At 67.9% G+C, this 111,252-nt stretch carries 104 protein-coding genes, 1 other RNA gene and 5 pseudogenes (1 of these 110 only partly in view); 47 read left to right on the top strand and 63 right to left on the bottom strand.

What is annotated here, in order from left to right:
• The 4 genes from ACDP63_RS10165 to ACDP63_RS10150 all read left to right on the top strand — a co-directional run.
• A protein-coding gene (locus tag ACDP63_RS10165) for an ABC transporter ATP-binding protein (RefSeq protein WP_024845752.1) crosses the window boundary here: on the top strand, window positions 1-295 show its final stretch. It extends 788 nt beyond the left edge of the window; only the last 295 of its 1,083 coding nucleotides appear in the window; its start codon lies beyond the left edge, outside the window; it ends in the stop codon at window positions 293-295.
• 77 nt (window positions 296-372) lie between these two features.
• A complete protein-coding gene (locus ACDP63_RS10160) occupies window positions 373-2,070 on the top strand; it encodes an ABC transporter permease subunit (protein ID WP_231486927.1) in 1,698 nt (565 codons plus the stop codon).
• A gap of 17 nt (window positions 2,071-2,087) precedes the next feature.
• Window positions 2,088-2,978: a dihydrodipicolinate synthase family protein gene (locus tag ACDP63_RS10155; protein WP_024845754.1), complete on the top strand. Its 891-nt coding sequence runs from the start codon at window positions 2,088-2,090 to the stop codon at window positions 2,976-2,978.
• A 12-nt stretch (window positions 2,979-2,990) separates the two neighbouring features.
• A complete protein-coding gene (locus ACDP63_RS10150) occupies window positions 2,991-4,130 on the top strand; it encodes an alpha-hydroxy acid oxidase (protein WP_024845755.1) in 1,140 nt (379 codons plus the stop codon).
• Window positions 4,131-4,191: 61 nt separating this feature from the next.
• Here the strand turns inward: ACDP63_RS10150 and ureG are convergent, their stop codons facing one another.
• Genes ureG through ACDP63_RS10110 form a run of 8 tightly spaced genes read right to left on the bottom strand, consistent with a single transcriptional unit; the run spans window position 4,192 to window position 9,644 of the window.
• The gene (gene ureG, locus ACDP63_RS10145) at window positions 4,192-4,821 is read right to left on the bottom strand and encodes an urease accessory protein UreG (RefSeq protein WP_024845756.1); all 630 of its coding nucleotides are present in this window, start codon (window positions 4,819-4,821) and stop codon (window positions 4,192-4,194) included.
• Window positions 4,818-5,447 (bottom strand): urease accessory protein UreF, encoded by a 630-nt coding sequence (locus ACDP63_RS10140; RefSeq protein ID WP_024845757.1) that lies wholly within the window; start codon window positions 5,445-5,447, stop codon window positions 4,818-4,820. Before ACDP63_RS10140 ends, ureG begins: the two co-directional genes overlap by 4 nt.
• Complete coding sequence (locus ACDP63_RS10135; protein ID WP_051481150.1) at window positions 5,437-5,955, bottom strand: urease accessory protein UreE; 519 nt, start codon at window positions 5,953-5,955, stop codon at window positions 5,437-5,439. Before ACDP63_RS10135 ends, ACDP63_RS10140 begins: the two co-directional genes overlap by 11 nt.
• 2 nt (window positions 5,956-5,957) lie before the next feature.
• Window positions 5,958-7,649: an urease subunit alpha gene (gene ureC, locus ACDP63_RS10130; protein ID WP_024845758.1), complete on the bottom strand. Its 1,692-nt coding sequence runs from the start codon at window positions 7,647-7,649 to the stop codon at window positions 5,958-5,960.
• 1 nt (window position 7,650) lies between these two features.
• Complete coding sequence (locus tag ACDP63_RS10125; RefSeq protein ID WP_024845759.1) at window positions 7,651-7,956, bottom strand: urease subunit beta; 306 nt, start codon at window positions 7,954-7,956, stop codon at window positions 7,651-7,653.
• Window position 7,957: 1 nt separating this feature from the next.
• On the bottom strand, window positions 7,958-8,512 hold the full coding sequence (locus ACDP63_RS10120) for a HupE/UreJ family protein (protein WP_024845760.1): 555 nt from the start codon (window positions 8,510-8,512) through the stop codon (window positions 7,958-7,960).
• A gap of 11 nt (window positions 8,513-8,523) precedes the next feature.
• Entirely contained in the window at window positions 8,524-8,826 is a 303-nt protein-coding gene (locus ACDP63_RS10115; protein WP_024845761.1) for an urease subunit gamma, read from the bottom strand.
• An 8-nt stretch (window positions 8,827-8,834) separates the two neighbouring features.
• Complete coding sequence (locus tag ACDP63_RS10110; protein ID WP_028710870.1) at window positions 8,835-9,644, bottom strand: urease accessory protein UreD; 810 nt, start codon at window positions 9,642-9,644, stop codon at window positions 8,835-8,837.
• Between the two features lie 630 nt (window positions 9,645-10,274).
• Between ACDP63_RS10110 and ACDP63_RS10105 the strand changes: the two genes are divergently transcribed.
• Window positions 10,275-12,572 (top strand): caspase family protein, encoded by a 2,298-nt coding sequence (locus tag ACDP63_RS10105; RefSeq protein ID WP_051481153.1) that lies wholly within the window; start codon window positions 10,275-10,277, stop codon window positions 12,570-12,572.
• Between the two features lie 61 nt (window positions 12,573-12,633).
• Window positions 12,634-12,936: an aldo/keto reductase gene (locus ACDP63_RS10100; protein ID WP_024845764.1), complete on the top strand. Its 303-nt coding sequence runs from the start codon at window positions 12,634-12,636 to the stop codon at window positions 12,934-12,936.
• Between the two features lie 101 nt (window positions 12,937-13,037).
• Here ACDP63_RS10100 and putP read toward each other — a convergent pair whose 3' ends face one another.
• Window positions 13,038-14,531, bottom strand: a complete 1,494-nt coding sequence (gene putP / locus ACDP63_RS10095) for a sodium/proline symporter PutP (RefSeq protein WP_208852033.1) — start codon at window positions 14,529-14,531, stop codon at window positions 13,038-13,040.
• A gap of 569 nt (window positions 14,532-15,100) precedes the next feature.
• On the opposite strand from putP, the gene ACDP63_RS10090 reads away from it, so the two are divergent.
• From ACDP63_RS10090 to ACDP63_RS10070, 5 genes are all read left to right on the top strand, one after another.
• Window positions 15,101-18,793: a hypothetical protein gene (locus tag ACDP63_RS10090; RefSeq protein WP_409928015.1), complete on the top strand. Its 3,693-nt coding sequence runs from the start codon at window positions 15,101-15,103 to the stop codon at window positions 18,791-18,793.
• A 192-nt stretch (window positions 18,794-18,985) separates the two neighbouring features.
• Window positions 18,986-20,302 (top strand): TolC family protein, encoded by a 1,317-nt coding sequence (locus tag ACDP63_RS10085; protein ID WP_409928014.1) that lies wholly within the window; start codon window positions 18,986-18,988, stop codon window positions 20,300-20,302.
• Between the two features lie 4 nt (window positions 20,303-20,306).
• The gene (locus tag ACDP63_RS10080) at window positions 20,307-22,460 is read left to right on the top strand and encodes a type I secretion system permease/ATPase (protein ID WP_024846048.1); all 2,154 of its coding nucleotides are present in this window, start codon (window positions 20,307-20,309) and stop codon (window positions 22,458-22,460) included.
• Window positions 22,457-23,629: an HlyD family efflux transporter periplasmic adaptor subunit gene (locus ACDP63_RS10075; protein WP_024846047.1), complete on the top strand. Its 1,173-nt coding sequence runs from the start codon at window positions 22,457-22,459 to the stop codon at window positions 23,627-23,629. Before ACDP63_RS10080 ends, ACDP63_RS10075 begins: the two co-directional genes overlap by 4 nt.
• 24 nt (window positions 23,630-23,653) lie before the next feature.
• Window positions 23,654-24,937: a BamA/TamA family outer membrane protein gene (locus ACDP63_RS10070; RefSeq protein WP_024846046.1), complete on the top strand. Its 1,284-nt coding sequence runs from the start codon at window positions 23,654-23,656 to the stop codon at window positions 24,935-24,937.
• Here ACDP63_RS10070 and ACDP63_RS10065 read toward each other — a convergent pair.
• The 3 genes from ACDP63_RS10065 to ACDP63_RS10055 all read right to left on the bottom strand — a co-directional run bounded on the left by ACDP63_RS10065 (window position 24,914) and on the right by ACDP63_RS10055 (window position 28,943).
• The gene (locus ACDP63_RS10065) at window positions 24,914-26,164 is read right to left on the bottom strand and encodes a glycosyltransferase (protein WP_024846045.1); all 1,251 of its coding nucleotides are present in this window, start codon (window positions 26,162-26,164) and stop codon (window positions 24,914-24,916) included. The two genes, ACDP63_RS10070 and ACDP63_RS10065, sit on opposite strands and share 24 nt — an antisense overlap.
• Window positions 26,165-26,182: 18 nt before the next feature.
• Window positions 26,183-26,818, bottom strand: a complete 636-nt coding sequence (locus tag ACDP63_RS10060) for a response regulator transcription factor (RefSeq protein WP_051481162.1) — start codon at window positions 26,816-26,818, stop codon at window positions 26,183-26,185.
• 133 nt (window positions 26,819-26,951) lie between these two features.
• A complete protein-coding gene (locus ACDP63_RS10055; RefSeq protein ID WP_179921224.1) occupies window positions 26,952-28,943 on the bottom strand; it encodes a hybrid sensor histidine kinase/response regulator in 1,992 nt (663 codons plus the stop codon).
• Window positions 28,944-29,176: 233 nt separating this feature from the next.
• Between ACDP63_RS10055 and ACDP63_RS10050 the strand changes: the two genes are divergently transcribed.
• From ACDP63_RS10050 to ACDP63_RS10040, 3 genes are all read left to right on the top strand, one after another.
• The gene (locus tag ACDP63_RS10050; RefSeq protein ID WP_409928013.1) at window positions 29,177-31,009 is read left to right on the top strand and encodes a BapA/Bap/LapF family prefix-like domain-containing protein; all 1,833 of its coding nucleotides are present in this window, start codon (window positions 29,177-29,179) and stop codon (window positions 31,007-31,009) included.
• A gap of 117 nt (window positions 31,010-31,126) precedes the next feature.
• Window positions 31,127-31,630: a hypothetical protein gene (locus tag ACDP63_RS10045; protein WP_024846197.1), complete on the top strand. Its 504-nt coding sequence runs from the start codon at window positions 31,127-31,129 to the stop codon at window positions 31,628-31,630.
• 83 nt (window positions 31,631-31,713) lie between these two features.
• Window positions 31,714-32,013, top strand: coding sequence for a hypothetical protein (locus tag ACDP63_RS10040; protein WP_024846198.1), 300 nt, complete (start codon window positions 31,714-31,716; stop codon window positions 32,011-32,013).
• A 118-nt stretch (window positions 32,014-32,131) separates the two neighbouring features.
• On the opposite strand, the gene ACDP63_RS10035 is transcribed toward ACDP63_RS10040, so the two are convergent.
• From ACDP63_RS10035 to ACDP63_RS10000, 8 genes and pseudogenes are all read right to left on the bottom strand, one after another.
• Window positions 32,132-32,329 carry a hypothetical protein gene (locus ACDP63_RS10035; RefSeq protein WP_024846199.1) on the bottom strand — a complete coding sequence of 66 codons (198 nt, stop codon included), beginning with the start codon at window positions 32,327-32,329 and terminating at the stop codon, window positions 32,132-32,134.
• Window positions 32,330-32,506: 177 nt separating this feature from the next.
• The gene (locus ACDP63_RS10030) at window positions 32,507-32,650 is read right to left on the bottom strand and encodes a hypothetical protein (protein ID WP_155984415.1); all 144 of its coding nucleotides are present in this window, start codon (window positions 32,648-32,650) and stop codon (window positions 32,507-32,509) included.
• Between the two features lie 190 nt (window positions 32,651-32,840).
• Window positions 32,841-33,164 (bottom strand): annotated as a pseudogene (locus ACDP63_RS10025) (IS1 family transposase); the annotation flags it as partial.
• Between the two features lie 398 nt (window positions 33,165-33,562).
• Complete coding sequence (locus tag ACDP63_RS10020; RefSeq protein ID WP_024843512.1) at window positions 33,563-34,411, bottom strand: EamA family transporter; 849 nt, start codon at window positions 34,409-34,411, stop codon at window positions 33,563-33,565.
• Between the two features lie 43 nt (window positions 34,412-34,454).
• Entirely contained in the window at window positions 34,455-35,123 is a 669-nt protein-coding gene (locus tag ACDP63_RS10015) for a TetR/AcrR family transcriptional regulator (RefSeq protein WP_024843511.1), read from the bottom strand.
• Between the two features lie 31 nt (window positions 35,124-35,154).
• Entirely contained in the window at window positions 35,155-36,000 is an 846-nt protein-coding gene (locus ACDP63_RS10010) for a sugar phosphate isomerase/epimerase family protein (RefSeq protein WP_024843510.1), read from the bottom strand.
• Window positions 36,000-37,736 carry a hydantoinase B/oxoprolinase family protein gene (locus ACDP63_RS10005; protein WP_036747237.1) on the bottom strand — a complete coding sequence of 579 codons (1,737 nt, stop codon included), beginning with the start codon at window positions 37,734-37,736 and terminating at the stop codon, window positions 36,000-36,002. The genes ACDP63_RS10010 and ACDP63_RS10005 overlap by 1 nt, the downstream gene beginning before the upstream one ends.
• An 11-nt stretch (window positions 37,737-37,747) precedes the next feature.
• Window positions 37,748-39,832, bottom strand: coding sequence for a hydantoinase/oxoprolinase family protein (locus ACDP63_RS10000; RefSeq protein ID WP_218927415.1), 2,085 nt, complete (start codon window positions 39,830-39,832; stop codon window positions 37,748-37,750).
• Window positions 39,833-40,053: 221 nt separating this feature from the next.
• On the opposite strand from ACDP63_RS10000, the gene ACDP63_RS09995 reads away from it, so the two are divergent.
• The 3 genes from ACDP63_RS09995 (at window position 40,054) to ACDP63_RS09985 (ending at window position 42,629) form a co-directional block, all read left to right on the top strand.
• Window positions 40,054-41,034, top strand: a complete 981-nt coding sequence (locus ACDP63_RS09995) for an ABC transporter substrate-binding protein (RefSeq protein WP_123130233.1) — start codon at window positions 40,054-40,056, stop codon at window positions 41,032-41,034.
• 10 nt (window positions 41,035-41,044) lie between these two features.
• Window positions 41,045-41,842: an ABC transporter ATP-binding protein gene (locus ACDP63_RS09990; protein WP_024843506.1), complete on the top strand. Its 798-nt coding sequence runs from the start codon at window positions 41,045-41,047 to the stop codon at window positions 41,840-41,842.
• Window positions 41,843-41,933: 91 nt separating this feature from the next.
• The gene (locus ACDP63_RS09985) at window positions 41,934-42,629 is read left to right on the top strand and encodes an ABC transporter permease (protein ID WP_409928012.1); all 696 of its coding nucleotides are present in this window, start codon (window positions 41,934-41,936) and stop codon (window positions 42,627-42,629) included.
• 93 nt (window positions 42,630-42,722) lie between these two features.
• Here the strand turns inward: ACDP63_RS09985 and ACDP63_RS09980 are convergent, their stop codons facing one another.
• From ACDP63_RS09980 to ACDP63_RS09960, 5 genes and pseudogenes are all read right to left on the bottom strand, one after another.
• Window positions 42,723-43,016 carry a hypothetical protein gene (locus tag ACDP63_RS09980; protein WP_409928011.1) on the bottom strand — a complete coding sequence of 98 codons (294 nt, stop codon included), beginning with the start codon at window positions 43,014-43,016 and terminating at the stop codon, window positions 42,723-42,725.
• Window positions 43,017-43,057: 41 nt separating this feature from the next.
• On the bottom strand, window positions 43,058-43,606 hold the full coding sequence (locus tag ACDP63_RS09975) for an ABC transporter permease (RefSeq protein WP_330950472.1): 549 nt from the start codon (window positions 43,604-43,606) through the stop codon (window positions 43,058-43,060).
• Between the two features lie 51 nt (window positions 43,607-43,657).
• Window positions 43,658-44,278 carry an ABC transporter permease gene (locus ACDP63_RS09970; protein ID WP_409928010.1) on the bottom strand — a complete coding sequence of 207 codons (621 nt, stop codon included), beginning with the start codon at window positions 44,276-44,278 and terminating at the stop codon, window positions 43,658-43,660.
• A gap of 370 nt (window positions 44,279-44,648) precedes the next feature.
• The gene (locus ACDP63_RS09965) at window positions 44,649-45,044 is read right to left on the bottom strand and encodes an ABC transporter substrate-binding protein (RefSeq protein WP_409928017.1); all 396 of its coding nucleotides are present in this window, start codon (window positions 45,042-45,044) and stop codon (window positions 44,649-44,651) included.
• A gap of 124 nt (window positions 45,045-45,168) precedes the next feature.
• Window positions 45,169-45,708 (bottom strand): annotated as a pseudogene (locus ACDP63_RS09960) (ABC transporter substrate-binding protein); the annotation flags it as partial.
• A 742-nt stretch (window positions 45,709-46,450) separates the two neighbouring features.
• Between ACDP63_RS09960 and ACDP63_RS09955 the strand changes: the two are divergent.
• Window positions 46,451-46,894 carry a FadR/GntR family transcriptional regulator gene (locus ACDP63_RS09955; RefSeq protein ID WP_197029485.1) on the top strand — a complete coding sequence of 148 codons (444 nt, stop codon included), beginning with the start codon at window positions 46,451-46,453 and terminating at the stop codon, window positions 46,892-46,894.
• 16 nt (window positions 46,895-46,910) lie between these two features.
• Here ACDP63_RS09955 and recN read toward each other — a convergent pair whose 3' ends face one another.
• From recN to ACDP63_RS09875, 16 genes and pseudogenes are all read right to left on the bottom strand, one after another.
• The gene (gene recN / locus ACDP63_RS09950; protein WP_024843502.1) at window positions 46,911-48,569 is read right to left on the bottom strand and encodes a DNA repair protein RecN; all 1,659 of its coding nucleotides are present in this window, start codon (window positions 48,567-48,569) and stop codon (window positions 46,911-46,913) included.
• 7 nt (window positions 48,570-48,576) lie between these two features.
• On the bottom strand, window positions 48,577-49,419 hold the full coding sequence (locus ACDP63_RS09945) for an outer membrane protein assembly factor BamD (RefSeq protein ID WP_024843501.1): 843 nt from the start codon (window positions 49,417-49,419) through the stop codon (window positions 48,577-48,579).
• Between the two features lie 128 nt (window positions 49,420-49,547).
• Window positions 49,548-50,486 carry a UDP-3-O-acyl-N-acetylglucosamine deacetylase gene (lpxC, locus tag ACDP63_RS09940; RefSeq protein ID WP_024843500.1) on the bottom strand — a complete coding sequence of 313 codons (939 nt, stop codon included), beginning with the start codon at window positions 50,484-50,486 and terminating at the stop codon, window positions 49,548-49,550.
• Window positions 50,487-50,721: 235 nt separating this feature from the next.
• Window positions 50,722-52,332 (bottom strand): cell division protein FtsZ, encoded by a 1,611-nt coding sequence (ftsZ, locus tag ACDP63_RS09935; RefSeq protein WP_024843499.1) that lies wholly within the window; start codon window positions 52,330-52,332, stop codon window positions 50,722-50,724.
• Between the two features lie 220 nt (window positions 52,333-52,552).
• Entirely contained in the window at window positions 52,553-53,887 is a 1,335-nt protein-coding gene (gene ftsA, locus ACDP63_RS09930) for a cell division protein FtsA (RefSeq protein WP_024843498.1), read from the bottom strand.
• A gap of 22 nt (window positions 53,888-53,909) precedes the next feature.
• Window positions 53,910-54,944 carry a cell division protein FtsQ/DivIB gene (locus ACDP63_RS09925; protein ID WP_024843497.1) on the bottom strand — a complete coding sequence of 345 codons (1,035 nt, stop codon included), beginning with the start codon at window positions 54,942-54,944 and terminating at the stop codon, window positions 53,910-53,912.
• Window positions 54,932-55,855, bottom strand: coding sequence for a D-alanine--D-alanine ligase (locus ACDP63_RS09920; RefSeq protein ID WP_024843496.1), 924 nt, complete (start codon window positions 55,853-55,855; stop codon window positions 54,932-54,934). The genes ACDP63_RS09925 and ACDP63_RS09920 overlap by 13 nt, the downstream gene beginning before the upstream one ends.
• Window positions 55,856-55,987: 132 nt before the next feature.
• Window positions 55,988-56,728 (bottom strand): annotated as a pseudogene (gene murB, locus ACDP63_RS09915) (UDP-N-acetylmuramate dehydrogenase); the annotation flags it as partial.
• 36 nt (window positions 56,729-56,764) lie between these two features.
• Window positions 56,765-57,039, bottom strand: a pseudogene (locus tag ACDP63_RS09910) (UDP-N-acetylenolpyruvoylglucosamine reductase); the annotation flags it as partial.
• Window positions 57,040-57,154: 115 nt separating this feature from the next.
• A complete protein-coding gene (locus tag ACDP63_RS09905; protein ID WP_024843494.1) occupies window positions 57,155-57,649 on the bottom strand; it encodes a cell wall hydrolase in 495 nt (164 codons plus the stop codon).
• Between the two features lie 50 nt (window positions 57,650-57,699).
• Entirely contained in the window at window positions 57,700-58,071 is a 372-nt protein-coding gene (locus ACDP63_RS09900) for a hypothetical protein (protein ID WP_024843493.1), read from the bottom strand.
• Between the two features lie 12 nt (window positions 58,072-58,083).
• Entirely contained in the window at window positions 58,084-58,359 is a 276-nt protein-coding gene (locus ACDP63_RS09895) for a DUF2484 family protein (protein ID WP_024843492.1), read from the bottom strand.
• The gene (gene murC / locus ACDP63_RS09890; protein ID WP_024843491.1) at window positions 58,356-59,783 is read right to left on the bottom strand and encodes a UDP-N-acetylmuramate--L-alanine ligase; all 1,428 of its coding nucleotides are present in this window, start codon (window positions 59,781-59,783) and stop codon (window positions 58,356-58,358) included. The genes ACDP63_RS09895 and murC overlap by 4 nt, the downstream gene beginning before the upstream one ends.
• The gene (locus ACDP63_RS09885; protein WP_024843490.1) at window positions 59,780-60,868 is read right to left on the bottom strand and encodes a UDP-N-acetylglucosamine--N-acetylmuramyl-(pentapeptide) pyrophosphoryl-undecaprenol N-acetylglucosamine transferase; all 1,089 of its coding nucleotides are present in this window, start codon (window positions 60,866-60,868) and stop codon (window positions 59,780-59,782) included. Before ACDP63_RS09885 ends, murC begins: the two co-directional genes overlap by 4 nt.
• Window positions 60,865-62,034 (bottom strand): putative peptidoglycan glycosyltransferase FtsW, encoded by a 1,170-nt coding sequence (locus ACDP63_RS09880; protein ID WP_024843489.1) that lies wholly within the window; start codon window positions 62,032-62,034, stop codon window positions 60,865-60,867. The genes ACDP63_RS09885 and ACDP63_RS09880 overlap by 4 nt, the downstream gene beginning before the upstream one ends.
• A 227-nt stretch (window positions 62,035-62,261) precedes the next feature.
• Window positions 62,262-63,242 (bottom strand): TerC family protein, encoded by a 981-nt coding sequence (locus tag ACDP63_RS09875; RefSeq protein ID WP_024843488.1) that lies wholly within the window; start codon window positions 63,240-63,242, stop codon window positions 62,262-62,264.
• Window positions 63,243-63,513: 271 nt separating this feature from the next.
• Here ACDP63_RS09875 and ACDP63_RS09870 point away from each other — a divergent pair, with 271 nt between their 5' ends.
• The 7 genes from ACDP63_RS09870 to ACDP63_RS09840 all read left to right on the top strand — a co-directional run bounded on the left by ACDP63_RS09870 (window position 63,514) and on the right by ACDP63_RS09840 (window position 70,238).
• Entirely contained in the window at window positions 63,514-64,416 is a 903-nt protein-coding gene (locus ACDP63_RS09870) for a hypothetical protein (protein WP_024843487.1), read from the top strand.
• Window positions 64,416-65,342, top strand: coding sequence for a homoserine O-succinyltransferase (gene metA / locus ACDP63_RS09865; RefSeq protein WP_024843486.1), 927 nt, complete (start codon window positions 64,416-64,418; stop codon window positions 65,340-65,342). Before ACDP63_RS09870 ends, metA begins: the two co-directional genes overlap by 1 nt.
• Before the next feature lie 2 nt (window positions 65,343-65,344).
• Window positions 65,345-66,262 carry a polyphosphate kinase 2 gene (ppk2, locus tag ACDP63_RS09860; RefSeq protein ID WP_051419747.1) on the top strand — a complete coding sequence of 306 codons (918 nt, stop codon included), beginning with the start codon at window positions 65,345-65,347 and terminating at the stop codon, window positions 66,260-66,262.
• A 21-nt stretch (window positions 66,263-66,283) separates the two neighbouring features.
• A complete protein-coding gene (locus ACDP63_RS09855) occupies window positions 66,284-67,243 on the top strand; it encodes a TPM domain-containing protein (protein ID WP_409928009.1) in 960 nt (319 codons plus the stop codon).
• 72 nt (window positions 67,244-67,315) lie between these two features.
• Window positions 67,316-68,368 (top strand): PotD/PotF family extracellular solute-binding protein, encoded by a 1,053-nt coding sequence (locus ACDP63_RS09850; RefSeq protein ID WP_024843483.1) that lies wholly within the window; start codon window positions 67,316-67,318, stop codon window positions 68,366-68,368.
• A 174-nt stretch (window positions 68,369-68,542) separates the two neighbouring features.
• Window positions 68,543-68,896, top strand: a transfer-messenger RNA (tmRNA) gene (gene ssrA / locus ACDP63_RS09845).
• A gap of 70 nt (window positions 68,897-68,966) precedes the next feature.
• On the top strand, window positions 68,967-70,238 hold the full coding sequence (locus ACDP63_RS09840; protein WP_024843482.1) for a glutamate-5-semialdehyde dehydrogenase: 1,272 nt from the start codon (window positions 68,967-68,969) through the stop codon (window positions 70,236-70,238).
• A gap of 43 nt (window positions 70,239-70,281) precedes the next feature.
• On the opposite strand, the gene ACDP63_RS09835 is transcribed toward ACDP63_RS09840, so the two are convergent.
• A complete protein-coding gene (locus ACDP63_RS09835; protein WP_024843481.1) occupies window positions 70,282-70,938 on the bottom strand; it encodes a histidine phosphotransferase family protein in 657 nt (218 codons plus the stop codon).
• Window positions 70,939-70,978: 40 nt separating this feature from the next.
• Between ACDP63_RS09835 and ACDP63_RS09830 the strand changes: the two genes are divergently transcribed.
• Window positions 70,979-71,173, top strand: a complete 195-nt coding sequence (locus ACDP63_RS09830) for a DUF3553 domain-containing protein (protein WP_024843480.1) — start codon at window positions 70,979-70,981, stop codon at window positions 71,171-71,173.
• A gap of 74 nt (window positions 71,174-71,247) precedes the next feature.
• Here ACDP63_RS09830 and ACDP63_RS09825 read toward each other — a convergent pair whose 3' ends face one another.
• The gene (locus ACDP63_RS09825; RefSeq protein WP_024843479.1) at window positions 71,248-71,805 is read right to left on the bottom strand and encodes a hypothetical protein; all 558 of its coding nucleotides are present in this window, start codon (window positions 71,803-71,805) and stop codon (window positions 71,248-71,250) included.
• Between the two features lie 278 nt (window positions 71,806-72,083).
• Here ACDP63_RS09825 and ACDP63_RS09820 point away from each other — a divergent pair, with 278 nt between their 5' ends.
• Together ACDP63_RS09820 and ACDP63_RS09815 are read left to right on the top strand one after the other, a co-directional pair.
• Window positions 72,084-72,863: a GNAT family N-acetyltransferase gene (locus ACDP63_RS09820; protein ID WP_024843478.1), complete on the top strand. Its 780-nt coding sequence runs from the start codon at window positions 72,084-72,086 to the stop codon at window positions 72,861-72,863.
• Entirely contained in the window at window positions 72,860-73,693 is an 834-nt protein-coding gene (locus tag ACDP63_RS09815; RefSeq protein WP_024843477.1) for a lysophospholipid acyltransferase family protein, read from the top strand. Before ACDP63_RS09820 ends, ACDP63_RS09815 begins: the two co-directional genes overlap by 4 nt.
• 148 nt (window positions 73,694-73,841) lie before the next feature.
• Here ACDP63_RS09815 and ACDP63_RS09810 read toward each other — a convergent pair whose 3' ends face one another.
• From ACDP63_RS09810 to ubiE, 4 genes are all read right to left on the bottom strand, one after another.
• Window positions 73,842-75,620 (bottom strand): SLC13 family permease, encoded by a 1,779-nt coding sequence (locus ACDP63_RS09810; RefSeq protein ID WP_024843476.1) that lies wholly within the window; start codon window positions 75,618-75,620, stop codon window positions 73,842-73,844.
• A gap of 100 nt (window positions 75,621-75,720) precedes the next feature.
• Window positions 75,721-76,539, bottom strand: coding sequence for a YmdB family metallophosphoesterase (locus ACDP63_RS09805; RefSeq protein WP_024843475.1), 819 nt, complete (start codon window positions 76,537-76,539; stop codon window positions 75,721-75,723).
• Window positions 76,540-76,598: 59 nt separating this feature from the next.
• Window positions 76,599-78,134 carry a 2-polyprenylphenol 6-hydroxylase gene (ubiB, locus tag ACDP63_RS09800; protein ID WP_024843474.1) on the bottom strand — a complete coding sequence of 512 codons (1,536 nt, stop codon included), beginning with the start codon at window positions 78,132-78,134 and terminating at the stop codon, window positions 76,599-76,601.
• A 2-nt stretch (window positions 78,135-78,136) separates the two neighbouring features.
• On the bottom strand, window positions 78,137-78,889 hold the full coding sequence (ubiE, locus tag ACDP63_RS09795) for a bifunctional demethylmenaquinone methyltransferase/2-methoxy-6-polyprenyl-1,4-benzoquinol methylase UbiE (protein WP_024843473.1): 753 nt from the start codon (window positions 78,887-78,889) through the stop codon (window positions 78,137-78,139).
• A 98-nt stretch (window positions 78,890-78,987) separates the two neighbouring features.
• Here ubiE and mutM point away from each other — a divergent pair, with 98 nt between their 5' ends.
• The 6 genes from mutM to recF all read left to right on the top strand — a co-directional run bounded on the left by mutM (window position 78,988) and on the right by recF (window position 85,295).
• Entirely contained in the window at window positions 78,988-79,833 is an 846-nt protein-coding gene (gene mutM / locus ACDP63_RS09790) for a bifunctional DNA-formamidopyrimidine glycosylase/DNA-(apurinic or apyrimidinic site) lyase (protein ID WP_024843472.1), read from the top strand.
• Window positions 79,834-79,953: 120 nt separating this feature from the next.
• On the top strand, window positions 79,954-80,730 hold the full coding sequence (locus ACDP63_RS09785; protein ID WP_024843471.1) for an enoyl-CoA hydratase: 777 nt from the start codon (window positions 79,954-79,956) through the stop codon (window positions 80,728-80,730).
• A gap of 152 nt (window positions 80,731-80,882) precedes the next feature.
• Window positions 80,883-81,152: a 30S ribosomal protein S20 gene (gene rpsT, locus ACDP63_RS09780; protein ID WP_024843470.1), complete on the top strand. Its 270-nt coding sequence runs from the start codon at window positions 80,883-80,885 to the stop codon at window positions 81,150-81,152.
• A gap of 510 nt (window positions 81,153-81,662) precedes the next feature.
• The gene (gene dnaA, locus ACDP63_RS09775; protein ID WP_028710616.1) at window positions 81,663-83,006 is read left to right on the top strand and encodes a chromosomal replication initiator protein DnaA; all 1,344 of its coding nucleotides are present in this window, start codon (window positions 81,663-81,665) and stop codon (window positions 83,004-83,006) included.
• Between the two features lie 91 nt (window positions 83,007-83,097).
• Window positions 83,098-84,216 (top strand): DNA polymerase III subunit beta, encoded by a 1,119-nt coding sequence (gene dnaN, locus ACDP63_RS09770; protein ID WP_024843468.1) that lies wholly within the window; start codon window positions 83,098-83,100, stop codon window positions 84,214-84,216.
• Entirely contained in the window at window positions 84,213-85,295 is a 1,083-nt protein-coding gene (gene recF / locus ACDP63_RS09765; protein WP_024843467.1) for a DNA replication/repair protein RecF, read from the top strand. The genes dnaN and recF overlap by 4 nt, the downstream gene beginning before the upstream one ends.
• A 147-nt stretch (window positions 85,296-85,442) precedes the next feature.
• Here recF and xth read toward each other — a convergent pair whose 3' ends face one another.
• Complete coding sequence (gene xth, locus ACDP63_RS09760) at window positions 85,443-86,228, bottom strand: exodeoxyribonuclease III (protein ID WP_024843466.1); 786 nt, start codon at window positions 86,226-86,228, stop codon at window positions 85,443-85,445.
• Window positions 86,229-86,285: 57 nt separating this feature from the next.
• Window positions 86,286-86,621, bottom strand: a complete 336-nt coding sequence (locus ACDP63_RS09755) for a HesB/IscA family protein (RefSeq protein ID WP_177209337.1) — start codon at window positions 86,619-86,621, stop codon at window positions 86,286-86,288.
• A 72-nt stretch (window positions 86,622-86,693) separates the two neighbouring features.
• On the opposite strand from ACDP63_RS09755, the gene ACDP63_RS09750 reads away from it, so the two are divergent.
• Together ACDP63_RS09750 and ACDP63_RS09745 are read left to right on the top strand one after the other, a co-directional pair.
• The gene (locus ACDP63_RS09750) at window positions 86,694-87,830 is read left to right on the top strand and encodes a deoxyguanosinetriphosphate triphosphohydrolase (protein WP_024843464.1); all 1,137 of its coding nucleotides are present in this window, start codon (window positions 86,694-86,696) and stop codon (window positions 87,828-87,830) included.
• Window positions 87,831-87,970: 140 nt separating this feature from the next.
• Window positions 87,971-88,393 carry an OsmC family protein gene (locus ACDP63_RS09745; RefSeq protein WP_024843463.1) on the top strand — a complete coding sequence of 141 codons (423 nt, stop codon included), beginning with the start codon at window positions 87,971-87,973 and terminating at the stop codon, window positions 88,391-88,393.
• Window positions 88,394-88,483: 90 nt separating this feature from the next.
• Here the strand turns inward: ACDP63_RS09745 and ACDP63_RS09740 are convergent, their stop codons facing one another.
• The 3 genes from ACDP63_RS09740 to ACDP63_RS09730 form a co-directional block, all read right to left on the bottom strand.
• Window positions 88,484-88,990 (bottom strand): hypothetical protein, encoded by a 507-nt coding sequence (locus ACDP63_RS09740; protein WP_024843462.1) that lies wholly within the window; start codon window positions 88,988-88,990, stop codon window positions 88,484-88,486.
• Window positions 88,991-89,138: 148 nt separating this feature from the next.
• Window positions 89,139-90,734, bottom strand: a complete 1,596-nt coding sequence (locus ACDP63_RS09735; RefSeq protein ID WP_024843461.1) for a peptide chain release factor 3 — start codon at window positions 90,732-90,734, stop codon at window positions 89,139-89,141.
• Window positions 90,735-90,799: 65 nt separating this feature from the next.
• Window positions 90,800-91,549 carry an NAD kinase gene (locus ACDP63_RS09730; protein WP_024843460.1) on the bottom strand — a complete coding sequence of 250 codons (750 nt, stop codon included), beginning with the start codon at window positions 91,547-91,549 and terminating at the stop codon, window positions 90,800-90,802.
• A gap of 142 nt (window positions 91,550-91,691) precedes the next feature.
• Between ACDP63_RS09730 and glyA the strand changes: the two genes are divergently transcribed.
• A complete protein-coding gene (gene glyA / locus ACDP63_RS09725; protein WP_409928008.1) occupies window positions 91,692-92,975 on the top strand; it encodes a serine hydroxymethyltransferase in 1,284 nt (427 codons plus the stop codon).
• Window positions 92,976-93,398: 423 nt separating this feature from the next.
• On the opposite strand, the gene ACDP63_RS09720 is transcribed toward glyA, so the two are convergent.
• A complete protein-coding gene (locus ACDP63_RS09720) occupies window positions 93,399-93,782 on the bottom strand; it encodes a hypothetical protein (protein WP_024843458.1) in 384 nt (127 codons plus the stop codon).
• Between the two features lie 73 nt (window positions 93,783-93,855).
• Between ACDP63_RS09720 and ACDP63_RS09715 the strand changes: the two genes are divergently transcribed.
• Window positions 93,856-94,620, top strand: coding sequence for an alpha/beta fold hydrolase (locus tag ACDP63_RS09715; RefSeq protein ID WP_024843457.1), 765 nt, complete (start codon window positions 93,856-93,858; stop codon window positions 94,618-94,620).
• An 18-nt stretch (window positions 94,621-94,638) separates the two neighbouring features.
• On the opposite strand, the gene ACDP63_RS09710 is transcribed toward ACDP63_RS09715, so the two are convergent.
• The gene (locus tag ACDP63_RS09710; protein ID WP_024843456.1) at window positions 94,639-94,947 is read right to left on the bottom strand and encodes a hypothetical protein; all 309 of its coding nucleotides are present in this window, start codon (window positions 94,945-94,947) and stop codon (window positions 94,639-94,641) included.
• 102 nt (window positions 94,948-95,049) lie between these two features.
• Between ACDP63_RS09710 and ACDP63_RS09705 the strand changes: the two genes are divergently transcribed.
• A complete protein-coding gene (locus tag ACDP63_RS09705; protein ID WP_024843455.1) occupies window positions 95,050-95,193 on the top strand; it encodes an entericidin A/B family lipoprotein in 144 nt (47 codons plus the stop codon).
• A 6-nt stretch (window positions 95,194-95,199) separates the two neighbouring features.
• Here ACDP63_RS09705 and ACDP63_RS09700 read toward each other — a convergent pair whose 3' ends face one another.
• Window positions 95,200-95,514 carry a TraR/DksA family transcriptional regulator gene (locus ACDP63_RS09700; protein ID WP_024843454.1) on the bottom strand — a complete coding sequence of 105 codons (315 nt, stop codon included), beginning with the start codon at window positions 95,512-95,514 and terminating at the stop codon, window positions 95,200-95,202.
• A 267-nt stretch (window positions 95,515-95,781) separates the two neighbouring features.
• On the opposite strand from ACDP63_RS09700, the gene ACDP63_RS09695 reads away from it, so the two are divergent.
• A complete protein-coding gene (locus tag ACDP63_RS09695; RefSeq protein WP_024843453.1) occupies window positions 95,782-95,994 on the top strand; it encodes an entericidin A/B family lipoprotein in 213 nt (70 codons plus the stop codon).
• 53 nt (window positions 95,995-96,047) lie between these two features.
• Here the strand turns inward: ACDP63_RS09695 and ACDP63_RS09690 are convergent, their stop codons facing one another.
• Complete coding sequence (locus ACDP63_RS09690; RefSeq protein WP_028710619.1) at window positions 96,048-96,251, bottom strand: MarR family winged helix-turn-helix transcriptional regulator; 204 nt, start codon at window positions 96,249-96,251, stop codon at window positions 96,048-96,050.
• Between the two features lie 124 nt (window positions 96,252-96,375).
• On the opposite strand from ACDP63_RS09690, the pseudogene ACDP63_RS09685 reads away from it, so the two are divergent.
• From ACDP63_RS09685 to ACDP63_RS09655, 7 genes and pseudogenes are all read left to right on the top strand, one after another.
• Window positions 96,376-96,957 (top strand): annotated as a pseudogene (locus tag ACDP63_RS09685) (homogentisate 1,2-dioxygenase domain-containing protein); the annotation flags it as partial.
• Between the two features lie 122 nt (window positions 96,958-97,079).
• Complete coding sequence (locus ACDP63_RS09680) at window positions 97,080-97,934, top strand: transketolase (protein ID WP_024845915.1); 855 nt, start codon at window positions 97,080-97,082, stop codon at window positions 97,932-97,934.
• Entirely contained in the window at window positions 97,931-98,965 is a 1,035-nt protein-coding gene (locus ACDP63_RS09675) for a transketolase family protein (RefSeq protein ID WP_024845914.1), read from the top strand. The genes ACDP63_RS09680 and ACDP63_RS09675 overlap by 4 nt, the downstream gene beginning before the upstream one ends.
• A gap of 38 nt (window positions 98,966-99,003) precedes the next feature.
• Complete coding sequence (locus ACDP63_RS09670; RefSeq protein ID WP_024845913.1) at window positions 99,004-99,756, top strand: SDR family NAD(P)-dependent oxidoreductase; 753 nt, start codon at window positions 99,004-99,006, stop codon at window positions 99,754-99,756.
• A 60-nt stretch (window positions 99,757-99,816) separates the two neighbouring features.
• Window positions 99,817-100,785, top strand: a complete 969-nt coding sequence (locus ACDP63_RS09665) for a TRAP transporter substrate-binding protein (RefSeq protein ID WP_024845912.1) — start codon at window positions 99,817-99,819, stop codon at window positions 100,783-100,785.
• Window positions 100,782-101,345 (top strand): TRAP transporter small permease, encoded by a 564-nt coding sequence (locus tag ACDP63_RS09660; RefSeq protein WP_024845911.1) that lies wholly within the window; start codon window positions 100,782-100,784, stop codon window positions 101,343-101,345. The genes ACDP63_RS09665 and ACDP63_RS09660 overlap by 4 nt, the downstream gene beginning before the upstream one ends.
• Window positions 101,346-101,357: 12 nt before the next feature.
• A complete protein-coding gene (locus ACDP63_RS09655; protein ID WP_024845910.1) occupies window positions 101,358-102,614 on the top strand; it encodes a TRAP transporter large permease in 1,257 nt (418 codons plus the stop codon).
• Between the two features lie 45 nt (window positions 102,615-102,659).
• On the opposite strand, the gene ACDP63_RS09650 is transcribed toward ACDP63_RS09655, so the two are convergent.
• The 7 genes from ACDP63_RS09650 to ACDP63_RS09620 form a co-directional block, all read right to left on the bottom strand.
• Window positions 102,660-103,643: a LysR substrate-binding domain-containing protein gene (locus ACDP63_RS09650; protein WP_024845909.1), complete on the bottom strand. Its 984-nt coding sequence runs from the start codon at window positions 103,641-103,643 to the stop codon at window positions 102,660-102,662.
• A gap of 129 nt (window positions 103,644-103,772) precedes the next feature.
• Entirely contained in the window at window positions 103,773-105,134 is a 1,362-nt protein-coding gene (locus ACDP63_RS09645; RefSeq protein ID WP_024845908.1) for an efflux transporter outer membrane subunit, read from the bottom strand.
• Between the two features lie 92 nt (window positions 105,135-105,226).
• A complete protein-coding gene (locus tag ACDP63_RS09640; protein WP_028710887.1) occupies window positions 105,227-108,352 on the bottom strand; it encodes an efflux RND transporter permease subunit in 3,126 nt (1,041 codons plus the stop codon).
• A 4-nt stretch (window positions 108,353-108,356) separates the two neighbouring features.
• Window positions 108,357-109,553: an efflux RND transporter periplasmic adaptor subunit gene (locus ACDP63_RS09635; protein ID WP_024845906.1), complete on the bottom strand. Its 1,197-nt coding sequence runs from the start codon at window positions 109,551-109,553 to the stop codon at window positions 108,357-108,359.
• Window positions 109,554-109,591: 38 nt separating this feature from the next.
• Window positions 109,592-110,158, bottom strand: coding sequence for a TetR/AcrR family transcriptional regulator (locus tag ACDP63_RS09630; protein ID WP_024845905.1), 567 nt, complete (start codon window positions 110,156-110,158; stop codon window positions 109,592-109,594).
• 530 nt (window positions 110,159-110,688) lie between these two features.
• Window positions 110,689-111,138 carry an acyl-CoA thioesterase gene (locus tag ACDP63_RS09625; protein WP_024845904.1) on the bottom strand — a complete coding sequence of 150 codons (450 nt, stop codon included), beginning with the start codon at window positions 111,136-111,138 and terminating at the stop codon, window positions 110,689-110,691.
• A 9-nt stretch (window positions 111,139-111,147) separates the two neighbouring features.
• Window positions 111,148-111,252: 4Fe-4S dicluster domain-containing protein (locus ACDP63_RS09620; RefSeq protein WP_409928016.1), on the bottom strand; the 105-nt coding region annotated here is incomplete at its 5' end.

The raw sequence follows: 111,252 nt of genomic DNA, 5'->3' as shown, positions 1-111,252 counted from the left end.
AGTCACCCTGCCCCGGCCGCTGGGCCAGGGCGCTGCGGTCAAGGTCATGTTGCGGCCGCAGAACATCCGCCTGGAGGATACGCCCGGCGAGGGGCTGAACGCCAGGCTGCGCAGCTGGAGCGTGACCGGCGCCAGCACCAAGTTCTTCCTCGAGGCGCCGGCGCTGGCGTCTGACCCGCTGATCGCCACCCGCGCCACCGCGATGAGCGCCCGCGCCCCCGAGCCCGGCCGCGACTATCGCCTGAGCTTCGATCCGCGCGACGCCGTCGCCATCCCCGCCGACGAGGCCGCGTGATGGCCGCCATCCCCGCCCCGGCCCGTCCCCCGGCCGCGACCCGCCGGCCGATGAGCCGCAGAAGCAGGCAGCTTCTGATGGCGGCGCCGATGGTGCTGCTGCTGGTGACATTCCTGATCTACCCTTCGGCACAGCTTTTCCTGCTGTCCTTCCAGAAGGGCGACGGCTTCTCGCTGGAAAACTACCAGCGCCTGCTCGGCACGCCGGTCTATCTGACAGTGATGATGCTGACGCTGAAGATCTCGGTCGTGACCACGATCTTTGCGGTCATTGCGGGTTATCCGGTGGCCTATCTGATCTCGATCCTGCCGAAGGCGAAAAAGGGCCGGATCCTGTTCTGGATCCTGCTGTCCTTCTGGACCTCGTTCCTGGTGCGCGCCTTCGCCTGGATCATCCTCTTGGGCCGCAACGGCGTGGTGAACAAGCTGCTGCAGACGCTGGGCATCAGCGATGCACCCATCGCGCTGATGTATAATTTCTCGGCCGTGGTCATCGGCATGGTCCATGCCCTGCTGCCGCTGGCGGTGCTGACCATGCTGTCGGTGATGGAGAATATCGACCGAAACCTGACCCGCGCCGCCTCGACCCTTGGCGCCAGGCCCGGCATGGCCTTCTGGAAGATCTACTTCCCGCTGTCCTTTCCCGGCGTGACCTCGGGGGCGCTGATGGTCTTCGTCACCGCCATCGGCTTCTTCATCTTCCCGGCCCTGCTGGGCGGGCGGCGCGAGACGATGATCACCCAGATCATCATCGAGCAGATCATCCAGACCATGAACTGGGGCTTTGCCAGCGCCGTCGCCGTGCTGCTGCTGGCGGTCGTGCTGCTGGTCTTCGTGCTTTACGACCGCGCCGTCGGGCTTTCGACCATGACCGGCGAATCCGCGGCCAGGAAAGGCCGGCCCGGCCGCAGGGGGATCTTCTCGCGCATCGGCGACGCGATCCTGACCGGGCTGGGCCATGCCTCGGACGCGATCATCGGGCTGTTTCCGCGCCGCCGCGCCCGCGAAGGTGCGCCGCGCCCGCTGCTGGGCTTCGTCACCGTGCTGCTGGCGGTGATGACGCTGCCGGTGCTGCTGATGATCCCGCTGTCCTTCGCGGAAAGCGGGCTGAACTGGCCGCCGCAGGGCTTTACCCTGAAATGGTACCAGCAGATCTTCGACTCGCCGATCTGGATGAGCGCGCTGACCCGCTCGCTGGTCGTCGGCTTCAGCACCGCGGTCCTGGCGCTGCTGATCGGCACGCCCGTCGCCTTCCTGATGGTGCGCGGCAGGATGCGGGGCAAGACGGCGCTTCTGGCCTTTACCCTGATGCCGGTGGTGATGCCGAACATGATCCTGTCGGTGGGGCTGTTCTACCTTTACGCCAAGATCGGGCTGGTCGGCACCAACCTGGGCCTGATCATCGGCCACACGGTCATCGCCGTGCCCTATGTGGTGCTGACGGTCATGTCGGTCTTGCGCAACTACGACACCCGGCTGGACCTGGCCGCGCAAAGCCTGGGCGCGACGCCGATCCGCACGCTGCGGCTGGTCACGCTGCCGATCATCGGCGCGGGCATGATCTCGGCCTTCCTTTTCGCCTTCACCATCAGCTTCGACGAATTGACCATCGCGCTTTTCACCTCGGGCGGCATGTCCGCGACCCTGCCCAAGCAGCTTTGGGACGAGGTCTCGCTGTCGATTTCGCCGCTGCTGGCGGCGGTCTCGACCTGCCTGTTCCTGTTCGTGACGGCGCTGATCGTCGCGGTGGGGCTGCTGAACCGGCGCCAGAAATAACCTTGAACGGATAGACAATGCTGACTTCGAAAGACCTTCGCGGGATCATCCCCGCCCTGCCGACCCTTGTGAACGGCGACGACAGCCTGGCGCGCGGCGACATGGCGAAACTCGTCGATCACGTCCATGCCGGCGGCTGCACCGGCGTGCTGCCCATCGGCGGCACCGGCGAATACGGCGCGCTGCCGCATGCGACGCGGGTCGATGCCGTGGCCGTCTGCGCTGAGCGCAGCCAGGGCGGGCAGACCGTCATGGCCGGCGTGCTGGATACGGGCTATTACGACGCCATCAGGGCGGGCAAGGATTATGCCGCGGCCGGCGCCGATTGCCTGCTGGTGCTGACGCCCTATTACACCAACCCGACACCGGCCGGGCTGCGCGACTATTTCATGCGCTATGCCGATGCCTCGCCGGTGCCGGTGCTGCTCTACGAGATCCCCTATCGCACCCGCATCGCCATCCCGCCCGAGGTCACGCATGAGCTGTCGCGGCACCCCAACATCATCGGCATGAAGGCGTGCAACACCGACATGTATCACTTCCTGCAGGTCGCGGCGGGGGTCGGCGACGACTTCGCCATCCTCGGCGGCGAGGACTCGCTGTTCCCCCTGCACATGGCCGCGGGCGCGAAGGGCGGGATCATCGTCACCGCCTCGATGCTGCCGGCCTTCTGGGTCCGGATGCACGACATGCTGGCCGCGGGCGACCTGGCCGGCGCGCTGGCCCTGCACCGCCGGGCCCAGCCGATGATGAACGCGGCCTTCGGCGAGACCAATCCCGGCCCGATGAAATCGGTGCTGGACCTGTTCGGCATCGACGCGCAAAAGGTGCTGATGCCGCTGGATGCCTGCCAGCCCGAACGCTCGGCCCGGCTGCGGGCCGAGGTCGAAAAGCTGCTGGCCGCATAGGGACCGCCGCGGATGGCGCCGCTGAACACGGACGATTTCCGCGCGGCCGCGCGGCGGCGCCTGCCCAGGGGGCTGTTCGACTATATCGACCGCGGCACCGAGGACGAGGTTTCGCTCTCTCGCATCCGCGCCTCGCTGGACGGGATCCGGCTCCGGCCGCGCATCCTGAACGGCGATTGCCCGGCCTCGCTGGAGACCGCCCTGCTGGGCCGGAGCCGCCCGACCCCGCTGGTGATCGCGCCGACCGCGCTGGCCGGCATGGTGGCGGATCGGGGCGAGACGAAGCTCGCCCGCGCCGCCAGCCGCTTCGGCATCCCCTTCACCGTCTCGACGCAATCGGTCGAGCCGATCGAGGACATCCGCCGCGGCGCCCCCGAGGCCGAGCTGTGGTTCCAGCTTTACGTCTGGAAGGACCGCGCCCGCACGGCCGATCTGCTGCACCGGGTCGCGGCTTGCGATTGCGATACGCTGGTGCTGACCGTGGACACGCAGATGCCGCCCAAGCGCGAATACAACCAGCGCAACGGCTTCGGCGTGCCGTTCCGGCCGACGCCCGGCAATGTCGCCGACATGCTGTGCCACCCGCGCTGGCTGTGGCAGGTGATCCTGCGGCCGGGCCTGCGCCGGGGGATGCCCAGCTATGGCCATTACCCGCCCGAGTTCCGCGCCGGCCTGCTGTCGCCGGTGATGGCCGAAGACCTGCGCCTCGACCCGGCGCTGACATGGCAGGATTTCCGCGCGCTGCGCGACGGCTGGCAGGGCCGGATCATCCTCAAGGGCGTGCTGAGCGCCGAGGATGCCCGCCGCGCCAGGGCCGAGGGTGCCGATGCCATCGTCGTCTCGACCCATGGCGGGCGCAATTGCGACGCCCTGCCGACCACCGCCGAGGCCCTGGCGCGCATCGCCGCCGATCCCGGCGCGGTGCCCGAACTGCTGGCCGACAGCGGCGTCCGGCGCGGCTCGGACGTGCTGAAATACCTCGCGCTCGGCGCCGCGGCCGTGCAGCTGGGCCGCGCGCCGCTCTGGGGCCTTGCCGCCGGGGGCGAGGCCGGCGCCGCGGCGCTGCTGGACATGCTCCTGGCCGAGATACGGACGGCGATGGGCTTTCTGGGCGCGCGAACGCCCGGCGATCTTGGCCCTTTCGAGGGCTGAGGCCACTGGCGAGGACAGAAAACACCCGCCCGGCCCGTCATCCCGCCCGGCAGCAGGACCGTCAGGCGCGGGTCGGATCGCCCAATCCGCCCAGCCTGCGAATCTCGGCCACGACCTCGGCCACGCCCTCGCCGGTGCGCAGGGAGCAGAAGCGCACCGGGCGCTCGCCCCTCTGGCGGGCCGCGTCACGGGCCATGCGCATGCGGTCGCAGCCGACGGCTTCGGCGATATCGATCTTGTTGACGACCAACAGGTCCGAGCGCGTGACGCCCGGCCCGCCCTTGCGCGGGATGTCGTCGCCCATGCCGCAATCGATCTGATAGACCGTCAGGTCCGCCAGTTCCGGCGAGAAGGTGGCCGAGAGATTATCGCCCCCCGACTCGATCAGGATCACGTCGAGATCGGGAAAGGCCGTCGTCAGTTCCTCGACCGCCGCCAGGTTGATCGAGCAATCCTCGCGGATCGCCGTATGCGGGCAACCGCCGGTCTCGACGCCGCGGATGCGCTCCAGCGGCAGGGCCTGGACGCGCATCAGGTATTCGGCATCCTCGCGCGTATAGATGTCATTGGTGATCGCGGCGACGGAGAGGTCTTGCGAAAGCGCCCGGCAAAGCGCCTCGGTCAGGCGGGTCTTGCCCGCGCCGACCGGGCCGCCGATGCCGATGCGAAGCGGGCCGTTCGGGCTGGTCATGTGCGATAGATCCTCGGTTGCAGCGTTTCGTGGCGGATGGCGGCCAGGTCGCCGCGCAGGGCGCAGCCGCCCAGTTCGTCCAGGCCGGCGGTCTCGGCCTCGGCCGCGACCGCCCGGATCAGCGGCATCAGCTCGGCCAGGACGCGCTGGCCTTGGAGCGGGCCGATGGGCACGGATTTCACGCAGGCGGTGACAAGGTTCGATGCGAAGGCTTGCAGGAAAAGCGCCAGCGTCTCGGCAAGCGGCACCCCCGCCCGCGCGGCGGCGATGCCGATGGCGACGGGATAGGGGGCGGCGGGCAGCGCATCCTCGACGGCCGAGACGGCGCGGGCGAAGCTTGCCCCCTGCTCGGCCGTCTCGCGGCGGCGCTCGGCGCAGCCCGACAGCGCCAGGGCAAGCTCGGCCACGTCCTCGCCCCGCCAGGCATGGGCCAAGAGGATGGCGTCGTTGCGGCCCGCCCCGTGGCGCAGAAGATCGGCGATCCAGTCCCGCACCGTCTCCGGCCCCGTCAGCCAGCCGTCGGCGATGGCCTGCTCGATCCCGTGCGAATAGGCGAAGCCGCCCACCGGCCAAGCGGGCGACAGCCAGGCGAACAACCGTTGCAGCGCGACAAGCTCAGCCGTCATGGGGGTGGGCGTGGCCATGCGCATCGTGGTGCCCATGTCCATGTCCATGCTCATGTCCATGCGAATGTCCATGCGAATGCGAATGACCCATGACCTGGGCCGGGCCATAGGCGCCGCCTTCGGGGATGAAAGGCTGCCGCGCCTCCGTCACGGTCGCGCCCAGGCCCTGCAGCATGGCGCGCAACACGTGATCGGCGCGGAGAACCAGGTGGAAGGGCTCGATCTGGCAGGGCGTGTGGCGGTTGCCGATATGCCAGGCCAGGCGCGGCAGGTCGCCGGTGACGATCAGCACCGGCTCGGCTGCGGCGACGACCTCGACCGGGCCGGCATCGGTCAGCAGCGCATCGCCATGGGCCAGCGCGGTGACTTTCGGCAGATCGACCAGCAGGTCGGCGCCGGCTCGGGTGCGCAGCAGCTTGCGGCGCAGGAAGCGGGCATCGTAGTCCAGCTCGACCCGGTCGACTGGTCGGCCGGCAAGCGGAGGGCGAAGGACGGCGGTGGCTTTCATCGTCAGAACAGGAAATAGCGTTGCGTCATGGGCAGGCTTTCGGCGGGCTGGCAGGTCAGCAATTCGCCATCCGCGCGCACCTCGTAGGTTTCGGGGTCGACATGGATCTCGGGGGTGGCATCGTTCAGCACCATCTGCGCCTTGCCGATGCCGCGCGTGCCGCGCACGGCGACCGTGTCCTTGGCCAGCCCCAGCCGGTCCAGTTCGGCATCGCGGCTGACAAAGGTCACGGCGCTGCGTTCGACCGAGCGCCCGAAAGCCCCGAACATGGGCCGCGAATGCACCGGCTGCGGCGTCGGGATCGAGGCGTTGGGATCGCCCATCTGCGCCATGACCACGCTGCCGCCCAAGAGCACCATCTCGGGCTTGACGCCGAAGAAGGCGGGGTTCCACAGCACCAGGTCGGCGCGCTTTCCGGGCTCGACCGAGCCGATCTCATGCGACAGCCCATGCGCGATGGCGGGGTTGATGGTGTATTTCGCGACATAGCGGCGGACGCGGAAATTGTCGGCCGGGCCATCGCCCAGGGAGCCGCGCTGCACCCGCATCTTGTGGGCGGTCTGCCAGGTGCGGATCAGCACCTCGCCCACCCGGCCCATGGCCTGGCTGTCGGACGAGATGATCGACATGGCACCCATGTCGTGCAGGATGTCCTCGGCCGCGATGGTCTCGCGCCGGATGCGGGATTCGGCAAAGGCGATGTCTTCCGGAACCCGGCGGTCCAGGTGATGGCAGACCATCAGCATGTCCAGGTGTTCCTCCATCGTGTTGACGGTGAAGGGCCGCGTCGGGTTGGTCGAGGACGGGATCACGTTCGCAAGCCCGGCCACCCGGATGATGTCGGGCGCATGGCCACCGCCCGCGCCCTCGGTGTGGAAGGCGTGGATGGTGCGGCCGGCAATGGCGGCGATGGTATCCTCGACGAAGCCGCTTTCGTTCAGCGTGTCGGTGTGGATCATCACCTGCACATCCATGCGGTCGGCGACGGAAAGGCAGCAGTCGATGGCGGCAGGGGCGGTGCCCCAGTCCTCGTGCAGCTTCATCGCGCAGGCGCCGGCGCGGACCTGTTCCTCCAGCGCGGCGGGCAGCGAGGCATTGCCCTTGCCCGCGAAGGCCAGGTTCATCGGGAAGGCGTCGGCGGCCTGCAGCATCCGCCCGATATGCCAGGGCCCCGGCGTGCAGGTGGTGGCCAGCGTGCCATGCGCCGGGCCGGTGCCGCCGCCCAGCATGGTGGTGATGCCCGAATGCAGCGCGTCGTCGATCTGCTGGGGGCAGATGAAATGGATATGCGCGTCCATGGCACCGGCGGTCAGGATGCGGCCCTCGCCCGCGATGATCTCGGTCCCCGGCCCGATCAGCACGGTCACGGCGGGCTGGGTGTCGGGGTTGCCAGCCTTGCCGATCACGGCGATGCGCCCGTCGCGCAGGCCCACGTCGGCCTTGTAGATGCCGGTCGCATCCACGATCAGCGCATTGGTGATCACGGTGTCCATCGCGCCCTCGGCGCGGGATTTCTGCGACTGGCCCATGCCGTCGCGGATGACCTTGCCGCCGCCGAACTTGACCTCCTCGCCATAGGTGGTCAGGTCGCGCTCGACCTCGATGACCAGCTCGGTATCGGCCAGGCGGACACGGTCGCCGGTGGTCGGGCCATAGATCGCCGCGTAATCGGCGCGGGAGAGGGTCACGGGCATCCTACAGCTTCCCCATCACGGCGGCACGGAAGCCGAAGACGCGGCGGTCGCCCGCGAAGGGGATCAGGCCGACGTCGCGGGTCTGGCCCGGCTCGAAGCGGATCGCGGTGCCGGCGGCGATGTCGAGGCGCATTCCCCGCGCGGCCGCGCGGTCGAAATCCAGCGCCGGGTTGGTTTCGGCGAAATGGTAATGGCTGCCGACCTGCACCGGGCGGTCGCCGGTATTGGCCACGGTCAGGGTCAGCCGGGGGCGGCCGGCGTTCAGCACGATCTCGCCCGCGGCGGGGATGATCTCTCCGGGGATCATGTCAGGCCACCGCCAAGGCAAGGCCGGCCGCAGCCGTCGCCGCCCCCAGCCAGCGCGCCAGCGGCAGCCGGCCCAGCGCGATGCCCGCGCCATGCAGGCCCGCCGTCGCCAGCGCAAAGCCCGCGGCATAGGCGGCCAGCCCTTCGGCCGGCCCCTCGACCCCATGCGCATGGCCGTGCATCAGGCCGAAGACCGCGATCACCGGCAGCGCCATGGCCAGGCCCGGCCGCAGGGCCAGCGCGATCGCCGCACCGATGACGATGGACGAGGCCAGGATCGCCGGCTCGACCAGCGGCAGGTGGACCCCCGCCGCGCCCAGACCGCCGCCGGCGACCATCGCCGCGACGAAGGCCAGCGGCAACGCCCAGACCGCGCGACCGCCGATGCCGGCCGCCCACAGGCCCACGGCCACCATGGCCAGCAGATGATCGGCCCCGCCCAGCGGATGGGACAGGCCCGCCACCAAGGGCGCGCCCCCGGCATGGCCGGTATGGGCGCCGGTATGGGCAAGGGCTGCGGTCGGTGTCAGCAACAGGGCGGCAGAAAGCTTTTTCATCGCGGAGTCCTTCAGCGGATGGGATGGTGGACCGTCACCAGCTTGGTGCCGTCGGGAAAGGTGGCCTCGACCTGGATCTCGTGGATCATCTCGGGCACGCCTGGCATGCAGTCCTCGGCGCGCAGGATCTCGGCGCCATGGGACATCAGATCGGCGATCGAGCGGCCGTCGCGGGCGCCCTCGACCACGGCGTCGGTGATGATGGCGACGGCCTCGGGGTGGTTCAACCTGACCCCGCGCGCCATGCGGTTGCGGGCGACGATGGCGGCCATGGCCACCAGCAGCTTGTCCTTTTCGCGGGGTGTCAGGTTCATCTCTTGCCTCACAATTGCCAGACGCGCGGCGGCGGTCCGGCGCGGAAATGCGCGATGAGCGGCACCAGCGCCGCCCGCAGGGCCTGGGCCGAGGGCGCCAGGAACCGCGCCACCAGCAGGCCCGGCAGCGCGCTGACGCCGGCCTCGGCGCCCTGGGGGATGGCCGCGCGGGCCGCGTCGAGCCCATGCTCGGCCCCCGGCGCGGCAAGGATCACGGTCGCGGCGGCGCGCACCCCCGCCAGAGTGGCCGGACCCGAGGGCATCCCGTCCAGCCGCACCGCCTCGGCATGGATCAGGCGCTCGCCGCGGCGGATGCGCCAATGGTCGCGCAGATGGAACCGGCGCAGCGTTTCCCCATGCGCCGCGCGCCCGAAGACCAGGCTTTCGGCGGCCAGCAGCGTCGCGCCAGCCGCCATGTCCACGCTCAGCCGCCGCTCGAGGGCCGAGCCCTCGAACAGGATCGTCTCCTGCGGCAGCCAGTCGATACGCGCGCCTTCGCCAAGCGTCAGGAGGTTCGACACCTGCCCGGCCCCGCCCGCGCTGCGATAGATGCGCTCGGCCGCCTGCGTCGTCACCGTCAGGCTTTCGCCCCGGCCCGCATGGATGTCGAGCGCCAGCCGGTCGCCCCCGGTGATGCCCCCGGCGGTGTTGACGACCACCGCCTCGGACCGGCCCCGCATGCATTGGATCCGGGGCATCAGGATCTTCAGGCAGCCTTGCTGATGCAGCCGGCACAGCCGCCCCCGGTCGCGCGACAGCCCGGCCGAGCCATGGCTGCGCGGCAATGCCCGAACTGAACTGGAAAGGTCCAAAGCCATCAGCGGATCCCGGTATGCTGCCCCGACCTCGGCCACGAAACATGCCGCCGATCAACCGGCGGGCAGCCGCCGCGATGCGGCCAGGGCCAAATCGCCGGGCAATCTGCCCGAAACTTCGACAGGCAGACCGCTTTCCGGGCAGCCGCCGAACGCATGCCGCACGCCCGCTAGCGCCAAGCCAATCCAGCCCAGCGCAAGGGAACTGCCTGGCGGACGGTCGCGACCGGCATGCCGGACCGGGCCGCCCCTGGCTGGGCAAGGTGCGGCCGGGGCCAGGAATCTCTGGCTGGATTGCGCGATTCGGGCTATCATCGGTGCATTGCAATGCGGGGCGGCGGCGATGCGTACCCTTCTGGCACTCACGTTCTCGACAGCAACGATCGCGCTTGTTTCCGGTTGTGCCGAGGTTCCCGCTGCATCCGAACCCGGCCAGCAATCGCAACCGAGCGTTTCCTCGGCAGGGCCCGGCGACACGGCAGGCAGCAGCGGCAGCGCGGGTGGCCGCAGCAGTGGCGGCGGCCATGGCGGTTCCAGCGACGCCGGCAGCACCAAGCCGGTATGGGTACCGCGCGGCGGCAATGGGGGCGGCGGCAGCGGCGGCGATGACGGTGGAGGAGGCTGGAGCTAGCGATGTCCCCCAGGCGACCGGCACGCTCCCTGCTGCTGGCGGCGGCAGTCTCGTTGGGCCTGGCGACCTTGGCCGGGGCCGAAGGCGCCCGCATCGCGCTGGTCGTCGGCAATGGCAATTACCAGCGCATCCCGGCCCTGGACAATGCCGTGCGCGACGCCCGCGACATCGCCGATATGCTGCGCGGCTTCGGCTTTACCGTGCAGGAGGCCCATGATCTCGACCGGCCCGGCTTCGAAACCTTCCTGCGCACGGCCTTGCTCAACATTCCCGAAGGATCGGAACTGGTTTTCTTCTATGCGGGCCACGGCATCCAGATCGGGCGGCGGAACTATCTTCTGCCGACCGACGTGGCCTTTGAAAGCGTCTATGACCTGCCGGTGCAGTCCGTCACCCTGGACCGGGTGGTCGAACTGCTCTCGGCCCGCGGCGCAAGCCATGTCGCCATGATCGACGCCTGCCGCGAAAATCCCTTTCCGAACCTGCGCCTGGCGGCAAACCTTGATGCGACGCTGTTCGAGACCAAGTCCGGCTTCGAGGTTTTCTCGACCCCGATCAATTCGCTGGTCGCCTTTTCGACCTCGCCCGGACAGGTGGCCTATGACGGCGAAGCCGGCGGAAACGGGCCCTATACGCAGGCGATCCTGGCCTCGGCGGGGCAATATTCGGATGAAAACATCCTGACCATGCTGGCCGACGTGCGCCAGCGCGTCTATCAATCGACCAGCGGCCGGCAGGTGCCCTGGGAAAGCTCGACCCTGGTGCAGCCCTTCTATCTGGTCCAGGGCGGGACGGCCCCTGCCCCGGCCGCCCCGGAGGCCGCGATCTCCCAGCCCGACCGCAGCGCCGCGCCCGTGCAGGCGCTGGCCATAGACCTGACCCTGCCCTTTGCGCGCGAATTGCCGCTGGGCGACAGGCTGGCCGAGCAGGCCGGCATCCCGCTGGGCGATGTTTCGGTGATCGAGGCGCCGCAGCACGGGCAGATCGACCTGGCCGGCGGCGCCGTGACCTATCGCCCGCATCTGGCCGAGACCCCGATGGCGGACAGGACGGACCATATCCTGCGCGACCGCTTCAGCCTTGGCATCGGCGGTGCCGGGCCGGGCATCCTGAATGTCTCGGTCGGGATGCCGGCCCTAGCCTGCGACGTCCAGGCGGGCGACGCGCTGGACCTTCAGGGCGTGGGCCTTTACCGCCTGCCGAACCAGATCGAGCCCCGCCGCGCGCTGGCCGCCTGCGTGCAGGACGTGGCTGAAAACCCCGGCATGGCGCGGCTTCTCTACCAGCTGGGCCGTGCCCAGCAGGCCTCGGGCGACCTGCAATCGGCCCATGACAGCTTTCGCGCCGCAGCCGCGGCCGGCCATATCCGCGCCCGCCATGCCGCCGCCATGCTGCTGCTCAGCCCGCGCCTGGACCGCGCCGTGGTGCCCATTCCGCTGGACGAGGCGCAGGGCAATGCGCTTCTGGACGAGGCCATCGCCAGCGGCGATCCTTTTGCCATGCATAGCCGCGGCCTGCGCCTGCTGCGCAACGGCCCGACGGAAGCAGACCGCCAGCGCGGCTTCGAACTGCTGGAGCGTGCCGCCGAGCTTGGCCACACCTATTCCATGAACGAGCTGGGCGCCTATTTCCTGGATCCCGACAGCCGCTGGTTCCGCCCGGAGCGCGGGCTGACCTATCTGCGCGCCTCGGCCGAGCGCAAGGACATCTACGGCTACAACAACCTGGGGCTGGTGGCGTTGCGCGGCTATGGGAAGGTGAAGCCGGACCATGCCGCCGCCCGCGCCTGGTTCGAACGCGCGGCCGAGGGCGGGCATCCCTTTGCGCCTGCAAACCTGGGACGGATGATCATGCGCGGCCAGCTGGGCAAGCCCGATCCGCGCGCGGCGCTGCGCTGGTATGACATAGGCCTGGCGCGGGGCGACGGCTGGGGCGGTGCCAATGCCGCCGACATCATCCTCGGCGGCAATGCCCGGCCCCTGGGCCCCGCCGATGCCGCCCTGCGCGCCGCCAAGGCGCTGGACCTGCCGACCGCCGAGGCCGCCAGCCGGGCGCAGACATTGCTGGACGGGATGGCCGCCGCCGATCTGGACCGCGCGACGCAGATGATCCTGAACGAGCTGGGCGAAGCGGTCGCCGTGGACGGCCGGGCCGGACCTGTGACCATCGAGGCGCTGGCACGGGCCGGCAGCCGGGCGGGGCTGGAAGCCTTGCCAGCCGATGCGGGGGCGCAAGAGCGCCTGCGGATGGCGGCCCGGATCTGGTGGGCGCAGAATCCGCCGCGCGTCGATCTGTTCTGATGCAGGCCGGCGGCGTCGAGCCGGGCCCGGCGGGCGACGCGCCGGCTTCGACGTCCCGCCGGTGGCTCCGGGGCGCGGCGACGCCGCCATCGGCGTGATACGCGGCATCGCCGGGGAAAAGGGCTGCACGGTGGCCCAGGTGGCGCTGGCCGGGCTCCTGCACCAGCCGGTCGCGCCCGGCATCATCGTCGGCGCCAGGCGGGTCGGGCAGCTGCAGGGCAATATCCGCACAACCGAGGGGGCGCTTGCCCCGGACGATCTGGCGGCGCTGGACCCTGTGACCCGGCTTCCCGCAGGGTATCCGGGCTGGATGCCCGAGCGGCAGGCACAATACCGCGCCCCTTTCCCGGCGCCGCAGCCCTGAGCCCGGACAGGAAGCCGGCCGATCCCAGGACAGAGCCTGGCCCGGCCCCGCCTTGTGCCGGCGGGCGCTCCTGTCGCTCCGCCGCCGGATCGCGTGCTGTCCTAGATCTTGCCCAGGGCCGCCTGGCTGGCCTGCGTGAACTCGCGCTCGATTTCCTCGTTGTGGCGATAGGTCAGCCGGCTGACCACCACGCAGGTCGCCATGGCCAGCACGAAAGCGGGCAAGAGCTCGTAAAGCCCGGTATCCATCGCTTTCCAGACGAAAACCGTAACCGAGCCGACCACCATCCCCGCAAGGGCGCCAAAATTGGTCAGCTTGCGCCAATAGAGGCTGAGCAGCACGATGGGACCGAAAGCGGCGCCGAAACCCGCCCAGGCAAAAGCCACGAGGCCCAGGATGGTATCGTTGGGGCTGACCGCCAGCATCGCCGCGATGATCGCCACCACCAGCACGCCGGCGCGTCCCAGAACGATCAGCACGCGCTGGCTGGGAACGGGCCGGCTGATGGCGCGATACATGTCCTCGACCAGCGCCGAGGAGCACACGATCAGCTGGCTCGACAGCGTGCTCATGATCGCGGCAAGCACCGCCGCCAGCACGAAGCCCGCGACCAGCGGATGCAGCAGCACCTGCGACATCAGCAGGACGACGGTTTCGGCATCACGGGGTGCGTTGCCGAACTTGCTGAAATAGGCGATGCCGATCAGCCCGCTGGCAACCGCGCCCGACAGCGAGACGAACTGCCAGCTCGTGCCGATGATGCGGGCGGAGCGGGCCTCTTGCGGGGTGCGCAGGGCCATGAAGCGCACGATGATATGGGGCTGGCCGAAATAGCCCAGGCCCCATGCCAGCCCGGACAGGATCACCAGGATCGCGGCGCCCGGACTCATATGGCCCGCCCCGGTCAGCGACAGGTTGCCAGCGCCGACCTCGGTGACAAGACCGGCGGTCTCGGTCCAGCCGCCGATGGCCAGGATCGCGACGGCGGGCACGACGACCAGCGCCACGACCATCATCAGCCCCTGGACCACATCGGTCAGGGACGCGCCCAGAAAGCCGCCGAACAGCGTATAGGCCAGCGTCACCGCCGTCACCAGCAGCATGCCGGTCAGGTAATCGCCCCCGAAGGCGCTTTCGAAGAACTTGCCGCCCGCGACCATCCCCGACGAGGCGTAGAGCGTGAAGAACACCAGGATCACGATGCTGGAAAGGCTGCGCAGCAGGCGCGAGTTGTCGCGCAGGCGATTCTCGAAAAAGCTGGGCAGGGTGATGGAATTGCGCGAAACTTCGGTATAGGCGCGCAGATGCGGCGCGACCAGCCGCCAGTTCAGATAGGCGCCGATCAGCAGCCCGACCGCGATCCAGCCCTCGATCAGCCCGGTGGTGTAGATCGCCCCCGGCAGGCCCATGATCAGCCAGCCCGACATGTCCGAAGCCCCTGCGCTCAGCGCCGCGACCCAGGGCGGCAGGCCCCGGCCGGCCAGCATGTAGCCCTCGTGATCGCTGGTTTTCAGATAGGCCAGGTAGCCGATCAGCAGCATCACGCCGAAATACAGCGCCAAAGCGGCGTAGGTGTAGAGATTTCCAGACATCATGAATGACCTTTTGTGAATCCATCGGGTGACGAAGCCGGATGGCATTCCTGCGGTGCAAGCCGAGAAATGCCGCTGGCCAGTCGCTTCCGTGCCGGGTTTTGCCCGCCAGGATTACCGATTTTGTCCGGCAACCGAAAGTTCTTTTCATGCGCTTTCATGGCGCATCTCGGCCAAGCGGAGGATGCTCGCCCGCCGGCTTGGGGAGAGGCGCGCGCGACCGCTTCGCCCCACCAGCCCGCCGGGTCCGGGAAACGATCCCGCGCGATGCGGGCGCCCGACGCCCCGTCCCCCCGGCGAACGAAACCGGAAGGCGGCGCCCCGGATCGTGCCGGTCCACGCTTCGGATCGCGCCTTGCCCAGGCCATGCCGCCCGATCCCGTCGCGCCGGGCAATGGCGGCTCCGCCCCTGTCCTTCGCCCTGCGGCCCGCCGGGCAATGGCCGGACGACGGAATGGCATTGCCATCCCAATGGAATATCTGCATACTATAGTATGTGACTTTACCTGCCCGGCTTGGGCATGCCCCGTCTTTCGGGCAGAGCAAGCCCGCCGGGGCCGAACGAGGATGGAATGGCGGCAAAGAAGCCCGATCCCACGAATGCCGCTGCACGGCACGGGTCCGAGACAAATATCCCGGCCGGCCCTGCCCTTACCGCTCGGGACGCCCAGCCGCGCATCGCCGCAGAGGGGTTCGGCGGCACGACCCTGGGCCTGAGCGCCATCGGCATGGGGCTTGCCACCCAGACGGCGACCCATGCCAGCCAATCCGACTTGCTGTCCCAGGCCGCCGCGGAAGCCGGCAACGGCCCGAATCGTGCCGGCGACCCGGTCGTTGCCGGGCCGGAAGCCGGCGCGAGGATGGCGTCCGCCGCCGCGATCGCCGCCGCGCAATCCTCCGCGCCGGCGGGCGCGGCGCCGATGCCGCAGACCGTCGCCGTCGCATCCGGCGGTGCGGCGCCGGCCGCGGACAGCCCGCCCGCCTTCGCGCCGCCCTTGGGCAGCATCGCCGATGAGAACACGGGCGCATTGTCCATTCGCGTGGCCACCAACACCACCTTGCCCGCGGCAGAGCAGCCGGCTGCCCCGCTGGTCGGGGGCCGCGCGACCGGCCTTGCGCCTTCGATCGGCGCAGCGGGCGCCGGAGCGGCAAGCGGCGCGGCATCCCATGGTGGCGGCAATGCCGCGGACGGGCTTGCGGACGCGGAGGAGCCGCAAGGGGCCGAGGATGGGCCGCTGGACAGCCTCGTCTCGCCCATCCTCGGCCCCGGCGGATTGCTGGGGACGGTGACGGATTCGCTGATCGAGCCGATCCTGGGGCCGGATGGGCTGCTGGGCGGCCTGCTTGATCCCATCCTGGGCGAGGATGGCCTGCTGGGCAGCGTGGTTGGCATCGTCCAGGAGGGCTTGCTGGAGCCGATCCTGGGCAAGGACGGGCTGCTCGGCAACCTCATCGACCCCCTTCTGGGGGAAGACGGGCTGATCGACAGCATCGTCTCGCCCATCCTCGGTCCGGATGGGCTGCTGGGTACCGTGACCGATTCGCTGATCGAGCCGATCCTGGGGCCCGGCGGGTTGGTCAGCGATATCCTTGCCCCTGTCCTGGGCGAGAACGGGCTGGTCGACAGCATCGTCTCGCCCATCCTCGGCGCCGGCGGGATACTGGACAGCGTGGTGGGCACCGTCCAGGAAGGCTTGCTGGAGCCGATCCTGGGTGCGGATGGCGTGCTGGGCACCGTTCTCGACCCGGTGCTGGGCAAGGATGGGTTGCTGGACAGCCTCGTCTCGCCCGTCCTCGGCGCCGGCGGGATACTGGACAGCGTGGTGGGCACCGTCCAGGAAGGCTTGCTGGAGCCGATCCTGGGTGCGGATGGCGTGCTGGGCACCGTTCTCGACCCGGTGCTGGGCAAGGATGGGTTGCTGGACAGCCTCGTCTCGCCCGTCCTCGGCGCCGACGGGGTGCTGGGCACGGTCACGGATTCGCTGATCGAGCCGATCCTGGGGCCGGACGGGCTGCTGGGCGGCGTGCTCGACCCTGTCCTGGGGCAGGATGGCGCGCTTGGCAGCGTGGTGGGCACCGTCCAGGAAAGCCTGCTGGAGCCGACCCTGGGTGCGGATGGCGTGCTGGGCACCGTTCTCGACCCGGTGCTGGGCAAGGATGGGCTGCTGGACAGCCTCGTCTCGCCCGTCCTCGGCGCCGACGGGGTGCTGGGCACGGTCACGGATTCGCTGATCGAGCCGATCCTGGGGCCGGACGGGCTGCTGGGCGGCGTGCTCGACCCTGTCCTGGGGCAGGATGGCGCGCTTGGCAGCGTGGTGGGCACCGTCCAGGAAAGCCTGCTGGAGCCGATCCTGGGTGCGGATGGCGTGCTGGGCACCGTTCTCGACCCGGTGCTGGGCAAGGATGGGCTGCTGGACAGCCTCGTCTCGCCCGTCCTCGGCGCCGACAGGGTGCTGGGCACGGTCACGGATTCGCTGATCGAGCCGATCCTGGGGCCGGACGGGCTGCTGGGCGGCGTGCTCGACCCTGTCCTGGGGCAGGATGGCGCGCTTGGCAGCGTGGGGGGCACCGTCCAGGAAAGCCTGCTGGAGCCGATCCTGGGTGCGGATGGCGTGCTGGGCACCGTTCTCGACCCGGTGCTGGGCAAGGATGGGCTGCTGGACAGCCTCGTCTCGCCCGTCCTCGGCGCCGACAGGGTGCTGGGCACGGTCACGGATTCGCTGATCGAGCCGATCCTGGGGCCGGACGGGCTGCTGGGCGGCGTGCTCGACCCTGTCCTGGGGCAGGATGGCGCGCTTGGCAGCGTGGTGGGCACCGTCCAGGAAAGCCTGCTGGAGCCGATCCTGGGTGCGGATGGCGTGCTGGGCACCGTTCTCGACCCGGTGCTGGGCAAGGATGGGCTGCTGGACAGCCTCGTCTCGCCCGTCCTCGGCGCCGACAGGGTGCTGGGCACGGTCACGGATTCGCTGATCGAGCCGATCCTGGGGCCGGACGGGCTGCTGGGCGGCGTGCTCGACCCTGTCCTGGGGCAGGATGGCGCGCTTGGCAGCGTGATGGGCACCGTCCAGGAAAGCCTGCTGGAGCCGATCCTGGGCGAGAGCGGGCTGCTGGGCGGCATCACGGCTCCGATCCTGGGCGAGGACGGGCTGCTGGGCAGTATCACGGCCCCGATCCTGGGCGAGAGCGGGCTGCTGAGTCCGATTCTTGGCTCAGGCGGGCTGCTGGGCAGCCTGACCGGCCCCCTGCTGGGAAGGCGAAGCGCGTCGGGCAACAGCCCGGCCCAGCAACCCGGCCATGCCGAAGGAATTTCGAGCCCGATCCCCGATCCGGAGCCTGGCACGCTCGCCGCCTCCTTGGCTGAGCCGGCGCCCGAGGGAAATACCCCTGCGGAAGGCATGCTGGGCGCGGCCGACGGCCCGGCCGGGCCCCTGCTGGACCACCTGGATGGCGCGGTATCGGGCCTGCGCGACCTGGCGCATGAGATTCTGCCGCCCCTCGCCGGCCAAGGCAGCCCGCTGGAGGAAATCGCCGCCGGGATCGTCGGGCCGGCCGATCCGGCCCCGGCGCAAGAGCCAGGCGTTGGCTCCGGGGCACCGGCGACCCCGGCGGCCGGGGGGCTGCTCGACGAACTGGCCGCGCTTCTGGGAGGAGGCGCCGGCCAGGCGGCGCAGCCGCCGGCGGACGCCCCGGCCGCGGCAGAGCCTGGGCCCGCCGAGGCGGAAACTGCGGCAGAGTACGGAGAGGACGACGGTTTCCTGGAAAGCCTGATCGGCGACGATCCGTCCCTGACGGGCATGGCGCTCGACGCATCGGACATGGTGACGGACCTGCTGTTCCAGCGGCTGCTCTCGGACCAGGATGTCTTCGGCATCGACCCCGCGGCCGAGGCACCCCTTGTCGACGACCTTGTGGGCAGTCTTCTGGGCGTGGTCGGGCCCGCGGCGGCCCTGGTCCAGCCCGAACCGGCGGCACGCGACGCCATGGCGGACCACGATCCCGAGATTGACAGCCTGCTCAACGAAATCATCGACAGCGGCGAACGGGCCACGGGCGGCGTGACCGATCCCCTGGCGGCGCTGCTGGACCCGATCGGCGCGGACATGGGGAATGGAGGTCTCTTTGCGGCGGATGCCGCCGTCGAAAATGCGCTCGCGACGCTGTTCGGAGAAGATGCGGCCGAGGCCGACGCCGCCTCGTCACTTCTGGGAGGCGGCGGGCTGCTGGGACAGCTTGGCCTGTTCGCGGCCGACGATGACAATCCGTAACCGCCGCCCTGCAGCGCCCCTTGCCGTGGACATAATGCGTAAACTCGTCATTTATCGCAAATGGACGAACAGGTTCGTCTTGTGCATATTGACGACGCGCCGTAATGCAGCAACGAACTGTTTTGTCCAGAATAAAACCACAGAACTGCCGACATGCGCGGCCTTGCGAAGAAGATCCGGCGGATGCCACTCATGATGTTTATAAGACATAATGTCTCGCGCGCCGCGCTGCCCGGCGGTTCCAGACCCCGGATTTCCTCCAGAAGGCGCTGCGTTGCGGCCGCCGCCCTGCTCCTTTCCGTGCTGGGCGGCACGCCCGCTGCCGCCCAGGCCACCACATTGCCCCAAGCCGTGCTTGTCGTTTCGGAACGCGATCCGGGGATAACGGCAATGCGGCAACAGGTCGCGCGCCGCTCGGTGGATATCGAGGCCGCCAGGGACGAACGCTATCCGCAGTTCAGCATTTCGGCCGATACCAATACCACGGATGCCAACGGCGCCGGCGTCACGCTGACCGTGTCGCAGGTGCTGTATGACTGGGGCCGGGTGCGCAACCTGATCGCCAGCACCTCGCAGGAGCGGGTCAAATCCGTGTCCGAGTTGAAGATGGCGATCGAGCGGCTGACGCTGGACGTGGCGAACTATTACCTGGACATCGAGACCCTGGACCTGAAGATCGCCCGCACCCGCGATTATCTGGGCTTTGCTCGGCGGATCGCGCAGCATGCCGTCGCGCGGGCCCAGGGCGGGCTGGGCGACAATGGAGAGGTGGCGCGTGCGGAGCTGGAAATCGCCCGGACCGAGGAGCGTCTGAACCAGTTGACCAGCGAGCGCGGGCTGGCGCTTTCGCAGCTCGCCTTCCTGATGGGGCGGGCACCGGGCAGCGTTGCCAAGCCGCCCGAACTGGGCTTTGCCGGGCGCTATGCCAAGGCCGATGCCGTCGAGGCGGCGGTGCGCCTGTCGCCCGACTATATCGCCGCCAATGCCGAGCTGGGCGTGGCCGAGGCCGGGATCGCGCTGGCGCGGGCCGAACGGTTGCCGGTGATCCGCCTGCAGGCGCAGGGCCGCGCCGACCTGGACGGCGGGCGCAGCCGCACCGCGGTCGGGCTGGCCGCCGGGGTCGACCTGAACGCCGGCAGCTTCGGCGGCCGGCAGATCCAATCCGCCAAGCTCGAAGCGGATGCGGCGCGCTCCAACATGGAGGCGATCCGGCGCAACCTGGCCAACGGCGCCCAAAGCGCCGTCGAGCGCGTGCGGGTGCTGCGCGCCAGCGAGACGTCGCAATCCCGCCAGCTGGCGCAGGCCCAGCAGGTGCTGGACAGCTACGAGCAGCAATTCGTCGGCGGCCAGCGGGAACTGATCGACCTGCTGACCACCGGGCGCGACCTCTACGACGCCCAGATCGATAGCATCGCCACCTATGACTCGAGAAAGCGCACCGAATACCAGGCAGCGCATGACCTCGGCGTGCTCGGCACGCTCATCCTCGCCAATTCCGCGGGAGGCTGAACCGTTGAGCGCATCCAAGCATGACCCCGAATCGCCGGCGGCCGACCCACTGGTTCTGGGCCTGGTCGAGCTGTGCCGCGTCCACGGCGTCTCGGCCTCGGCCGAACGGCTGACCGACGGGCTGCCGCGCGCCCGCGGCGAAAGCCTGCCGCCCCGGCTGGCCGCGCTGGCGCTGCGCCGCGCCAACATGAGCTGCCGCATCAGCAACGAGCCGCTGGCCAGCTTTCCCGAACACGGCCTGCCCGCGCTCTTGTTCCTGCGCGACGGCAGCACCGTCATCCTCGAGGCCATGCATGACGGCCAGGCCAGCCTGATCCTGCCCGCCACCGGCGGCGGCCGGGCGGTCTGGACGGCCGAGGAACTGGCCGAACGCCATGACGGGCGCATCCTGGTCTCCAAGCCCATCGACATCGTCTCGGACCGGCTGGACAAGCCCGGCACCGAAAAGCGGCACTGGATCATCGGCCCGGTGCTGGACAACTGGCCGATCTATCGCGACGTCATCATCGCCTCTTTCGTGGCGAACCTGCTGGCCATCGCGACGGCGCTGTTCTCGATGCAGGTCTATGACCGGGTGGTGCCGAACCAGGCCTTCGACACGCTGTGGATCCTGGCCAGCGGCGTCGGCATCGCCATCGTGCTGGAGATCCTGCTGCGGATCATGCGCGCCTCGCTGATCGACGTGTCGGGGCGCGACCTGGACCTGCGGCTTTCGGCACAGCTCTTCGACCGGGTGTCGAACCTGCGCCTGGCGCATCAGCCGAAATCGACCGGCGTGTTCGCCAACCAGGTCCGCGACTTCGCCACGGTGCGCGAATTCTTCACCTCGGGCACCGTCACGGCGCTTTGCGACATTCCCTTCGTCATCATCTTCATCGGCGTGCTGGCCTGGCTGGGCGGGGCGCTGGCGCTGGTCGTGGTGGCGGCGGTGGTCCTGACCATCCTGCCGGGCCTGGTGTTGCAACGCCGCCTGGGCCGCGCCTCGCGCGAAAGCACCCGCGAGGCGGCGGCGCTGAACGGGCTGCTGCTGGAAACCGTCTCGAACCTCGAGACCGTCAAGGCGGCGCGGGCCGAGGGGCGGTTGCAGCGCGCCTATGCGCAATTGACCGCGACCATGGCGACCACGGCGGTCAAGACCCGCGGGCTGACCAACCTGATGTCGCAGCTGGTCAGCTCGGTGCAGAAATTCGCCTATGCCGGCATCATCATCGTCGGCGTCTACCTGATCAGTTCGGGCGACCTGACGGTAGGCAGCCTGATCGCCTGCACGCTCCTGTCCAGCCGCACGCTGGCGCCCATGGGGCAGGTCGCGGGGCTTCTGGCGCGCTGGCAGCATGTCCGCGCCGCGATGGAGGGGCTGGACGAGATCATGAAGACCCCGGTCGAGCGTCCCGCCGACCGCCATTACGTCCGCGCCCCGGCCCTGTCGGGCGCATACCGGCTGGAAGAGGTCAGCTATCGCCACGACCCCGAGGCCGCGCCGGTCGTCAGCATCCCGGCGCTGACCCTGGCGGCAGGCGAAAAGATCGCGCTGCTGGGCGGGAACGGCGCCGGCAAGTCCACGCTGCTGCGCCTGCTGGCCGGGCTGATCGATCCGCAGGACGGGGCGGTGCTGGTCGACAACCTCGCGCTCAGCCAGATCGACCCGATCGACCGGCGCCGGCAGATCGGCTACCTGCCGCAGAATGTCGCGCTGTTCCAGGGCACATTGCGCGACAACCTGCTGCTGGATCACGGGTTGCACAGCGACGAGGAATTGCTGGCGGCGCTGGATGCGGTGGGGCTGGGCGGCTATGTCCGCCGCCATGTGCGCGGCCTGGACCTGCAGATCTACAGCAATGCCAATGTCTCGGGCGGGCAAAAGCAGGCCATCGGCCTGGCGCGGGTCATCCTGCAGGATCCGCGCATCGTGCTCTTGGACGAGCCGACCTCGGCCTTCGACCATATAACCGAGGCCAAGGTCATCGGTTTCCTGCGCGAATGGCTGGAGGGGCGGACGGCCGTCATCTCGACCCACAAGCGCGAGGTGCTGGGGCTGGCCAGCCGCGCGGTGGTGCTGAAGGACGGGCGGGTCGTGCGTGACGGGGATCTGATGCAGATCCTCAATGCGGCCAGGGCGAACAGGGTGCAGCAGACGCCCGTTCACGTGGTGACATGAACGGTGACGATACGGTCAGCGCCAGCCATATCGATGGTAGCTATCGGCGGCTGGCGCTGCGGCAGGCAAGATGGACCATCCAGATCGTCTTCCTGGCGGTGATCGTCGCCGTCGCATGGGCGGCGCTGGCGCAGATCGACCAGATCACCCGCGGCGACGGCCGGGTCATTCCCTTGCGCCGCTTGCAGACGATCCAGAGCCTCGAGGGCGGCATCCTCGCCGAATTGCTGGTGGCCGAGGGCGACGTGGTCCGGCAGGGCCAGGTCATCGCCCATCTGGATGCGACGCGCCCGCGCGCCGCCTTCCTGGCCGCGCAAGCCGAGATCGAGGCCCTGGAGGCCGAGGTGGCGCGGCTGGACGCCGAAGTCCTGGAAAAGCCGGCGCTGGATTTCGGCCCCGATCCGACCGCGACGCAGCAGACCGAATTGCGGCTGTTCAAGGCCCGGCGCACCCGGCTGGAATCCTCGCTTGCGGCGCTGGAGCAGGAGCGTGTCTCGGTCCAGGAACAGCTGGACATCCTCAGGCCGCTGGCGGCCGGCGGCTCGGTCAGCCGCATCGACCTGCTGCAATTGCAGCAAAAAAGCGCCGAGCTGGACGGCAAGATCAGCGAGGCGCGCAACGGCTATGTCCAGGACGCCTATCGCGATCTGGCCGAACGCCGCGCCAAGCTGTCCCAGTTGCAGCAGGATCTGGTGCGGAAAGAGGACGAATTGCGCCGCACCGTCGTCCGTTCCCCGGTCGAGGGGCGGATCAACAACATCGCCATCACCACCCTGGGCGGCGTCGTCCAGCCCGGCGAGGCGATCATGGAGATCACCCCCATCGACGACCAGCTGCTGATCGAGACCAAGATCCTGCCGCGGGACGTGGCCTTCATCGCCCCCGACATGCCGGCCAGCGTCAAGATCACCGCCTATGATTTCGCCGTCTATGGCGACCTGCGCGGGCGCGTCACGCAAATCTCCGAGGACACCGTCGAGGAAGATACCCCGACCGGCCCGCAGGATTTCTATCGCGTCATGGTCCAGACCGAGCGCAGCTATCTGGAACGCTTCGGCGAGGAATATCCGATCCGCCCCGGCATGGTGGCGCAGGTCGATATCGAAAGCGGCAAGCAATCCATCCTCAGCTACCTGATCCGCCCCCTGCTGCGCGCCAGGCTGCGCTAACCCTTGAACATGATGCGATCTCCCATGCTCCCCATCGCTGTCCGACGCCGGCCCAAGACCCTCGTCAACGCCGCCCTGCTGCTGGGGGCGCTGGCCCTGCCCGCCGCGGCGCGCATCTATGAAAGGGTCGAGGTGCGCGGCGCCGCGTTCATCCCCCCCGACGACATCCGCCGCACCTGCGGCGCGCTGGAGGAGATTCCGCTGGAGGCAGCCGAACTGGCCGAGGTGGAACGCTGCCTGATGTCCACCGGCGTCTTCGAGCGCGTCTCCGTCACCGGGCAGGGCGATGCGCTGGTCATCGACGTGACCGAGGTCGAGCAAAGGCCGGGCCGGATCGAGGCGGCGATCGCCTGGGTGAACGACCGCAGCCTGACCGGAACCCTGTCCTATGAGCAATACAACCTGCTGCCCGATACCTTTTCGGCGGTGCATGGCGATTTCAGCCGCGACGCCAAGAGCTTCGACATCGGCCTTTATCGGCCCGACGCCTTCGGGCCGGGGCTGCATTTCGGCATCGACATCCTGGGCCAGCGCAGCAATTTCAGCGATCTGGCATTCTCGGTCCGCAGCCACCAGGCCGAGTTCTACCTGGCCGCCACGCCCACCGAGGCCACGCGCATCGAATACGGCATCGGCTGGCGCGACCATCGGCTGTTCGGCCTGGACGCCGATGCGAGTCCCCTGCTCTACCAGGAGCAGGGCCAGATCGAGGCCCCCTTCCTGCGCCTGGGCTTCAGCCATGGCGACAAGGGGAAGGCCGGCGGGCTTTTCCTGCGGTTCGAGCAATTCCTGTGGAACCTAGGCACATCGCGTCCGACTTCGGAAACCCGGCTGGAGCTGGCCTCGCGGCATGTGCTGGGCCGGGGAACCCTGCTGATGCTGGGGCTGGACGGCGGGATGGTCGCCGGCCTCTCGGGCAATGACACCACGGCGCTGGACCGGGTGTTTCCTGGCGGCGACAGCTTTCGCGGCTTCGCGCCGCGCGGCATCGGTCCCGCCGATGGCGACGACTTCCTGGGCGGCAACCGCCATCTGGTCGTCTCGGCCGAGGTGCAGCGTGACCTGGGCAAGGCGATGGGCGTCGCCTTCCGCGGCGGGATATTCGCCGATATCGGCTCGGTCTGGGGGCTCGACGACACCCTGGGCGGACGCATCGACGACGACGCGCATATCCGCAGCAGCATCGGCCTGTCGCTGACCTTCGACATCGCCCAGACCCCGGTCTCGCTTTATGCGGCCGTGCCGGTCCGGCACCAGCCCCAGGACGAGCGGCAGGTCTTCGGCCTATCCGTCAACGCCCGGTTTTGACGCCGCGCCCAGCCGGCGGGCACGATTGTCCATCGCCTGCCTGAACAGCGTCATGTAGCGCGGCGCGACGGCCTGGAGCGTATGGGCCTGGCCCAGGATGCGCGCGCCTCGGCCCAGCCGCGCCCGCCTAGCGGGATCGTCCTTCAGCACCCGGATCGCCTCCAGCCAGCACTCGATCCGGTCGGGCAGCAGGACGCCGTTGACATCGTCGCGGATCAGTTCCGCCGGATAGCCGCGGTCGGGCGCGATCACGCATCCGCCCCGCCCCAGGATCTCCAGCAAGCCCCAATTCGCGACGCCATGGCGCAGGGGATAGAGAAACAGGTCGATCTGCGACAGTTCCCGCACGAAATCCTCGTAGGGCAGCTTGCCGGGCCGTTCCAGCACCGCCGCGGCGGCGGGAAATTCCCGCATCAGATGGGCACAGAAATCCGCCACCTCGCCGCCATATCGGCGCTGCACCCATTGCTGCTCATAGCCATAGGTCGAGCCATCCGCCCCGCCCAAGGCGACGAAGCGCGCATCGAAGCCTTCGCGCGCCAGCCGGTCGACGATCTGCACGAAGGTATCGAAGCCCTTGGCGCTGGACAGGTCGCGGGCCGAAAAGCCGATGGTGAAGGGCCGCGGGCCGGGCGGAGGCTCCAGCGCCGGGCCGAAATCCAGCCCCTCCAGCTGCACCTCGATATTGCCGCGCAGGGCGGGCGGGAACATCATCTTGGCGTGATGGCTGGGGCAGATCACCAGATCGCTGCGCAAGGCCTGATGGAAATGCAGCATCTCGGTGTTCTTGTCGCTCATGCGCTGCGCCAGGTCGGGCGGATAGGCCGGATCCCAGCCATGTGCGCGAAAGCTGGGAAATTCGACATAGCTGACGATGGCCGCGTCGATCTCGTCATAAAGGAAATGCGGCGCGCCCCACAGGGAATGCGCCACCACCACGTCGATGGGGCGGCGCTTCTGGAAGTCCCGCAGCGCCAGCAGCAGCCCCCGCCCGATCCGGGCCGAGCGTTCCAGCTTGGCGGTATAGTAATAATGTGCGGGGCCGGTGATGGGACCGTCGGGCTGGAAGGCCAGGATATGGGCGCCCTTGTCCCGGTTGCGTTGGCGATGGCCGGGCGTGGTCAGGAAATAGGTCTCGGCCATGCCAGCCCGGCGCAGATAATCGCAAAGCGGGCCGAACTGGCCCGGATAGACGGCGCCGGCAAAGACGATGACGGGTCTCGGCATGGGCGGACGGGTGCGGTTTCAGATCAGCTTGCGGTCGCGCGCGGCGATGACCGCCTGCGTGCGATTGCTGACGCCCAGCTTCTTGCAGACCGCCTTGACATGCATCTTGACCGTCGGCTCGGCCAGGTTCAGCGCCACGCCGATCTCGCGGTTCAGCTTGCCCTCGGCCAGAAGCCCCAGCACCTCGGATTCCCGCTTGGACAGCAGCGCCCCCTGTTCTTCCTGCACCTGCTGGCGCTTTTCCACCAGCTCGACCGGCAGATAGCGCCCGCCGCCGGCCATGAAGCGGATCTCGTTGGCCAGGTTCTTGAGCGAGGTGGTCTTCAGCACGATCCCCGCCCCGCCAAGCGCCATCACTTCCTCGACCACGCGCGGCGGGGGGTTGCTGGTCAGGATGCCGACCGGCTTGCCGCCGTTATGCGCCAGCGCCTTGCCCAGGCCTGCGACGCCATCCATCCCCGGCATGTCCAGGTCGACCAGCACCAGGTCAAAGGGCCCGTGCCGGTCGATCGCCTCCAGCGCGGCGGGCAGGTCGGGGACGGTCTCGACCGCGATGTCCGGGACGCCGGTCAGATACATCTCGAGCATTTCCAGGATCATGGCGTGATCGTCCGCGATCAGCACCCGAATTGTGTTTTCTTGTTGTTCATTCATGGTTTCTGCTTTCGGCATCGCCGCCCGCCCGAGGGCGGCGGGCCGTCGAGTGACATCGAGAACCGGCGCAGCGACATCCCCCTATCCACGGCGTGGACAGGGTATCCCATCGCAAAGGCAGAGAACAGCCCGTTCACGCCATATCCTCGACCAAGCGGCGGCTTTGCGCCAGCGCCTCGTCCAGGGGGCCGAACAGCGGCTCCAGGTCCGGCTGACCCGCCTCGACGGCCTTTTCGATGGCGCGCAGGCGGTTTTCGACCAGGGCCAGGCCGGTCAGCCCGCTGGCACCGGTGGCGGCGTGCAGCCGCCGCCCGGTATCCTGGCCGACCCCTTCCTGGCGCAGTTCGTCCAGCACCGATTGCGCCTCGGCCAGGGCGCGCAGCATAAAGCCGCGCGCCGCATCGCCGCCGACGCGTTCGGCCAGGTCGGCGGCGATGACCGGATCAAGGGCGGCACGCTCGCAGCGCATCGGCACCGCGCCGGGGCTTTGCCCCGAAGCGTTGCCCGCAAGAATCCCGGCCAGGGCATCGCGCAGCGTATCGGGCCGGATCGGCTTTTCCAGCACGCAGACCATTCCCGCCTGGCGGCAGGCCTCCTTGATGCGATCATCGGCATGGGCGGTCAGCCCGACCACCTTGCCCTGCCAGCGCGCCGCCGAGGCCGGATCCCCGGCCTTGAGCCGGGCGGCAAGCTCGATCCCGCTCATCCGCGGCAGGGTGACATCGGTCAGCACCAGCTCGACCCGGCCGGCCAGCTCGTCGCGCGACAGCATCGCCAGCGCCTCGGGGCCGCTGCCTGCCGCCACCACCTCGGCGCCGAAGCTGCGCAGCAGATGGCCCAGCCAGTCGCGGCTGGCCGGGCTGTCCTCGACCAGCATCAGCATCCGGCCTGCCAGCACCGGCTGGTCCTGCGCCGGCCCGGCCATGGGCTGCCGGCGCATGTCGGGCGCGCGCGGCAGGCTGAAGCTGACGCGGAAGACGGTACCGATGACCCGGCCGGACTCGCCGGACGGCAGCGGCAAGCCGTCGCTGCCGCGGTCCTGGATCTCGATCCGACCGCCCAGCTGCTTCAGGGCATGGGCCAGCACGTTCAGCCCCGCCGATGGCCGCTTGTCCGGCGGCACGGCGGGAAGCGTCGCCGGGTCCAGCGGCAGCCCCAGCGCCTTGGCCAGGCGGGCCTTTTGCGCCGGCGGCAGGCCGCCCCCCTCGTCCAGAAGCTCGATCCCGACGCGCCAGATCTCGGCCGCCGGCTCGTCGCCGGGCAGCGGATCGGCCAGCGGCGCGCAGGACAGCCGCAACTCGACCCGCCCGCCGCCATGGTTGACGGAATTGTCGATCAGGTTCTGGCACAGCGCCCGCACGAAGCGCAGCGGCCCGCGCAGCGTCAGGTCGGGCGGCGCATCGACGCTCAGCCGCACCTCGGTCGCACGCGCGGCGGCGATCGGCTCGACCAGGGCGATGAAATTGCCGATTTCCTCGACGATGCGGAAATCCTCGTCCGGCTGGACGCCGCCGGGGTTCTGCTCGCCGCGGATCACGGCCAGCACGTTGCTGATATGCTCCAACGCCAGTTCTGCGGCGCGGCGCATACTGGCGCCGGCATCGTCTGCCGCCCCGGCCCCGCCCTGCCCCTTCATCAGCGCATCGGCCGAGGCCAGCAGCGACTGGATCGGCGTGCGCAGGTCATGGGCCACCCGCATCAGCATGGCCGAGCGCGCGCGGTTGCGCAGCCAGGTGGATTCCTGGTCGCTTTCGGCCAGCCGCAGCAGATAGCCCTCGGCCGGGCCCAGGGGGACATGCACCACCTCGCCCTCGAAACTCTGGCCGTTCTCGCTCCAATGCGCCGAGACGCTGCCCGAGCGCCGGGCGCGGGCGCAGGCCCCGGCCCAGTCCAGCCGCGCGGTCAGCGCAGCCTGCCCGATCCCGAGTTGCTGGGCCGAGCGATTCGCCAACAGGATCTCGCCGCGTTGGTTGGCCAGCACCACCGCGCGCCTGTCGGTGGCGATCATCCGCGCCAGGGCCTGCAGGATGGGGCGGACCGCATTGGCCAGATCCCTGCGCATTCCCCCCGGCAGCGGGGCCAGTTCGCCCGGATCGGGGCCCTCGGCATCGGAAATCTCGGTCATCTCTTTCCTTGTGAACCCGACAATGACGCGATTCTGGCCAACGGCCGCCGGCACGGCAAGAGAGACGGGATCGCGTCACCCCATCCTATCGGGCAGGGCGGCATCGAAAGCAATCCTTCGCAGCTTTACTGTTCTTTAGTATGTGTTAGGAACACATACCATCGCATAGATACCTATACGAAATATCTGTCTTGGCCCATGCTGACCCAGGGCCGCCCCAAAAGGATGATTCCATGGCTCAAAGCATCATTCAGGCCGGTACGCTGATCGATGTAACCATTCCAGCGTTGCCGGCGTCTATCGGCGGCTATTTCAAGTCCGGCAACGACCTGATCGTGCGGATGCACACCGGCGACGAATTGCTGATCAGGGATTTCTACACGGCGGCGGCGAACGGCGCAGCGCATCGGCTGGTCCTGGGCGACGGCACGGTCATTCTGGCGAATGGCGACGAGGAGGCCGCAGCCGGCCTTGGCTCCGGCATGCTTGACGATGGCCCGGCCAGCGTCTGGGCCCTGGGCTCGGCCGCCCTGGCCGCCCTCACCGGAGGCGCCATCATCGGCAATTCGAACGATCCGTCCGAACCGACCGACAGCACCGATCCGACTGATGGGACCGACCCGACCGACGGAACCGATCCGACCGACGGGACCGACCCGACCGACGGGACCGATCCGACCGACGGAACCGATCCGACCGACGGGACCGACCCGACCGACGGAACCGACCCGACCGACGGGACCGATCCGACTGACGGGACCGACCCGACCGACGGGACCGATCCGACCGACGGGACCGACGGTGCGGACAAGGTGCAGGGTTTCCTTGATCCCATCCTGGGTGACGGCGGGCTTCTGGGCGACCTGACCGGCAATGAGGGCCTGCTGGGCGCGATCACCGGCTCGGAGGGCCTGCTGGGCGACCTCCTGGGCCAGAATGGCCTGCTGGGCGGGCTGGGGCTTGGTCTGCTGGGCGTTCCTCTCCTGGGTGACGGGGTGGACGGTTCCGCCGGCATTCTCGATCCGATCCTGGCGGATGGCGGGCTCTTGGGTGATCTCACCGGCAACAACGGCCTGCTGGGCACGATCACCGGCTCCCAGGGGCTGCTGGGCGATCTGATCGGCGACCAGGGAGCCCTGGGCTCCATCACCGGCTCGCAGGGGCTTGTGGGCGACCTGACCGGCACCGGCCTGCTAAAGGATGGCGTGGCTGGCGGCCCGTCCGCCGGCCTGTCGGGCCTGCTGGGCGGCGTGCTGGGCGGAGGCGACCTTCTGGGCGGGCTGCTCGGCGGTGAAGACGGCCTGTTGGGAACCGTGACCGGAACGCTGGACACCGTTCTCGGCGACGTGTTGGGCGGCAACGACCTGCTCGGTGGGCTGCTCGGCGGCCAGGGCGGGTTGCTCGGTGGGCTTCTGGGAGGTCAGGGTGGCCTCCTCGGTGGGCTGCTGGGCGGCCAGGGCGGGCTGCTGAATACCGTCACCGGCACGCTCGACAGCGTGGTCGGCGGCGTGCTGGGCGGCGACGACCTGCTCGGCGGGCTGCTCGGCGGCCAGGGCGGGCTGCTGAATACCGTCACCGGCACGCTGACGGGCCTGCTGGGCGTCGCGCCGGGGGATGGCCTGCTGGATCCGGTCCTCGCCGATGGCGGCCTGCTGGGCGAGTTGACCGGCAACAACGGCACCCTGGGCGGCATCAGCGGCTCCGAGGGCCTGCTGGGTCGTGTCGTGGGCGATGACGGGCTGCTTGCGCCGGTCACCGGCCAGGACGGCTTGCTGGGCGATCTGACTGGCCACGGCCTGCTGGGAGAGGGGAGCGACAATCCCGGCGGCCTGCTGAACGACCTGCTGGGCGGCAGCGACGAGTTGCTCGCCGGCGTCGCCGATACCCTGGACGGGCTGCTGGGCGGCGAAAGCGACCTTCTGGGCGGCGTGACCGATACGGTCGGCGGGCTGCTGGGCAGCGGCAATGCGGGCGATCTGCTCGCACCGCTGGGCGATGCCGTGGACGGGCTGCTGGGCGGCGGGCTGCTGGCCAGCCTGGGCCTGAGCGACGAACACGCCGCCTGAGGCATGAAAACGGCAGGCGCGTCCGGCTCGGGCGCGCCGCGCCCCCAGAAAATCGCGGTGGCATGCGGCCGGCCGTTCGATCCAGAGGAAGCAATGGTTGGAATTGTCGATTCAGCGATGATGATCGCGATCCGCAGGCAGCAGGGCAAGGATTCGGCGGATCTGCTGGCCATGGCGATCGAGTTGACGGACAGGAACCCCAATTGCCGCGTCGGGCTTTATGCGCTGGACGATCCGCCGCAAAAAGGCGCGTTCTACGAATTTGGCAACAGCGCCGAGTTCCTGGCGGGATTCATCAGGGAGCTTGGCCTGGAAGACGCGCAGGACATGGACCTGAACCAGCCGGGCGTGCCGGCGGCGAAGGTCACGAAAATCCTGGAACGCAAGCTTTCCGAGGCTCATGCGAAGATCGCCTATTGCCGGGCCTATGCCGACGGCAAGGCCCTGCGCGACGAGGATATCGACGATCTTGAATGGCATATCCGCGGGCTGCTTCGACAACTCAGCGGTTTTCGCGACCAGATCGGCCGGATCGCGGCGGATGGGCGGCCCGAAGCGGCGCCGATCCGGGCGACCGCCCGCCTGATTCCCTTCAAGGGGCGGGCCAGCCCGCAGCGATGAACCGGCGCTTTCGCCCCGTTCAACCTTTCGAGACACGCCGGCCAATCGATATTTGCCCAAGGCGGAATATGACGAGGAGTGCCATGTTGACGAAGTACCATTGTGCCGAAACCGCCGACAGCGAAGCCTTCGAATACGACTACGGTTCTCCGGGCGGAGAGTTGGTCATCTATGTTCTCGCCGCGACAATCGGCGGTTTGATCGGAGTCAGCCTGGCGCTTTTCCTGGGCCTGCCGCTGCTGGGAGTTTTCCTGGCATATTCCCTGGGCGGCATCGGCCTGGTGATCGTCGCGGCGGCGGGATTGTTCCTGGCCCGGTCCGTCCGGAAGTCCATGACGCTGGCGATCCGGCAGAACCGCTCCGGCTATTCCCAGCAGGACTGAGGCCGCCAACAGCGCACCAGCCCGGCGGCCCCACGGTCCGGCATGCGGGGAAAGTCGTGCGGATCGCCACCTTTTGCGGTCCCTGCCCGTCGGCAAGCTCGGACCGGCGGATGTCGTCTCACCAGTCGCGAAACCGCTCGAACAACCCGGAGGTGCAGGGCCTGACCGGAACAAGCCGGACGGTTCCGTCGTCATGGACCAGCTTCACCAGGTCGCCATTCTGGAAATGGCGGATGCCGTCAAGGCGCCATGGCGGCTGGGCAAAGATTTCGGTCACTCCGCTGAGCGCATCGGTCAGGGCGACTCGTTTGGTCATGGAATCCTCGTGTTCTGCAATCAGCGAAAACGGCGGACCTGAATCCGCCGTTTCACCTTCCAGCTTTTGAATGCCGCATACCAGCGCAGATTTCGGCCACGCCTTGGTGCGGCAATTTACCGGAAGATCGGGGGTCAGCGGGTTCCCCCGCTTCACCTTTCGAATATCCGCCGACCGTCAGCGGCAGCCGGCAGCCCCGCGTTTCGGATCGGTGCCGTCCCGCGGCAAGCTTTCCGGCGGCTTGCCCTGCCGGGCCTGGCGGATGTCCTTCGGGGCCAGGGCGACGTTTTCCTTGTCGATGCCCACGACCCGATCGGCCATGACACCGCCCGGAAATCCGGCCAGCTGATCAAGACTTGGGGTCGAAGGGGTGGAATTGCGCCCCCCGGATCGGAACTATCGCGCAAGCTGGTGATAGGGCTGGAAAGAATGCCGCGCCGGCCGCATGTTTCCGCAGCCGGTCCCGCGCAACGGGCATCACGGCAAGGAGCCGCCGGCAAGCGGGCGGGGGTCAGCTTGAATTGTCTTTCTTGCGCACCTTGTGGGGGCCGCGCTTCTTCGGTGGTTCCTCTGCCGCTTCGATCAGCGCCACAATGTCCTCAACATCCCAGGGCCGGGTAGTAACCCCAGCCGCCATGGCGGGAGCCACACGAAGCGACTTGTGGATGCGGCAGAAGTTGTAGTGCATGACGTGCAGAGCGACCGCGCAAGCATGGTTTTCCGCTTTCTTGGAGAAGGTATTCGTCGGGCGGGTGAAGCGGCACATCCCCATGCGCATCGTCAGGTTCTGCCGTTCCACATGCGACGTGCCGACCTGTTCCATGTCGGGCTTACCGAAGATCGGCTCCTTGATCGCACCAACACGTTTGGCGGCATGAACCGCTCCGGGTTTGCCGGAGGCTCCAACTCCCGAGCAGGATGGCCGCGCAGCACATCAAGCCGCCGCAGCTTCGTCACGATCTCGTCGGGCTTGTGTCGCTTCTCGGCCATGATCGTCCTCCTTCACGGTCAGAACCGCACCGGGACACCGAAGGAAGCCGAGCCCGGCCCCTGCACCCTTGCAGGCCGGGAAAACAGCCTGGCGGGCCGTTTTCCGCTCTGCCCTGCTCCATCCCGCCCGTCCGGGTCCGGGCTTCCCGACCGGCAGGCTTGCCTTTCGTCGGCACGGGCATCGCCATGATCTTCGCCGGCGGCGGGAAATGCCGGCGGCATCGGCTTGCCCGGCAGGCGACCTTATGCCCGACCCCTTACCGAAAGGCCGATGGACAGGAAAACCAGCACCACGCCCAGCACCTGCTGCACGTCCAGCGTCTCATCCATGATGCCGATGCCAAGGACCAGCGCCACCACCGGGCTGAGAAAGGCCAGCACCGAAACCCGGCTGCCCAATCGCTGCACCCCGCCGACCCAAAGCCAGTAGCCCAGGGCGGTTGCGAACAGCACCAGATAGCCCAGGCCCAGCGTGTTTCGCATCTCCCAATGCACGGGCAGGCCCTCGACCAGCAAGGCAAAGGGCAGGATCAGGATACCGCCGATCAGCAATTGCCATGTCGTCATCTGCACCGGCGGCGCAAGATCGCGCCAGCGTTCCATCAGCACGATGCCGAGCGCCATGGACAAGGCCGCGCCGATCCCCGCCAGCACGCCGGTCGGGTCGAAGGCAAGGCCGCCGTTCAGCACCATCAGCCCGACGCCGGCCATGCCCAGCACCGCCAGCCCGATCTGGCCCATCCCTGGCCGCCGTCCCAGCAGCGGCCATGCCAGCAGTGCGACCAGCAGCGGCTGGCAGGCGGCCAGCGTGGCGGTGATCCCGCCCGGCAGCCGGGCCGCGCTGATCAGCAGCAACGCGAAGAACAAGCCGATATTGGTCAGCGCCAGGACGGTGACGGGAAACAGGATGCGAAGCGGCGGCAGGCGCCGGACCAGCAGCAGCATCAGGAGCCCGGCCGGCAGCGCCCGCAGGGCAGAGATCAGGACCGGGTGATCCGTCGGCAATGCCCCGACAAAGACGACATAGGTCGTGCCCCAAAGCATCGGCCCGATGGCGGTGCCGATGAAGCGGCCGGCATTCCGGTCAGCCATGCCAATCCTCGCGGTCGGGATGATCCTTGCCGGCGCGCCGGGTTCAGCGCGCCAGGTCCGGCGTCCAGTCTCCGGGCTCGGGCTTGCGGGTCAGATAGCTGATCACCATGTCGACCAGATGCGCCTGGCGGTGCTCGATGTTCTCGGGGGCGCTCAGCTTCCGATTGAACAGCATCGACAGCGTGTGCCGGTTCGACAGGTAGAAATAGCCCAGGCCCGAGATCGAGATATACAGCTCGACCGGATCGACGCCCTTGCGGAAGACGCCCTGTTCTTCGCCCTGGCGCAGGATCTCGCGCAGGTTTTCCGACAGCCGGTCATACATGCTGCGGATGATCGTCGACTTGGCGATATGCCGGGCGCGATACAGGTTCTCGGTGTTCAGCATCACGATCACGTCCGGCTCCTCGACGAAGACCCGGAAGGTGTTCTCGCACAGCCGGATCATCGCGCTGAGCGGGTCGAGTCCGTTCACCGGAACATCGCTCTGCCGGCGGCGGAGCGTTTCATAGGTACGTTCGAGGATGCGGATATACAGATCCTCCTTGCCGCGGAAATAGTGGTAGAGCAGGTTCTTGCTGACCTTGGCCCGGGCCACGATGGCATCCACGCGCGCGCCGTCATAGCCGCGGCGCGCGAATTCCGCCTGCGCTGCCGCCAGGATCCTTTCCTGCGTCCGGATCGCATCCCGGATAGCGGGTTTCTCCGCCATCTGCCCCCCACCACTTGCATCGAAGGGCCGTTCAGCACGGCACCTTCCGCCTTTCCGCCACGAAGGGCGCACAACGCTCGACCGAAACGGCGACCGTTTCGTCGCCGTCGCGCAGCCACCAGTCGAACTGCGAGAACAGTTCGATCTCGAAGGGACCGTCATAGCCGATCTCGTCGAGAAGCGCCTTGTAAGCCGCGAAGTCGACCACGCCGTCGCCGATCATGCCCCTGTCATGGTATAGATCGCGGGTCGGCACAAGCCAGTCGCAGAGATGGAAGGTCAGGATATTTTCCGGCCCCGCCTCGCGCAGCCCCGGCATGAAGCCGGCATCCCACCAGCAATGATAGGTATCGGCGACGATGCCCGTGCCCTCGCCCAGGCTGCGGCAAAGATCCAGGCAATGCGCGAAGCTGTTGAGGCAGCTGCGATCGGCGGCATACATCGGATGCAGGGGCTCAAGGCCCAGCTTGACCCCGACCTGCCGGGCATGGGGCAAAAGCTCTTCCAGCGCCCCGATCACCCGCGACCGCGCCGCCGCCAGATCCTTTTCGCCCGTCGCCAGCCCGCCCGGCACGATCACCAGGCAAGGCGCGCCGATCTCGGCCGCCGCGTCCAGGCGGCGACGGTTTTCGGCAAGAGCGGCGTTGAAGCCGCTCTTGTCCGCGATATTGACCCAGGCGCTGGTGCAAAGGCAGGGCACGAACAGCCCGGCATCGCGGATCAGCCGGGCGCCCTGCCCGATCCCGGCGGCGTCCAGATATTCCATCCAGACCCCGATCCCGGCGACGCCCTGCCGGGCATAGCCGTTCACCGCCTGCTCAAGGGTCCAGTCGCGCGTGGTGATCTGGTTGATCGCAAAACGGCGCAGATCGGGCATCAGGCCAGTTCCGGTTGCAGGTTGCGCAACTCGGCCGTGGCCTTCTCGTCGATGCGGCCATCCTCGATCACGACGCGATAATGCTCGCGGGCAAAGGCCGGGGTGATCTTGCCGTCCAGCGCGTCCTCCAGCACCTGCTCCAGCGGGCGCAGCAGCGGGTCGCCATAGCCGCCGCCCCCGGCCTGTTCGTGCCGGATCACGTCGCCTTTTGCGACATTGCGCGTGACCTTGCTGTCCAGCAGTTCGAACGCGCCGCCGTTCAGGCTCAGCAGGTTGCGCGAGGGTGCTGCCGGATTGCCGCCGAACAGCCCATAGGGCCGATGCTCGTAGCGGTCGGCGCGCAGTTGCAGCACCGCATCTTCGGCCAGCAGGCGATACTGGCGCACCACGCCCAGGCCGCCCCGCTGCTTGCCCGCCCCGCAGGAATCGGTGCGCAGCGAATATTCCTCGATGCGGATCGGATAGGTCGATTCCATCAGCTCGACCGGCATGTTCGACATGTTCTGCGACGGGTTGGTGATCGCGTCGATGCCGTCCTTGGTGGCACGTGCACCCAGAGCGCCGTTGATCATGTCGACCATGACGAAGGGCTGGCGGGTCTCCTTGTCATAGCCGCCCAGACAGACCACCGAGTTGCCGCCTTCGCCCGCCGCGGCGACGCGCGTCGGCACGATCTTGGCCAGCGCGCCCAGCACGGTATCGACCACGCGATAGCCGGTCAGCGCGCGCGCCGCCACCGGCGCCGGGAAATGCGGGTTCAGGAAGCAGCCCTTCGGGGCCGCGATGTCGATGGCACGATACATGCCGGAATTGTTCGGCACCTCGCTGTCCAGCGTGCAGCGGATCGCCAGATAGGTCGCCGATTTCACGAAGGACAGGGTCGAGTTGATCGCGCCCTTGACCTGCGGCGATGAGCCGGTGAAATCCACGTCCAGATGGTCGCCCTTGACGGTGATCGTCACCTTGATCGGGATCGGCGCCGGGTCGAAGCCGTCACCGTCGATGTAATCGGTGAACTCGTAGCTTCCATCCGGCCAGTTGGCGATCTCGTTGCGGGTCAGGCGCTCGCCGTAATCGAGGAAATCGGCCAGGAACCGGTTGAAGGTCGGCGCACCGTATTTGTCGACGATGCGCAGCAACTCGCGCTCGCCAAGCGCGCAGGTCGCCAACTGGGCCTCAAGATCACCGATGACCAGATCGGGCAGGCGCACGTTGCGCTCGATGATCTGGAACACGATGTCGTTGCGGACCCCGCGGTCATAAAGCTTCAGCGGCGGCAGGCGCAGCCCCTCCTGGAAGATCTCGGTCGAGTCGCTGGCGTTCGAGCCGGGCACGCGGCCGCCCACGTCGCAATGGTGGCAGATCACCACCGAGAAGCCGAGATGTTCGTCGCCGTGGAAGATCGGCTTGAACATGAAGATGTCGGGCAGGTGCATGCCGCCGTCATAGGGATCGTTGAAGATGATGACGTCGCCGGGATGCAGGTCGCCCTGGAACCGCGCCAGCAGCGCCTCCATGGCGTCGGGCACGGCCCCCAGATGCAGCGCCACGGTCTTGGCCTGCGCCAGGATGCGGCCCTTGGCGTCGCACATGGTGGTCGAATAATCCAGCACGTCGCGGACGATGGGCGAACGCGCCGTCCGCATCACCGTATAGGCCATGTCGTCGACGATGGATTCGACGGCGCTTTTCAGCACGGCGAAGGTGATCGGGTCATTGGCGGAAATCTCGGCCATGGCTGCGCTCCTTACGAAAGGCGGATGTGAAGGTTCAGGAAGTCGTCGCGCTCGACGGTGGCATCCGGCGGCACGACCACGGTCGAGTCGTTCGATTCCAGGACGACCGGGCCGGTCAGCCGGCGCGGCGAGCGGGTGCGGTCATAGACCGGGGTTTCGATCCAGCCGGCATCCTTGCCGAAATAGACCTTGCGCTGCGAGACCGGCCCCGCTTCTTCGTGATCCGGAGCCGAGAGCTTGCGGAAGTCCAGCCGCCCCTGCCGCAACCCGCGGCCGGTCATGCGGATGCCGACCACCTCGACTGCGTCGGAGGACACATAGCTGTAGATCGAGCGATAGGTCTCCAGGAAATCCTCGCGCACGCGGACCGGATCGAACGGCTCGGCAAAGGGGATGGCCAGCGACATTTCCTGACCGCGGAAGCGCATGTTCGCCTCGGGCAACAATTCCATCGCCTCCTCGGGGATGCCTTCCTCGCGCAGGTTAGCGATGGCCTGCCGGCGCAGATCCTCGGTCGCCTCGGCAAGGCGCGCCAGATCGACATCCTCGACCACGCGGCCGATGGGGGCGGTGAAATAACGCTCGATATCGCCCGAAAGCATGCCCATGGCGGTGAAGACGCCGGGGGTGGCCGGAATCAGCAGCTTGTCCATCGACAGGAGCGAGGCGATGGCGGCGGCATGCACGGGGCCCGAGCCGCCGATGGCGACCAGGGTGAAGTCGCGCGGGTCCACCCCCCGCTCCACGGTCACGGCGCGGATGGCGCGGGCCATGTTGGCGTTCACCACCTCGCGGATGCCATAGGCGGCATCCTCGGCCTCAAGCCCCAGCGGGTCGCCCAGCCGCGCCGCGATGGCGGCCGCCGAGGCGGCCTTGTCCAGATGCCGCGCCCCGCCGGCCAGTTCCTCGGGCAGATAGCCCAGCACGAGGTTCGCGTCGGTCACCGTCGGCGCCTCGCCGCCCAGGCCGTAGCAGACCGGCCCCGGATCGGCCCCGGCCGAAACCGGGCCGACCCGGATCAGCCCGGCGCTGTCCAGCGCGGCGATCGAGCCGGCGCCGCTGCCCACCTCGGCCACGTCGACGGTCGGCACGCTCATCATGTAGCCGCCGGCCTTGATGAAGCGCGAAGGCGTCGAGATGCCGGCGCGGAATTCGTATTCGCTGACCCGGCTCAGCTCGCCGCCATTGACAAGCGTGGCCGAGGCGGTGGTGCCGCCCATGTCGAAGATGACCAGGTTTTCCTGGGCCAGCGCCTCGCCCAGCCTGGCACCGCCGACGGCGCCGGCGGCCCGGCCCGACGAGATGAAGAACACCGGCTTCTCGCAGGCGGTCTCGGCCGAGGCCAGCGCGCCGTTCGAGTTACTGACCAGCAGCGGCGCGTTCACGCCCAGCCTTTTGATGCCGGTCTGCAGGCGCTCCAGATAGGCGGCCAGAACCGGGCCGACATAGGCGTTCACCACCGTGGTGCTGGTGCGCTCGTATTCCTTGGCCTCGGGCAGGACCGAGACCGAGGTGGTGACCTGGACCTTCGGGAACCGCGCGCGGATCAGTTCCTCGGCACGCTGTTCGTGGGCGGGGTTGCGATAGCTGTTCAGGAAGCAGAGGGCGATGGATTCCACCCCCGCCTCGACCAGTGCGGCGGCAGCGGCGACGACGCTTGCCTCGTCCAGCGGCGTGATGACGGTGCCGTCGGCGGCGATGCGCTCCTGCGCCTCGAGCCGATAGCGGCGCGGGATCAAGGGAACGGGCTTGTCCCATTGCAGGTCGAACATGTTCGGCGTGCGCAGCCGGCCGATCTCCAGCACGTCGCGGAAGCCCGCGGTGGTGATCAGCCCGGCCCGCGCGCCGACCTTTTGCAAGAGCGTGTTCGAGCCGACGGTGGTGCCATGCACGATCTCGCGCACATCGGCGACCGAAATTCCCGAAGCCCGCACCAGGTCAGAGATGCCGGCGATCACCGCCTCCTCCGGCGCGGCGGGGGTCGAGGGCACCTTGGCGTGATAAAGCCGCCCGTCGCCTTCGATCATCACGAGATCGGTGAAGGTGCCGCCGATATCGACGCCGATTCGCGCAGTTCTGGTCGCTGAAGTCATCATGATTCCTACCCTTATTTGACTAGTTGGTTAGTTTGGTAACACGCATACCTCCAAACCAACAAGCGATTTTTTATTTCATATATTACAGTATGTTGGCAACTGTTTTGCCGCGATACCCCAAAGAAACTTGATTATAATTGGACTACTGGTGCTATTAATAATCCAGACAACAAGAACACCCCCGGACGATTCGCCGCGGGCCACATGACAGGAGAGGACGAATGAGAAAGATGCAGATTTTGCCGTCAGCCGCCGTCACCGCGCTGCTGATCCTCGCCGGGCCGGGCCTGGCGCAGGACAAGCTGACCGTGCGGCTGGACTTCTCGCCCTGGGGCAGTCACGCCGCCATGCACCTTGCGCAGCAGCAGGGCTGGTTCAAGGAGGCGGGGCTGGACGTGGACGTGCAGGACGGGCGCGGCTCGGGCAATACCTTGCAGCTGGTCAATGCCGGGCAGGCCGATGTCGGCCAGATCCAGCTGGGCCTGATCCCCGCGGCACGCCAGGGCGGCGCCAAGGTCAAGGGCATCGCCGGCTGGGACCGCCGCACCGATCTTTGCGTGCTGGTCGACAAGGACGCGCCCGTCGAGCAGATCACGGACCTCAAGGGCAAGAAGATCGTCGTCTTCGCCGCCAGCCCCTGGACGCCCTATATCGACACCTTCCTGGCCGCAGGCGGGCTGGATCGCGACAACACCACCATCGAATTCGTCGATGCCTCGGCGCTGTGGGGCACCTATACCTCGGGGCGTGCGGACGCCATGATGTCCACCGTCGCCTCGGCCCTGCCGCTCGCCGAGGCGCAGCGGCCGTCCAAATGCCTGACCTCGGATTCCGCCGACCTGTATTTCCCCAGCTACGGCCTTGTCGCCTCGGACGACACGATCAAGAACCGGGCGGATGCACTGAAGAAACTGGTCGAGGTCCAGCAGCGCGCCTGGGCGGAAATCGCCAGCAATCCCGACCTGGGCGTCGAGGCGATGCTGGCCCAGCGTCCCGATGCGATGCTGAACCCGGACGTCCTGCGCGAGCAGATCCGCCTGACCGTGGAATATTTCGACACGCCGGCGACCGAAGGCAAGCCGATCGGCTGGCAGGCGGACGAGGATTGGGAAGCCGCGCTGAAGGGCATGGAGCGCGCCGGCGTGGTCGACCCCGGCTGGCAGGTCGCCGACTATTTCACCAACGACCTGATCCCGGAATGAGGCGGTGAGCATGAACATGATGGCCGACACCACCACCGACACCTATCTGCGCATCAAGGGCGCGGGCAAGACCTATCCCTCGCAGCACGGGCCCGTCGTCGCGCTCAGCGACATCAACCTGGACGTGCGCCCGGGCGAGTTCCTCAGCATCGTCGGGCCCAGCGGCTGCGGCAAGAGCACGCTGCTGAAATGCCTGGCCGGGCTGGAAAACATCACCTCCGGCGGCATCACCGTTTCCGGCAAGCCGCTGTCCGGCCCGCCGGACCGCATGGGCGTGGTGTTCCAGCGCGACGTCCTGCTGGACTGGCGCACCATCCTGGACAACGTGCTGTTGCAGGCCGAGTTCCTGGGCCATCCGCGCGAGCAATACCGCGAACGCGCCCTGCAGCTGCTGGAACGCTTCGGGCTGAAAGGCTATGAAAAGCGCCACCCCTGGGAGCTGTCGGGCGGCATGCGGCAGCGCGCCTCGATCTGCCGGGCGCTGCTTTGCGATCCCGACCTTCTGCTGATGGACGAGCCTTTCGGCGCGCTGGACGCGATGACCCGCGACGACCTGAACGTCGAGCTGGCCCGGATGTGGCAAGAGACGAACAAGACGGTGATCTTCATCACCCATTCGATTTCCGAGGCGGTCTTCCTGGCCGACCGCGTGGTGATGATGTCGCGCACGCCCGGCCGTATCGTCGATGTCTTCGACGTGGACCTGCCCCGGCCGCGCCCGCTGTCGGTGCGCGAATCCGATGCCTTCGGCGTCTATGCCCAGCGTATCCGCCACCATTTCGCCGAATTGGGAGTGCTCAAGGAATGAAGAACAGCCTCATCGCAAAAATCATGCGGGACAACCGCTCGCTGGACATCGTCCTGGTGCTTCTGGGAACCATCCTGCTGTGGGAGCTGGGGTGCGGCTCTTCAATCCGCCGGCGATCATCCTGCCCGCCCCTTCGGCGATCTGGGCCGCTTTCATGCAAAGCCCTTGGGTGTTCATCCGCAACATGCTTTACACGCTGATGACCACCGGCCTGGCCTTCGCCATTTCCGTGGTGCTGGGCGTGGTCATGGCGGTGGGCATCGTGCAGTCGAAATTCCTTGAGCGTACGGTCTATACGCTGCTCATCGCCATCAACTCGGTTCCCAAGGTGGCGCTGGCGCCGCTGTTCGTGATCTGGCTGGGCACCGGCATGTCGTCGCAACTGGCGGTGGCGGTGATGTTGGCGATCTTTCCCATCGTCATCAACACCGTCCTGGGCCTGCGCTCGGTCGATCCCGACATGCTGAACCTCGCCAAGGCGACGCGGGCCTCGAAATTCGACATCATCTACAAGATCCGGGTGCCGAACGCCCTGCCTTCGCTGTTTTCCGGCATGAAGGTCGGCATCTCCTTCGCGCTGGTCGGCGCCATCGTCGGAGAGTTCGTCGCCGGCGGCCGCGGCCTGGGCTTCCTGGTCCTGACCGCGCAGGGCCAGTTCGACACCACGCGGGTCTTCGTCTCGCTGGTGCTCTTGGGGGTGATGGGCACGATCCTGTTCTATGCCGTCGACGTGATGGAGCGGATCGCCCTGCCCTGGCACAGCTCGCAACGCCAGCCTAATGCCTGAGCACTTAGGGGGGCTTGCTGCCCCCCTTTTTCCGACCGATGCGATCCAATCGGGAATGAAGCCTCTGACCCGGCCCGGAGCCGCGGCGTCAGGCTAGGCCACTAGCCCAGCACGCCGCCAGCAATCGCCGCGCCTCGCGGCGGCGGGCCTGCATCTCGGGATCGGGATCCAGGCCAGCGGCCAGCAGCGCCTGGGTACAGGGCTGGCGCGGCCCTCGAACACCAGACGCACCGGACCCGGCGCGACGGCCTTGCCACGCTGCATGACCATGACGTGATCGGCGAAATCGCGCACCACCGGCAGGATATGGCGAAAGATGATCCGCCCCGAGGATGCGCCCAGGACGCGGGCGGCCGAAACGAACATGCTCTGCTTGACCTCCAGCACCTCGGCGCGGGTGGTGCGCAGATAGACCGGAATGCGGGTGATCAGCCAGGACGATGATCAGGTTCAGCACCGAGGGGCCAGGGATACAGAGCACGATCACCGCGATCAGCAGCGACGGGAAGGACATGATCATGTCGGCCAGCCGCATGATGACCTGGCTGACCCGCGGCCCGGCATGGCCCGCAACCAGCCCAAACGCCGATCCGATGTCGGCCGAGAACAGCACCGCGCCGGCGGCGACCGTCATGGTGTTCCGGGTGGCGACGATGATCCGCGCCAGCCGCGGACGGCCAAGCGCATCGGCGCCCATGATCCACAGCCAGCCGCGCTCCCATTCGAAGGGCGGGCATTGCGGCCGCGCAGGTTCTGCTTCTGTGCCCCGCATCCAGCCATGACGGGCCGATGATCGCCAGCGCCATGACCATGATCGCCGCCAGCACCACGTTGAAATCACGTTGCAGGATAGCGTCGATCATCAGCTTGCCGACGCCGGGGAAGCCGAAGATCGTCTCGGCCACGACGGCCCCGTTCAGCAGCGCCGCCGCCTGGTCGCCGATCACGGTGACGACCGGCAGCATGGCGTTGCGCAGGGCGTGGACGATGGGGGGCGAACGCGCCCCCTGGGCGCGGGCGGTCTTTACCTAGGCCGAGGACAGGGCCGAGATCATCGAGCCGCGCACCGCCTGCACGATCAGGTTAAAGGGCCGGATGAACAGCACGGCGATCGGCAGGATCCGGTGCCAGACGGTACCGGTGCCGGATGTGGTCAGCCAGCCCAGGCCCACCGAGAACACCACGAAGGCGACGATGGCGACCCAAAAATCCGGCCCCGAGGCCCCGATCAGCGAAGTCAGCGGGGCGATGCGGTCAAACAGGCCGCCCGCCCGGAACGCAGCCAGCAAGCCGACGGCGATGACCACGACTGCGACCGCGACCGCGACCAGGGTCATGGTGATGACCGCCGGTTGCAGGGTCCAGACGAAGGCCTCCAGCACCACGTCGATGGCGGGACGGGCACGGCGGATCGAGGCGCCGAAATCCAGGTGCAGCGGATCCCAGACATGGCGGCCGAATTGCGTCAGCAGCGGATCGTTGAACCCGTGCAGCTGGCGAAATTCCTCGCGCATCTGTTCGGTCGCATCGACCGGCAGGAACAGCGACGCGGAATCGCCGGTCAGGCGGGACAGGAAGAACACCATCACCACCGGACCCAACAGGGAGACCAGGCTGGCAAAGGCCCGCTTGCGGATGAAACTCGACATGGAACGCTCCTGTCAAAAGGCGGGCCGGGCGGGGACGCGCCCCGCCCGGCGGCGGCTCATTTGAAGGCGATCCCGCCAAGGGGCAGCGACGAGGTGGCGGACATGTTCGGCCTCCACTCCAGGCACGGCGCGACACGGACAAAGCGGACCGAATGGAACAGCAACACGTCGGCGACCACATCGTCATGCAGATAGGCTTGCAGTTCCGACCAGAGCTCGGCGCGCTCCTCGCCTGTCGCGGCCGAGGCGCGGGCGATCAGGTCGTCCGCCTTGGGGTCGCTGATGCCCGATTGCAGGCCGCCGGAGGCATATTTGAAGAACAGGGTAAAGGACGGGTCGCCCTTGGAATTGTCATGCATCGCCGTCGCCATCATCGGACCGCGGTCGGTCGGATAGGGCTTGGAATACAGCTTCTGGAACTCGGCGATCTCATAGAATTGCAGATCGACGTTGAAGCCCCCTCGTGCAGCTGCTGCTGGATCGCCTCCATCACCTCGGTGAGGTTGGGGAAGTTGCCGGGGCGTGCCACCAGCGTCATCTTGGTATCGACCGGCACGCCATCGGCCCCGGCTTCCTCCAGCAGCTGTCTGGCGCCCTCGGGGGCATATTTCCGGGACTGCACCTCCTCGTTCCAGCCCAGGGTGGGCGGCGGGAACAGCGCGGTCGCCAGCAGCGTGCCTTCGGGCAGCAGGGTGCCGATGAACGCCTCGCGATCGATGGCCATGCTCAGCGCCTTGCGCACGCGCAGGCCGTTGATCGGCGGCATCGAGTGATCCAGGCTGATACAGATCGCCTCGCTGTCCAGATACGAGAAGTCGGCCCGGGTTGGTCGCATCCGGGGCGGCAATCGAGGGGGCGATATCCGCCTCGCCGGCCGCGATCATGGCGGCGCGCACGGCCGGATCGGTGCGGAACAGATAGGTCGTCTCGCTGACGGCAGGCTTGTCACCCCAGTAGCCCTCGCGCTCGGCCAGGACGATCTGCTGGCCGGGGGTCCAGTCCCTCAGCACATAGGGGCCGGTGCCGACGGGCGCGCGGGTGAATTCGATCGGGGTTCCCTCGGGGACGATCAAGTCCAGCGACAGCAGCGGCAGGATCGGCTGGACCGGATCGGCCTTGAAGTCGATGGCATGGTCGTCGACCACTCCGGCGCTGACGGTCATGCCGCCGAAATAACGCTTGGCCTCGCAGGTGATCTGGTCGCTCATCACCCGGTCGAAGGAATGCTTCACGTCCCTGGCATCGAAGGGGGTGCCGTCCGAGAAGGTCACACCCTGGCGCAGCTCGAACCGCCAACTGCCGTCGGGCAGCTGTTCCCGGCTTTCGGCCAGTTTCGGCTGCAATCCGCCGCAGCCGCCCACATCGAGATAGGTCAGCGTTTCGCTGATGTTCTGCAACAGCGCCGCGCCGATGGTCGATTGCGTGGACATGCAGGGCTCCAGCAGGTCCACATCCTCGGCCATGACGATCCTGACGGCCCTGTCCTCCTGCCCATGGCCGCCGCGGTCAGGCAGGTCGCCAGCAGCAGCCCTCCCAGCATTGCGGTCTTGCGGATCACGATCTTTCCTCCCAGAGGCAGTTCATCGATGTTCAGCGAAAGCCATGCGGCAGGAGCAGCGGATGCGCGCCAGCAGTCGCAGGCGCCGGGGTGCCGCGGGGCGATCTGGACGATCCCGCAAGCCTGTCCGGCGCCGCCGACCTGCTGGTGCAGGCCACGCCAGGCGATGCTTCTGACCGGCGGCGCCGCAGCCGAGGCCGTGCTGGCCGAAATGAGCGCGGGCGGCGCTGGAGTTGCGCGGGGAATGCCTGCCGGTCGCCTTTGCCGGGGACCGCTGCATCATTGCGAAATCAGGCGGCTTCGGCGATGAAAAAACCCTTGCCACCATTCTGGCGATGTGTCGGGGCGAGTAGTGATGCCAGCAGTGGAAAAGACCGCACGGAAAAGCCTTGGCGAAATCGTCTATGAACGTATGGAGCGCGCGATCAAGTCCGGCTCCTACAAACCGGACGAGCGGCGGCCGAGTTCGAGGTCTCGCACCGCATCATCCGCGATGCGCTGAAACCTCTGCGCTAACACGGGCTGATCTATTCGCGCCGTGGTGCGGGCAGTTTCGTGCGCGCGATCGGGCTTAAGCAGCCGCTGGGCTTTGGCCCGTTGAAAACGTCCCGGACCTGCTCAGCTGCTATGAATCCCGCCTGACGCTGGAACCCTCAGCCGCCGTATTCGCGGCCGAACGCCATGACCCGCAAGCCCTGGCGCAGATCCGCGACGCGCTGGAGCATAGGCGCGACGCGACCAATCCTCAGGTCCATCGAGAGGATGCGGATTTCCAGTTCCACCTCGCCATCGCCATCGCAGCGGAGGACAGCTATTTCTCGACCGCGATGGCGGCCCTGAAGGACCATATCACCGTGGGGATGCGCTTTCACGGCGTGTCGGTCAAGCGCGAGGCCAGCGGGCTGAGCCGCGTCTTCGACGAACATTTCGCGATCTTCGAGTCGATTCGGCAAAGACACGTGCAGCAGGCCCACGATCTCATGCATGCCCACCTGTCAGAATCGCGCGACCGGCTGTCCGAGAAGAAGGAGCCGGCCCAGGCAATGAACGCGGGCTAGCCCCCAGGATGCGGCATCAGGAGCCTACGACCTTGGGCTCAAGCAGCGCGCGCGCGGCCGCCTTGGCCGCAGCGGTGATCTCTTCGCCGGCGAGCATGCGGGCGATTTCCTCGATGCGCTGGCTGGCGGTCAGCGCAGCGACGTTCGAGGTGGTCATGCCGCCCGCGACCGATTTCGCCACTCGGAAATGATGCCCGCCAAGCGCCGCGACCTGCGGGCTGTGGGTGACGACCAGCACCTGCGCGCCCTCGGCCAGCCGCGCCAGGCGACGGCCGACCGCATCGGCGGTGGCGCCGCCGACGCCGCGGTCGATCTCGTCGAAGATCAGCACCAGCGCGTCATTGCCGCGCGCCAGGCAGACCTTGAGCGCCAGCAGGAAGCGCGACAGCTCGCCGCCCGAGGCGATGCGGTCCAGCGGCCCGGCCGGGGCGCCGGGATTGGTGGCGACGGTGAAGGCCACGGCATCGCAGCCCTCGGGGCCCGGCTCGGCCGCGGAAAGCCGGGTCTCGAAGACCGCCCGCTCCATCTTCAGCGGCGCGAGTTCGGCCGCCATCGCGGCATCGAGCCGCTTGGCGGCCGCGGCGCGCTGCTCCGACAGGGCCGCCGCGGCCGCGCCATAGGCGGCGTCGGCCGCCGCCACGGCCTCGCGCAGGCGCGCCAGGTCGCCTTCGCCCGCGTCGATCCGGCCCAGCCGGGCCCGCAAGGCATCGGCCAGCCCTGCCAGGTCGTCGGCCAGCACATCGTGCTTGCGCGCCAGCGCCCGCAACGCGAACAGCCGCTCCTCGGTCGTCTCCAGCTCGCGCGGGTCGAAATCCATCGCCTCCAGCGCCGCCTCGACGCCCGAGACCGCCTCGCCCAGCTCAATCAGCGCCCGCTGCAGCGCGGCGGCGGACGCCTCCAGCCGGCCCTCGGCCCGCTCGGCGGCACCGTCGAGCCAGCGCGCGGCATCCAGCATCGCGCCCTCGGCCCCTTGCGGCCCCAGGGCCTGCAAGGCCCGCGCCACGTCCTCGCGGATGCGTTCGGCGCCCTGCATGGCACGGCGGCGCGTGTCCAGCTCCGCCTCCTCGCCCGACTGCGGATCGAGCTTGTCGAGTTCGGCCACGGCATGGCGCAGGAAATCCTCTTCGCCCTTCGCCGCCGCCAGCGCCGCTTCGGCCCGTTCCAGCGCCGCGCGCGCCTCGCGCCGGGCGGCCCAGGCAGCACGGACCGGCCCCAGGTCCACCCCGGCAAAAGCATCCAGCAGCAGCCGGTGGCCGCGCGGGTTCAGAAGGCCGCGGTCGTCATGCTGGCCATGCAGCTCGACCAGCAGTTCCGAAAGCGTGCGCAAGACCTCGCCCGAGGCGCGGCGGTCGTTGATCCAGCCGGTCTTGCGCCCGTCCCCGGCATTCACCCGGCGGATGATCAGCTCGTCCGAGACCGGAAAGCCCGCCTCGTCCAGCAGGGTGCGGGCGGGGTGGCCGGGCGGCAGGTCGAAGACCGCCGTCACCTCGCCCTGGCTTGCGCCGGCGCGCACCAGATCGGCGCGGCCGCGCCAGCCCAGCACGAAGCCCAGGCAGTCGAGCAGGATCGATTTGCCCGCCCCCGTCTCGCCGGTCAGCACGTTGAGGCCCGGCCGGAACTCCAGTTCCAGCCGGTCGATCAGCAACATGTCGCGGATGTCGAGATGCCGCAGCATCGCCGGGCTACAGCCACTTGCCCTGGATGACCTGGCGATAGACCCGCGTCAGCCAGCTGTCGCCGCGCGCTTCGGCCTGCAGGCCGCGGCCGCGCAGCTGCGCAAAGGCATCCTGGTAGAAGGGCGAGGACTGGAAGTTGTGGCCCAGGATCGCGCCCGCCGTCTGTGCCTCGTCGTTCAGGCCGAGCGCCAGATAGGCCTCGACCAGGCGCATCAGCGCCTCGGGGGTGTGGGTGGTGGTCTGGAACTCCTCGACCACGACGCGGAAACGGTTGATCGCCGCGGTGTAATGCCCACGCTTGAGGTAGTAGCGGCCGATCTCCATCTCCTTGGCGGCAAGATGGTCGAAGGCCAGGTCGAATTTCAGGATGGCCGAGCGGGCATATTCGGTGTCGGGATATTGCTCGATCACCTCGCGCAGCGCCTGGAGCGCCTGGAAGGTCAGGCCCTGGTCGCGGCCGACCTCGTCGATCTGGTCGTAATAGCTGAGCGCCAGCAGGTATTTCGCATAGGCCGCGTCCTCGTCGCCCGGATAGGTGTCGATGAAGCGCTGCGCGGCGCCGCGCGCCTCTTCGTAGTCGCGGGCACGGTGATAGGCATAGGCCTGCATGATCAGCGCGCGCTTGGCCCATTCGGAATAGGGGTAAAGCCGCTCGACTTCGGAGAAATACTGCACCGCATCCTTGGGGCGGCGGGAATTCTCCAGCTCGTATTCGCCGCGCTTGTAGATCTGTTCGGCGGTGAAATTCTCGAATGATTCGGGCTTTTTCCCCGCACCGCCCGAACAGCCCGCCAGCAGGCCCAACGACAGCACAGCCGCGACCAAGGAACCCGATCTGATGCCTGTCATTCCATCCCGCCCGTCAGAAATTCACGTTCCCGCATGGGCAGAAGGCCCGCGCGGCCCGGCCGTCCTAGCACAGAAAATCGGGCTGCGCAAAATGCCAAAACGGCTAAACCGGCGCAGGGCCGCCACCTTCAGGCGACGGCCAACTGGCGGTTGCGAGGGGCGAGGCGCGCGGCCGAGGCGATCACCCCGGCGCCGGGCAGACGGCTTTCCATCGCCGGGGTCAGCGTGACCCATTCCCAGGCCTCCGGCTGGGCGAAAAGCGCGCGCAGCAGCTTGTTGGTCATGGCATGGCCGGCGCGGTGGCCGGTATAGCGCGCCAGGAGCGGCGCACCGGCCAGCGCCAGGTCGCCCACCGCGTCCAGCATCTTGTGACGCACGGCCTCGTCGCGGTGGCGCAACCCGCCCGGCGACAGCACCCGGTCGCCATCCACGACCACCGCGTTCAGATAGGTGCCGCCAAGCGCCAGCCCGTTCCGCTGCATCTGCACCACATCGGCCTGGCGGCAGAAGGTGCGGCTGTCCATCAGCTCGTGCACGAAGCTGCCATTTGCCATGTCGAGGTGCTTTTCCTGGCGGCCGATCGCCGCGTCGACGAAGTCGATGTCGAAATGGATCTCCAGGTGGTCGGCGGGCGAGAGGCGGGCGAAAGCCTCGCCCTGCCGCACCTCGACCTCGCGCAGCACGCGGATCGCGCGCAGCGGCGCCGCCTGCCGGCGCAGGCCGGCTTCCAGGATGCCCTGCACGAAAGGCGCCGAGGAACCGTCGAGAATCGGCACTTCCGGCCCGTTCACCTCGACCACGGCATTGTTGATGCCGGTGCCCGACAGCGCGGCCATCACATGCTCGACCGTCGAGACGGTGGCGCCGCGGCCGTTGTCCAGCAGGGTGCAAAGCTGCGAGGGGGTGACATGGTCCCAGCGCGCCGGGATCCGGGCGCCCCCCAGGTCGGTGCGCACGAAGACGATGCCGTGATCCGCCGGCGCCGGCAGGATCGTCAGCCGCACGGCCGCACCCGAATGCAGTCCGACGCCGCGGAACTGGGCTTTCTGAGCGATGGTGGTCTGCATGGTCTTGCCTGCCGATTCTTGTGAACTGAGCGTGCCACGGCAAGAAATCCGCGGCGCAAGGATCAGTTAGGCATCCCCCGCCGATTGCTCAAATAACCTTTTGTAACGGGGTGAAACAATCGGCCGCGGCTTGCGCCCCGCCCCCCACCTGCATCGGTAACGCCATGATCAAAAATGAAAAAAGGACCGCCGAAGCGGTCCTTCACGAAGTCGTCGCCGGAAATTTGTGATCGGCTCAATTCGCCTGGCGGCGCAGGAAAGCCGGGATTTCGACATTGTCGCCGCCCCGGTCGGGGCTGGCCAGATCGTCGAAACCGGCGTCGAAACCGCCGCGGTTGCGGGCCGCGACGCGCTCGTTCACGCGTTCGGCGATGGTCGAGGGCGCGGGCTTGTCCGCCTGCTCGCCATGGCCCGAGATGCGTTCCAGCATCCGGCTGAGCCCGCCCATGCGGCCCTGGGCGCGGCCCTGCTCGGCGGGCTGCTGCTGGGCGGCGCGATTCTGGGCCGCGGCCTGGCGCTCGGGCGCCTTCTGCACGGCAGCGGCCAGGCGCTGCATCACCGCATCCGAAGGCGTGCCGGCCGGGGCCTGCGGGCGGGTGGGCGCGACGAAGCCGCCCGCATCGCCGTTCAGCGCGTCGCTGGGCGCGGCGGGCTGGCGCAGGTCCGGCTGATAGGCCGGACGCGGCATGTCGTCCTCGTCATAGCGTGCCGCCGGAGCCGAGGGCTGGACGCGCGCCGCCGGGGCGGGCTCGACCAGGGGCGCGGCGCGGCGCGGCGGAACCGGCAGCTCTTCCTCGACGGGCTTTTGCGCGACGGGCGGGTGCTGGGTCAGCGGCTCCTTCATGCCGCGGCGCGGCACGGGCAGCTCGGCCGCCGAGGCGTCGATGCCGGTGGCCACCACCGAGACGCGGATCGAGCCTTCCATCGACGGGTCCAGCGTCGAGCCGACGATGATGTTGGCGTCGGGATCAACCTTCTCGCGGATCTTCTCGGCCGCCTCGTCCATCTCGAACAGCGTCAGGTCGTAGCCGCCGGTGATGTTGATCAAGACGCCCTTGGCGCCGTTCAGGCTGATCTCGTCCAGCAGCGGGTTGGCGATGGCCTTCTCGGCGGCCTGCACGGCGCGGTTCTCGCCCGAGGCCTCGCCGGTGCCCATCATCGCCTTGCCCATCTCGTCCATCACCGCGCGCACGTCGGCGAAGTCCAGGTTGATCAGGCCCGGACGCACCATCAGGTCGGTCACGCCCTTGACGCCCTGGTAGAGCACGTCGTCGGCCATGGCGAAGGCTTCGGTGAAGGTGGTCTTTTCGTTGGCCAGCCGGAACAGGTTCTGGTTCGGGATGATGATCAGCGTGTCCACGACCTTCTGCAGGGCCTCGACGCCCTCCTCGGCCTGGCGCATGCGCTTGGTGCCTTCGAACTGGAAGGGCTTGGTCACGACGCCGACGGTCAGGATGCCCATCTCGCGCGCGGCCTGGGCGATGATCGGGGCGGCGCCGGTGCCGGTGCCGCCGCCCATGCCGGCGGTGATGAAGCACATATGCGCGCCCATCAGGTGATCGACGATGTCCTCGATCGTCTCCTCGGCGGCCTTGGCACCGATCGAGGGCTTGGCGCCAGCGCCCAGCCCCTCGGTCACTTTCGGGCCGATCTGGATGCGGCTTTCGGCCTTGGAGGATTGCAGCGCCTGGGCGTCGGTATTCGCCACGACGAACTCGACCCCCTCCAGCTGCTTGTCGATCATGTTGTTGACCGCATTGCCACCCGCGCCACCGACGCCGAAGACGGTAATGCGCGGCTTCAGTTCCTGGTCATCATTCAGCATCAGGTGAATCTGCCGTTCCATCTCTCGCCTGCCTTCATCTGTTGCGCCGGACATAAGCGCAGTCCGGTCGAATCCCCGTATACCGGCCAGCCTAGCCAGATTCGCGCCGAGCGTCACCCGAAAAACACAGTTCGCACACCAAATATCGCGGTGGGCGCTGGTGTTTTCGGCGGCATCTTGCCCATTCTGCTGCATGTGGTGGAGGCGCCCGCCCACACCACCGCATCCGGGTTCCGCGCCCCTACCAGTTGTTGCGGAACCAGCGATAGGCCCGGCGCAGGCTGCGCGCCGGATAGTGCTCGGCGGGCATGTCGAAATCCCACCATTCGTCCTGCGGATGCGCCGTCAGCAGCGCCAGTCCGATGGCCGAGGAAAAGCCCGGCGCGGTCGCGTTATGCGGCAGGCCCTGGATGCGCAGCGGCCGGCCGATGCGCACGTTCTGCCCCAGCATGCGCGCGGCCAGCGCATCGAGCCCCGGAATCTGGCTGCCGCCGCCGGTCAGCACGATCTGGCGCGAGGGCATGCAGTCGAAGCCGGCCGCGCCCAGGATCTCGCCCACCTTTTCCAGGATCTCCTCGACCCGCGGGCGCATGATGCCGATCAGGTCGGCGCGGCTGACGCTGCGGCGGTCGGTGTCCCAGTCGCCGGTCTCGCCGCCCAGCTCGATCATCTCGCGGTCGTCGCGGCCGGTGGCCTCCAGCCCGCCATGCAGGGTCTTGAGCCGCTCGGCCACGGCATGGCTGACGCGCAGCCCCTTGGCGATGTCCTGGGTGATCAGCTCGCCGCCGAAGCGGACGGCATCGGCAAAGATCATGTGCTTCTTGATGAAGACCGAAACCCCGGTGGTGCCGCCGCCCAGGTCGATGCAGGCGGCGCCCAGCTCCTGTTCGTCCTCGACCAGCGCGGCAAGGCCCGAGGCGTATGAGGCCGAGGCCACGCCCGCCAGTTCCATGTCGCAGCGCCGGATGCAATGCACCAGGTTGCTGGCCGCATCGCCGTCGATGGTCAGCACATGCATGTCGCAGGCCAGCCGGCTGCCCGACTGGTCGCGCGGGTCCGACAGGCCCGAGCGGCCGTCCAGCGCAAAGTTCACCGGCTGGGCGTGCAGCACCTCGCGCCCGCGGCCGAAATCGGGCACCTCGCAGGCGGCCAGGACACGGGCCACGTCGCCCTCGCCGACCTTGCCGGCGGGCAGCACGATCTCGCCGGCCAGGCCATAGCTGGCCGGGCGCGCGCCCGAGATGCAGGCGATGACGTGATCGACGCGCACCCCCGCGACCTTCTGCGCCGACTGGATCACGGTGCGGATGGCGCGCTCGGTCTCGGCCATGGTCTCGATCTCGCCGTAGCGCATCCCGCGCGCGCGGGTGGTGGCGGTGCCGATGACGCGGAAATTCGACTGGCCGGCCATGGGGCCGACGCCGTCGGTCTCGCGGAACTGGCTCGGGCCGTCGAATTGCAGCACCAGGCAGGCGATCTTCGAGGTTCCGATGTCCAGAACCGCGATGACGCCGCGCTGCATGGCCTGGCGGCGCATGTTCCGCATTGCCCGCTGGCCCTGATACAGATCCTTCATCTCACCTGCCTCCTTTGCGCTGTCAGCCGCTTTTCCGCGCGGTCTTTGCCGCCTTGCCCGCCGTCGCCCCCGCCGCGGCGTCGGGCGGCAGCGGCAATCCGTCCGCGCCCAGTTCCGGCTGGCCGCGGGCGCGGCGGATGGCGTTCTGCGCCTCCAGCCCCAGCCGCACCACGGGCCGCGCCTCCTGCCGCAGGTCGACGACCGAAAGGTCGCGGTCCAGCATGTGCAGCGCGCGGTCCAGCGCGATGGCGCGCTCCAGCGCCTGCAGCGCCTTGTCCTCGGGCAGCTTGATACGCTGGCCGCGGTCCAGCACCACGTCCCAGCGCCGCTCGCCCATGCGCTCCAACCCGCGCAGCCGCGGCAGGATCGGCCCGGCGGCATCGATCAGCGCCAGCGCCTCGGCCGCGGCGCGGTCGGCGCCCTCGCCGGCGACGATGGGCAGGTCGCCCCGCACCTCGCGCCCCGTGACCGAGGCGACGCGGTGCCCGGTCTTGTCCAGCAGCTCGATGCCGCGGGCATGGCGCCACAACAGGGCCGGCACCCGTTCGGTCACGACGGCCGACAGCACCCCCCCCGGCTTGATGCGCAGGTCCACCGCCTCGACGGCATCCAGCTTCAGCACTCGCTCGCGCAGCTTTTCCAGGTCGATGTCAAAGCTCGAGGCCGGCAGGTCCACCGGCAGCATGGCGCGCAGCCCCTTGTCCACCGCGGGCGAGGCGCCCTCGATGGTCATCATCCTGACCATGAATTCGTCGCGGTGCTGGATGCGGTCCACGATGGCGTCGATGCCGCCGGTCAGGTTGGCGCGGCGCGTGTCGTCCGACAGCCAGATCCCCGCCACCAGCGCCGCCAGAAAGGCGGGCAGGCCGACATGCACCAGCCGCCGCACCAGCGGCCGCAGCATCATCCGGTTCAGCCGGTAGGCCAGGCGCGAGGGCGCGGGATCCTTGCGCGGCGTGCGCGGCGCCACCGGGGCGGGACGCGCGGGTGCGGGACGCACCGGCGCCGGCCGCCCGCCCGGCCCCTGGCCGCGGTGAAAGGGGTTCAGGCCCTGCATAGCGCCTCCTCGACGATCCAGCGGCAAAGCGCGGGAAAGTCCATGCCGGCATGGGCCGCCTGCTCGGGGGCAAGCGAGGTGGGGGTCATGCCGGGCTGGGTGTTCACCTCGAGGATAATCAGCCCGCCCAGCCCGCGGCTTTCGTCCCAGCGGAAATCGGTGCGGGTCAGCCCGCGGCAACCCAGCGCCCGATGCGCCCGCACGGCCTGGTCGCGGCAGGCGGCGGCGATTTCCGGCGGGATCTCGGCGGGGATGACATGGCGCGAGCCGCCGGGCTTGTATTTGGCGTCGTAGTCGTACCAGCCCTCGGTCACGATCTCGGTCACGCCAAGCGCGCGGTCGCCCAGCACGGCCACGGTCAGCTCGCGCCCCGGCGCATAGGTTTCCACCATGACCCGCGCGGGCATCCGGTCGGAAAGCTGCGGCGGGCCGTTGGCGGCCTCGTGCACGATATAGACCCCGACCGAGGAGCCCTCGTCGTTCGGCTTGACCACATAGGGCGGCGCCATGACGTGACGGGCGCGCACCTCGGCGGCATCGGCGATCAGGCTGTCCAGCACCGGCAGGCCGGCAAGGCGCAGGATCTCCTTGGCGCGGGACTTGTCCATGGCCAGCGCCGAGGCCAGCACGCCGGAATGGGTATAGCGCCAGCCCAGCCATTCCAGCAGGCCCTGCACGCAGCCATCCTCGCCCCAACGGCCATGCAGGGCGTTGAAGACCACGTCCGGCGCATGTTCGGCCAGACGCGCGGGCAGATCCCTGCCCGCATCCAATTCGACGACTTCATAGCCCGCCTGCCGCAGCGCAACCGCGCATTCACGCCCCGACGAGAGCGAAACCTCGCGCTCGGCCGAGGGTCCGCCCATCAGGACTGCGACTTTCGGGGCCGACCTGCTCGACCTGCCCGCCAATGTTCTGCCTCATGTTCCCCGGTTGATCCGGGTAATTATGCGGTCAGGATAGCCGCTTGGGCGGAATCGCAAAAGTCCCTTTTCGCGTCTTGCGCGATATTTCCGGCGATGACGGCGGGTTACGGCCGGTTCCTAGGGCTGGCCTACGCGGATGACTTCCCATTGCAGCTCGTGCCCGCTGGCCTCGCGCACGCGGGCGCGCACCAATTCGCCCAGGGCCTCCAGCTCGGCGGCGGTGGCGCCATCGGCGTTCAGCAGGAAATTGGGGTGCTTTTCCGACATCTGCGCCCCGCCCAGGCGGTGGCCGCGCAGGCCGGCAGCGTCGATCAGCGACCAGGCCTTCAGCTCGTGGCTGTCATCCGCCCGCCCGGTCGAGGAAAACCCGGCCGGGTTGCGAAAGGTCGAGCCGGCGCTGCGTTCGCGCGTGGGCTGGCTCGCATCGCGGCGCGCCAGCTGTTCCTCCATCCGCGCGGCCAGTCCCGCGGGATCGCCCGGCGCGGCGCGAAAGCGGGCCTCGGTCACGACCCAGCCCTCGGGGATCTCGGAATGACGATAGGCCAGACGCAGGTCTGCGGCCGCGATCTCGTGCAGGCTGCCGTCGCGGGCCACGGCCCGGACCGAGATCAGGTGGTCGGCGACATAGCTGCCATAGCAGCCCGCGTTCATCCGCACCGCCCCGCCGATGCTGCCCGGAATGGTGCGCAGGAAGGTCAGGTCCAGCCCCGCCTCGGCGGCGCGGCGCGCGACATGGGCGTCCAGCGCCGCCGCGCCCGCGGTGACGATGCCGCCCTCGCAGGAGATGCCATTGAAGCCGCGTCCCAGCCGGATCACCACGCCGCGGATGCCGCCGTCGCGCACGATCAGGTTCGAGCCGNACCCTGCCCCCCCCCCCCCCCCGCGCCCGCGGTGACGATGCCGCCCTCGCAGGAGATGCCATTGAAGCCGCGTCCCAGCCGGATCACCACGCCGCGGATGCCGCCGTCGCGCACGATCAGGTTCGAGCCGACGCCCATGGCAAAGACCGGCAGCGCCGGGTCAAGGCCGCGCAGGAAATCCGCCAGATCCGCTTCGTCCGCTGGCTGGAACAGCCAGTCGGCCGGCCCGCCGACCCGCAGCCAGGTCAGATCGGCAAGGGCTCGGTTCGGGGTCAGGGCGCCGCGGGGCGTGGGAGGCGTCTGGGTCATGGCGCGGTGGTTAATCAGCCTTGCGCGCGCCGTCAATCCGGCCCGCATGGCACAACCGCTTTCCGGCGCGGTTCGCCAGGGTTCCGGCTGCGGCCCGCCGAGACGCGCCGCGCCTCTAGCGCAGCCCGTCCACCGGGGCCGGAGGCACGGGCTGGGTCACAAGATGGCTCTTGCGCTTTTCGTAAAAGGCATTGCCCCCTGCAACCAGGACGTAATGCATGTTGCCATAGGAGAAGCGATGATCCTTCTGGTGGAAGAACATGGCATTGCCGATCCCCGGCTGCCTTTCGCCGCGCAGGACCGCGATCGCGGCCTCGCGCACCGCCGGCAGGGATTTCGAATCCATCCGCCGGGTCAGGACGCCCGGCGCGAACTGGCCCTTTTGCCCGACCACGCCGCAGACCGTGTTGGGATAGCCCTGCGCCCGGACGCGGTTCATGACCACGTTGCCGACGGCGATCATGCCGTCGCGGCTCGAACGGTTCGCTTCGAAATAGATCACCCGCTCCATGCATTCCAGCTCGCTCATTCCGCCGCGGCCGCAGCCGGCAAGCCCGGCCAGGGCAAGCGCCAGCATCGCGCCCAGACCCGCCCGCGCCCGGACCCGCATCCTGGTTTCCGTCACCGTCATCCCGCCCCCCTTTCTCGTCCCGTCTCCGGCTATTCCAGCGCGCTGAGGATTACCGCCAGCGCGGCGAAGCAGCCAAGCCCGACGATGTCCCAGGGCCGCGCGAACGGTGCGCGCATGCCTGCCGTCGGCCGCAAGCGGTCGTAAATCCAGCGCAGCAGCGCGCCCGCGACCAGACCTCCCGCCGCGATCAGCAGCAAGAGTGACAGCAGCGCGCCGATGATGCCGGCCAGATAGCCGCCGCCGGTCTTGCCATCGCCGATCAGATAGCAAAGCCAGGCCGCGCCGAGCAGCAGGGCCAGTTCGGCCCCCAGCACCCGGAACGAGCGGGCAGCGGCGCGCCGGATGCCGATGGCGGCGGCCAGCGCCACCGTGACGAGGACGATCAGCCATGCCGCGATCATCGCCGGCGGTTCCTAGCGCAGGCCGCGCTGCGTCAGCGCGCGCCGGCGACGGCGCGGATCGAAGGGCGGCCAGACCAGCAGCGACAACCCCAGCGCCAGGAACAGCACGCCGAAGCCGGGCCCGCAGAGATAGGTCATCCAGCCCAGCACCGGCACGCCGCACAGCACCAGCGCCCAAAGCGCCGAATGGCGCCAGCGCAGCCGCAGAAAGGGCAGAAGGCAGGCCATCACGCCCCAAAGCAGGGCGCAAAGCGCCGCGGTGGCGGGATGGCTGGCCAGCGCGATCACGCGGCCTTCTCCGTCAGCCGCTCGGGCAGGTTGTTGGCCCAGGCCGAGATGGTGCCGGCGCCCAGGCAGACCACCATGTCGCCCGGCCGCGCCTGTTCGCGCACCAGCCGCTCCAGGTCGCCCTCGTCCATTACCGCGCGGGCGTGGCGGTGGCCATGCGCGATCAGCCCGGCGACCAGGTCGTCGCGCGAGGCGCCGGGGATCGGCTCTTCGCCCGCGGAATAGACCTCGGCGATGGCGACGACATCGGCCTCGTTGAAACAGGTGCAGAAATCGTCGAACAGGTTGGAAAGCCGGGAATAGCGATGCGGCTGATGCACGGCGATCACCCGGCCCCTGGTCGCCTGGCGCGCGGCCTTCAGCACCGCCGCGATCTCGACCGGGTGATGGCCGTAATCGTCGATGATGGTCACGCCGTTCACTTCGCCCACGCGGGTAAAGCGGCGGCTGACCCCGCCGAAGCGCGCCAGCGCCTCGCGGATCTGGGCACGCTTCATGCCCAGGTGGCGGGCGACGGCCACCGCGGCCAGCGCGTTCGAGACGTTGTGATCGCCCGGCATCGGCAGGGTGCAGCCCTCGATCACCGGCACCTCGCCGTCGTTCAACTCGGCCTCGCCTCGCAGGGCGATGTCGAAATGCGCCACGCCGTTTTCATAGCGCAGGTTGATCGCGCGCACGTCGGCCTGGGCGTTGAAGCCGAAGGTGGCGACGCGACGGTCGGAGAGCTTGCCGACCAGCGACTGCACCTCGGGGTGGTCGGTGCAGCAGACGGCAAGGCCGTAGAAGGGGATGTTCGAGACGAAATCCTGGAAGCCCTTGCGCAGCGCATCGAAGCTGCCCCAATGCTCCATATGCTCGGGGTCGATATTGGTCACGATGGCGATGGTCGCGGGCAGGCGGTTGAAGCTGCCGTCCGATTCGTCGGCCTCGACCACCATCCATTCGCCGGCGCCGGCGCGGGCGTTCGAGCCGTAAGCGTGGATGACGCCGCCGTTGATCACCGTCGGATCGAAGCCCCCCGCATCCAGCAGCGTCGCGACCATGGTGGTGGTCGTGGTCTTGCCATGGGTGCCGGCGATGGCGACATTGGATTTCAGCCGCATCAGCTCGGCCAGCATCTCGGCCCGGCGCACGACGGGCAGGCCGCGGCGGCGGGCCTCCTCAAGCTCGGGGTTGCCCTTCTTGATGGCGGTCGAGATCACCACCACGCCGGCTTCGCCAATGTTTTCAGCACGTTGTCCTTCGAAGACGGTGGCGCCCAGCGCCTGCAAGCGGTCGGTGATCTTCGAGCGTTTCGCGTCAGAACCCTGCACCTGGTAGCCCAGCGTCATCAGCACCTCGGCGATGCCGGACATGCCGATGCCGCCGATGCCGACGAAATGGATGGGGCCAAGCTCGCCCGGAAGTTTGGTCGCTGCGTTCATCGGGTCAGTTCCGTCACTAGATCTGCAAGGCGCTGCGCCGCGTCGGGGCGGGCAAGCGTTAGCGCGGCAGCGGCCATGGCGGTGGCGCGGGCGCTGTCGGAAAGGATGTCCCGGATGTCGCGCCTCAGGCTCTCGGCGTCAAGCACGGATTCGGGCAAAAGGATCGCCGCGCCGGATTCCGCAAGGGCACGGGCATTGGCGGTCTGGTGGTCGCCGGTCGCCGCGGCATAGGGGATCAGGATCGCCGGGCGGCCGATCACGGTGATGTCGGCGATGGACGATGCCCCGGCCCGGCTGACGGCCAGCTGGGATTCGGCCAGCCGCCGGGGCACGTCGTCGAAGAAGGGCCGGACCTCGGCATCGACGCCGGCCGCGGCATAGGCGGCGGTGACGCGCGCGCCATCCTCGGCACGGGCCTGGTGGCTGACCGACAGGCGGGCGCGCATCTCGTCGGGCAGGCCGGCGATGGCCTCGGGCACCATGTCGGACAGCACGCGCGCGCCCTGGCTGCCGCCGATGACCAGCAGGCGCAGCGGGCCCTCGCCCGGCGGCATATAGGGCGCGCCGGCGCGGTCCAGCACCGCTTGGCGCACCGGGTTGCCGGTATGGATGCCCTGCACGCCGGCCGGCAGCCGGGTCGGCCAGGTGCCGCAGGCCACGCGGTCCACCCGGCGGGCGAAGGCCATGTTCACCCGGCCCATGATGCCGTTCTGCTCGTGGATCATGCGCGGGATGCGCAGGACCAGCGCCGCCGACATGGCGGGGATGGTCGGATAGCCGCCGAAGCCCACCACCACGGCCGGACGGTCGGCCCGCATCCGGCGCATGGCCGAAAGCACGCCCGCGCCGATGCGGAAGGGCACGGCGAGCTTGGCCAGCGCCCCCCCGCGCGCGGTGGTGGCGGAGCTGACCACCTCGCGCGCGACCTCGGCCGGGAAGGCGCCGGCATAGCGCGCGCCGCGTTCGTCGGTGGACAGCTTCACCCGCCAGCCCTGCGCCAGCAGCACCTCGGCCAGCGATTGCGCCGGGAACATGTGGCCGCCGGTGCCGCCGGCAGCGATCAGGCAAAGCGGGGCCGCGCTCATCCCCGGCCCCGGCCCAGCACGTCGCCGATGCGGCCCTGCGGGCGCGAGCGGGTCAGCGCCAGCAGCATCCCCATGGCGATGCCCGAGGCGATCACCGACGAGCCGCCATAGCTGACGAAGGGCAGCGTCATGCCCTTGGCCGGCAGAAGCCGCACCGCCACGCCCATGTTGATCAGCGCCTGCACGCCGAAGGCGCAGGCCAGCCCGGTGCCGGCGATGCGGGCAAAGGGATCGCGCTCGCCTTGAAGCCGCAGAAGCGAGCGGATGACGATGGTGGCGTAAAGCGCGATGATGATCAGCACCAGGATCAGCCCGTATTCCTCGGCCGCAACGGCGATGATGAAATCGGTATGGGCGTCGGGCAGCGACCACTTGACCGAGCCCTCGCCCACGCCGACGCCGAAGAAGCCGCCCTCCTGGATGGCGTTGGTGGCATAGCCCAGCTGGGTGCGCGGATCGACCTCGGCCGCAAGGAAACCGTTGATGCGGCGGGCGAAATGCTCGGATGCGCCATAGGCGAAGACGCCGCCGACACAGGCCAGCCCCATCACACCGCCCAGAAGGTAAAGCGGCGCGCCGGCGATGAAATACATCACGCACCAGGAAAACAGCACCAGCGAGGCCTGGCCGAAATCGGGCTGCATGGCCAGAAGCAGCACCACGACCACCGCGAGCCCGAAGGAGAAGGACTTGCCGGGCGGGCCGCCGACCTCCTGGCTTGCGGCCATGAACCAGGCGCAGATGGCGACGAAGCAGGGTTTCAGGAACTCGGAAGGCTGCACCGACATGCCGCCGGGCAGGCGCAGCCAGCGCACCGCGCCCTTGCCGAAATCGGTGCCGATGAAGGGCAGCGCCATCAGCACCACCAGCGCGACCAGAAAACCCAGCACGCCGATCCGCCGCACCATCCTGGGCGAGAAGGTCGAGATCACCAGCATTGCCGCCAGCGCCATGGCGCCGAAGACCGCCTGGCGGGTGACGTAATAGAATTGCGGCAGGCCGTTCTTTTCGGCCAGGGGCACCGAGGCCGCCAGGCCCAGCAGCAGCCCGACCGCGAACAGTCCCAGCACGCAGGCCAGGGACCATCGGTCCAGCGTGCGCCACCAGCGTGGAAGAATCGGGTCACCTGCCCGCAAGGGCGTGGTGCCAAAGACCATCTCGGTCATGGGTTACCGCCGTCACTGCCTCGTTTGCATCGCCCGTTTGCCGGGTCTGGGCGGAAGCATAGCGCGATTGGCCGTGGCGCGCTACTGCGGATTGAGTGACGTGGTGGCAGCCCGGATCACATCGTGCGGAAGACGGCCGGGTTTCGCACCCCGCCGCCCCGCCTTCTCCGTTCTTCAAATACCCGACGGCAACCGCGCGGCCGGGCGCGGCGGCGGAAATCCGGCGCTCAGGCGCGCGCCACGTCCTTGCGGGTGCGCCACAGCGACCAGCCGACGCCGGCGCCGAGGATGGCGAAGGTGATGCCCAGCGACACGGCGGGCGGGAATTTCGCCAGCCCCATCAGGTCGGCCAGGAACACCTTGGAGCCGATGAAGATCAGCAGCACCGCCAATGCCTGCTTGAGATATTCGAAGCGGTGGATGATCGCCGCCAGCGCGAAGAACAGCGCGCGCAGGCCCAGGATGGCAAAGATGTTCGAGGTGTAGACGATATAGGGGTCGGCGGTGATGGCAAAGACCGCCGGCACCGAATCGACCGCGAAGATCACGTCGGCGATCTCGATCATCACCAGCGCCAACAGCAGCGGCGTGGCGTAACGGCGGATGCGGCCGGTCGCGGGGTCGGACCTCTTCACGACAAAGGCATGGCCGTGCAGTTCGTCGGTCAGCCGCATCCGGCGACGCAGGAACTTCAGGACCGGGTTCGATCCCATGTCATGCTCCTTGTCGCCGATGAACAGCATCTTGATGCCGGTCAGGATCAGGAAGCCGGCAAAGACATAGAGGATCCAGCCATATTGCGCGACCAGCGTCGCACCGACGCCGATCATGATGCCGCGCAGCACGATCACGCCCAGGATGCCCCAGAACAGCACCCGGTGCTGGTAGCGGCGCGGAATCGACAGCGTGGCGAAGATCAGCGCGATGACAAAGACATTGTCCATCGCCAGCGTCTTTTCCACCACGAAGGCGGTCATGTATTCGGCGGCGGCATTGCTGCCCAGCTGATACCAGACGAAGCCGCCGAAAAGCACGCCCAGCGTGACGTAGAAGCCCGAGAGCTTCAGGCTTTCGGCGACGCCGATTTCCTTGTCGCCGCGGTTGAGCACGCCGAGGTCGAAGGCCAGCAACGCCGCGACGAGGCCGACGAAGACCAGCCACAGCCAGATCGGCGTACCGAGAAAGAGGGTCAGGTAGAAAGGTTCCATGCCAGGCTCCACATTGAACGAAAGCCGGTGCGAAGCCTTGGAAGGGAAAGGGTTCCGGGCTGGCACCGAGCAAGGCTCAATGCGGTCCGACATCACGACTGGCGTCGTCAGAGGGGCCCGGTCCGCCCGCCCCAGATAGGGGCTCGGGGCCGGGATGCAAGACCGGGCCAATCGCTTTTCCGGGCGGCGGGCCGATCGGCGGGAACAGCCACCCCTTTTCCTTGGCCCTGCGCGGGACTAACTATCGCCAAGCCTCGCAAAAGGATCGCCCATGCTTTACCAGACCAAGGCCGAATGGCTGGCCGCACCCCGCAAGCGCGTGCTGTTCTTCGGCATGTCCGGGCTGGGCAAGACCTTCCTGGCCTCGATGCTGCGCGGCTCGGGGGAATGGTTCCACTATTCGGTCGATTACCGCATCGGCACCCGCTACATGGGCGAGCTGATCGCCGACAACTTCAAGCGCGAGGCGATGAAGGTGCCCTTCCTGCGCGAACTCTTGCTGTCGGATTCGGTCTATATCGCCAGCAACATCACCTTCGAGAACCTGGCGCCGCTGTCCACCTATCTGGGCAAGCCCGGCAGCGTCACCCGCGGCGGGCTGGAATTTGACGAATATATGCGCCGCCAGGACCAGCACCGGATGGCCGAGATCGCGGCGCTGCTGGATACCGGGCATTTCATCCGCCGCGCGCAGGAGATCTACAACCTGGGCAATTTCGTCTGCGATTCCGGCGGCTCGGTCTGCGAGGTGGTGGACCCCTTTGCCAAGACCGACCCGGTGCTGGACGCGCTGGAGCGCGAATTGCTGCTGGTCTGGATCAAGGGCTCGGACGCGCATACCGAGGAACTGGTGCGCCGCTTCGACCGCGCGCCGAAGCCGATGTATTACCAGCCGGATTTCCTGGACCGGGCCTGGACCGACTACCGGGTCGACAAGGGCCTGCGCGAGGATCAGGTGAATCCCGACGATTTCATCCGCTGGACCTATGCCCGCGCGCTGGCCCATCGCCAGCCGCGCTACGAGGCGATGGCCCGGCGCGGCGTGACGCTGCTGGCCGAGGAGGTGGCACGGGTGACAGGCCCGCAAGACCTGATCGCGCTGATCGGCCATGCCATAGACCGACGGCCCGCCGGCGCCGCCCTTGCCGGAACGATCGACAGAAAGGACGCATGATGCCCATCACCCTGCCCAATGACCTGCCGGCCTATGACATCCTGTCGAACGAAGGCGTCATGGTCATGTCGCCGGGCCGGGCGGCGACGCAGGACATCAGGCCCTTGCGCATCGGGCTTTTGAACCTGATGCCCAAGAAGATCCAGACCGAGAACCAGTTCGCCCGGCTGATCGGCGCCACGCCCCTGCAGATCGACTTTCAGCTGATCCGCATGTCCGACCACGAAAGCCGCAACACCGCGGCCGATCACCTGCAATCCTTCTATCGCCGCTTCTGCGAGGTCGAGGAGACGGGCGAGAAGTTCGACGGGCTCATCATCACCGGCGCGCCCATCGAGCACCTGCCCTTCGAGGCCGTGACCTATTGGGACGAACTGACCCGCGTCTTCGACTGGACGCAAAGCCATGTGCATTCGACCTTCGGCGTCTGCTGGGGCGGCATGGCGATGGCCTGGCATTTCCACCGCCTGGAAAAGCACATGCTGGACCGCAAGGCCTTCGGCTGCTTCCGCCACCGCAACCTGGCGCCCTCCAGCCCCTATCTGCGCGGCTTTTCCGACGACGTGCTGGTTCCCGTCAGCCGCTGGACCGAGGTGCGCCAGGACGAGGTGGACGCCATCCCGGCGCTGACGACGCTGATCGCCTCGGACCAGGTCGGGCCCTGCCTGCTGCAAGACCCCTGCCATCGCGCGCTCTATGTCTTCAACCATTTCGAATATGACAGCACGACGCTGAAGGACGAATACGACCGCGACGCCGCCTCGGGCAAGCCGATCGAGGTGCCGGTGAACTACTACCCGGACGACGACCCGTCGCGCGCGCCGACGAACCGCTGGCGCAGCCATGCGCATCTGCTCTATGGTAACTGGATCAACGAGATCTACCAGACCACCCATTTCGACCTGAACCGCATCGGCGAGGCTTAAGCATGGCCAGCAATGGCGCCAAGGACGGGACCGGCAAGCGGGGATCTCTGCCCGACCTGCCCTTTGTCGGCGCAATCACCCGCTACCTGGAACAGGACGCGCCCGAGGCGCTGCGCAAGACCGTGGCGGCGGCGGACGGCAAGCGCATCCCCGATCCCTCCTATCCTTATGCCGAGGAGATGAAGGGCAAGGATTACGACGAGCGGATGGCCGGGCTGCAATTGCAGCTGGTGCGGCTGATGCGCGACGTGATCCATACCGGCAAGCGCATGGTGGTGCTGTTCGAGGGCCGCGACGCCGCCGGCAAGGGCGGCACCATCGAGCGGGTGCGCGAGAACCTCAACCCGCGCTCGGCCTATATCGTCGCCCTGCCCAAGCCCAGCGAGCGTGAGGCCGGGGAATGGTATTTCCAGCGCTATGTCGACTGGCTGCCCGCCAGGGGCGAGATCGCGCTCTTCGACCGCAGCTGGTACAACCGCGGCGTGGTCGAAAAGGTCTTCGGCTTCTGCACGGATGCACAGCGCGAGACCTTCTTTCGCCAACTGCCGCTGTTCGAGACCATGCTGGTCGATGACGGGGTGATCCTGGTCAAGCTGTGGCTGGAGGTCAGCCGGGCCGAGCAGCTCAAGCGGTTCCTCGACCGCGAGCAGGATCCGCTGAAGCAATGGAAGCTCAGCCCCATCGACGTCGAGGGGCTGGCGAAATGGGACGATTACGGCGCCGCGATCCGGGACACGCTGCTGCGCAGCCATTCCGGCATCGCACCCTGGACGGTGATCCGCGCCGACGACAAGCGCCGCGCCCGCATCGCGGCGATCCAGGCCATCCTGCGCGCGGTCGATTTCGCCGGCCGCGACGACGAGGTAATCGGCCAGCCCGACCCGCAGATCACCGGCGGCCCCGAGATCCTGCCGGGATAGCGGGCAAGGCAGGGGGCAACGATGGATCGGCCGTTCAGGACCACCCCGGCCAACGCGATCGCCCGCAAGGCGGCATGGCTGTGCGCGCTGATTTGGCTGGCGGTCCTCGCCCCGGTCCAGGCACAGGCACAGGCACAGGCACAGGCACAGGCACAGGATCTGCCCGACTGGCAGGACCTGCATGTCAACGATTTCGCCGGGCTGCTCGCGCCCCAGGATGCCCAGGCCCTCGACAGGGCCCTGGCTGGGCTGCGCAAGGATGCCGGTATCCAGGGCACGGTCGTCACCCTGACCGACCGGGCGCGCCACGGCGGGTCCGACGGGCTGGAGCCCTTCGCCACCCGGCTCTTCAACCATTGGGGCGTGGGCGACGGTGCGCGCAGCGACGGCTTCATGGTCCTGGTGCTGGCCGAGAACCGCGAGGCGCGGATCGAACTCGGCCGCGGCTATGAAAACGACGCCGACATCCTGGCGCAGGAGATCATGCGCAACACCATGCTGCCCGCCTTTCGCGACGGCCGGATGTCGCAGGGCATCCGCGACGGCACGCTGGCGGTGATCACGCTGATCGCCCGCCCCGTCGCGACGGGTCAGCCGCTCGGGACGCGCGAACGTGAGCTGATGGACCGTATCGTCCCCCTTGCCTTCGGCGGCGCCTGGCTCCTGATCCTCGGCGCCATCGCCCGGCAGCTCTGGCAACGCAACCGCTGCCCGCGATGCGGGCACCGCGGCCTGGAAACGCAGGTCGCGCCCCTGCAAACCCCGCTGCCCGAGGGCGGCCACATGGTCTCGCATGACGATGTCACGCGGCGCTGCCCGGCCTGCGACTGGTCCGAATCCCGCCAGCGCCTGCGCCGGCAAACGGTCTGGTACGACCCGAACGGCGCCGTGCTGCGCAGCCGGACCAACAGGGCCGCGGGCGGCAACTCGGGCTTCGGCGGCGGCTCGTCGCGGGGCGGCGGCGCCTCGGGGCGCTGGTAGCACCGCCGCGCTTGCGAGGTCGCGGCGGGACGGCTAGCGTCAGGCCAGACTGCCTTCAAGGAAAGCTCCGACATGAAACTTTTCCGCTTCCCCGCCCTGGCGCTCGCGCTTGCCAGCACCAGCCTGACGGCCGCCTGGGCCGCCGATCCCGAACTGACGGTCTTCGACTGGGCCGGGTTCGAGGAGCCGGTGATCTTCCAGGGCTATATCGACAAGCATGGCACCGGCCCGACCTTCGTCTTCTACGGCGACGATGACGAGGCCTATCAAAAGCTCGCCTCGGGCTTCAAAGCCGATGTCGCCCATCCCTGCTCGCAAATGGTGTCGAAATACCGCGATGCCGGGCTGATCGAGCCCTGGGACGTCTCGAAGATCCCCGCCTTCGAAAGCCTCGATGCGAAATTCCTCGATTCGGAAATCTTCAAGGACGACGAGGGTGTCTGGTACATCCCGACCGACTGGGGCGCGACCGCGGTGGCCTATAATACCGAGACCGTGCCGGCCGAGGACGTGGCCAGCCTGAACATCTTCATCGACCCGAAATACCAGGGCCGCACCTCGCTGCCCGATTCGGCCGACGATGTCTGGGCGCTGGCCTATCTGGCCACCGGCACCACCGACTGGACCGAAGTGACCGACGAGCAGTTCGCGGCCGCCGCCGACTGGCTGCGCCAGGCGCATCAGAACGTCGCCGCCTATTGGGCCGACCCGGCCGAACAGGCGCAGCTGATGGCTTCGGGCGCGGTGGACGTGGCCTGGTCCTGGAACGACGGCGTGGTGCTGCTGGAAAACGACGGCTTCCCGGTCGGCTTCCAGCGCGCGGCCAAGGAAGGCAGTTCGACCTTCTTCTGCGGCTTCATCAATTTGAAGAGCGGGCCGGGCAACGAGGACAAGGCCTACGACTTCATCAACGCCTGGCTCGCCCCCGAGGCGGCCAAGGGCCTGCTGGACACGATCGGCTACGGCCATACCTCGACCGTCGCCATGGAGACGATCAAGGACGAGCCGGCGGTGCAGGAAGGGCTGTCGCCCGTGGACGCCCCGATCCTGGCCCAGACCCCGAACGACCCGCAGCAACGCGAAAGGCAGCTGCAGGAATTCGAAAAGATCAAGGCCGGCTTCTGACCGACCCTTGCAGCGCCCCGCCCCGAAAGCGGGGCCTTCCGCCGACGGCACGGCCGCATGGGTATTTCAGGAACGAAGAAGGCCGGGGCGTTGCGCCCCGTTATTCTCCGTTTTCCAAATACCCCATGGGGTGAATTGGTCCGCGCAGCGGGACAAGAGGGGAACAGCGTTCCCCTCCTTGCGCGCGAGAATGGCGGCGCCTATATTCGGCTTGTCCGGGTTCGCCCGGACTATGGACATAAACGCGCAGGTAATAAGCGGATCGGACCCGGGGGCGGTACCCGGCGGCTCCACCATCATCCCTCGTTGGGGGCGCATGGGGCCGAAACAGGATCGACGAACGTCTAAAGCTGTTTGCTTTGTCTCGGTGAGCTACCACCGTCATCGGTGCAAAATGTACAGTTGCCAACGACAACCGTGCTCCGGTGGCTCTGGCTGCGTAAGCAGCTCGGGCAACCGAAACTCAAGCCCTTCCGCCTAGCAGCGTAAGGCGGGGCCCGCAGGAGCCTGGCAACAGAATCCTGCACCTTCCCCCTTTAATCTCTGGTTTTTCGGCGCGCCCGGGCCTATCTCAGGCCACATGCAAGGGAATGCCGCCATGAAAGACCTGACCTCCTCCGATGCCGATGCGCTGATCGCGGATCTGGGCGCAAAGGCGCGCGCCGCCGCCGCCCTGCTGGCCGAGGCCTCGGCCGAGCGCAAGCATGCCGCCCTGATCGGTGCCGCCGATGCGATCCTGAGGGCCGAGGACGCCATCCTCGACGCCAATGCCGAGGACATGCATTACGCCGAGGAGAAGGGCCTCTCCCCCGCCATGCTCGACCGGCTGAAGCTCGATCCCGCGCGCATCCGCACCATGGCCGAGGGGCTGCGCTCGGTCGCGGCGCAAGCGGACCCCGTGGGCCGCGTGCTGGCGGAATGGGACCGGCCAAACGGGCTGCATATCCGGCGCGTCGCGACCCCCCTGGGCGTCATCGGCGTGATCTACGAAAGCCGCCCCAATGTCACCGCCGATGCCGCGGCGCTGGCGCTGAAGGCGGGCAATGCGGTGATCCTGCGCGGCGGCTCGGAAAGCCTGAACAGCTCGGCCGCGATCCACCGGGCGCTGGTGACGGGCCTGACGCAGGCCGGCCTACCCGAGGCGTCGGTGCAGATGGTGCCGACCCGCGACCGCGAGGCCGTCGCCGCCATGCTGCGCGCGCAGGCATTCATCGACGTGATCGTGCCCCGCGGCGGCAAGGGCCTGGTCGGGCTGGTGCAGAAGGAAGCCCGCGTGCCGGTCTTTGCCCATCTGGAGGGCATCTGCCATGTCTATGCCGACCGCGACGCCGACCTGGACAAGGCGCGCCGCGTGGTGCTGAACGCCAAGACCCGGCGCACCGGCATTTGCGGCGCCGCCGAATGCCTGCTGATCGACTGGCAGTTCTACACCAGGCACGGTCCCGTGCTGGTGCAGGATCTGCTGGACGCGGGCGTCGAGGTCCGTGCCGAAGGCGAGCTTGCCAAGGTGCCGGGCACCGTGCCGGCCGAGCCCTCGGATTTCGGGCAGGAGTTCCTGGACAAGATCATCGCGGTAAAGCTGGTCGACGGCGTCGAGGAGGCGATCGCCCATATCCGTCGCTATGGCTCGGGCCATACCGAATCGATCCTGACCGAGAACGACGCCACCGCCGAGCGTTTTTTCAACGGGCTCGACAGCGCCATCCTGATGCAGAACGCCTCGACGCAATTCGCCGATGGCGGCGAATTCGGGATGGGCGCCGAGATCGGCATCGCCACCGGCAAGATGCATGCGCGCGGGCCGGTGGGCGCCGAGCAGCTGACCAGCTTCAAGTATCTGGTCACCGGCGACGGCACCATCCGGACCTGACGCCAACACAAGCCGGGCACTGAAACCCGGTGGGATCCGGGCCTCAGAACGAGATCTCGCCGCCGCTCTCGTCCAGTTCCCAGGCCAGCGGGCGATTGGCGGCGCAGGCGAAACCGGCCAGCAGCGGGAAATGCACCTCGGAGGCGCCCGGTTCGGGCCGCGCCCGGTGCCGATCGGGGCCGAGCCAGGACCACAGCGCCGGATCCGGCCTGATGCGGCTGCTTTCGGCGACCAGCCGCCAGCCCTGGGCACCGCGGCAGACCAGCACGCTGCCGCCCCAGGGCATCGCCGTCTCAAGGCACATCAGCGCCAGCAGGATCAGGCGCGCCTCGATGCGCGGCAGATCGCCCTCGGCCTCCAGCCGCAGGCGGATGCGCCCGCCCCTTTCGACCTCGGCCAGCAGCGCGGCCAGTTCGGCCAGGCCAAGGCGCTGGTCCGGCGCAGCATGGCCGAAGGCCACGCGGAACCAGCGTATCCGCGCCCGCGCCGCCTCGACGCTTTCGGCGATCAACTGCATCTCGGGGCTGTCGTCGATGCCTGGCCAGGCGCCCGAAAGCTGCAGCAGCTCCAGCCCGTTGCCGATCGCCCCCAGGGGCGAGACGATGTCATGGCACAGCCGCGAACCGACCAGCGCGGCAAGCCGCTCGGGCGGCAGGACGTCGGGAGTGCCGAGCGGGCAATGGATTGTCAGATCGTCCATGGAAGGCTAGCCTGCATGATGCTTCAGGAAGGGGCCTAAGATGAATGAAATCCTGGAACCCGGCATGATCGTGCGCCACCCCGGCGCACCCGAATGGGGCACCGGCCAGGTGCAATCGCGCGTCGGCGACCGCATCACCGTGAATTTCACCCATGCGGGCAAGCAGGTGGTGGATGGCAGGCATATCATTCTTATTCTCCTTCCGCCGCTATCGTCCCAATCGACAACCTCCTGAGGCTAGGGTTGCCGAGGCTGGATATCAGTTCTTCTTGGTCAGATAGTCGAAAATGGATTCAGCAACGCCGAGCCTTACATTCCTGACGAGACAAGCATTCTTGGCGCCACACCTAAATCCAACCCTGAACCGCCTGGCAATATTACCCTCATATGCCGCACCTTGCAGCCCGGTGACAGAGCCGACCAAAGCTGCCGACGAGACCGCAGCATGGCGGCCATAGTCTCCAAGACACCGCTTCCCCCGTCGATGAAACCAATGGGTTTGGATGTCACAGGACCGGATTTGTCAGCCGGATTGTCGAGAAAGATCCCCTTGACCCCTCCAAATTCGTAGCGCCGGCCATCAACAGAGAACCCGTTGGGGTATATTTTGAATTCCTTGGTCTTTCCAAAAGTAAACAGATATATTGCGAGAAGCGTCAAGCCGAAAGTTATGGGGTAGAACAGGACGACGTTTTCAGTCCCGCCTGCCGTCACAAACAAGAGAGAGATGACAAGCCAAAACGGCAGAACAAGGACAATCCTTGCGATCCAGCCCATTCCGTCGGTCTTATAAGAGACGCTCATCGAGCCGTCGCTATTCCTCACCTCGGCGAACCCACGGTCGATCTTTGCCGGCGCTTCAGTCATTCGTTATACCCTGCTTTCTATACTTCCTTGAATCGCAAATTGCTTTTGCATCATACTGATCCAATCGCGATCTCCCGCATATGCGGCCATCATTAAAACTGTGTTGCCGGCCGCAACTGCTCGCAGCCGGGCTCTCTGCAAGGGTCAGTGCAGAGTAATTGAACTTTTCCGGCTGTCAATCGCCCCTGAGTTGCCGGGCGGTGCGGCAGTTGCAATGTTCACCGCACCCGCCTAGACACGGAACCAGACGCAACCAGGCAGGGTTCCAGGCCGCAGAGATGACGCCAGAGACGTCCTATTTCACCACAGGCCTGGCCACAGACGAGGCCGACCTTCTGGCCGCGCAGCGCCTGCGCTATCGCGTCTTCGTCGAGGAACTGGGCGGCGACGGCCCGCTGGTCGATCACGTGAACCGCTTCGAGCGGGATGAGTTCGACCCGGTGGTGGATCACCTGGTGCTGGTAGACCACCGCCGCTCGCGCGAGGCATTGGACCATGTGGTCGGCGTCTATCGCCTGTTGCCGGGCGACCGGGCCGAGGCCTTCGGCCGCTTCTATTGCGACAGCGAATACGACCTGGCGCCGCTGCGCGCCTCGGGGCGGTCGCTGCTGGAACTGGGCCGGTCCTGCGTCGATCCGGCCTATCGCGGCGGCTCGGGCATGTTCCTGATGTGGAATGCGCTGGCCGATTACGTGCTGGCGCGCGGGATCGAGATCCTGTTCGGCGTCGCCTCGTTCCACGGCACGGATGTGGAGGCGCTGGCCCAGCCGCTCAGCTGGCTGCACCATCACCACCTGGCGCCCGAGGCGATCCGGCCCCGCGCCCGGCCCGACGGCTATCGTCGCATGGATCTGATCACGCCCCAAGAGCTGGACCGCCGCGCCGCCATGGCTGGCATGCCGGCGCTGATCAAGGCCTATCTGCGGCTGGGCGGCATGGTCGGCGAGGGCGCCTGGCTGGACCGCGCCTTCAACACCACCGATGTCTTCCTGATGGTCGATACCCAGGCCATGTCGGCCAAGCATCGCAAGTTCTACGAGGCCCGGCAGGGGCAATGAGCCAGGGCAACCGCGCCACCTGGCGGGACGAGATCGCGCCGCCGGCCATTCCGCGTCCCGGCGCGCTCGGCTGGCTGCTGGTGCTGCTGCGCGGCGGCGGCATCGTGCTGGTGCTGGCGCTCGGCGTGCTGCTGATCCTGCCGCTGCGCCTGGCCGAGCGGCTGTTCACCGGCCCGCGCCGGCCCCTGACCGGCCCCTGGGTGCAGGGCGTCTGCCGCATCTGCCTGTGGATCATGGGCCTGCGCTGGCGCTGCGTCGGCCGGCCGATGCGCGGCCCCGGCGCGGTGGTGGCGAATCATTCCAGCTGGCTCGACATCTTCGTGCTGAATGCGGCGATGCCGGTGTTCTTCGTCTCGAAATCCGAGGTGGCGGGCTGGCCGGGCATCAATATCCTGACCCGCGTCACCGACACGCATTTCGTCGCCCGCGACCCCCGGCTCGCCCGCGCCCAGGCCGAGGAATTCGCCGCCCGCACCCGCGCCGGCCACCGCCTGCTGTTTTTCCCCGAGGGCACCAGCAGCGACGGACGCCGCGTGCTGCCCTTCAAGCCCACGCTGTTCCAGGGCTTCCTCGACCCGGCCCTGCCCGAGGGGCTGGCGATCCAGCCGATGAGCGCCGCCTATCGCGCGCCCAAGGGCCGCGACCCGCGCTTCTACGGCTGGTGGGGCGACATGGACCTGGGGCCGCATCTTCTGGCGGTGCTGGCGCAATATCCGCAAGGCTCGGTGACAGTGCGGCTGCACGCGCCGATCCCGGTGGCGGAAGAAACCCGCAAGACGCTGGCCGCCAAGGCCGAGGCCTCCGTCCGCGAAGGGTTCGCGGCAGGTTGAACTCTGCCGCATAGCCGGCGCGCGCGCCGCCTGTGACGAGGCCGGCGGGGTATTTGCATGACGGAAATAAACTGGCGCGGGGCCTCATGCGTTCCGTTTTGCAAATACCCCTGCGGCGGCGACACAGGTCCAGCCGGATCCGGATATTTCAAAGCGGCCAGAACAGCGGAATCGTCAGGCAGGCGACGATGCCGCAGATGATGTCCAGAGGCACCCCGACCTTGACGAAATCGCTGAACCTGTAGCCGCCGGGGCCATAGACCATCAGATGCGTCTGATAGCCGATGGGGGTGGCGAAGGCCACCGTGGCCGCGAACATCACCGCCACGACATAGGCGCGCGGATCGTGGCCCAGCGATTTTGCCAGGGCGATGGCCATCGGCGTCAACAGCACTGCGACGGCATTGTTCGACAGCACCTCGGTCATGACGAGGCCGAGGAAATAGACCGCGATCAGCGTGGCAAAGGGCGGCAGGCCGGCAAGATAGGGCGCCACCGCCTCCACCACCAGGTCGACGGTCCCGGTATGCTCCAGCGCCTCGCCCACCGCCAGCATGGCGAAGATCATCGCCAGGAGCCGGGCATCGACAAAGGAGAAGGCCTCTTCGGCATCCACGCAGCGGGTGATCAGGATGATCGCCGCCGCCATGAAGGCCAGCGCCATGATCGGCGCCACGTCCAGTGCCGCCAGCGTGACCACCGACAGCAGGCACAGGATCGCGATCGGCGCCTTGGAGCGGCGAAACGGCCGGGCCGAGGGGCGCGAGACATCGACCAGTTCCATGTCGGCGGCCAGCCGGGCGATATCCTCGGGCGCGCCTTCCAGCAGCAGCGTGTCGCCGACCTGCACCACCAGGTCGTCGAGCTGGCGGCCGATGTTCTGGCTGCGGCGATGTGCGGCCAGCACGTAGACGCCATAGCGCCGCCGCAGGCGCATGTCGCCCAGCCGCCGCCCGACCAGCCGCGCGCCGGGCGAGATCAGCACCTCGACCGTGTCGGTGGCGACCGAGCTGAGCTTGTCGACCATCTGGAAATTCTTGTTGGCCTGCATCTCCAGCAGATCGGCCATTTCCGAGCGCAGCACCACGCGGTCGCCCGGTTCCAGCACCACCTCCGCCAGGTTGCGGCGCAATGAGGCATCACCGCGCAGCACGTCGATCACCCGCACTGCCTCGCGCTTGAAGATCGGCGCCGTCAGCACCGGCTGGCCGGCCAGGCTGGAATCCTCGGGGATGGCGACCTCGGTGAAATATTTCATCTCGCGCCGGGTACCCAGGAAGCCGGCCAGCGAGGTGCGGTTGGGCAGCAGGTGCTTGCCCAGAAGCGCGAAATAGACGATGCCGGCCAGCGTGATGGCGATGCCGACAGGCGCGATCTCGAAGATGGTAAAGGGCACCATGCCCTGCTCGCGCGCCACGCCGTCGACCAGCAGGTTGGTCGAGGTGCCGATCAGCGTCATCATGCCGCCCAGGATGGTGAAATAGCTCAGCGGCATCAAGAGCTTGGAAGGCGAGAACCCCAGCCGCAGCGCCAGCTGGATGAAGATCGGGATCATCACCGCCACCACCGGCGTATTGTTCATGATTGCCGAGGCCAGGATCACGAACAGGAACAGGGCACCGATGGTGAAACGCGGATGGCTGGTCGCGCGCAGGGTGACGAGGCGCGACATCATCTCCAAGGCACCGGTGCGCAGAAGCCCGCCCATGATCAGGAACATGAAGGCGATGGTCCAGGGCGCGGCGTTCGACAGTACCCCGGCCGCATCCTTGATCGGCAAGAGGCCCAGAAGCATCATCACCGCGGCAGTGCCGATGGCGACGACTTCGGGCGGGTGCTTTTCACGGACGAACTCGATGAACATGATGGTCACGATGATCAGCATCGCCACCGCCGCATTGGTTCCGGTCAGTTCAAAGCCCAGCATGCAATCCTGTCCCGTGCGCCGTTAAATCACGGCCCTTTCGATGGGTAATAGAATTATTTTCCCCGCCGCCGCAAGCAAAAGCGCGGGGCGCGCGCGCCCATCAGGCGGGAAGCTGCGTGGCGCCCAGCCTGCCGCCCTGGCGCAGCGGCTGCACCGCGACCGCCTTGCCCGTGCGGTCCTCGGTGGTGACCAGCACGCCCGACAGCGTCGCCTCGCCCTCGGCCGGGGTGAAGCGTTCCGAGGCCATGCCGGTCAGGAAGCGGCGCAGCGGTTCGGCCTTTTCCATGCCGATCACGCTGTCGTAGTCGCCGCACATGCCGGCATCGGTCTGGTATGCGGTGCCGCGGTTCAGGATCATCGTGTCGGCGGTCGGCACATGGGTATGGGTGCCCACGACCAGGCTGGCGCGGCCGTCGCACCAATGGCCCATGGCCATCTTTTCGCTGGTGGCCTCGGCATGGATGTCCACGACCGACGCCTGCACCAGCCCGCCCAGCGGATGCGCGCGCAAAACCGCGTCGATGGCCGAGAAGGGATCGTCGAAGGGCCGCTTCATGAAGACCTGGCCCAGCACCTGCGCGACCAGCACCTTACGGCCGCGCGTCGCCTCGAAGACCCGCGCGCCATGGCCGGGCGCGACCTTGGAATAGTTCAGCGGCCGGATAATGCGCGGCTCGGTCTCGATGAAGGACAGCATTTCCTTCTGGTCGAAGGCATGGTCGCCCAGGGTGATGCAATCGGCGCCGGCTTCCAGGATCAGCTTGGCATGGCCGCCGGTCAGCCCCATGCCGCCCGAGGCGTTTTCGCCGTTCACCACGGTGAAATCGACGCCCAGCCGTTCCTTGAGAGGGCCGAGCCCTTCCGCAATCGCGCGCCGGCCGGCGCGGCCCATCACATCGCCAAGATAGAGAATCCGCATGGGACAGCGTTAGGCGAAAGCCGGGGCACGCTCAAGCCCCGGCGGTGGCAGGAGGGCTCTTACCCCAGCCATGCGCCGAAGGCCGCGCCTGCCAGTGCGACGACGGCGCCCAGCGCCATGCCCGCGGCAAGGCCCGGACGCCGGCGCGGCTCGGGCGGCGGCGGCGGTTCGCGCAGCAGCTCGGGCATGCGGCGCTCCAGGTATTCCGGCAGAAGCGGCGCAAAGCGGCCCAGCACCTGCGCCGCCCGCGTCAGGTCGCGCACCGCCGCATGGGGCCCCAGATTGTCGCGGATATAGCTTTCCACCACCGGCTTGGCGACCTCCCACATGTTGATCTGCGGATCGAGCGAGCGTGCCACGCCCTCGACCACGACCATGGTGCGCTGCAGCAGGATCAGCTCGGTCCGGGTCGCCATGCCGAAGCGTTCGGTCACTTCGAACAGATAGGCCAGCAGGTTCGCCATCGAGATGCGGCTGGCATCGGCACCGAAGATCGGCTCGCCCACGGCGCGCAGGGCGCGGGCGAATTCCTTGATGTCACGGTCGCGCGGCACGTAGCCCGCCTCGAAATGCACCCGCGCGACGCGCTCGTAGTCGCGGCGGATGAAGCCCATCAGGATCTCGGCATAGACGCGGCGGGTATATTCGTCGATCTCGCCCATGATGCCAAAGTCATAGACGATGATGTCGCCGTTCCTGGCCACCTTCAGGTTGCCCTGGTGCATGTCGGCGTGGAAATAGCCGTCGCGCAGCGCATGGCGCAGGAAAAGCTGCAACACCCGCGCGCCAAGCGTCGGCAGGTCATGTCCGGCCGCCCGCAGCGCCGCGACATCGCCCATCGGCACGCCCTCGGCCCAGTCGGTCGTCAGCACGCGCCGGGCGCTGAGGTGCCAATAGGGGGCGGGCACCGCCATCCCCTCGTCGCCCGCGGTGTTCTCGGCAAATTCCGAGGCCGAGGCGGCTTCCAGCCGCAAATCCAGCTCTCCGGTCACCACCGATTCGAAATGGGCGACCACGTCGCGCGGCCTCAGCCGGCGGGTCGATGGCGACAGCCGCTCGATCATGCCGGCGGCGAAATGGAAGGCGTCGATGTCGCGGCGGAAAGCGGCTTCGATGCCGGGGCGCAGCACCTTGACCGCGACCTCGCGGCCGTTGTCGATGCGCCGCGCGCGGTGCACCTGCGCGATCGAGGCCGCCGCCACCGGTTCGGAAAACTCGCTGAACAGCGTCTCGACCGGCCGGCCCAGCTCGGCGGCGACGGTACGGCGGGCCTGGTCTTGCGCAAAGGGTGCCAGCCGGTCCTGGAGCATGGAAAGCTGGTCGGCCAGTTCCACCCCCACCACATCGGGCCGGGTCGACAGGATCTGGCCGAATTTCACGTAAGCCGGCCCCAGCGCGGTGATGGCGCGGGTGACGGGCGGCAGCGCCGGGTCGCCCTTGTAGCCGAGCCAGGCGAAGGGCCAGCCCAGGATGCGGGCGGCGACGCGGATGCCCGCGGGCGCGTTCGCCGCGTCCAGCGCGACCTTCATTGCGCCCGTGCGCTCGAAGGTGGCGCCGGTGCGGATCAGGCGCCAGATGTTGTGGGGGCCGCGCATCGTTACAGCTTCCAGCCCGAATGCAGCGCCGCGATGCCCATGGACAGGTTGCGCCATTGCACGCGGCCGAAGCCCGCCTCGCGGATCATCGCGGCAAAGGTTTCCTGGTCGGGGAACTTGCGGATCGATTCGACCAGGTACTGGTAGCTGTCGCGGTCGTTGGCGACGATCTGGCCCATCACCGGGATCACGTTGAAGCTGTAGCGGTCATAGAGCCATTGCAGCATCGGCACCGGCATCTGGCTGAACTCCAGCACCATCAGCCGGCCGCCGGGACGCAGCACGCGCCGCGCTTCGGCCAGGGCATCGGGGATGCGGGTAACGTTGCGGATACCGAAGCTGATCGTGTAGCGGTCGAAGCTGTTGTCGGCAAAGGGCAGTTGCATCGCATCGCCCGTGACCCAGGCGAGATGCCCGGCCAGCTTGTCGGCCTCGGCGCGCTTGCGGCCCTCGACCAGCATCGACTCGGTCATGTCGCAGACGGTGACGCGGGCGCCCGGCGCGCGCTCCAGAAAGCGAAAGGCGATGTCGCCGGTGCCGCCCGCCACGTCCAGCAGATGCTGGCCGTCGCGCGGCGCCAGCCAGTCCATCATCGCGGTCTTCCAGAGGCGGTGGATACCGCCGCTCATCAGGTCGTTCATCACGTCATAGCGCGAGGCCACGCGCGAGAAGACGCCATGGACCAGCCCGGCCTTGTCCGTCTCGGCCACGGTGCGAAAGCCGAAATGGGTTTCCTTTGGCTCGTCAGGGGTCATGTCGCTTGTCCATCCGTCGTTTCGCGCCCAGATAGTCCGAAAGCGCGCCGCGCGCCATAGCAAGGCCGCGGCGGCACCATGCGACGAACGGGAAGAAAATGCCAGAACTGCCAGAGGTCGAAACCGTCCGGCGCGGCCTTGAGCCGCATCTTGAAGGCCGCGTGATCGCCCGCGCCGAAGCCCGCCGTCCCGACCTGCGCTGGCCGCTGCCGCCCGACCTGGTGCAGGTGCTGACCGGCGCGCGGGTCGTCGCCTTGCGGCGGCGCTCGAAATACATCCTGGCCGAGCTGGAGCATCGCGGCAGTCTGCTTTTGCACCTGGGCATGTCGGGCCGGATGCTGATCGAGGACGAATCACAGGGCGCGTTTCACCGCGACCCGGCCATCCTGCCGCGCCACGACCATGTGGTCTTCTGGACCGACCGGGGCACCCGCATCACCTTCAACGACGCGCGGCGATTCGGCATGGTCGACCTGGTGGCGCCGGGCGCGACCCATCCGCTGCTGGCGCATCTGGGGCCCGAGCCGCTGTCGGACGCCTTTACCCCCGAGGCGCTGGCGGCCGCCCTGGCCGGGCGGCGCATGCCCATCAAGGCGGCGCTGCTCGATCAGCGGATCGTGGCCGGGCTGGGCAATATCTACGTCTCCGAGGCGCTCTATCGCGCCGGCATCGACCCGCGCCGCCTGGCCGGGACGGTCTCGGCACCCGAGACGGCGGCGCTGGTGGGCCATATCCGCGCCGTGCTGGAGGAGGCGATCGCCGCCGGGGGGTCATCCTTGCGCGACCACCGGCAGGCGACGGGCGAGCTGGGCTATTTCCAGCATTCCTTCCGCGTCTATGGCCGCGAGGGCGCCCCCTGCCCGGCACCGGGCTGCGCCGGCGTGGTGCAGCGCATCGTGCAATCGGGCCGGTCGAGCTTTTTCTGCCCGCTCTGCCAGCAGTGAAGCGGCCTTCGGCCGCTGCCTCCGGCGGGGATATTTGGGCAAGAAAGAAGCGGCACTGGCCTTGGCCTCGCGCTTTTGTTACGAGTCGCGGTCAACTTGCTTGCGAAAGGCGAAGAGTCGATGGCTTACCAGACCCTCACCGTCGAGATCGACGATTATGTGGCGCTGATCCGGCTGAACCGGCCCGAGGCGCTGAATGCCCTGAACGCGCAGCTTCTGGGCGAGTTGGGCGATGCGCTGGCCGAGGCAGACCGGAACGAGAAGGTGCGCTGCATCGTCCTGACCGGCAGCGAGAAAGCCTTTGCCGCCGGGGCCGACATCAAGGAAATGGCCGGCAAGAGCTTTGTCGACGTCTATACCGACGACCTGTTCGGCGCCGAGATCGACCGCATCACCGCCACGCGCAAGCCGATCATCGCCGCCGTGTCGGGCTATGCGCTGGGGGGCGGGTGCGAACTGGCCATGGCCTGCGACTTCATCCTCTGCGCAGACAATGCCAAGTTCGGCCAGCCGGAGATCAACCTGGGCGTCATCGCCGGCATCGGCGGCACCCAGCGGCTGACCCGTTTCGTCGGCAAGTCCAAGGCGATGGAGATGCATTTGACCGGCCGGTTCATGGATGCGGCCGAGGCCGAGCGTTCCGGGCTGGTCAGCCGCGTCGTGCCGGCCGCGAAGCTGATCCCCGAGGCGCTGGCCGCGGCCCGCAAGATCGCCGAGAAGGGCCAGATCGCCGTCATGGCCGCCAAGGAGGCGGTGAACCGCGCCTATGAGACCACGCTGCGCGAGGGCATCCTGTTCGAGCGCCGCAGCTTCCAGGCGCTGTTCGCGACCGAGGACCAGAAGGAGGGCATGGCCGCCTTTTTGGAAAAGCGCGAGCCGCAGTTCCGCGACCGCTGATTTGGCGCTTGGCATCAAGGCCGGTCCGCTGTATAGGGCCGGGCTACATGCGCGTGGGCCCGCTTAAGGCAAGAATCATGACCGTCCGTTTTCGCGGACGGCGCCATGGGCTTTGCGCGACCGAGACATGAAGAACAGATAGGACCGCACCCATGGCCAATACGCCCCAGTCGAAGAAACGCGCCCGCCAGATCGAGCGCCGCACCGCCGTCAACAAGGCCCGCCGCTCGCGCATCCGCACCTTCCTGCGCAAGGTCGAGGAAGCCATCGCCGGCGGCAATGCCGAAATCGCCCGCGAGGCGCTGAAGAACGCCCAGCCCGAACTGATGCGCGGCGTGACCAAGGGCGTCATCCACAAGAATACCGCCGCGCGCAAGATGTCGCGCCTCGCGGCCCGCGTTAAGGCCCTGGGCACCGCCTGAGCCGCTGCGGCATTTTCGCAACTATCGGTGGAATACGCCAGGGGCGCGCTCTATCCAGGCGCGCCCTTCCGCATAAGGAAACCGTGGTTTTTTCCCGGTTTTACAGCAATTTCCGCAAGGGCGTCATCTTGCCGTCACGTTGCGAGATTCGATCAGGCAAAGTGACTGTCAAGCGCGAAGATCGGTTGCTGGCCGGGCGGGGTTCTTGCTAGCTTGTTCCCTGCGATTCACCGTCGCGCCTGGGGGACATGCCCTGAACCGTCGGCCGTGCCGCCGAGAGGCAGGGTGGCAGCAGGATCGGACAAGATCCGCTACCGATGAAGCGCAAGCCGGCTGCCACCGGCCTGTGCCGCGTGTCTGCAAGTTTCGGCCGCAAGATGGCCCATGCGTCGCCTTGGCGGCGGGGTCTTCTTGTTGCCGAAACGTATTGCGTTCAGGCCGTGACGCCCGAATCGCCTCACGCCGGAAAATGCCGGCGGCATGTGGGGACAAGAGACGGAACTGGGCGAGATGGACAGACTTTGGGGGCAGGCGCGTGAAGAACTTCAGAAGATCGTCGGAGCCGACAGTTTCTCGACCTGGATCGAGCCCCTGCGCCTGACCGGCGTCGAGGACGGCACCGCCACCATCGCCTGCCCGACCCGTTTCCTGTCCGACTGGGTCTCGCGCCATTACAGCGACGACATCCTGAAGGTTCTGGACCGCATGGGCGGCCCCGTGCAGCGCCTGAGCTTCGAGACCCGCAGCCAGACCGCCCGCCAGGTTGCGGCCCCCGCCGTCAAGCGCCCCGCCCCCCGTCCCGCCGGCGAGGAGGAGCTGGCCGCGCCGCTCGACAGCCGCTTCACCTTCGAGAACTTCGTCGTCGGCAAGCCCAACGAGCTGGCCCATGCCGCCGCCCGCCGCGTGGCCGAGGGCGGTCCCGTCACCTTCAACCCGCTTTTCCTTTACGGCGGCGTCGGCCTGGGCAAGACCCACCTGATGCATGCCATCGCCCGCGAGATCCAGATCCGCCAGCCCGAGGCGCGGGTGCTTTACCTGTCGGCCGAGCAGTTCATGTATCGCTTTGTCCAGGCGCTGCGCGACCGCACGGTGATGGATTTCAAGGAACTGTTCCGCACCGTTTCGGTGCTGATGGTCGACGACGTGCAGTTCATCGCCGGCAAGGATTCCACGCAGGAGGAATTCTTCCACACCTTCAACACCCTGGTGGACCAGGGCAAGCAGATCGTCATCTCGGCCGACCGCGCGCCGGGCGAGATCAAGGACATGGAGGAGCGCATCAAGTCGCGCCTGCAATGCGGCCTGGTCGTGGATCTGCACCCGACCGATTACGAGCTGCGCCTGGGCATCCTGCAAAGCAAGACCGACAGTTTCCGCGCCCAGTATCCCGGCTTGCAGATCGCGCCGGGCGTGCTGGAATTCCTGGCCCATCGCATCACCTCGAACGTCCGGGTACTGGAGGGCGCGCTGCAGCGGCTTTTCGCCTTTGCCAGCCTGATGGGGCGCGAGATCACGCTGGACATGACCCAGGAATGCCTGGCCGACATTCTGCGCGCCAACGACCGCAAGGTCTCGATCGAGGAGATCCAGCGCAAGGTTGCCGAGCATTACAACATCCGCCTGGCCGACATGATCGGGCCCAAGCGGGTGCGCACCGTTGCCCGGCCGCGGCAGATCGCCATGTACCTGTCCAAGCAGATGACCTCGCGCAGCCTGCCCGAGATCGGGCGCCGCTTCGGCGGGCGCGACCATACCACCATCATGCATGGCGTGAAGAAGATCGAGGAGCTGCGCAGCGCCGACCGCAGCCTGGCCGAGGATATCGACCTGCTGCGCCGCCTGCTGGAGGCGTGAACGCATCCGCTTGACCTTGCGCGGGATTGTGCCACATTGGCGCCCCGCGTCGCCGGGTGCGGGAGAGGCCAGAACGACATAAGGGTTGACCATGAAATTTTCGATCGAACGTGCCGATCTGGTGAAGGCCGTTTCCCAGGCCCAGTCCGTCGTCGAACGCCGCAACACCATTCCGATCCTGGCCAATGTGCTGATCGAAGCCACGCCCGAAGGCGTCAGCTTCCGCGCCACCGACCTGGATACCGAGATCGTGGACCGCGCCGCGGCGCAGGTCGAGCGGCCCGGCGCCACCACCGTCTCGGCCGGGATGCTCAACGACATCGCCCGCAAGCTGCCGGACGGCGCGCTGGTGCAGCTTAGCCTGGATGCCGCCTCGGGACGGCTTTCGGTGCAGGCGGGACGGTCGAACTTCAGCCTGGCGACGCTGCCGCGCGAGGATTTCCCGGTCATGTCCTCGTCGGAATACAGCGCGAATTTCTCGGCCCCCGCGGCGGTTCTGCGCCGGCTGTTCGACAAGTCGAAATTCGCCATCTCGAACGAGGAGACCCGCTATTACCTGAACGGCGTCTACATGCATGTCGCGCAGGCCGAGGACGGGCCCAGCCTGCGCTGCGTCGCGACCGACGGCCACCGGCTGGCCCGGATCGACGCGCCGCTGCCCATGGGCGCCGAGGACATGCCGGGGGTGATCGTGCCGCGCAAGACCGTGGCCGAGCTGCGCAAGCTGCTGGACGACGACGAGGCCGAGATCGCGGTCTCGGTCAGCGAGACCAAGGTGCGCTTCGCCACGCCCACCATCACGCTGACCTCGAAGGTGATCGACGGCACCTTCCCGGATTATTCCCGCGTGATCCCCGCAGGCAACGCGCGCAAGCTGGAAGTCGATGCCGGCGATTTCGCCAAGGCGGTGGACCGGGTGGCCACCGTCAGCAGCGAACGTTCGCGCGCCGTCAAGCTGTCCCTGGACGAGGACCGGCTGGTGCTGTCGGTGAATGCCCCCGACGCCGGCGCGGCGGACGAGGAACTGCCGGTCGCTTATGCCGACGAGCCGCTGGAGATCGGCTTCAACGCCAAATACCTGCACGAGATCGCCAGCCAGATCGAGCGCGAGAACGCGGTGTTCCTGTTCAACGGCTCGGGCGACGCGGCGCTGATCCGCGAGGGCGGCGACACCAGCGCGGTCTATGTCGTCATGCCGATGCGCGTGTGACGCTGACCCGGCTGCACCTGACCCAGTTCCGCAGCTGGGCCAGGCTGGAGATCGAGACCGACCGCCGCCCCGTCGCCATCCATGGCCCGAACGGGGCGGGCAAGACCAATATCCTGGAAGCCATCTCGATGCTCTCGCCCGGGCGGGGCATGCGCGGCGCCGCGCCCGGCGACCAGGCCCGCAAGGGGCCGGATGTCGGCTGGCAGATCCGGGCCCGGATCGGCGAACAGGAGGTCGCGACCCGCGCCCTGCCCGGCCAGCCGCGCGAGGTGGTGATCGACGACAAGCCCGCGACCCAGCTGGCGCTTGGCCGGCTGATGCGGGTGATCTGGCTGACCCCCGCCATGGACCGGCTGTGGACCGATGCGCCCGAACAGCGGCGGCGTTTCCTGGACCGGATCACGCTCAGCTTCGCGCCGGGCCATGCCGAGGATGCGCTGGCCTATGACAAGGCCATGCGCGAGCGCAACCGGCTGCTGCGCGACGAGGTGCGCGACGCCGGCTGGTATCGCGCGCTGGAGACGCAGATGGCCGAGGCGGGCGCGGCGCTGACGCGCAACCGGCTGGAGGCCATCGCCCGGATCATGGCGGCGCAGGATGGGGCCGGGACCGCCTTTCCCTCGGCCAGCCTGACCCTGCTGCCGGGCGAAGGCGCGGCCGACGACCCCGACGCACCGAGCATCGCCGCCCGCCTGGCCGAGGGGCGCAACCGCGACATGGCGGCCGGCCGCACGCTGAGCGGCCCGCATCGCGCCGATCTGGGCGCGCATTGGGGGCCGCAGGCCATGCCCGCCGCGCTGTCCTCGACCGGCGAGCAAAAGGCGCTGCTGCTGTCGCTGATCCTGGCCAATGCCCGCGCGCTGGAGGGTGAAAGCCCGGTGCTGCTGCTGGACGAAGTCGCGGCGCATCTGGATGCCGACCGCCGCGCAGCACTTTACGACGAGATCTGCGCTCTCGATGCGCAAGCCTGGCTGACCGGGACCGGGCCGGAGCTGTTCGAGGCGCTGCGCGGCCGGGCACAGACCCTTGCGGTCGCGCGCGAGGGCGACATGTCGCTGCTGATCGGGGACGGCATGTGAGGGGCCGGACCCCATGCGGACGGCCCGCAATCTGCCGGCCCGGCTGCCCCGGCGCGATGGACAGCCAGGCGCGAGAACGGGCTCTCCGTCCCTGCCGCCGAGGGGTCGCCGAGGTTCTTTTGGGTATTTGTCAAACGGTGAAGCGCATCAGGCGTCGAGATCGATCCAGACCGGGACATGGTCGCTGGGCTTGTCCTTGGCGCGTTCGTCGCGGTCGATGCCGACGTCGATCAGTAGGTCGGCGGCTTGCGGCGACAGCAGCGCATGGTCGATGCGGATGCCGTTGTCCCTTTGCCAGGCGCCCGCCTGGTAGTCCCAGAAGGTGAAGGGACCGCGCGTGCTGCCCGGATGGCGCAGACGCACCGCATCGGCCCAGCCGTCAAAGAGGATGCGGCGCAACGCGGCGCGGCTTTCGGGCTGGAACAGCGCATCGTCCAGCCATTTTTCCGGGAAGGCGGCGTCGCGGGGTTCGGGGATGACGTTGTAATCGCCCAGCATCACCGCCGGCATCTCGGTCGCCAGCAGCGCCTTGCCCCGCGCGCGCAGCCGCTCCATCCAGGCCAGCTTGTAGTCGAATTTCGGCCCCGGCTGCGGGTTGCCGTTCGGCAAATAGAGCCCGGCGATGCGCAGCGCGCGATGGCCGACCACAGTCGCCTCGATATAGCGGGCCTGCTCGTCCGTCTCGTCGCCCGGCAGGCCGCGGCTGACATCCTCCAGCGGCAGCTTGGACAGGATGGCGACGCCGTTGAAGCCCTTTTGCCCGTGGGTTTCGATATTGTAGCCCAAGTCGGCGATGGGTTCGCGCGGGAAGCCCTCGTCCTGGGTCTTGATCTCTTGCAGGACCACGACATCGGGCTGGGCGTCGGCGAGCCAGCCGGTCAGGGTCTCGATACGGGCGCGGACGCCGTTGATGTTGAATGTCGCGATCTTCATGCGCGCGAGACTAGCCGGCCCTGCGCGCCCGCGCCAGACCGGATCGAAAACCCGCGGTCAGATCGAAAACGAGGTGCCGCAGCCGCAGGACGAGCTGGCATTGGGGTTGTCGATGGTGAAGCGGGCGCCGATCAGCTCGTCGGCGAAATCGATGGTGGCGCCGGCCAGGAAAGGCAGCGAGACCGGATCAACCACGACGCGCTGGCCGGCACCGCTGAGCACCAGGTCGTCCTCGGCCGCCTCGTCCAGGCGGATGTCATACTGGAACCCCGAGCAGCCGCCGCCCGCGACCGCGACCCGCAGGGGCCGGGCAGGGCCGCCCTCGTTGATTTCGGCCAGGCGCGCAAACGCGCGTTCGGTGACCCTGGGGGGCAGGTTCAGACCTGTGTTCATGGGGCGTTCCCGTTTCCGTCGTCCGGCATGGAATATAGGGTTCGCCGCGAAGCCCCGCAAGGAAGCGACAAGATGATGGCACCCTATGCCTGCCAGCCCGAAGACAGCCGCGGCCGCCGCTGGCCCGAGCGCATGTCCACCTTTCGCAGCCCCTGGCAGCGCGACCGCGACCGCATCATCCATTCCAGCGCCTTCCGTCGGCTGAAGCACAAGACCCAGGTCTTTGTCGAGCACGAGGGGGATTACTACCGCACCCGCCTGACCCATACGATCGAGGTGGCGCAGGTCGCCCGCACCATCGCCGGCGCGCTGGGGCTGAACACCGACCTGGCCGAGACGGTGGCGCTGGCGCATGACCTGGGCCACCCGCCCTTCGGCCATACCGGCGAAGATGCGCTGGCGGCGCTGATGGCGCCCTATGGCGGCTTCGACCACAATGCCCAGGCGCTGCGCATCGTGACCCGGCTGGAACGGCATTATGCCGATTTCGACGGGCTGAACCTGACCTGGGAAAGCCTGGAGGGCATCGCCAAGCACAACGGGCCGGTGACGGGCGAGCTGCCCTATGCGCTGGCCGAGGTGAATGCAGAATGGGATCTGGAGCTGCATACCAATGCCAGCGCCGAGGCGCAGGTGGCCGCGGTGGCCGACGACGTGGCCTACAACCACCACGACCTGCATGACGGTCTGCGCGCGGGGCTGTTCACCGAGGCGGATCTGGCACAGCTGCCGGTGGTCGGCGAGGCCTTTGCCGAGGTCGATGCGCTGCATCCCGGACTGGAACCGATGCGGCGCCGACACGAGGCGCTGCGCCGCGTCTTCGGCGTGATGGTCGAGGATGTGATCGCGGTCGCGCAGAACCGCCTGGCCGGCCTGCAACCGCAAGGCGTCGACGACATTCGCGGCATGGAGGGGCCGATCATCCGCTTTTCCAAGCCGCTTTACCAGAATCTCAAGGCGATCAAGCTGTTCCTGTTCCAGCGCATGTATCGCGCCCCCTCGGTGGTGGTCGAGCGCCGGCGCGTGACCGAGATGCTGAACGGGCTGTTCCCGCTGTTCCTGGCCGATCCGTCGAAAATGCCGCAGAACTGGTTCGAGGCCGCCGAGGCCGCCGGGGACGAGACCGGGCGCGCGCGGGTGGTCTTGGATTACGTCGCCGGCATGACCGACCGCTTCGCCATCCAGGAGGCGCAGCGCCTGCTGGGCTGAGCGCGGGGCCTGTCCGGCCGGCTGCGCGCCGGCCGGCGCTTTTCTGTTCCCGTCCTTCGTCGGGCGGCGGGCTTGCGATTGAACCCGCGCAAGGGATCGCGCGTTCGGCCAGCAGGTCACGGCAGAAAAGGAGAACGGCGATGATCGTGAATTCCGGTTCGGCGAAATGGGAAGGCGGGCTCAAGGACGGCAAGGGGGTGCTGTCCACCAAGTCCGGGGCGCTGAGCAGCCAGCCCTATGGCTTCAACACCCGCTTCGAGGGCCTGCCCGGCACCAACCCCGAGGAACTGATCGGCGCGGCCCATGCGGCCTGTTTCAGCATGGCTCTGTCGGCGATCCTGCAAGAGGCGGGGATCGGCAATGTGCGGATCGAGACGACCTCCGAGATCGGGCTGGCCAAGGAGGGCGACGGCTTCGCCATCAAGACAGCGCATCTGAACACCCGGATCTGGGGCGACGGCGACAGGGCGGTGATCGAAGAATGCGCCCGCAAGGCCGAAAAGGGCTGCCCGGTCAGCAGGGTGCTGAATGCCGAGGTGACGATGGACGTGACGGTGGGGTAAGATCGGCCATGCCATGCGGCGCGGCTGTGCGCCGCATGGTCGCGGTCATTGGCTCCACCGGCATGCCGCGGGCCTGCGCCCGGAGCCGCCTTACGATTCGACCAGGAAGGACAGGCCGTCCCTGGCATCCCAGAACTGGAACCTTGCCGAACGCGCGGGCGTCTTGACGGTGATTACCGAATCGGAATGCGCCTGGACCGTGCCGCCGTTCCGGGCAGCGTAAGCCTCGGCAAGTGCCCTCAGCTCGGCCTTACCGTTCGGCGCCTTACCTTGCGACGACGTGACCATGCAGCCATTGCGGCGCGTGTCGAATTGTACGCCGATGTCCTCGGCATTCCGGCCCAGGCTGACCTTGAGCGTGCCGAGCGGTGGAATCGGGCTCGCCTTGTAATAGACATTGGCGAGGTCCACCCCATCCGGCGTGCCGCCAATGCTAGCGATGCAGAACTGATCGAAGCGTTGGGCGGCAAGGCTCATGATCCTGGTGTCGAGCCTTGCAGCCGCCGACGGCGGCGCAACGCTGGGGGCTTCACCGCAAGCCGCCAGCATCAGGGTCAGGGTCAGCGTAAAGGCGGCAAGCAAGCGATTGCGATACATGAAACGACCCCACTGATTAAACAAAACAGACATAATAGCGGGTTGGCGCGACATGCAAGCTGCGACGTAAGTGCCGGAACTCGACAAGATGCCTATCGAGAAGGCCAGGGCTCTTTCTGGACCGTCACCAATCTTTGGCGATAAAGGCTTACACCATCATTTCCTTCGTCGCCGTCAGCTTCAATTCGGGGTGGTCGCGCCCGACGCGGTCGATGTCCCATTGCAGGCGGGTCAGGTAAACTAGGTCGCCGTCGTGGTCCTGCGCCATGTGGCCCTTGTTGGCAATGGCAAAGGTCTCGACCTTGTCCTTGGGCCCGGACACCCAGCGGGCGCTGGTGAATTGCGAAGATTCGAAGCGCACCGGCAGGCCGTATTCCAGCTCGATCCGGCTCGCCAGCACCTCGAATTGCAGCGCGCCCACCACGCCGACGATGAAGCCCGAGCCGATCATCGGCTTGAACACCTTGGCCGCGCCCTCCTCGGCGAATTGCATCAGCGCCTTTTCCAGATGCTTGGCTTTCATCGGATCGCCCGCGCGCACGGTCTGCAGCAGTTCCGGCGCAAAGCTCGGGATGCCGGTGAAGCGCAGCGCCTCGCCCTCGGTCAGCGCATCGCCGATGCGCAACTGGCCGTGGTTCGGAATGCCGATGATGTCGCCGGCCCAGGCCTCCTCGGCCAGTTCGCGATCGGCGGCCAGGAACAGCACCGGGTTCGATACCGCCATCGGCTTTTTCGAGCGCACGTGCAGAAGCTTCATCCCCCGCTCGAAATGCCCCGAGGCCAGGCGGACGAAGGCCACACGGTCGCGATGCTTGGGATCCATGTTGGCCTGCACCTTGAAGACGAAGCCGGTCACCGGCTTTTCCTCGGGCGCGATCTGGCGCTCGGCGGCGTTCTGCGGCTGCGGCTGCGGGCCGAACTCGCCGATGCCGGTCATCAGCTCCTTGACGCCGAAGCTGTTGATGGCCGAGCCGAACCAGATCGGCGTCATGTGCCCTTCCAGAAAGGACTTGCGGTCGAAGGCGGGCAGCAGTTCGCGCGCCATCTCCAGCTCTTCGCGCAGCTTCTCCAGCAGCTCGGCCGGGACGTGATCGGCCAGCTTGGGATCGTCCAGGCCGGAAATCTGGATCGACTCGGCCACCTTGTTGCGGTCGGCGCGGTCCATGATCTCCAGCCGGTCGTGCAAGAGATCATAGGCGCCGATGAAGTCGCGGCCCATGCCGATGGGCCAACTGACCGGCGCCACGTCGATGGCCAGGTTTTCCTGGATCTCGTCGATGATCTCGAAGGTGTCGCGGCTTTCGCGGTCCATCTTGTTGCAGAAGGTCAGGATCGGCAGGTCGCGCAGCCGGCAGACCTCGAACAGCTTGCGGGTCTGGCTTTCGACGCCCTTGGCGCCGTCGATGACCATGATCGCGGCGTCCACCGCCGTCAGCGTGCGATAGGTATCCTCGGAGAAATCGCTGTGGCCGGGCGTGTCCACCAGGTTGAAGCGATAGGGCCCGAAATCGAAGCTCATGGCCGAGGCGGAAACCGAGATGCCGCGGTCCTGCTCCATCTTCATGAAGTCCGAGCGGGTGCGCCGCGCCTCGCCCTTGGCGCGGACCTGGCCGGCCATCTGGATCGCGCCGCCGAACAGCAGGAACTTCTCGGTCAGCGTGGTCTTGCCCGCGTCCGGGTGCGAGATGATCGCAAAGGTGCGGCGGCGGGCGATTTCGGGCGGAAGATCGGGACAGTTCATCATGCCCCGCGCTTTAGCGCGCGGCGCGCGCAGTCTCAAATGGAATCGCGGCCCGGATGGAATCGGGGTCAGACGAATTGTTCACGGATCAGCCGTTCCTCGAGCCCGTGGCCGGGATCGAAAAGCAGCCGGTGCCGGATGGTGTTCTCGGAGCGGATCTCGACCCAGAGCACCGAGTCGACGCCGCGCGAATCGGCATCGGCCATCACCGGGCGCTTGTCGGGGTCGAGCACGTCGATGCGCACCGTCGCCGACTTGGGCAGGATGGCGCCGCGCCAGCGCCGCGGCCGGAAGGGCGCGATGGCGGTCAGCGCCAGCACGTCCGAACCGAGCGGCAGGATCGGCCCGTTCGCCGAATAATTGTAGGCGGTCGAGCCGGCGGGCGTGGACAGCAGCGCGCCGTCGCAGATCAGCTCCTCCATGCGCACCCGGCCGTTCACGCTGATGCGCAGCCGCGCCGCCTGCGGGCCGGCGCGCAGCATGCTGACCTCGTTGATCGCCAGCGCGCAATGCTCGTGCCCGTCGGTGGTGCCGGCGGTCATGGCTAAGGGGTTGACCACGGTTTCCTCGGCGGCGCGGATGCGGCCGGGCAGATCGTCCTCGCAATAGGCATTCATCAGAAAGCCCACCGTGCCCCGGTTCATGCCATAGACCGGCAGGCCGCGGTTCTGGTGCATGACCGACAGCATCAGCCCGTCGCCGCCCAGCGCCACGATCACCTCGGCCTCGCGGATCGGCACATGGCCGTAGCGCGCCGACAGCGTCTCGGCCGCGGTCACGGCGGTTTCGGTACTGGAGGCGATGAAATGCATCTTCATGCGGCCATCATGGCCAGCCGCCGGGCGGAAGCAAGTCCCGGCGACGCATGGGATATCTACCATCAAGGCGTCGCATCCGTCCTAGCGGGGCGCGGCGAAAGGCGCTAGAAGGCCGGCAAGCCGCTTTTTGCATGAGGACCAGATGACCGATACCGGATTCTTCACCGAGACGCTGGACAGCCGCGACCCCGACATCTTCGGCGCCATCCGCAAGGAACTCGGCCGCCAGCGCGACGAGATCGAGCTCATCGCCTCGGAAAACATCGTCTCCAAGGCCGTGCTGGAAGCGCAGGGCTCGGTGCTGACCAACAAATATGCCGAGGGCTATCCGGGCAAGCGCTATTACGGCGGCTGCCAATATGTCGACATCGTCGAGACCCTGGCGATCGAACGCGCCAAGGAACTGTTCGATTGCGCCTATGCCAACGTCCAGCCGAACTCGGGCAGCCAGATGAACCAGGCGGTGTTCCTGGCGCTGTTGCAGCCGGGCGACACCTTCATGGGGCTGGACCTCAATTCGGGCGGGCACCTGACGCATGGCTCGCCGGTCAACATGTCGGGCAAGTGGTTCAACGTCGTCAGCTACGGCGTGCGCCAGCAGGACCAGCTGCTGGACATGGACGAGATCCGCAAGTCGGCGCATGAACACAAGCCCAAGCTGATCCTGGCCGGCGGCACCGCCTATTCGCGCGTCTGGGACTGGGCCGAGTTCCGCAAGATCGCCGACGAGGTCGGGGCCTGGCTGATGGTCGACATGGCCCATATCGCGGGCCTGGTGGCCGGCGGCCAGCATCCCTCGCCGCTGCCGCATGCCCATGTCGTGACCACCACCACGCATAAATCGCTGCGCGGCCCGCGCGGCGGCATGGTGCTGACCAACGACGCCGAGATCGCCAAGAAGATCAACTCGGCGGTGTTCCCCGGCCTTCAGGGCGGCCCGCTGATGCATGTCATCGCCGCCAAGGCCGTGGCCTTCGGCGAGGCGCTGCGCCCCGAGTTCAAGGACTATGCCGCGCAGGTCGTCGCCAATGCCCGCGCCATGGCGGACGAGCTGATGAAGGGCGGCATCGACATCGTCTCGGGCGGCACCGACAACCACCTGTGCCTGGCCGACCTGCGCCCGAAAGGCGTGACCGGCAAGGCGACCGAGGCGGCGCTGGGTCGCGCCCATATCACCTGCAACAAGAACGGCGTGCCCTTTGACCCGGAAAAGCCCTTCGTGACCTCGGGCATCCGGCTCGGCGCACCCGCCGGCACCACCCGCGGCTTCAAGGAAAAGGAGTTCCGCCAGATCGCCCGCTGGATCGTCGAGGTCGTCGACGGCCTGGCCGCCAATGGCGAGGAAGGCAATGCCGAGGTGGAGGCCCGCGTCAAGGCCGAGGTCGAGGCGCTTTGCGCCCGTTTCCCGCTTTATAACGGCATGTGATCCCGGCGCGGGGCGGGTTCACCCGGACCCGCCCCGCCCAGCGCCCTGCCCGACATTGCGGGCGGGGTCTTGATGCGCACGGGACCAGCCGTTGCGGCTCTGCTCCGGGCTTGTCGCGGGGAACAGGTGCAGGTCGGAGCAAGGCCGCATCGCATGACCCGCGGCGCCGATATTCCGGCGCTGGATATTCCGGCGCCCCCGGCCGTCGCTGGTGCGGCTCCATGATGGCCGCATTCCCTGCCTGGGGTCGCTTCCGGCGCGCTTGACCGCTGCGCCGCTCCAGCCGCCAAGCAACCCGTCGGCCCGGCGCGGGTATGGAGGCTGCTGCGATGCCGGGCCCATATCACGACGGAGCCGGCAGCCGCGCTTTTCCGGAATGCCGGCAACAGCTGGCTCCCGCACGGCGCATCCCTGTGGCGGCCTTCAGATCAGCCCGCGCCGCATCATGATCCAAATGGCGACGGCACCCAGCAGCAACAGGCCGAACAGCACGCTTGCCGCGATGCTGGCCGCCCCGCCCCGCAGCCGCATCCCCTGGCCCAGCGGCCGCAGATAGGCCGTCAGCGCCTTATGCGCATGCTCCAGCCGCGCGAAATCCACCTGGCGCGCCAGCTTGGGCTGGCCGGCCTTGCGATCGGCCTCGGCCAGGATGCGCGCCTCGCGCCGCAGCCGCCGCGGCAGCGCGGCGCCGCGCTTGCGCAGCATGCTTTCCAGATCGGCCTGCTGGCCGCGCCTGAGACCGCCGAACCGCGCCGCCATCAGGCTGGCCACCTCGTCCGCCATCGGCCGGATGCTTTCGATGCCCATCGCCCCCATCCCGTTTTCGCCAAGGCTAGCGCCTCTGGCGCCGCTTCGCCAGTGCCGCTAGGGTGCGCGCATGATGCTGAACATGACCATGACTGGAATGGATTCGGATCGGCCGCCGGTGCTGCTGGCGCATGGGCTGTTCGGATCGGGGCGCAATCTCGGCGGTCTTGCGCGACGCCTGGGCGAAAGCCGGCGGGTGATCTCGGTCGACATGCGCAACCATGGCGACAGTTTCCACGACCCCGACCATGGCTATGCCGCGCTGGCCGGCGACCTGGCCCAGGTGATCGCGGCGCAGGGCGGGCGGGCGGATGTGCTGGGGCATTCGATGGGCGGCAAGGCCGCGATGATGCTGGCGCTGACGCAGCCCGACCTGGTGCGCCGCCTTGTCGTCATGGACATCGCCCCCTTCGCCTATGGCCACAGCCAGAGCGGCCTGATCGACGCCATGGAGGCGGTGGACCTTGCCGGGCTTCGCCTGCGCTCCGAGGCCGATGCGCGGTTGGCCCGGCATGTCGCCGATCCGGGCGTGCGGGCATTTCTGCTGCAATCGCTGGACTTGAAGGCCGATCCGCCGCGCTGGAAGTTCAACCTGCCGGCGCTGCGGGACCAGATGCCCCAACTGGTCGGCTGGCCGGTGGCGCCCAGGGGCGGTTTCACCGGTCCCGCGCTGTTCCTGGCGGGCGAAGATTCGGATTACTGCCGCGCGCCGCAGCTCGAGGCGATCCGCGAATATTTCCCCCAGGCCGAGATCCGCCTCATTCCCGGCGCGGGGCATTGGCTGCATGCGGACCGCCCGGCCGAGGTCGCCGAGGCGGTGGCGGTATTCCTGGACTGACCGGCCGCCGCGCGAATCTCAGCCGCCGGGACAGCGCAGCGACAGCCGCGCCTCGCCGGTATCGCCGGGGATGCGGCTGCGCAGGCTGTTCGGAACCGCCTGGCATCCGGTCGTCCGCTCGGCGGCGATCACCATCAGCTCCGGCACCGCCGCCCGCGCATCCCGGCCAAGATATCCCAGGCGGATCACCTCTGCCTGGCTGGCGTCGTGGAAGACGGCAAAGCGGATGCCCTCCAGCGTGATGTCATGCCGCTGGGCACCGAAAAACTGCGGCGCGGGCGAGGCACAGGCGGAAAGGAACAGCACAAGAAGCAGAATCACACGCATGGCACCTGTCTAGCGGCCACCGGTTAAGAAACCCTTAATGGGCGGGGAACCGCGGCCAAGGGCAGGCGTTGATCCCAAGGGAAAACCCGCAGGAGATTGAATATGCGTAAAATTATTCACGTTTCGCCCCTGCTTGCGCTGCTGGCCCTGGCCGCCTGCCAGACGGTGCAGGGCGCCGGGCGCGACCTGCAAAGCGCCGGGCAGGCGATCAGCCGGGAAAGCCAGGAAGCCCAGGCGGGCATGTGAACCGCCTCAGGCGGCGCTGGCGCAATCCCCGCAAACCGGCGTGTCAGGCAGCAGGTCCAGCCGCGCCGGCGCAATGGTGGTTCCGCAGCCGGTGCAAATCCCGTAATCGCCGCTTTCCATGCGGCGCAGGGCTGCCTCGATACGCGCCACCTCGATGCGCTGAACCTTGCCGAGCGCCTGCAAGATATTCTCTTGCGCGCCGCCCGCCCTGCGCGAATCGGGGGCCGGGGCAACCCGCAGCGCATCCCCGATGCAGGCAAGATCGGCAAGAAGGGCCTTGCGGCGCATCAGCAGCATGGTCTTGCGCATATCTGGAACCATGGATTTTCCCCTCTTGGCCGTCTTCCTTCTGCCCCGGTCGCGCCGCGCCCGATATGACTTGCGTCAAGTTGTCACGGTGCCGCGACCGCCGCGGCAAAGCGGCCATCCCCTGCACGGGACGAAATCGGCCGGGATCCGCCGGCGGGGTCGCCGATTTCAAGACATTCCTTGCCGATCGGTCGCCGGCAGGCCCGGCTCCGGCTTGAGCGGCCTGTCGAGCAAGCTAGGCTTTGCCGGCAACGAGCAGGAAAGAAGAAAGGAACAAGGATGCGTCGGATGATCACGGTCGGCCTTTGCCTGGCCGGAATGGCAGTCGCGGGTTGCGAAACGATGCAGGGCGCGGGGCGCGACATGCAGACCGCGGGGCAGTTGCTGAGCGAACAGGCGGCCAACAGCCAGGTGCAGATGGGGCAACCGGCCCCCTATGGGGCCGCGCCCGCCCCCTATGCACCGCCGGAAGCGGCACCCGCGCCCTATTGACCGACAAGCGCCCCGCGCCAGGCCGTCCCTGCGGGGCGTTCCGGGCCTTGGCGCTACAGGCTAGGGCGTGCCGGTTTCCGTGCCGGCCAGCCGCGACAGGAGCCGGTCCAGGACGCCGGCCTCCGGCCCAGTCCGGCCAACAGCTTGGCCCGGAAGGCCTGGGCGATGCGCCCGAGCCGCGCCATCAGCGCCCGGCCCTCGGGCGCCAGCTCCAGCACGACCGGGCGGCGGTCGGCCGCGTTTCCCGATTTGCGCACCCATCCCGCCTCTTGCAGCCGCGACGCGGCTGAGTACCGACTTGTCCAGGTGCACACGGGCATGGATGCGCGCACGCGGACCGCGCCGCAATGGGCCAGATGCGCCAGCAGCCGCCATGCGGTCATCAAGTGGTGCGGCCGGTTCCACGAGACCTGGATCGACCACAGCCCGCTGGACGTGGTGGCCTGGCACGGCAATTACTGCCCCTGCAAATACGACCTGCGGACCTATGCGCCGGTGGGTGCGGTGCTGTTCGACCATCCCGACCCGTCGATCTTCACCGTGCTGACCGCGCCCTCGGGGCAGGAGGGGACGGCAAATATCGGCTTCGTGCTGTTCCGGGAACGCTGGCAGGTGGCCGAACACAGCTTCCGCCCGCCCTGGTATCACAAGAACATCATGTCCGAGCTGATGGGCAATATCCACGGCATCTATGACGCCAAGCCGCAGGGCTTCGCGCCGGGCGGCATCAGCCTGCACAATTGCATGCTGCCGCACGGCCCGGATCGCGACGCCTTCGAGGGGGCCTCCAACGCGGAACTGAAGCCCGAGAAGCTGGACGACACCATGTCCTTCATGTTCGAGACCCGCTTTCCCCAGCACCTGACCGAATTCGCCGCCCGCGAGGCCCCGATGCAGAAGGACTATATCGAGGTCTGGAAAAAGCTGGAGAAGAAGTTCGACGGCACGCCGGGCGGGAAGTGAAAGCCCAAAGCCAAGCGGGATACCTTAAGTACAGCTTAACAATCTATCAATAATCCATACAAGACTCGGGATAGGGCGCATTGCTAGGTTTCTTCCACGGCACGAGCCGATGGGAGGAACTCATGACAGTTGCCAGCCGCGCTTCTGCGGCGTCCAACGTTTCGTTGGCGCTGCGGGCATGGAATATTCGTCGCAAGGCCCTGCTGATGGGCGAGGTGCAGGGACAGGGCTATATCGGCCAGGCGCTCGGCGTGGCCGATGTGCTGGCCGCATCCTATTTCCACGCGTTGAAATACGATCCGAAGGATCCGGAATGGGAAGGCCGCGACCGCTTCCTGCTGTCGATCGGGCATTACGCCATCGCGCTTTACGCCGTGCTGATGGAAGCCGGCATCCTGCCCGAGGAAGAGCTTGAAACCTACGGCATGGACGATTCCCGCATGCCGATGTCGGGCATGGCCTCCTATACGCCGGGGATGGAGATCACCGGCGGTTCCCTGGGCCATGGCCTCGGCATCGCCGTCGGCATGGCGATGGGGCTGAAGCGCAAGAACAGTTCGGCCTTCGTCTACAACCTGATGTCGGATGGCGAACTGGGCGAGGGATCGACCTGGGAGGCAGTGATGTCCGGCGTCCAGCACCGGCTGGACAACCTGATCTGCCTTGTCGATTTCAACGACCAGCAGGCCGACGGCAAATCGACCGCCGCGCTGGCCCAGGGCGACGAGCGTGCCAAATGGCAGGCCTTCGGCTGGCACGCGCAGCGTGTGGACGGCAACGACCTGGACGCCGTCGTCGCCGCATTCGATGCCGCACGCGAAACCGACCATCCCGGTCCCCGCGTGATCATCTTCGACACCACCATGTGCAAGGGCGTCGATTTCCTGGAGAAACGCGAAATCACGCATTTCGTCCGCGTCGAGGCGGATGAATGGGCCAAGGCCCTGGCCGTCCTGGAAGAGGGGAAACCGCAATGACGCTGGCATCCATGAAGCGCAAATACGAACCGCGCAAGCTGCCCGAGGGGCCGCGCGTGGCGACCACGGCGATGATCGCCTCGCTGGCCGCCGAGGGCTATGACACCGTGGCGGCACCCTTCGGCCATGCGCTGGTCGAGGCGGCGCAGAAGGACGACAAGATCGTCGGCCTGTCCGCCGACCTTGCCAAATATACCGATCTGCACATCTTCGCGCAGGCGATGCCCGACCGCTTCTACCAGATGGGCATGGCCGAGCAGTTGCTGATGTCGGCCGCCGCCGGGCTGGCGCGCGAGGGCTTCAACCCCTTTGCGACGACCTATGCGGTCTTTGCCAGCCGTCGCGCCTATGACTTCATCGCCATGGCCATCGCCGAGGAGAACCTGCCGGTCAAGATCGTCTGCGCCCTGCCGGGCCTGACCACCGGCTACGGCCCCAGCCATCAGGCGACCGAGGATCTGGCGATCTTCCGCGGCCTGCCGAACATGACCGTGATCGATCCCTGCGACGCCGACGATATCATCGGCATGGTGCCGCAGATCGTCGCCCATGACGGCCCGGTCTACAGCCGGCTGCCGCGCGGCAAGGTGCCCACGGTGCTGACCCGCCACAAGCCCGACTACAGGTTCCAGTTGGGCAAGGCGCAGGTGATCCGCGAGGGCAAGGACGTGCTGATCGTCTCGACCGGGTTCATGACCATGCGTGCGCTGGATGCCGCCGAGGCGCTGGCCCGCGATGGGGTCGATGCGGCGGTGCTGCATGTGCCGACGATCAAGCCGCTGGATACCGAGACGATCCTGGCCGAGGCGCGCAAGGGCGGGCGGCTGGTGGTCACGGCCGAGAACCATACCGTCGTCGGCGGTCTGGGCGAGGCGGTCGCCGCCACGTTGTTACGCAATGGCGTCACGCCGGCCTTCCGCATGATCGGCCTGCCGGACCAGTTCCTGGAGGCCGGCGCCCTGCCGACCCTGCACGAGATGTACGGCCTGACGGTCGGCAAGATCACCGAACGCATCAAGGGCTGGCTGTAAGCCGGCCCCCCAATTCAGACAATCAGGAGGAGAAGGCCATGGGCCTGCTGGACGGAAAATTCGCGGTGGTGACCGGGGCGGCCTCGCCACGCGGCCTGGGCAAGGCCACGGCGCAACTCTTTGCCGAACATGGCGCCACCGTCGCCATTCTGGACCTCGACGCCGATCAGGCTAGGGCGGCTGCAGCGGATCTGGGCGAAGGCCATGTCGGGCTGGCCTGCGACGTGACCGATCAGGACGCCTGCGAGGCGGCGATTGCAAACCTCATCGATCGCTGGGGCCGGGTCGATGTGCTGGTGAACAATGCCGGCATTACCCAGCCGCTCAAGATCATGGAAATCGAGCCTCGGAATTACGACGCGGTTCTGGACGTGAACCTGCGCGGCACGCTCTACATGAGCCAGGCGGTCATTCCCGCCATGCGCGAACGGAAGGCGGGCAGCATCGTCAACCTGTCCTCGGTCTCGGCGCAGCGTGGCGGCGGCATCTTCGGCGGGCCGCATTACTCGGCGGCCAAGGCCGGCGTGCTGGGCCTGACCAAGGCCATGGCGCGCGAACTGGCGCCGCAGAACATCCGCGTGAACGCGGTCTGCCCCGGCTTCATCGCCACCGACATCACCGCCGGCAAGCTGACGCCCGAGATGATGGACGGCATCCTTGCCGGCATCCCGATGGGCCGCGCCGGCGAAGCGCGCGATGTCGCGGGCTGCTGCCTGTTTCTGGCCTCGGATCTGGCGTCCTATTGCACCGGAACCGAGGTCGACGTGAACGGCGGCTCGCTCATCCACTGAAGGACCGGCCTGCCGCGAGGGGGCGGCAGGCCCATCATCTGCTCATTGGGAGGAACCACCATGAACTGCACCATCCTTGGGGCAATCCTGTCCAGCACCGTCTTTGCCGGTGCCGCCGCCGCCGACACCATCATCCTGGCCCATGCGCAGCCGCCGGGCAATCCGCGCTCGCTGGCGGCCGAGTTCTTCGCCGAAAAGCTGTCGGCCTGCACCCAGGGCCGCATCACCGTCAACGTGGCGGGCGCCGCGACGATGGGCGACGATGTCGAGGCGCTGACCTCGACCTCGGCCAATGTGATCCAGATCACCGCCAACAGCCAGGGCGCCACGGCGCAGATCGTGCCCGAGTTGAACGTGATCGGCCTGCCCTTCCTGTTCGCCGATGCGCCCAGCGCCTGGAAGGCGATCGACGGCGAGATCAGGGCGCAGATCGACGAAAGGGCGCAGAATGCCGGGCTGAAGCTGCTGGGCTTCTGGGACAACGGCATCCGCCATGTCAGCCACCTGTCCCGGTCGATCACCACGCCGGCCGACCTCAAGGGCGTCAAGATCCGCACGCCGCCCGACGACATGACCATCGCGATCTTCAAGGCGCTTGGCGCGAACCCGGCGCCGCTGACCTTCGCGGAACTGCCGACCGCGCTGCAATCGGGGGTCTTCGAGGCGCAGGAGAACCCGCTGACGAACATCTATTCGTCCAAGCTGCACGAGATCACCAGGCATATCTCGCTGACCGGCCATAAATACGAGACCTCGCCGCTGCTGGCCAGCATGGCCTGGTGGGCGTCGCTGTCGCCCGAGGATCAGGATTGCGTCCAGACCTCCGCCGACGAGGCGACGGCGTTCCAGAGGCAGACTGCCGAAGAGCAGGAGGTGGAGGTCCGCCAGAAGCTGGAGGCCGAGGGCGCCATCGTCACCGAACTCGAAGATCGTCAGGCTTTCATCGACGCGACGGCGGGGGTCTATGACGAATATCGCGCCCGCTTCCCGGAACTGGTCGATGCGATCATCGCCGAGTCCGCAAAATGACCGGCGCGCTTCATCCCGACACCGCCGGAAAGGAGGGACGCCCGGCGCCCCCCGTCCTGCGCGGCATCGTCGCGGCACTGGACATGTCGGGGCGGCTGGTCTGCGTCGCGACCCTGATCGTGCTTTTCGTGGGGCTGATGGCCAATGTTGTCCTGCGCTATGTCTATGGCCAGGGGCTGGATTGGGCCTATGAAATCCATGCCATCCTGCTGCCCTGGATGATCGCGGGCGGGGTGGTGATCGCCACCGTCCACAGCCGCAACATCGCTATCACCATCCTGCCGGACCTGCTGTCCGACAGCGGCCGCAGGGTGCTGTTCATCCTCGTTTCGGTGCTGACGCTGCTGATCTCGGTCTTCGTGGTCTGGTCCGCGTTCCCGATCATCCGCGCAGCGCAATACCAGCGTCTCAGCGCCCTGGGCGGGATCAGCCAGCTTTGGGGCTATGCCAGCCTCGTCTACGGCTTCGGCGGCATCGCCGTGATCTGCGCCTGCGACCTGATCGCCGCGCTGATGGGGCGGACGCTGCGCTATGTCGAAACCGCTTCTAGCCTGAGCTGAGGAGGGCCCGGAATGACCCCGATTCTCGTGATCGCATTCTTCGGCCTGATGGCGCTGTCCGTGCCGGTGGCCCATGCCATGCTGGGCGGCACCGCGCTGGCACTGCTGGCGGACGGCAAGCCGCTGGCGGTGATCGCGCAGCGCCTTTACGCGCCGACGCAGGCGTTTCCCATGCTGGCGATCCCCTATTTCATCCTTGCCGGCTCGCTGATGATGCACGGCAAGTTCGGCGAATACCTGGTCAATATCGCGCGGCTGATCGTCGGGCGCTATCGCGGCGGGCTGGGGCAGGTCAGCATCCTCGGCTCGGTGATGTTCGGCGGCGTCTCGGGCTCGGCGGTGGCCGATGCCTCGGCCATGGGCAATGCGCTGATCCCGGTGCAGGTGCGCGACGGCTATCCCGCGCCTTTCGCGGCGGCGATCAACGCCTCGTCCTCGACCATCTCGGTGCTGATCCCGCCCTCGATCCCGCTAATCCTCTACGGGCTGGTGGCGAATGTCTCGATCGTGGACCTGTTCGTCGCCGGCATCCTGCCGGGCCTGCTGCTGGCTTGCGGGATGATGGGCATGGTCTGGTATATCGCCAAGCGTCGGGGCCTGCCCCCCGCGCCGCTGCCCGGCGGGCTCCGCGCCTTCAGAAGCCAGATCGTCTTCGCCCTGCCGGCGCTTCTGATGCCGATCTTCATCATCGGCACCCTGCGCTTCGGCATCGCCACGCCCACCGAGGTCAGCGTCATGGCCGTCGCCTATGCGCTGCTGATCGGCATCTTCTTCTATCGCGACGTGACGCCCCGGCTGATCTGGAATGCCCTGGTCGATACCGGCATGATGACCGGCGCGGTGATGCTGATCATCATGGCCTCTGGCACGATCCAGTGGATCCTGACCGCCGAGCAGGTGCCGCAGAACCTGGCGAGTTTTGTCGGGACACATCTGACGCAGCCGTGGATGGTGCTGATCGCGCTGAACCTGGTGATGCTGGTCGTCGGCATGTTCCTGGACCTGCCCGCCGCGGTGCTGCTGCTGGCGCCGCTGTTCGTGACCATCGGCAACACGATTGGGCTCGATCCGGTGCAGCTGGGGCTGATGATGGTGATCAACCTGTCGGTGGGGCTTTACACGCCGCCGGTCGGAACGACGCTGTTCATCTCGATGGCCATCGCCCGGACAGGAATCGGCCAGACCACCAGGGCGCTGCTGCCCTTCTATCTGGTGGCTCTAATACTGCTGCTGGCCTTTACCTTCATCCCGGCCCTGACGATCTACTGAGCGGCCGGAAACCGGGAATGCCGGGCGTCATCGCCCGGCATTCCCTCATCGCTCCTCGGACGTGACGAAGGCCGCCCGGCGCTCGAAGCGGGTCCGGTGCCCGCGTTCCTCCAGCCAGGCCCGCGCCTCGCGCATATGCTGGCGGCCCCTGTCCTTGACCCAGTCCGAGAACAGCCGCACCGCCCGGCGCCCCACATGGCGATGCGGACAGACGATCCAGTATCCCGGAAACTCGATCACCTCGAACGCGGTCGAGAACGGCACCAGATCGCCGCGCCGCAATTCCTCGAAGGCCAGGGTCATGCTGTCGAGGATCACCCCGCCGCCGTCCATGGCCATCTGCACCGACATGCTGGAACGGTCGAAGCGGCAGGGATAGGACATCGAGGCGCCCTGAACGCCGTGGCGCGGCAGCCAGTAATCCCAGCGGTAATAGGCCTTGACGCTGTCGATCAGCCTTGCATGGCGCAATTGTTCGCGCGGGTCGTCCGAGCGTTGGCGCAATTCCTCCAGATAGGCGGGCGCGCACATGGGAAAGACGAAATCATGCACGATGCAGGCGGTATGCAGCCCTTCCCAGTCGCCCTCGCCATAGCGCAGGTCCATATCGACGACCTCGGTGTCGAATTCGGTGAAATTGGGCGTCGCATCGACGCGGACATCCCATTCCGGGTGCCGCTTGCAGAAATCGGCAAGCCGGGGCGCCAGCCAGCGCACGCCGAAGGACGGGCTGACCCGGATCGAAAGATTGTGGGTTTCCCGCTGCCGGACGATGGCGGCCCGCACCTCGCGGATGGACTGGAAGGCCTGCGTGGCGGTCTGGAACAGGCGCTCGCCGTCGATGGTCAGCCGCAGATGGCGCCTTTCGCGGTGAAACAGCTTCACGCCCAGGTTCTGCTCCAGCAGCTTGATCTGCTGGCTGACCGCCGAGGCCGATATCTGCAACTCCTCGGCCGCGCGCATGACCCCGCCCAGCCGGGCGACCGCTTCGAAATGGACCATCGAGGACAGGTTGAGTTCGCGCACCATGCCCTGAATGTTAGGGCATCTTAAGCAATTGCGTAAGCAAGCTTCCGTCCGCCGCGGCAGAACGGCATCGGCACCCGCTTGCCGCGGGCGCCGCGACCGATCCTGGCCTGGCCAACGGGACGCATGGCCTCAGGCCGCCGGCAGGCCGACCCCGCCGGCCGCGGCCGCGCTCAGCGCCACGAAATTCAGCGCCTGCTGGCGGATGGCGGCCGCCAGTTCCTGGCGGGCCGACAGCAGGCTGCGCTCGGCATCCAGCACCGGGAAGAAATCCGCCTCGCCCAGCTCATAGGAGCTGCGGGTCAGGTTCACCGTCTCGCGCGCGTTCTCGACCAGCCGCGATTGCGCGGCGACGGCGCGCGCGTCGCGGTTATAGCCGGCCAGGGCGTTCTCGACCTCCTCGACCGCGCCCAGCACCGCGGCCTGCCAGGCCAGCCGCGCCTGCTCGGCCCGTGCCTCGGCGGCCGAAAGCCGGGCCTGGTTCGCCCCGCCCGAGAACAGCGGCAGCGAGATCTGCGGCCCGAAGCTCCAGCTTTTGCCATTGGTCGGCGTGATCGAACCCGACAGCGTCAGCCGCGGATAGAAGGCCGCCCGTGCCTCGCCGACATCGGCGGCGGCGGCGGCCAGGTTGCGCTCGGCCATGCGCACGTCGGGGCGCACGCGCACCACATCGGCCGGCACGCCGACGCTGGCGCTGTAGCGGGCGCGCGGCTGGCCGCCGCCCCGGCGCAGCTCGGCCGCCAGATCGGCGCTGCGCCCGGCGGTCAGCGTGGCCAGCCGGTTCACCGACTGGTCGAAACCGACCTCCAGGCCGGGCAGCGCCGCCTCGGCCTGCGCCACCAATTGCTCGGCCTGCAACACCTCCAGCCGCGAGACGCTGCCGAAGGCGTCCTGGGTGCGGGTCATCTCCAGCGTGCGGCGCCGGCTTTCCAGGCTTTGCCGGGTCAGCGCCAGCGCCTCCTGGTAATAGCGCGCATCGACATAGGCCGAGGCGATGGCGCTGGCCACGGTCAGCCGCGCCACCTCGGCCGAAAGATAGGCCGCGTCCAGCCGGGCCGAGGCGCCCTGCCGCGCCGCGCGGGTCGAGCCGAACAGGTCGACCAGCCAGGACACGCCCAGCGTGGCCGAGTCGCTTTCGAAGACGCCACGCTCATCGCGGCTGCGCGCGGCCGAGCCCTGCGCATCGACCTGCGGCAGGTCGCTGGCCCCGACCAGCCGGGCATTGGCCTGGGCCTCGCGGATGGTGGCGACGGCGGTCTGCACGTCCAGGTTGCGCTTGAGCCCGGCGGCGATCAGCGCGTCCAGCCGCTTGTCGCGGAAGGCCGCCCACCAGGCATTCGCCGCGGCACGACGGGCCGGGGAATTGGCGGCGAACTCGGCCGCCAGTTCGGCACGGGGCGCGGCATAGCGGACCGGGTTGCAGGCGGCCAGCGCAAGGCTGGAGACGAGCCCGCCCAAGAGGCCGCGGCGGGAGAAAGGCAAGGTCTGGGTCATCCGAAACTCTCTGTTGGGTGGCCCGGATTCCGGGCGCGAAAGGAACGGCAGGGACGGTTATCCACCGCCCCTGCCATGGGCTGCGACGCGACTCAAGCGGCCGTATCGCCGCGGATCGGCGCGGGCTTGCGGCCGCCGGTCGCCCGGCTGAACAGGCCCAGCACGAAGACGAAGAACACCGGCACGAAGAACACCGCCAGCACCGTGGCCGCGACCATGCCGCCGATGACCCCGGTGCCGATGGCGTTCTGGCTGGCCGCCGAGGGGCCGGTGGCGATGGCCAAGGGCACCACGCCCAGCGTGAAGGCAAGCGAGGTCATCAGGATCGGCCGAAAGCGCAGCTTGGCCGCCGTCACCGCCGCGTCGATCAGGCTTTGCCCCTGCTGGCGCAGATCCTTGGCAAATTCCACGATCAGGATGGCGTTCTTGGCCGATAGCCCGATGATCGCGATCAGGCCGACCTTGAAATAGATGTCGTTGGGCATGTCGCGCAGCATGACCGCGACGACGCAGCCCAGCACGCCCAGCGGCACCACCAGCATCACGGACAGCGGGATCGACCAGCTTTCGTAAAGCCCCGAAAGCAGCAGGAAGACGAAGAGGATGCTCATCGCGTAAAGCAGCGTCGCCTGCGACCCGGCCTGGATCTCCTCCAGCGACTGCCCGGTCCATTCATAGCCGAAGCCCTGCGGCAGTTCCGCCGCCAGCCGCTCCATCTCGGCCATGGCGGCGCCGGAACTGTAGCCCGGCCCGGCCGCGCCGGCGATGCGGATCGCGGGATAGCCGTTATAGCCCACGACCTGCGATGGCCCCTGCTCCCATGTCACGCTGGCAAAGGAGGAAAACGGCACCATGCCGCCACCCGCGTTGCGCACGGTCAGCTTCAGGATGTCTTCGGCCTGCATGCGCGAGTCGTCCTCGGCCTGCATGACCACGCGCTGCATCTTCCCGGCATTGGGGAAGTCGTTGATATAGGCCGAGCCCAGGTATTGCGAGATCGTCGCCGAGATGTCGGCGAAGGTCACGCCGAAGGCATTGGCCTTTTCGCGGTCGATGGTGACGAAGACCTGCGCGGCCGAGGGCAACCCCTCGATGCGCAGCCCGGTGGCGATGCCGTTTTCCTGCGCCTTGGCGATGATCTGCTGGGCGGCGGCCAGCAGCGCCTCGTGCCCCTGCCCGCCGCGGTCCTGCAGGCGGAAGCTGAAGCCGCCGGTGGCGCCGAAGCCGGGGATCGGCGGCGGCGACAGCGCGAAGGCCTGCGCGTCCTGGTAGCCGAACATCTGCATGTTCGCGGCATTGGCGATATCCTGCGCCGATTGCTCGCGCTCGGCCCAGTCCTTGAAGGTGACGAACATCAGCCCGGCATTGGGCCCCTGCCCCGAAAAGCTGAAGCCGCGGATCGCGACGGTATTCTCGACCGCCTCGTTGCCCTGGAACATCTGCGTCGCGGTGGCCAGCACCTCGTCGGTGCGGTTGGAACTGGCCGTGGCGGGCGTCTGGATGTCGGCGATGATGAAGCCCTGGTCCTCGTTCGGCAGGAAACTGGTCGGCAGGCGCAGGAAGCCCATGGCCGTCGCCCCGACCAGCAGCAAATAGAAAGCCATCATCACCAGCCGCCGCCGCGTGACCAGCCCGACCGCGCGGGTATAACGCTCGGTCAGCCGGTCGAAATTGCGGTTGAACCAGCCGAAGAAGCCCTTCCTTTCGTGATGGCCGCTGATCGGCTTCAGGAAACTCGCGCAAAGCGCCGGGGTCAGCGTCAGCGCCAGGAAGGCCGAGAACAGGATCGACACCACCATGGTCAGCGCGAATTGCCGATAGATGATGCCCGACGAGCCGGGAAAGAACGCCATCGGCACGAAGACCGCCGCCAGGACCAGCGTGATGCCGATGATGGCGCCCGAGATCTGGCCCATGGCCTTTTCCGTCGCCTCGCGCGGCGGCAGCCCTTCGGTCGCCATGATGCGCTCGACGTTCTCGATCACCACGATGGCGTCATCGACCAGGATGCCGATGGCTAGCACCATGGCGAACATGGTCAGCACGTTGATGGAAAATCCCGCCGCCAGCATGACCGCCACCGTCCCCATCAGCGCGATGGGCACGACGATGGTCGGGATGATGGTATAGCGGAAATTCTGCAGGAACAGGAACATCACCACGAAGACCAGCGCCATCGCCTCGACCAGCGTGTGCAGCACCTTCTCGATGGATGCCTCGACGAAGGGGGTGGTGTCATAGGGGATGGTATAGCTGACGCCGTCGGGGAAGAACCGCGACAGCTCCTCCATCTTCTGGTGCACCGCTTCCGACGTGTTCAGCGCGTTGCCGGTGGCCGAAAGCTGGATCCCCAGCGCCGCCGCCGGCTTGCCGTCGATGCGCGAGGCGAAGCTGTAGGTTTCCGCGCCCACCTCCAGCCGGGCCACGTCGCGCAAGAGCACGGTCGAGCCGTCGGGATTGGCGCGCAGCACGATCTTGCCGAACTCGTCCACGTCGTCCAGCTGCCCCTTGATCAGCACGGTCGCGGTCAGCTGCTGGCCGATGGGATTGGGGTCGGCGCCGACCTTGCCGGCCGCCACCTGCGCGTTCTGCGCCCGCACCGCCGCGACGATCTCGGCCGAGCTGAGGTTCAGCCCGGTCATCTTGGCCGGATCGACCCAGATGCGCAGCGCCCGTTCCGGGGCAAAGACCTGCGCCCGGCCCACGCCCTCGATGCGGCGGATCTCGCCCACCACGTTGCGGTTCAGGTAGTCGCCCAGCGCGATGTCGTCCATCGTGCCGTCATCCGAGGTCAGCGCCACCATCATCAGGAACCCGGTGCCCGCCTCTTCGATCAGCACGCCCTGATCGACCACGCTTTGCGGCAAAAGCGGCTCGACGCGGGCCACGGCGTTCTGCACGTCGACCTGGGCGCGGGCGATGTCGGTGCCCGGCTCGAAGGTGGCGGTGATCGACATGGCCCCCGAGGAATCCGAGACCGATTCGTAATAGGCCAGGCCCTCGACGCCGTTCAGCTCGTCCTCGATGGGCTGGGCAACGGCGCGGTTGATCTCGCCCGGTGCAGCGCCGGTATAGGCGGTCGAGATGGTGATCTGCGGCCAGGCCACCTGCGGATATTGCGCGATGGGCATCATCGGCAGCGCCAGCGCCCCGGCAATGACGATGAAGATCGAGATCACCCAGGCCAGCACCGGCCGGTGAATGAAGAACCGTGCCATCGCCCTACTCCTGTATCGGGGCCGATGCGGGCGCTTCGGCCGCCGCGGCTGCGCCGGCCGGCACCGCCGGCTGGGCGGCCGCGTCCACGGGCTGCGGCACCACCTTGGCATCGGGGTAAAGCTTCTGCGCCCCCGCCACCACGACCCGGTCGCCCGGCTCCAGCCCGCTTTCCACCAGCCAGCGGTTGCCGGCGGTCTGGCCCAGGGTCACGTCGCGGCGCTCGACCGTCTCGTCATCCTTCAGCGCATAGACATAGGCCTGGCCCGACTGGTCGCGCTGCACCGCCATCTGCGGCACGGTCAGGGCGTTGTCGCGCATGGCCTGCTCGATCCGCACCCGGACATAGAGGCCGGGCAGCAACTCGCCCTCGGGGTTCGGGAACTCGGCGCGCAGGGTGATCTGCCCGGTCGAGCTGTCGACGCTCGCCTCGGAAAACAGCAGCTTGCCGGGATGGGCATATTCGCTGCCGTCGTCGAAGATCAGCCGCACCGCCGCCTCGTCGGCCGAGATCATGGCCAGTTGTCCCGCCGCCAGCGCCCGGCGCAGCCCGAACAGTTCCGAGGAGGACTGGGTGAAATCCACATAGACCGGGTCGAGCTGCTGGATGGTCGCCATGATGTCGGTCTGGGCATTGACCAGCGCGCCCTCGGTCACAAGGGCGCGGCCGACCACGCCGGCGATGGGCGCCGTGACCTCGGTATAGGAACGGTTCAGCTGCGCCTCCTGCAGCGCCGCGCGGGCGATGGCGACATCCGCCTGGGCCTGGGCCAGCGCGGTGGCGGCATTGTCCAGATCGACCCCCGCCGTCACCTTGCGCTCGCGCAGGGCACGGGCGCGCTTTTCCTGGTCGGCGGCGTTCAGCGCCGTGGCCTCGGCCCGGGCCAGCGCGCCCTCGGCGCTGGCGACGCGCACATCATAGGGGGCGGGGTCGATGCGATAGAGCACGTCGCCGGCTTCGACCTTGCCGCCCTGCTCAAAGACGCGCTCGACGACGATGCCGCCGACGCGGGGCCGCACCTCGGCGGTGCGGGTTGCAGCCACGCGGCCGGGCAGTTCGTTCACCACCGGCAGCGCCTCGGGCGTCATCAGCTGCACGCTGACCTGGGGCGGCGGCAATTGCTGCGCGGCCGCCGGGGCGGCCGCCGTCAGGCAGCAAAGCACAAGCCCGGCGCAGAGGCCGGGGGACAGTCTCATGGTCATGGTTCTTTCCTGGGAAGGCTGAATGGTTCGGGGAGGGGTCAGTCTCCGGCTGCGCCGGGGTCGCTTTCCGCGACCGCCATCAATTCATCAAGGATCTCATCGCGGGTCTCCTGGTCGAAGCGGTGGAAGCCGAAATATTCCAGGAAGGCCATGCCGTGCAGCGTCAGCAGCGCCATCAGCATCCGCCGCCGGTCGGCCGCCTGGGCCGCCACCGTCTCGGCATCGCCGGCCAGCTTTTCGCGCATGATCTCGCGGCATTCGGCATGTTCGCCCATGCTGGCGCTGATGAGCAGCGCCATGTCCAGCTCCTCGTCGGTCGGCACGCGGCGGTATTCGTCGATCAGCGCGCGCAGCCGGGCGTTCGGCTCGCCCTCGCGCCGGGCGCGGATCTCGACGAAGCGCGCCTGATGCTGGGCCATCTTGTGGCGGATGAAGGCAGCCAGCAGCCCGGCCTTGCTTTCGCAATCATAGACCACGCTGGACTTGCTGATCCCGGCCTCCTTGGCCACGGCGTCGATGCTGAGCCCGGTAATGCCCGAACGCCGCGCCACCCGTTCGATGGCGCCCATCAACTCGTCGCGGTCGATCGTGCGCTTGCGTCCCATATTCGCCGCCAGAATTTCAATACGGTCGTTCGTTTATAATTCAGGCCATCTTCTGTCAACCGCTTCCCGGCAGAAACACCATGGCCGGGAGCCTTACCGGATCAACTCCAGGTCGTCCGACCTGCCTGCCCGCTGTGCAAGGCTTGTCATGGCAGAACCCCAGGCGCCCCCGGATCAGGAAGGACGCCCACGCCGCCATCGCCCGCGCGTTGCAGCCTCATGGTGCGCCAGACGCGACGCCGCGGCCCCTGTCGGCACATGTCTGTGCCTTGGCCGAGACTCACCCGAGCCGCTTGCGACAGCCGCGGCGGGCACGGTCTGTTTATGCCATCCGTTCCTGGTTCATGCCGCGCAACCGCACCGGAGGACAAAACCCCGCGTCCCGGCTCAACCCTCTCTGGCTGCCAAGGACCGAGTTCGCCTCGGCCTTGCCGCCATCGCCGGTCCAGATCGCCATCCGCAGGGCCTGCAGACTGGCGTTCTGAAACCGGCAAGATCCGGGGCTGAACCGCGGCCCCGGATCAGGGGTGTCATGTCCTGTGACATGGGCTCATTCTCTCCAGTTCGGGATAGCGCCGGTTCAGGGCAGCACGGATATGCACAGGGATCTCAATCTTGACCAGTTTCTCCAGGGCCACGAAGACCGAAATGAAACTGGCCTCGAAACACGGGAGTTCCTGCTGGATGCCCCGCACATGCATAGCGACGGATGTGGTCCCGATCCGCGTCGGCGCGACATGGCACAGCAAGGGCGCGCGCGGCGTGATTGGGCGCGAAAAGGCGTAATCCATCTTGACGAAAGGCATCCCGTAGCCGTGATCGACATTCATTTCGTACCAGCTTTCGCCATCCAGGAGATCGTCCCAGAATGCCTCCAGCGCTTCGAGCGCGAAGTCGGCGATCTTGCCGGTATAGGCAATGCGCGCAGGGTCGCAGTCGCCGAAACCAACGCGGCGGGACCAGATGAAATTCGCTGCCATGCTTTTGTCCTACATATTCGGGTAGTTCGGCCCGTCTCCGCCCTGTGGGGTTGTCCAGTTGATGTTCTGGGAGGGATCCTTGATGTCGCAGGTCTTGCAATGGACGCAGTTCTG

The organism is Paracoccus sp. P2 (genome assembly GCF_046335115.1).
GTDB lineage: Bacteria > Pseudomonadota > Alphaproteobacteria > Rhodobacterales > Rhodobacteraceae > Paracoccus > Paracoccus pantotrophus.
Note: the sequence above shows the minus strand (reverse complement) of the source record. Positions and strands in the feature narration are given on the sequence as shown.

What these genes read in the sequence shown, in the direction of transcription:
- ACDP63_RS10160 (WP_231486927.1), top strand. Translation starts at nt 373, where the DNA reads ATGGCGGCGCCGATGGTGCTGCTGCTGGTGACATTCCTGATCTACCCT.
- ACDP63_RS10155 (WP_024845754.1), top strand. Translation starts at nt 2,088, where the DNA reads ATGCTGACTTCGAAAGACCTTCGCGGGATCATCCCCGCCCTGCCGACC.
- ACDP63_RS10150 (WP_024845755.1), top strand. Translation starts at nt 2,991, where the DNA reads ATGGCGCCGCTGAACACGGACGATTTCCGCGCGGCCGCGCGGCGGCGC.
- ureG (WP_024845756.1), bottom strand. Translation starts at nt 4,821, where the DNA reads ATGACCAGCCCGAACGGCCCGCTTCGCATCGGCATCGGCGGCCCGGTC.
- ACDP63_RS10140 (WP_024845757.1), bottom strand. Translation starts at nt 5,447, where the DNA reads ATGACGGCTGAGCTTGTCGCGCTGCAACGGTTGTTCGCCTGGCTGTCG.
- ACDP63_RS10135 (WP_051481150.1), bottom strand. Translation starts at nt 5,955, where the DNA reads ATGAAAGCCACCGCCGTCCTTCGCCCTCCGCTTGCCGGCCGACCAGTC.
- ureC (WP_024845758.1), bottom strand. Translation starts at nt 7,649, where the DNA reads ATGCCCGTGACCCTCTCCCGCGCCGATTACGCGGCGATCTATGGCCCG.
- ACDP63_RS10125 (WP_024845759.1), bottom strand. Translation starts at nt 7,956, where the DNA reads ATGATCCCCGGAGAGATCATCCCCGCCGCGGGCGAGATCGTGCTGAAC.
- ACDP63_RS10120 (WP_024845760.1), bottom strand. Translation starts at nt 8,512, where the DNA reads ATGAAAAAGCTTTCTGCCGCCCTGTTGCTGACACCGACCGCAGCCCTT.
- ACDP63_RS10115 (WP_024845761.1), bottom strand. Translation starts at nt 8,826, where the DNA reads ATGAACCTGACACCCCGCGAAAAGGACAAGCTGCTGGTGGCCATGGCC.
- ACDP63_RS10110 (WP_028710870.1), bottom strand. Translation starts at nt 9,644, where the DNA reads ATGGCTTTGGACCTTTCCAGTTCAGTTCGGGCATTGCCGCGCAGCCAT.
- ACDP63_RS10105 (WP_051481153.1), top strand. Translation starts at nt 10,275, where the DNA reads ATGTCCCCCAGGCGACCGGCACGCTCCCTGCTGCTGGCGGCGGCAGTC.
- putP (WP_208852033.1), bottom strand. Translation starts at nt 14,531, where the DNA reads ATGATGTCTGGAAATCTCTACACCTACGCCGCTTTGGCGCTGTATTTC.
- ACDP63_RS10090 (WP_409928015.1), top strand. Translation starts at nt 15,101, where the DNA reads ATGGCGGCAAAGAAGCCCGATCCCACGAATGCCGCTGCACGGCACGGG.
- ACDP63_RS10085 (WP_409928014.1), top strand. Translation starts at nt 18,986, where the DNA reads ATGATGTTTATAAGACATAATGTCTCGCGCGCCGCGCTGCCCGGCGGT.
- ACDP63_RS10075 (WP_024846047.1), top strand. Translation starts at nt 22,457, where the DNA reads ATGAACGGTGACGATACGGTCAGCGCCAGCCATATCGATGGTAGCTAT.
- ACDP63_RS10070 (WP_024846046.1), top strand. Translation starts at nt 23,654, where the DNA reads ATGCTCCCCATCGCTGTCCGACGCCGGCCCAAGACCCTCGTCAACGCC.
- ACDP63_RS10065 (WP_024846045.1), bottom strand. Translation starts at nt 26,164, where the DNA reads ATGCCGAGACCCGTCATCGTCTTTGCCGGCGCCGTCTATCCGGGCCAG.
- ACDP63_RS10060 (WP_051481162.1), bottom strand. Translation starts at nt 26,818, where the DNA reads ATGAATGAACAACAAGAAAACACAATTCGGGTGCTGATCGCGGACGAT.
- ACDP63_RS10055 (WP_179921224.1), bottom strand. Translation starts at nt 28,943, where the DNA reads ATGACCGAGATTTCCGATGCCGAGGGCCCCGATCCGGGCGAACTGGCC.
- ACDP63_RS10050 (WP_409928013.1), top strand. Translation starts at nt 29,177, where the DNA reads ATGGCTCAAAGCATCATTCAGGCCGGTACGCTGATCGATGTAACCATT.
- ACDP63_RS10045 (WP_024846197.1), top strand. Translation starts at nt 31,127, where the DNA reads ATGATGATCGCGATCCGCAGGCAGCAGGGCAAGGATTCGGCGGATCTG.
- ACDP63_RS10040 (WP_024846198.1), top strand. Translation starts at nt 31,714, where the DNA reads ATGTTGACGAAGTACCATTGTGCCGAAACCGCCGACAGCGAAGCCTTC.
- ACDP63_RS10035 (WP_024846199.1), bottom strand. Translation starts at nt 32,329, where the DNA reads ATGACCAAACGAGTCGCCCTGACCGATGCGCTCAGCGGAGTGACCGAA.
- ACDP63_RS10030 (WP_155984415.1), bottom strand. Translation starts at nt 32,650, where the DNA reads ATGGCCGATCGGGTCGTGGGCATCGACAAGGAAAACGTCGCCCTGGCC.
- ACDP63_RS10020 (WP_024843512.1), bottom strand. Translation starts at nt 34,411, where the DNA reads ATGGCTGACCGGAATGCCGGCCGCTTCATCGGCACCGCCATCGGGCCG.
- ACDP63_RS10015 (WP_024843511.1), bottom strand. Translation starts at nt 35,123, where the DNA reads ATGGCGGAGAAACCCGCTATCCGGGATGCGATCCGGACGCAGGAAAGG.
- ACDP63_RS10010 (WP_024843510.1), bottom strand. Translation starts at nt 36,000, where the DNA reads ATGCCCGATCTGCGCCGTTTTGCGATCAACCAGATCACCACGCGCGAC.
- ACDP63_RS10005 (WP_036747237.1), bottom strand. Translation starts at nt 37,736, where the DNA reads ATGGCCGAGATTTCCGCCAATGACCCGATCACCTTCGCCGTGCTGAAA.
- ACDP63_RS10000 (WP_218927415.1), bottom strand. Translation starts at nt 39,832, where the DNA reads ATGATGACTTCAGCGACCAGAACTGCGCGAATCGGCGTCGATATCGGC.
- ACDP63_RS09995 (WP_123130233.1), top strand. Translation starts at nt 40,054, where the DNA reads ATGAGAAAGATGCAGATTTTGCCGTCAGCCGCCGTCACCGCGCTGCTG.
- ACDP63_RS09990 (WP_024843506.1), top strand. Translation starts at nt 41,045, where the DNA reads ATGAACATGATGGCCGACACCACCACCGACACCTATCTGCGCATCAAG.
- ACDP63_RS09970 (WP_409928010.1), bottom strand. Translation starts at nt 44,278, where the DNA reads ATGTCGAGTTTCATCCGCAAGCGGGCCTTTGCCAGCCTGGTCTCCCTG.
- ACDP63_RS09965 (WP_409928017.1), bottom strand. Translation starts at nt 45,044, where the DNA reads ATGCCGCCGATCAACGGCCTGCGCGTGCGCAAGGCGCTGAGCATGGCC.
- recN (WP_024843502.1), bottom strand. Translation starts at nt 48,569, where the DNA reads ATGCTGCGGCATCTCGACATCCGCGACATGTTGCTGATCGACCGGCTG.
- ACDP63_RS09945 (WP_024843501.1), bottom strand. Translation starts at nt 49,419, where the DNA reads ATGACAGGCATCAGATCGGGTTCCTTGGTCGCGGCTGTGCTGTCGTTG.
- lpxC (WP_024843500.1), bottom strand. Translation starts at nt 50,486, where the DNA reads ATGCAGACCACCATCGCTCAGAAAGCCCAGTTCCGCGGCGTCGGACTG.
- ftsZ (WP_024843499.1), bottom strand. Translation starts at nt 52,332, where the DNA reads ATGGAACGGCAGATTCACCTGATGCTGAATGATGACCAGGAACTGAAG.
- ftsA (WP_024843498.1), bottom strand. Translation starts at nt 53,887, where the DNA reads ATGAAGGATCTGTATCAGGGCCAGCGGGCAATGCGGAACATGCGCCGC.
- ACDP63_RS09925 (WP_024843497.1), bottom strand. Translation starts at nt 54,944, where the DNA reads ATGCAGGGCCTGAACCCCTTTCACCGCGGCCAGGGGCCGGGCGGGCGG.
- ACDP63_RS09905 (WP_024843494.1), bottom strand. Translation starts at nt 57,649, where the DNA reads ATGCGGGTCCGGGCGCGGGCGGGTCTGGGCGCGATGCTGGCGCTTGCC.
- ACDP63_RS09900 (WP_024843493.1), bottom strand. Translation starts at nt 58,071, where the DNA reads ATGATCGCGGCATGGCTGATCGTCCTCGTCACGGTGGCGCTGGCCGCC.
- murC (WP_024843491.1), bottom strand. Translation starts at nt 59,783, where the DNA reads ATGAACGCAGCGACCAAACTTCCGGGCGAGCTTGGCCCCATCCATTTC.
- ACDP63_RS09885 (WP_024843490.1), bottom strand. Translation starts at nt 60,868, where the DNA reads ATGAGCGCGGCCCCGCTTTGCCTGATCGCTGCCGGCGGCACCGGCGGC.
- ACDP63_RS09880 (WP_024843489.1), bottom strand. Translation starts at nt 62,034, where the DNA reads ATGACCGAGATGGTCTTTGGCACCACGCCCTTGCGGGCAGGTGACCCG.
- ACDP63_RS09875 (WP_024843488.1), bottom strand. Translation starts at nt 63,242, where the DNA reads ATGGAACCTTTCTACCTGACCCTCTTTCTCGGTACGCCGATCTGGCTG.
- ACDP63_RS09870 (WP_024843487.1), top strand. Translation starts at nt 63,514, where the DNA reads ATGCTTTACCAGACCAAGGCCGAATGGCTGGCCGCACCCCGCAAGCGC.
- metA (WP_024843486.1), top strand. Translation starts at nt 64,416, where the DNA reads ATGCCCATCACCCTGCCCAATGACCTGCCGGCCTATGACATCCTGTCG.
- ppk2 (WP_051419747.1), top strand. Translation starts at nt 65,345, where the DNA reads ATGGCCAGCAATGGCGCCAAGGACGGGACCGGCAAGCGGGGATCTCTG.
- ACDP63_RS09855 (WP_409928009.1), top strand. Translation starts at nt 66,284, where the DNA reads ATGGATCGGCCGTTCAGGACCACCCCGGCCAACGCGATCGCCCGCAAG.
- ACDP63_RS09850 (WP_024843483.1), top strand. Translation starts at nt 67,316, where the DNA reads ATGAAACTTTTCCGCTTCCCCGCCCTGGCGCTCGCGCTTGCCAGCACC.
- ACDP63_RS09840 (WP_024843482.1), top strand. Translation starts at nt 68,967, where the DNA reads ATGAAAGACCTGACCTCCTCCGATGCCGATGCGCTGATCGCGGATCTG.
- ACDP63_RS09835 (WP_024843481.1), bottom strand. Translation starts at nt 70,938, where the DNA reads ATGGACGATCTGACAATCCATTGCCCGCTCGGCACTCCCGACGTCCTG.
- ACDP63_RS09830 (WP_024843480.1), top strand. Translation starts at nt 70,979, where the DNA reads ATGAATGAAATCCTGGAACCCGGCATGATCGTGCGCCACCCCGGCGCA.
- ACDP63_RS09825 (WP_024843479.1), bottom strand. Translation starts at nt 71,805, where the DNA reads ATGACTGAAGCGCCGGCAAAGATCGACCGTGGGTTCGCCGAGGTGAGG.
- ACDP63_RS09820 (WP_024843478.1), top strand. Translation starts at nt 72,084, where the DNA reads ATGACGCCAGAGACGTCCTATTTCACCACAGGCCTGGCCACAGACGAG.
- ACDP63_RS09815 (WP_024843477.1), top strand. Translation starts at nt 72,860, where the DNA reads ATGAGCCAGGGCAACCGCGCCACCTGGCGGGACGAGATCGCGCCGCCG.
- ACDP63_RS09810 (WP_024843476.1), bottom strand. Translation starts at nt 75,620, where the DNA reads ATGCTGGGCTTTGAACTGACCGGAACCAATGCGGCGGTGGCGATGCTG.
- ACDP63_RS09805 (WP_024843475.1), bottom strand. Translation starts at nt 76,539, where the DNA reads ATGCGGATTCTCTATCTTGGCGATGTGATGGGCCGCGCCGGCCGGCGC.
- ubiB (WP_024843474.1), bottom strand. Translation starts at nt 78,134, where the DNA reads ATGCGCGGCCCCCACAACATCTGGCGCCTGATCCGCACCGGCGCCACC.
- ubiE (WP_024843473.1), bottom strand. Translation starts at nt 78,889, where the DNA reads ATGACCCCTGACGAGCCAAAGGAAACCCATTTCGGCTTTCGCACCGTG.
- mutM (WP_024843472.1), top strand. Translation starts at nt 78,988, where the DNA reads ATGCCAGAACTGCCAGAGGTCGAAACCGTCCGGCGCGGCCTTGAGCCG.
- ACDP63_RS09785 (WP_024843471.1), top strand. Translation starts at nt 79,954, where the DNA reads ATGGCTTACCAGACCCTCACCGTCGAGATCGACGATTATGTGGCGCTG.
- rpsT (WP_024843470.1), top strand. Translation starts at nt 80,883, where the DNA reads ATGGCCAATACGCCCCAGTCGAAGAAACGCGCCCGCCAGATCGAGCGC.
- dnaA (WP_028710616.1), top strand. Translation starts at nt 81,663, where the DNA reads ATGGACAGACTTTGGGGGCAGGCGCGTGAAGAACTTCAGAAGATCGTC.
- dnaN (WP_024843468.1), top strand. Translation starts at nt 83,098, where the DNA reads ATGAAATTTTCGATCGAACGTGCCGATCTGGTGAAGGCCGTTTCCCAG.
- xth (WP_024843466.1), bottom strand. Translation starts at nt 86,228, where the DNA reads ATGAAGATCGCGACATTCAACATCAACGGCGTCCGCGCCCGTATCGAG.
- ACDP63_RS09755 (WP_177209337.1), bottom strand. Translation starts at nt 86,621, where the DNA reads ATGAACACAGGTCTGAACCTGCCCCCCAGGGTCACCGAACGCGCGTTT.
- ACDP63_RS09750 (WP_024843464.1), top strand. Translation starts at nt 86,694, where the DNA reads ATGATGGCACCCTATGCCTGCCAGCCCGAAGACAGCCGCGGCCGCCGC.
- ACDP63_RS09745 (WP_024843463.1), top strand. Translation starts at nt 87,971, where the DNA reads ATGATCGTGAATTCCGGTTCGGCGAAATGGGAAGGCGGGCTCAAGGAC.
- ACDP63_RS09740 (WP_024843462.1), bottom strand. Translation starts at nt 88,990, where the DNA reads ATGTATCGCAATCGCTTGCTTGCCGCCTTTACGCTGACCCTGACCCTG.
- ACDP63_RS09735 (WP_024843461.1), bottom strand. Translation starts at nt 90,734, where the DNA reads ATGATGAACTGTCCCGATCTTCCGCCCGAAATCGCCCGCCGCCGCACC.
- ACDP63_RS09730 (WP_024843460.1), bottom strand. Translation starts at nt 91,549, where the DNA reads ATGAAGATGCATTTCATCGCCTCCAGTACCGAAACCGCCGTGACCGCG.
- glyA (WP_409928008.1), top strand. Translation starts at nt 91,692, where the DNA reads ATGACCGATACCGGATTCTTCACCGAGACGCTGGACAGCCGCGACCCC.
- ACDP63_RS09720 (WP_024843458.1), bottom strand. Translation starts at nt 93,782, where the DNA reads ATGGGCATCGAAAGCATCCGGCCGATGGCGGACGAGGTGGCCAGCCTG.
- ACDP63_RS09715 (WP_024843457.1), top strand. Translation starts at nt 93,856, where the DNA reads ATGCTGAACATGACCATGACTGGAATGGATTCGGATCGGCCGCCGGTG.
- ACDP63_RS09710 (WP_024843456.1), bottom strand. Translation starts at nt 94,947, where the DNA reads ATGCGTGTGATTCTGCTTCTTGTGCTGTTCCTTTCCGCCTGTGCCTCG.
- ACDP63_RS09705 (WP_024843455.1), top strand. Translation starts at nt 95,050, where the DNA reads ATGCGTAAAATTATTCACGTTTCGCCCCTGCTTGCGCTGCTGGCCCTG.
- ACDP63_RS09700 (WP_024843454.1), bottom strand. Translation starts at nt 95,514, where the DNA reads ATGGTTCCAGATATGCGCAAGACCATGCTGCTGATGCGCCGCAAGGCC.
- ACDP63_RS09695 (WP_024843453.1), top strand. Translation starts at nt 95,782, where the DNA reads ATGCGTCGGATGATCACGGTCGGCCTTTGCCTGGCCGGAATGGCAGTC.
- ACDP63_RS09680 (WP_024845915.1), top strand. Translation starts at nt 97,080, where the DNA reads ATGACAGTTGCCAGCCGCGCTTCTGCGGCGTCCAACGTTTCGTTGGCG.
- ACDP63_RS09675 (WP_024845914.1), top strand. Translation starts at nt 97,931, where the DNA reads ATGACGCTGGCATCCATGAAGCGCAAATACGAACCGCGCAAGCTGCCC.
- ACDP63_RS09670 (WP_024845913.1), top strand. Translation starts at nt 99,004, where the DNA reads ATGGGCCTGCTGGACGGAAAATTCGCGGTGGTGACCGGGGCGGCCTCG.
- ACDP63_RS09665 (WP_024845912.1), top strand. Translation starts at nt 99,817, where the DNA reads ATGAACTGCACCATCCTTGGGGCAATCCTGTCCAGCACCGTCTTTGCC.
- ACDP63_RS09660 (WP_024845911.1), top strand. Translation starts at nt 100,782, where the DNA reads ATGACCGGCGCGCTTCATCCCGACACCGCCGGAAAGGAGGGACGCCCG.
- ACDP63_RS09655 (WP_024845910.1), top strand. Translation starts at nt 101,358, where the DNA reads ATGACCCCGATTCTCGTGATCGCATTCTTCGGCCTGATGGCGCTGTCC.
- ACDP63_RS09650 (WP_024845909.1), bottom strand. Translation starts at nt 103,643, where the DNA reads ATGGTGCGCGAACTCAACCTGTCCTCGATGGTCCATTTCGAAGCGGTC.
- ACDP63_RS09645 (WP_024845908.1), bottom strand. Translation starts at nt 105,134, where the DNA reads ATGACCCAGACCTTGCCTTTCTCCCGCCGCGGCCTCTTGGGCGGGCTC.
- ACDP63_RS09640 (WP_028710887.1), bottom strand. Translation starts at nt 108,352, where the DNA reads ATGGCACGGTTCTTCATTCACCGGCCGGTGCTGGCCTGGGTGATCTCG.
- ACDP63_RS09635 (WP_024845906.1), bottom strand. Translation starts at nt 109,553, where the DNA reads ATGACCATGAGACTGTCCCCCGGCCTCTGCGCCGGGCTTGTGCTTTGC.
- ACDP63_RS09630 (WP_024845905.1), bottom strand. Translation starts at nt 110,158, where the DNA reads ATGGGACGCAAGCGCACGATCGACCGCGACGAGTTGATGGGCGCCATC.
- ACDP63_RS09625 (WP_024845904.1), bottom strand. Translation starts at nt 111,138, where the DNA reads ATGGCAGCGAATTTCATCTGGTCCCGCCGCGTTGGTTTCGGCGACTGC.